General features: G+C 55.2%; 101 protein-coding genes (2 of these 101 running past the window's edge). 56 read left to right on the top strand and 45 right to left on the bottom strand.

Features of this window, described 5'->3' with window-relative positions; translation table 11 throughout:
* The 6 genes from CHB83_RS05405 to CHB83_RS05380 form a co-directional block, all read right to left on the bottom strand.
* On the bottom strand, nucleotides 1-826 hold the beginning of the coding sequence (locus tag CHB83_RS05405) for a LysM peptidoglycan-binding domain-containing protein (protein WP_089331940.1). The gene continues 1,325 nt to the left of window position 1, outside the view; the window shows 826 of its 2,151 coding nt (coding positions 1-826); its start codon is at nucleotides 824-826; its stop codon lies off the left edge, out of view.
* 327 nt (nucleotides 827-1,153) lie between these two features.
* Nucleotides 1,154-4,114, bottom strand: a complete 2,961-nt coding sequence (locus CHB83_RS05400) for an outer membrane beta-barrel protein (RefSeq protein ID WP_089331939.1) — start codon at nucleotides 4,112-4,114, stop codon at nucleotides 1,154-1,156.
* A 126-nt stretch (nucleotides 4,115-4,240) separates the two neighbouring features.
* The gene (locus tag CHB83_RS05395) at nucleotides 4,241-4,885 is read right to left on the bottom strand and encodes an O-methyltransferase (protein WP_089331938.1); all 645 of its coding nucleotides are present in this window, start codon (nucleotides 4,883-4,885) and stop codon (nucleotides 4,241-4,243) included.
* 90 nt (nucleotides 4,886-4,975) lie between these two features.
* Nucleotides 4,976-5,413: a YDG/SRA domain-containing protein gene (locus CHB83_RS05390; RefSeq protein WP_089331937.1), complete on the bottom strand. Its 438-nt coding sequence runs from the start codon at nucleotides 5,411-5,413 to the stop codon at nucleotides 4,976-4,978.
* Between the two features lie 125 nt (nucleotides 5,414-5,538).
* Nucleotides 5,539-6,771, bottom strand: a complete 1,233-nt coding sequence (locus CHB83_RS05385) for a M16 family metallopeptidase (RefSeq protein ID WP_045687594.1) — start codon at nucleotides 6,769-6,771, stop codon at nucleotides 5,539-5,541.
* Nucleotides 6,772-6,956: 185 nt separating this feature from the next.
* Nucleotides 6,957-7,991, bottom strand: coding sequence for a glycosyltransferase family 9 protein (locus CHB83_RS05380; RefSeq protein ID WP_089331936.1), 1,035 nt, complete (start codon nucleotides 7,989-7,991; stop codon nucleotides 6,957-6,959).
* A 274-nt stretch (nucleotides 7,992-8,265) separates the two neighbouring features.
* On the opposite strand from CHB83_RS05380, the gene CHB83_RS05375 reads away from it, so the two are divergent.
* Nucleotides 8,266-9,561: an aminopeptidase P N-terminal domain-containing protein gene (locus CHB83_RS05375; RefSeq protein WP_045687592.1), complete on the top strand. Its 1,296-nt coding sequence runs from the start codon at nucleotides 8,266-8,268 to the stop codon at nucleotides 9,559-9,561.
* A 331-nt stretch (nucleotides 9,562-9,892) separates the two neighbouring features.
* Entirely contained in the window at nucleotides 9,893-11,359 is a 1,467-nt protein-coding gene (locus tag CHB83_RS24285) for an OmpA family protein (protein WP_089331935.1), read from the top strand.
* A 435-nt stretch (nucleotides 11,360-11,794) separates the two neighbouring features.
* On the opposite strand, the gene CHB83_RS05365 is transcribed toward CHB83_RS24285, so the two are convergent.
* The 4 genes from CHB83_RS05365 to CHB83_RS05350 form a co-directional block, all read right to left on the bottom strand.
* On the bottom strand, nucleotides 11,795-12,355 hold the full coding sequence (locus CHB83_RS05365) for a DUF4252 domain-containing protein (protein ID WP_045687590.1): 561 nt from the start codon (nucleotides 12,353-12,355) through the stop codon (nucleotides 11,795-11,797).
* A gap of 66 nt (nucleotides 12,356-12,421) precedes the next feature.
* The gene (locus CHB83_RS05360; protein ID WP_089331934.1) at nucleotides 12,422-13,981 is read right to left on the bottom strand and encodes a hypothetical protein; all 1,560 of its coding nucleotides are present in this window, start codon (nucleotides 13,979-13,981) and stop codon (nucleotides 12,422-12,424) included.
* A gap of 175 nt (nucleotides 13,982-14,156) precedes the next feature.
* Nucleotides 14,157-14,564, bottom strand: a complete 408-nt coding sequence (locus CHB83_RS05355) for an EVE domain-containing protein (protein WP_089331933.1) — start codon at nucleotides 14,562-14,564, stop codon at nucleotides 14,157-14,159.
* Between the two features lie 68 nt (nucleotides 14,565-14,632).
* Nucleotides 14,633-15,028 (bottom strand): hypothetical protein, encoded by a 396-nt coding sequence (locus CHB83_RS05350; protein ID WP_045687588.1) that lies wholly within the window; start codon nucleotides 15,026-15,028, stop codon nucleotides 14,633-14,635.
* Nucleotides 15,029-15,241: 213 nt separating this feature from the next.
* Between CHB83_RS05350 and CHB83_RS05345 the strand changes: the two genes are divergently transcribed.
* The 4 genes from CHB83_RS05345 (at nucleotide 15,242) to CHB83_RS05330 (ending at nucleotide 19,671) form a co-directional block, all read left to right on the top strand.
* A complete protein-coding gene (locus CHB83_RS05345) occupies nucleotides 15,242-16,993 on the top strand; it encodes a helix-hairpin-helix domain-containing protein (protein WP_089331932.1) in 1,752 nt (583 codons plus the stop codon).
* A gap of 187 nt (nucleotides 16,994-17,180) precedes the next feature.
* Entirely contained in the window at nucleotides 17,181-18,239 is a 1,059-nt protein-coding gene (locus tag CHB83_RS05340; RefSeq protein WP_089331931.1) for a glycosyltransferase family 9 protein, read from the top strand.
* 246 nt (nucleotides 18,240-18,485) lie between these two features.
* On the top strand, nucleotides 18,486-19,139 hold the full coding sequence (locus tag CHB83_RS05335) for a hypothetical protein (protein WP_089331930.1): 654 nt from the start codon (nucleotides 18,486-18,488) through the stop codon (nucleotides 19,137-19,139).
* A 265-nt stretch (nucleotides 19,140-19,404) separates the two neighbouring features.
* Complete coding sequence (locus CHB83_RS05330; RefSeq protein ID WP_072144789.1) at nucleotides 19,405-19,671, top strand: UBP-type zinc finger domain-containing protein; 267 nt, start codon at nucleotides 19,405-19,407, stop codon at nucleotides 19,669-19,671.
* Nucleotides 19,672-19,750: 79 nt separating this feature from the next.
* Here the strand turns inward: CHB83_RS05330 and serS are convergent, their stop codons facing one another.
* The gene (gene serS / locus CHB83_RS05325; protein WP_055562463.1) at nucleotides 19,751-21,025 is read right to left on the bottom strand and encodes a serine--tRNA ligase; all 1,275 of its coding nucleotides are present in this window, start codon (nucleotides 21,023-21,025) and stop codon (nucleotides 19,751-19,753) included.
* A gap of 483 nt (nucleotides 21,026-21,508) precedes the next feature.
* On the opposite strand from serS, the gene rho reads away from it, so the two are divergent.
* Nucleotides 21,509-23,773 (top strand): transcription termination factor Rho, encoded by a 2,265-nt coding sequence (gene rho / locus CHB83_RS05320; RefSeq protein WP_089331929.1) that lies wholly within the window; start codon nucleotides 21,509-21,511, stop codon nucleotides 23,771-23,773.
* 73 nt (nucleotides 23,774-23,846) lie between these two features.
* Here rho and CHB83_RS23755 read toward each other — a convergent pair whose 3' ends face one another.
* On the bottom strand, nucleotides 23,847-24,545 hold the full coding sequence (locus CHB83_RS23755; RefSeq protein WP_179225460.1) for a T9SS type A sorting domain-containing protein: 699 nt from the start codon (nucleotides 24,543-24,545) through the stop codon (nucleotides 23,847-23,849).
* Nucleotides 24,546-25,492: 947 nt separating this feature from the next.
* Here CHB83_RS23755 and CHB83_RS05310 point away from each other — a divergent pair.
* Entirely contained in the window at nucleotides 25,493-26,155 is a 663-nt protein-coding gene (locus tag CHB83_RS05310; protein WP_089331927.1) for a DsbA family protein, read from the top strand.
* Nucleotides 26,156-26,257: 102 nt separating this feature from the next.
* Here the strand turns inward: CHB83_RS05310 and CHB83_RS05305 are convergent, their stop codons facing one another.
* From CHB83_RS05305 to CHB83_RS05290, 4 genes are all read right to left on the bottom strand, one after another.
* Nucleotides 26,258-26,875, bottom strand: coding sequence for a hypothetical protein (locus CHB83_RS05305; protein ID WP_089331926.1), 618 nt, complete (start codon nucleotides 26,873-26,875; stop codon nucleotides 26,258-26,260).
* Between the two features lie 161 nt (nucleotides 26,876-27,036).
* Nucleotides 27,037-27,918 (bottom strand): UbiA family prenyltransferase, encoded by an 882-nt coding sequence (locus CHB83_RS05300; protein WP_089331925.1) that lies wholly within the window; start codon nucleotides 27,916-27,918, stop codon nucleotides 27,037-27,039.
* A gap of 171 nt (nucleotides 27,919-28,089) precedes the next feature.
* Nucleotides 28,090-28,884, bottom strand: coding sequence for a hypothetical protein (locus CHB83_RS05295; protein ID WP_089331924.1), 795 nt, complete (start codon nucleotides 28,882-28,884; stop codon nucleotides 28,090-28,092).
* A 41-nt stretch (nucleotides 28,885-28,925) separates the two neighbouring features.
* Nucleotides 28,926-29,348, bottom strand: a complete 423-nt coding sequence (locus CHB83_RS05290) for a hypothetical protein (protein WP_045690026.1) — start codon at nucleotides 29,346-29,348, stop codon at nucleotides 28,926-28,928.
* A 364-nt stretch (nucleotides 29,349-29,712) separates the two neighbouring features.
* Between CHB83_RS05290 and CHB83_RS05285 the strand changes: the two genes are divergently transcribed.
* The 6 genes from CHB83_RS05285 (at nucleotide 29,713) to CHB83_RS05260 (ending at nucleotide 36,113) form a co-directional block, all read left to right on the top strand.
* Nucleotides 29,713-30,357 carry a hypothetical protein gene (locus CHB83_RS05285; RefSeq protein ID WP_089331923.1) on the top strand — a complete coding sequence of 215 codons (645 nt, stop codon included), beginning with the start codon at nucleotides 29,713-29,715 and terminating at the stop codon, nucleotides 30,355-30,357.
* Nucleotides 30,358-30,423: 66 nt separating this feature from the next.
* The gene (locus CHB83_RS05280; RefSeq protein WP_045687218.1) at nucleotides 30,424-30,723 is read left to right on the top strand and encodes a winged helix-turn-helix domain-containing protein; all 300 of its coding nucleotides are present in this window, start codon (nucleotides 30,424-30,426) and stop codon (nucleotides 30,721-30,723) included.
* 57 nt (nucleotides 30,724-30,780) lie between these two features.
* Nucleotides 30,781-32,469 (top strand): DUF4153 domain-containing protein, encoded by a 1,689-nt coding sequence (locus CHB83_RS05275; protein WP_089331922.1) that lies wholly within the window; start codon nucleotides 30,781-30,783, stop codon nucleotides 32,467-32,469.
* 110 nt (nucleotides 32,470-32,579) lie between these two features.
* Entirely contained in the window at nucleotides 32,580-32,831 is a 252-nt protein-coding gene (locus CHB83_RS05270) for a hypothetical protein (RefSeq protein ID WP_089331921.1), read from the top strand.
* The gene (locus CHB83_RS05265; RefSeq protein ID WP_143437008.1) at nucleotides 32,831-33,238 is read left to right on the top strand and encodes a hypothetical protein; all 408 of its coding nucleotides are present in this window, start codon (nucleotides 32,831-32,833) and stop codon (nucleotides 33,236-33,238) included. Before CHB83_RS05270 ends, CHB83_RS05265 begins: the two co-directional genes overlap by 1 nt.
* Nucleotides 33,239-33,728: 490 nt before the next feature.
* Complete coding sequence (locus tag CHB83_RS05260; protein WP_245855287.1) at nucleotides 33,729-36,113, top strand: transglycosylase domain-containing protein; 2,385 nt, start codon at nucleotides 33,729-33,731, stop codon at nucleotides 36,111-36,113.
* A gap of 136 nt (nucleotides 36,114-36,249) precedes the next feature.
* On the opposite strand, the gene CHB83_RS05255 is transcribed toward CHB83_RS05260, so the two are convergent.
* The 3 genes from CHB83_RS05255 to CHB83_RS05245 all read right to left on the bottom strand — a co-directional run bounded on the left by CHB83_RS05255 (nucleotide 36,250) and on the right by CHB83_RS05245 (nucleotide 38,347).
* Complete coding sequence (locus CHB83_RS05255; protein ID WP_089331918.1) at nucleotides 36,250-37,164, bottom strand: TIGR01777 family oxidoreductase; 915 nt, start codon at nucleotides 37,162-37,164, stop codon at nucleotides 36,250-36,252.
* A gap of 102 nt (nucleotides 37,165-37,266) precedes the next feature.
* Nucleotides 37,267-37,947, bottom strand: coding sequence for a GTP cyclohydrolase I FolE (gene folE, locus CHB83_RS05250; protein ID WP_089331917.1), 681 nt, complete (start codon nucleotides 37,945-37,947; stop codon nucleotides 37,267-37,269).
* A complete protein-coding gene (locus CHB83_RS05245; protein ID WP_089331916.1) occupies nucleotides 37,940-38,347 on the bottom strand; it encodes a 6-pyruvoyl trahydropterin synthase family protein in 408 nt (135 codons plus the stop codon). Before CHB83_RS05245 ends, folE begins: the two co-directional genes overlap by 8 nt.
* A 285-nt stretch (nucleotides 38,348-38,632) precedes the next feature.
* Here CHB83_RS05245 and CHB83_RS05240 point away from each other — a divergent pair, with 285 nt between their 5' ends.
* Entirely contained in the window at nucleotides 38,633-39,343 is a 711-nt protein-coding gene (locus tag CHB83_RS05240) for a hypothetical protein (RefSeq protein WP_045687226.1), read from the top strand.
* 214 nt (nucleotides 39,344-39,557) lie between these two features.
* Here the strand turns inward: CHB83_RS05240 and CHB83_RS05235 are convergent, their stop codons facing one another.
* The gene (locus CHB83_RS05235; protein ID WP_089331915.1) at nucleotides 39,558-40,163 is read right to left on the bottom strand and encodes an inorganic diphosphatase; all 606 of its coding nucleotides are present in this window, start codon (nucleotides 40,161-40,163) and stop codon (nucleotides 39,558-39,560) included.
* A 6-nt stretch (nucleotides 40,164-40,169) separates the two neighbouring features.
* Nucleotides 40,170-43,142 (bottom strand): M1 family metallopeptidase, encoded by a 2,973-nt coding sequence (locus CHB83_RS05230; RefSeq protein ID WP_143437006.1) that lies wholly within the window; start codon nucleotides 43,140-43,142, stop codon nucleotides 40,170-40,172.
* Between the two features lie 131 nt (nucleotides 43,143-43,273).
* Between CHB83_RS05230 and CHB83_RS05225 the strand changes: the two genes are divergently transcribed.
* Nucleotides 43,274-43,699 (top strand): hypothetical protein, encoded by a 426-nt coding sequence (locus tag CHB83_RS05225; protein WP_045687230.1) that lies wholly within the window; start codon nucleotides 43,274-43,276, stop codon nucleotides 43,697-43,699.
* 134 nt (nucleotides 43,700-43,833) lie between these two features.
* On the opposite strand, the gene rplS is transcribed toward CHB83_RS05225, so the two are convergent.
* The 8 genes from rplS to CHB83_RS05185 form a co-directional block, all read right to left on the bottom strand.
* Nucleotides 43,834-44,214 carry a 50S ribosomal protein L19 gene (rplS, locus tag CHB83_RS05220; protein ID WP_045687231.1) on the bottom strand — a complete coding sequence of 127 codons (381 nt, stop codon included), beginning with the start codon at nucleotides 44,212-44,214 and terminating at the stop codon, nucleotides 43,834-43,836.
* Nucleotides 44,215-44,404: 190 nt separating this feature from the next.
* Nucleotides 44,405-45,082 carry a tRNA (guanosine(37)-N1)-methyltransferase TrmD gene (gene trmD / locus CHB83_RS05215; RefSeq protein WP_089331913.1) on the bottom strand — a complete coding sequence of 226 codons (678 nt, stop codon included), beginning with the start codon at nucleotides 45,080-45,082 and terminating at the stop codon, nucleotides 44,405-44,407.
* Nucleotides 45,083-45,102: 20 nt separating this feature from the next.
* Nucleotides 45,103-45,687: a ribosome maturation factor RimM gene (rimM, locus tag CHB83_RS05210; RefSeq protein ID WP_089331912.1), complete on the bottom strand. Its 585-nt coding sequence runs from the start codon at nucleotides 45,685-45,687 to the stop codon at nucleotides 45,103-45,105.
* 114 nt (nucleotides 45,688-45,801) lie between these two features.
* Nucleotides 45,802-46,344 (bottom strand): 30S ribosomal protein S16, encoded by a 543-nt coding sequence (locus CHB83_RS05205; protein WP_089331911.1) that lies wholly within the window; start codon nucleotides 46,342-46,344, stop codon nucleotides 45,802-45,804.
* A gap of 325 nt (nucleotides 46,345-46,669) precedes the next feature.
* Nucleotides 46,670-47,425, bottom strand: coding sequence for an acyl-CoA desaturase (locus CHB83_RS05200; protein WP_045687235.1), 756 nt, complete (start codon nucleotides 47,423-47,425; stop codon nucleotides 46,670-46,672).
* A 228-nt stretch (nucleotides 47,426-47,653) separates the two neighbouring features.
* On the bottom strand, nucleotides 47,654-48,367 hold the full coding sequence (locus CHB83_RS05195) for an RluA family pseudouridine synthase (RefSeq protein ID WP_089331910.1): 714 nt from the start codon (nucleotides 48,365-48,367) through the stop codon (nucleotides 47,654-47,656).
* A gap of 102 nt (nucleotides 48,368-48,469) precedes the next feature.
* A complete protein-coding gene (panB, locus tag CHB83_RS05190) occupies nucleotides 48,470-49,285 on the bottom strand; it encodes a 3-methyl-2-oxobutanoate hydroxymethyltransferase (protein WP_089331909.1) in 816 nt (271 codons plus the stop codon).
* Between the two features lie 148 nt (nucleotides 49,286-49,433).
* Nucleotides 49,434-52,286 carry a putative LPS assembly protein LptD gene (locus tag CHB83_RS05185; RefSeq protein WP_143437004.1) on the bottom strand — a complete coding sequence of 951 codons (2,853 nt, stop codon included), beginning with the start codon at nucleotides 52,284-52,286 and terminating at the stop codon, nucleotides 49,434-49,436.
* 140 nt (nucleotides 52,287-52,426) lie between these two features.
* Here CHB83_RS05185 and CHB83_RS05180 point away from each other — a divergent pair, with 140 nt between their 5' ends.
* The 6 genes from CHB83_RS05180 to CHB83_RS05155 all read left to right on the top strand — a co-directional run bounded on the left by CHB83_RS05180 (nucleotide 52,427) and on the right by CHB83_RS05155 (nucleotide 60,214).
* Nucleotides 52,427-53,179, top strand: a complete 753-nt coding sequence (locus tag CHB83_RS05180) for an N-acetylmuramoyl-L-alanine amidase family protein (RefSeq protein ID WP_245855299.1) — start codon at nucleotides 52,427-52,429, stop codon at nucleotides 53,177-53,179.
* A 63-nt stretch (nucleotides 53,180-53,242) separates the two neighbouring features.
* Complete coding sequence (locus CHB83_RS05175; RefSeq protein WP_089331907.1) at nucleotides 53,243-54,265, top strand: MlaD family protein; 1,023 nt, start codon at nucleotides 53,243-53,245, stop codon at nucleotides 54,263-54,265.
* A 195-nt stretch (nucleotides 54,266-54,460) separates the two neighbouring features.
* Nucleotides 54,461-56,089 (top strand): acyl-CoA carboxylase subunit beta, encoded by a 1,629-nt coding sequence (locus CHB83_RS05170; protein ID WP_089331906.1) that lies wholly within the window; start codon nucleotides 54,461-54,463, stop codon nucleotides 56,087-56,089.
* A gap of 672 nt (nucleotides 56,090-56,761) precedes the next feature.
* Nucleotides 56,762-57,229, top strand: coding sequence for a hypothetical protein (locus tag CHB83_RS05165; protein WP_045687242.1), 468 nt, complete (start codon nucleotides 56,762-56,764; stop codon nucleotides 57,227-57,229).
* Between the two features lie 178 nt (nucleotides 57,230-57,407).
* Entirely contained in the window at nucleotides 57,408-59,135 is a 1,728-nt protein-coding gene (poxB, locus tag CHB83_RS05160) for a ubiquinone-dependent pyruvate dehydrogenase (RefSeq protein ID WP_089331905.1), read from the top strand.
* Nucleotides 59,136-59,338: 203 nt separating this feature from the next.
* Nucleotides 59,339-60,214 carry a transglutaminase-like domain-containing protein gene (locus CHB83_RS05155; protein WP_045687255.1) on the top strand — a complete coding sequence of 292 codons (876 nt, stop codon included), beginning with the start codon at nucleotides 59,339-59,341 and terminating at the stop codon, nucleotides 60,212-60,214.
* A 121-nt stretch (nucleotides 60,215-60,335) separates the two neighbouring features.
* Here CHB83_RS05155 and CHB83_RS05150 read toward each other — a convergent pair whose 3' ends face one another.
* Together CHB83_RS05150 and CHB83_RS05145 are read right to left on the bottom strand one after the other, a co-directional pair.
* Nucleotides 60,336-60,947: a redoxin family protein gene (locus CHB83_RS05150; RefSeq protein ID WP_089331904.1), complete on the bottom strand. Its 612-nt coding sequence runs from the start codon at nucleotides 60,945-60,947 to the stop codon at nucleotides 60,336-60,338.
* Between the two features lie 84 nt (nucleotides 60,948-61,031).
* Nucleotides 61,032-61,688: a 4'-phosphopantetheinyl transferase superfamily protein gene (locus CHB83_RS05145; RefSeq protein WP_089331903.1), complete on the bottom strand. Its 657-nt coding sequence runs from the start codon at nucleotides 61,686-61,688 to the stop codon at nucleotides 61,032-61,034.
* 245 nt (nucleotides 61,689-61,933) lie between these two features.
* Between CHB83_RS05145 and CHB83_RS05140 the strand changes: the two genes are divergently transcribed.
* The 10 genes from CHB83_RS05140 to CHB83_RS05095 all read left to right on the top strand — a co-directional run bounded on the left by CHB83_RS05140 (nucleotide 61,934) and on the right by CHB83_RS05095 (nucleotide 73,856).
* A complete protein-coding gene (locus CHB83_RS05140; RefSeq protein ID WP_245855286.1) occupies nucleotides 61,934-62,863 on the top strand; it encodes a WD40 repeat domain-containing protein in 930 nt (309 codons plus the stop codon).
* Nucleotides 62,864-63,000: 137 nt separating this feature from the next.
* Nucleotides 63,001-64,047: a DivIVA domain-containing protein gene (locus tag CHB83_RS05135; RefSeq protein ID WP_045687245.1), complete on the top strand. Its 1,047-nt coding sequence runs from the start codon at nucleotides 63,001-63,003 to the stop codon at nucleotides 64,045-64,047.
* Between the two features lie 108 nt (nucleotides 64,048-64,155).
* Entirely contained in the window at nucleotides 64,156-64,512 is a 357-nt protein-coding gene (gene folB, locus CHB83_RS05130) for a dihydroneopterin aldolase (RefSeq protein ID WP_045687246.1), read from the top strand.
* 297 nt (nucleotides 64,513-64,809) lie between these two features.
* Entirely contained in the window at nucleotides 64,810-65,229 is a 420-nt protein-coding gene (locus CHB83_RS05125; RefSeq protein WP_089331901.1) for a BlaI/MecI/CopY family transcriptional regulator, read from the top strand.
* The gene (locus tag CHB83_RS05120; RefSeq protein ID WP_089331900.1) at nucleotides 65,226-67,931 is read left to right on the top strand and encodes a M56 family metallopeptidase; all 2,706 of its coding nucleotides are present in this window, start codon (nucleotides 65,226-65,228) and stop codon (nucleotides 67,929-67,931) included. The genes CHB83_RS05125 and CHB83_RS05120 overlap by 4 nt, the downstream gene beginning before the upstream one ends.
* 81 nt (nucleotides 67,932-68,012) lie before the next feature.
* A complete protein-coding gene (locus tag CHB83_RS05115) occupies nucleotides 68,013-68,747 on the top strand; it encodes a TlpA family protein disulfide reductase (RefSeq protein WP_089331899.1) in 735 nt (244 codons plus the stop codon).
* Nucleotides 68,748-68,865: 118 nt separating this feature from the next.
* A complete protein-coding gene (locus tag CHB83_RS05110) occupies nucleotides 68,866-71,607 on the top strand; it encodes a DUF5916 domain-containing protein (protein WP_089331898.1) in 2,742 nt (913 codons plus the stop codon).
* Nucleotides 71,608-71,832: 225 nt separating this feature from the next.
* Nucleotides 71,833-72,564: a dioxygenase family protein gene (locus CHB83_RS05105; protein WP_089331897.1), complete on the top strand. Its 732-nt coding sequence runs from the start codon at nucleotides 71,833-71,835 to the stop codon at nucleotides 72,562-72,564.
* Nucleotides 72,565-72,640: 76 nt separating this feature from the next.
* On the top strand, nucleotides 72,641-73,144 hold the full coding sequence (locus CHB83_RS05100; protein WP_089331896.1) for a hypothetical protein: 504 nt from the start codon (nucleotides 72,641-72,643) through the stop codon (nucleotides 73,142-73,144).
* Between the two features lies 1 nt (nucleotide 73,145).
* On the top strand, nucleotides 73,146-73,856 hold the full coding sequence (locus CHB83_RS05095; RefSeq protein ID WP_089331895.1) for a pirin family protein: 711 nt from the start codon (nucleotides 73,146-73,148) through the stop codon (nucleotides 73,854-73,856).
* Nucleotides 73,857-73,923: 67 nt separating this feature from the next.
* Here CHB83_RS05095 and meaB read toward each other — a convergent pair whose 3' ends face one another.
* Nucleotides 73,924-74,901: a methylmalonyl Co-A mutase-associated GTPase MeaB gene (meaB, locus tag CHB83_RS05090; protein WP_089331894.1), complete on the bottom strand. Its 978-nt coding sequence runs from the start codon at nucleotides 74,899-74,901 to the stop codon at nucleotides 73,924-73,926.
* Nucleotides 74,902-75,040: 139 nt separating this feature from the next.
* Between meaB and CHB83_RS05085 the strand changes: the two genes are divergently transcribed.
* Entirely contained in the window at nucleotides 75,041-76,435 is a 1,395-nt protein-coding gene (locus CHB83_RS05085) for a DUF5723 family protein (protein WP_045687251.1), read from the top strand.
* Between the two features lie 95 nt (nucleotides 76,436-76,530).
* Here CHB83_RS05085 and CHB83_RS05080 read toward each other — a convergent pair whose 3' ends face one another.
* The 3 genes from CHB83_RS05080 to CHB83_RS05070 form a co-directional block, all read right to left on the bottom strand.
* Complete coding sequence (locus CHB83_RS05080) at nucleotides 76,531-77,628, bottom strand: SMP-30/gluconolactonase/LRE family protein (RefSeq protein ID WP_089331893.1); 1,098 nt, start codon at nucleotides 77,626-77,628, stop codon at nucleotides 76,531-76,533.
* A gap of 176 nt (nucleotides 77,629-77,804) precedes the next feature.
* The gene (locus CHB83_RS05075; RefSeq protein WP_143437002.1) at nucleotides 77,805-78,362 is read right to left on the bottom strand and encodes an NUDIX hydrolase; all 558 of its coding nucleotides are present in this window, start codon (nucleotides 78,360-78,362) and stop codon (nucleotides 77,805-77,807) included.
* A gap of 97 nt (nucleotides 78,363-78,459) precedes the next feature.
* The gene (locus CHB83_RS05070) at nucleotides 78,460-79,212 is read right to left on the bottom strand and encodes a L,D-transpeptidase family protein (protein ID WP_089331891.1); all 753 of its coding nucleotides are present in this window, start codon (nucleotides 79,210-79,212) and stop codon (nucleotides 78,460-78,462) included.
* 263 nt (nucleotides 79,213-79,475) lie between these two features.
* Between CHB83_RS05070 and CHB83_RS05065 the strand changes: the two genes are divergently transcribed.
* From CHB83_RS05065 to CHB83_RS05050, 4 genes are all read left to right on the top strand, one after another.
* Nucleotides 79,476-80,432, top strand: coding sequence for an alpha/beta hydrolase (locus CHB83_RS05065; protein ID WP_179225458.1), 957 nt, complete (start codon nucleotides 79,476-79,478; stop codon nucleotides 80,430-80,432).
* Nucleotides 80,433-80,494: 62 nt separating this feature from the next.
* A complete protein-coding gene (locus CHB83_RS05060) occupies nucleotides 80,495-80,953 on the top strand; it encodes a DUF4174 domain-containing protein (protein ID WP_089331889.1) in 459 nt (152 codons plus the stop codon).
* 42 nt (nucleotides 80,954-80,995) lie between these two features.
* A complete protein-coding gene (locus tag CHB83_RS05055) occupies nucleotides 80,996-82,159 on the top strand; it encodes a geranylgeranyl reductase family protein (protein ID WP_089331888.1) in 1,164 nt (387 codons plus the stop codon).
* 114 nt (nucleotides 82,160-82,273) lie between these two features.
* The gene (locus CHB83_RS05050) at nucleotides 82,274-82,756 is read left to right on the top strand and encodes an ankyrin repeat domain-containing protein (RefSeq protein WP_089331887.1); all 483 of its coding nucleotides are present in this window, start codon (nucleotides 82,274-82,276) and stop codon (nucleotides 82,754-82,756) included.
* A gap of 93 nt (nucleotides 82,757-82,849) precedes the next feature.
* On the opposite strand, the gene CHB83_RS05045 is transcribed toward CHB83_RS05050, so the two are convergent.
* Complete coding sequence (locus CHB83_RS05045) at nucleotides 82,850-83,641, bottom strand: SDR family NAD(P)-dependent oxidoreductase (RefSeq protein WP_089331886.1); 792 nt, start codon at nucleotides 83,639-83,641, stop codon at nucleotides 82,850-82,852.
* A 163-nt stretch (nucleotides 83,642-83,804) separates the two neighbouring features.
* On the opposite strand from CHB83_RS05045, the gene CHB83_RS05040 reads away from it, so the two are divergent.
* Nucleotides 83,805-84,806 (top strand): SDR family oxidoreductase, encoded by a 1,002-nt coding sequence (locus tag CHB83_RS05040; protein ID WP_089331885.1) that lies wholly within the window; start codon nucleotides 83,805-83,807, stop codon nucleotides 84,804-84,806.
* 161 nt (nucleotides 84,807-84,967) lie between these two features.
* Here the strand turns inward: CHB83_RS05040 and CHB83_RS05035 are convergent, their stop codons facing one another.
* Nucleotides 84,968-85,261 carry a hypothetical protein gene (locus tag CHB83_RS05035; RefSeq protein WP_089331884.1) on the bottom strand — a complete coding sequence of 98 codons (294 nt, stop codon included), beginning with the start codon at nucleotides 85,259-85,261 and terminating at the stop codon, nucleotides 84,968-84,970.
* A 370-nt stretch (nucleotides 85,262-85,631) separates the two neighbouring features.
* Between CHB83_RS05035 and CHB83_RS05030 the strand changes: the two genes are divergently transcribed.
* From CHB83_RS05030 to CHB83_RS24195, 3 genes are all read left to right on the top strand, one after another.
* Nucleotides 85,632-86,105, top strand: coding sequence for a hypothetical protein (locus CHB83_RS05030; protein ID WP_089331883.1), 474 nt, complete (start codon nucleotides 85,632-85,634; stop codon nucleotides 86,103-86,105).
* Nucleotides 86,106-86,339: 234 nt separating this feature from the next.
* Nucleotides 86,340-87,467, top strand: coding sequence for an MBL fold metallo-hydrolase (locus CHB83_RS05025; RefSeq protein ID WP_089331882.1), 1,128 nt, complete (start codon nucleotides 86,340-86,342; stop codon nucleotides 87,465-87,467).
* A gap of 67 nt (nucleotides 87,468-87,534) precedes the next feature.
* Nucleotides 87,535-87,663: a hypothetical protein gene (locus CHB83_RS24195; RefSeq protein ID WP_262490726.1), complete on the top strand. Its 129-nt coding sequence runs from the start codon at nucleotides 87,535-87,537 to the stop codon at nucleotides 87,661-87,663.
* Here CHB83_RS24195 and CHB83_RS05020 read toward each other — a convergent pair.
* The 4 genes from CHB83_RS05020 to CHB83_RS05010 all read right to left on the bottom strand — a co-directional run bounded on the left by CHB83_RS05020 (nucleotide 87,640) and on the right by CHB83_RS05010 (nucleotide 92,240).
* Nucleotides 87,640-88,083: a hypothetical protein gene (locus CHB83_RS05020; RefSeq protein WP_045687868.1), complete on the bottom strand. Its 444-nt coding sequence runs from the start codon at nucleotides 88,081-88,083 to the stop codon at nucleotides 87,640-87,642. The two genes, CHB83_RS24195 and CHB83_RS05020, sit on opposite strands and share 24 nt — an antisense overlap.
* A gap of 30 nt (nucleotides 88,084-88,113) precedes the next feature.
* Complete coding sequence (gene scpA, locus CHB83_RS05015; RefSeq protein ID WP_089331881.1) at nucleotides 88,114-90,249, bottom strand: methylmalonyl-CoA mutase; 2,136 nt, start codon at nucleotides 90,247-90,249, stop codon at nucleotides 88,114-88,116.
* Between the two features lie 72 nt (nucleotides 90,250-90,321).
* A complete protein-coding gene (locus tag CHB83_RS24190; protein WP_262490725.1) occupies nucleotides 90,322-90,456 on the bottom strand; it encodes a hypothetical protein in 135 nt (44 codons plus the stop codon).
* A 5-nt stretch (nucleotides 90,457-90,461) separates the two neighbouring features.
* Nucleotides 90,462-92,240 (bottom strand): methylmalonyl-CoA mutase family protein, encoded by a 1,779-nt coding sequence (locus CHB83_RS05010; protein WP_089331880.1) that lies wholly within the window; start codon nucleotides 92,238-92,240, stop codon nucleotides 90,462-90,464.
* A gap of 125 nt (nucleotides 92,241-92,365) precedes the next feature.
* On the opposite strand from CHB83_RS05010, the gene CHB83_RS05005 reads away from it, so the two are divergent.
* The 4 genes from CHB83_RS05005 to dnaA all read left to right on the top strand — a co-directional run bounded on the left by CHB83_RS05005 (nucleotide 92,366) and on the right by dnaA (nucleotide 97,211).
* The gene (locus CHB83_RS05005) at nucleotides 92,366-93,625 is read left to right on the top strand and encodes a porin family protein (protein ID WP_089331879.1); all 1,260 of its coding nucleotides are present in this window, start codon (nucleotides 92,366-92,368) and stop codon (nucleotides 93,623-93,625) included.
* Between the two features lie 161 nt (nucleotides 93,626-93,786).
* Nucleotides 93,787-94,542, top strand: coding sequence for a 5'-nucleotidase C-terminal domain-containing protein (locus CHB83_RS05000; RefSeq protein WP_045687865.1), 756 nt, complete (start codon nucleotides 93,787-93,789; stop codon nucleotides 94,540-94,542).
* 106 nt (nucleotides 94,543-94,648) lie between these two features.
* The gene (locus tag CHB83_RS04995; protein ID WP_089331878.1) at nucleotides 94,649-95,575 is read left to right on the top strand and encodes a bifunctional metallophosphatase/5'-nucleotidase; all 927 of its coding nucleotides are present in this window, start codon (nucleotides 94,649-94,651) and stop codon (nucleotides 95,573-95,575) included.
* Between the two features lie 142 nt (nucleotides 95,576-95,717).
* On the top strand, nucleotides 95,718-97,211 hold the full coding sequence (dnaA, locus tag CHB83_RS04990) for a chromosomal replication initiator protein DnaA (RefSeq protein WP_045687863.1): 1,494 nt from the start codon (nucleotides 95,718-95,720) through the stop codon (nucleotides 97,209-97,211).
* A gap of 76 nt (nucleotides 97,212-97,287) precedes the next feature.
* Here dnaA and CHB83_RS04985 read toward each other — a convergent pair whose 3' ends face one another.
* Both CHB83_RS04985 and CHB83_RS04980 read right to left on the bottom strand, forming a co-directional pair.
* Nucleotides 97,288-97,776, bottom strand: a complete 489-nt coding sequence (locus tag CHB83_RS04985; protein ID WP_143437001.1) for a hypothetical protein — start codon at nucleotides 97,774-97,776, stop codon at nucleotides 97,288-97,290.
* A 227-nt stretch (nucleotides 97,777-98,003) separates the two neighbouring features.
* The gene (locus CHB83_RS04980) at nucleotides 98,004-98,432 is read right to left on the bottom strand and encodes an OsmC family peroxiredoxin (RefSeq protein ID WP_045687861.1); all 429 of its coding nucleotides are present in this window, start codon (nucleotides 98,430-98,432) and stop codon (nucleotides 98,004-98,006) included.
* Between the two features lie 177 nt (nucleotides 98,433-98,609).
* Between CHB83_RS04980 and CHB83_RS04975 the strand changes: the two genes are divergently transcribed.
* The 7 genes from CHB83_RS04975 to CHB83_RS04945 all read left to right on the top strand — a co-directional run bounded on the left by CHB83_RS04975 (nucleotide 98,610) and on the right by CHB83_RS04945 (nucleotide 105,904).
* On the top strand, nucleotides 98,610-100,103 hold the full coding sequence (locus CHB83_RS04975) for a GH3 auxin-responsive promoter family protein (protein WP_089331877.1): 1,494 nt from the start codon (nucleotides 98,610-98,612) through the stop codon (nucleotides 100,101-100,103).
* Nucleotides 100,104-100,328: 225 nt separating this feature from the next.
* Nucleotides 100,329-100,796 carry a hypothetical protein gene (locus CHB83_RS04970; RefSeq protein WP_089331876.1) on the top strand — a complete coding sequence of 156 codons (468 nt, stop codon included), beginning with the start codon at nucleotides 100,329-100,331 and terminating at the stop codon, nucleotides 100,794-100,796.
* A 42-nt stretch (nucleotides 100,797-100,838) separates the two neighbouring features.
* Nucleotides 100,839-101,684: an endonuclease/exonuclease/phosphatase family protein gene (locus tag CHB83_RS04965; RefSeq protein WP_089331875.1), complete on the top strand. Its 846-nt coding sequence runs from the start codon at nucleotides 100,839-100,841 to the stop codon at nucleotides 101,682-101,684.
* Between the two features lie 21 nt (nucleotides 101,685-101,705).
* Nucleotides 101,706-102,170 (top strand): 3-oxoacyl-ACP synthase, encoded by a 465-nt coding sequence (locus CHB83_RS04960; protein WP_089331874.1) that lies wholly within the window; start codon nucleotides 101,706-101,708, stop codon nucleotides 102,168-102,170.
* A 470-nt stretch (nucleotides 102,171-102,640) separates the two neighbouring features.
* The gene (locus CHB83_RS04955) at nucleotides 102,641-103,813 is read left to right on the top strand and encodes a 1-deoxy-D-xylulose-5-phosphate reductoisomerase (RefSeq protein ID WP_045687857.1); all 1,173 of its coding nucleotides are present in this window, start codon (nucleotides 102,641-102,643) and stop codon (nucleotides 103,811-103,813) included.
* Between the two features lie 132 nt (nucleotides 103,814-103,945).
* Nucleotides 103,946-105,289 carry an RIP metalloprotease RseP gene (rseP, locus tag CHB83_RS04950; protein ID WP_045687856.1) on the top strand — a complete coding sequence of 448 codons (1,344 nt, stop codon included), beginning with the start codon at nucleotides 103,946-103,948 and terminating at the stop codon, nucleotides 105,287-105,289.
* A gap of 96 nt (nucleotides 105,290-105,385) precedes the next feature.
* Nucleotides 105,386-105,904: a DUF6702 family protein gene (locus CHB83_RS04945; RefSeq protein WP_045687855.1), complete on the top strand. Its 519-nt coding sequence runs from the start codon at nucleotides 105,386-105,388 to the stop codon at nucleotides 105,902-105,904.
* A 242-nt stretch (nucleotides 105,905-106,146) separates the two neighbouring features.
* Here CHB83_RS04945 and CHB83_RS04940 read toward each other — a convergent pair whose 3' ends face one another.
* A complete protein-coding gene (locus CHB83_RS04940; RefSeq protein ID WP_245855285.1) occupies nucleotides 106,147-108,162 on the bottom strand; it encodes an OmpA family protein in 2,016 nt (671 codons plus the stop codon).
* 285 nt (nucleotides 108,163-108,447) lie between these two features.
* Here CHB83_RS04940 and lon point away from each other — a divergent pair, with 285 nt between their 5' ends.
* The 4 genes from lon to CHB83_RS04920 all read left to right on the top strand — a co-directional run bounded on the left by lon (nucleotide 108,448) and on the right by CHB83_RS04920 (nucleotide 114,509).
* On the top strand, nucleotides 108,448-110,952 hold the full coding sequence (lon, locus tag CHB83_RS04935) for an endopeptidase La (protein WP_245855284.1): 2,505 nt from the start codon (nucleotides 108,448-108,450) through the stop codon (nucleotides 110,950-110,952).
* Nucleotides 110,953-111,100: 148 nt separating this feature from the next.
* The gene (gene porQ / locus CHB83_RS04930; protein WP_143436999.1) at nucleotides 111,101-112,162 is read left to right on the top strand and encodes a type IX secretion system protein PorQ; all 1,062 of its coding nucleotides are present in this window, start codon (nucleotides 111,101-111,103) and stop codon (nucleotides 112,160-112,162) included.
* Between the two features lie 112 nt (nucleotides 112,163-112,274).
* Nucleotides 112,275-113,687, top strand: a complete 1,413-nt coding sequence (gene hslU, locus CHB83_RS04925; protein WP_089331873.1) for an ATP-dependent protease ATPase subunit HslU — start codon at nucleotides 112,275-112,277, stop codon at nucleotides 113,685-113,687.
* 96 nt (nucleotides 113,688-113,783) lie between these two features.
* The gene (locus CHB83_RS04920) at nucleotides 113,784-114,509 is read left to right on the top strand and encodes an SDR family NAD(P)-dependent oxidoreductase (protein WP_089331872.1); all 726 of its coding nucleotides are present in this window, start codon (nucleotides 113,784-113,786) and stop codon (nucleotides 114,507-114,509) included.
* Nucleotides 114,510-114,563: 54 nt separating this feature from the next.
* Here the strand turns inward: CHB83_RS04920 and CHB83_RS04915 are convergent, their stop codons facing one another.
* On the bottom strand, nucleotides 114,564-115,343 hold the 3' portion of the coding sequence (locus CHB83_RS04915) for a RagB/SusD family nutrient uptake outer membrane protein (RefSeq protein WP_089331871.1). It continues 573 nt past the right edge of the window; 780 of the gene's 1,353 nt are visible here — the last part of the coding sequence; its start codon lies beyond the right edge, outside the window; the stop codon is at nucleotides 114,564-114,566.

The raw sequence follows: 115,343 nt of genomic DNA, 5'->3' as shown, positions 1-115,343 counted from the left end.
CCGCTAGCGCCGTCATCTGCATGGGGTCGGTGATGGGGACCACCATGGTGTATACCCGGTCGGTGGGTACGGTGGGTGCCAGCAGCCATCGGTTGTACTTCGCTAGCTCGGCTGGCTCTTGCTGCAAGCCTTCTGCCATGATGGACAAGGGTTGCCCGGCGGGGGCCGGAAACTCCTGCAGCAGCAGAGGGGGTTTGGTGTTGAGGCCCACGGCCGACTCGAAGGCCAGCTTGTGAGCTACGAACGTGAGAATGTAGGGGTGGGTCTGCTCCGTTAGCTCGACATCCGTGGCGTCGTAGTCGGTGGGCAGGGTGTAGGGCTTGGTACCCGTAAGCCCCAGGTTGTAGCTCAGCAGAGAGTTGACCCAGTTATGAAAGGTTTTGTTATTGCGCAACAGGTACTGGGCAGCGGCCTTAGAAGAGGCCGTAATGTGCTTGCGCTCATCAACAGCGTCGTTCATCAGCAACCCAAAGTCGGCCGCCGATTCGCGCTTAAACTGCCAGTACCCCACCGCATCATGAATGCTCTGGGCATCACCCTGCAGGCCGCTTTCTTGGAGGGCCAAGAAGTGAAAATCCAGGGGAAGGCCTTCTTGCTGAAATACCCGGTCGATGAGGGGAAAATAGGCATCGGCCAGAATTACGCGGGCCTGGAATGAAGCGGGGTGGCGCCGCAACGCGTCTACCTTTTGCTGCACGGCTTGGCGGCCGCCATCGGTGAGGCGCAGGTGCAAGCCGGCCACGTCCACGGTGCGCGGTACTGGCACCGACTGAGCGGCGGCGAGCAGAGGCAGCAGGCCGCACAGGAAGAATACAAGTCGTTTCATTGAAAAACAGGCAACACGCGGGCCCTGCACATGCACGTAGCCGGCTTTGTGCCTACAAAGTAGAAGAAAAATCAGGGGAGTTGGCCATGTCCTGCGCCAAGTACAACAGAATGGTAGAATACTACTTGGCGCCGTACTGATTCTATCCCGACGGCCCTACTGCCTCGGCAGTACCTTGCTCAGCAAGCCAGAAAGTAAATTTCTAAGCTGTAGCCGGCGCCAAAAGTAGCGAATGAGGTGCGCGTGCAAACCCTTCGTACAAGCAGCAACGCCGCCGCGGTGAGGCGACGGCGTTGCTATAGTGTTTAGAACAAAGGAGAGTGAAGGCTACATGCCGCCCCCCGCAGGCGGGCCATAGCCGCCCGGACGTCCCCCACCAGCGGGTGGGCCGAAGCCGCCTGGGCGCTGCCCCTGCGGGCGGCGCTCTTCACCAGGCGCTGTGTCGTCGCGGCTGGCACCGTTGAAGGAACGAATGTTGTACGTGAACATCACCATGAAATAACGCTGCAGGATGTTGGTCTGCGTCGTTTCAAAGTAGGCCGCCGTGTTGTTGACCTGAATGTTGTTGTTCTGCTTTAGCAGGTCGAAGGCGTAGAGTTTAATTTCGCCTTGCTGCTTTGCAAATATCTTTTTGCCCAGGGACGCATTCCAGAGCACAAAGTTTTGGTTGTAGCCCGCCGTCAGACCCGTGTACAGCTGATGGCGAATGTCGGACTGTAGCGTGATGCCTTTGGCCAGAATCCAGCTGAGGCGCAGGGAAGTATTCTGCCGGAAGTACTGGCGGTTTACCTGGCTGGCCAGGGTATTGCTTACGTAACTCTGGCTGGAATTAGAGGAAATCGTAAAGTCTAGCTCGGGGCTCACGTTGCTGCTCAGTACTACCCCCAGGCCCACAGAAGGCGTGCGGCTATAGTTCAACTCGCCAAACACCAAGCCCGGCGACTGGGAGTAGGTAGCATTGGCATTCACGTTGAGGTTAGACTTGATGAAGCTCAGCGGCAAGCTGTAGTTGATGAAGGACCGTAGGCTGTATTGCTTATCCAGGTTGACGGGGCGCGTGAGCTGACCACCGGCCGGAATTACAATGCCTTCAAACGTAACGGGCCCACTGGCGGCGTACACGGTGCTATTGGTGATGTAGTTATTCGTGTAGGAGCCGCTCAGCAAGGCGAAAAAGGAGGTTGACTTCTCTGGAACGGCCGAAGAGTAGCGCAGAAACAGATTGTGCTGGTTTTCTTGGCGCAGGTTGGGGTTGCCCGTTGTGAGCTGCAGCGGGTTTGCATTGTTGACTACTTCTTGCAGTTGGCTGATGTTAGGCGAGTTGGTGCGCATCTGGTAGTTCAAACGCAGGTTTTGCTGGCGCGAGAAGTTGTAGCGTACCATAGCGTTAGGCAGCACGTTCAGGAAGGTGCGCTCTGTAAGGGCCGGCCGCGGGTAAGTTTGGTCGCTACGGAGTTGGGCGTGCTGCACTGTGGCGCCGGCCATCCACTGAAACTCTTTGTTTTGAAACCGGTACGTTAGGCCCCCAGAGTTGGTGAGGTAGCGGCTTTCGAATACACTGCTGAGCGTATCGTTGAGAAGGGAATATTCTTGCTCGCCGGGCGAAAAGTTGTAGGTCTTCTTATCAGAATCGTTGGGAGTATAGGATACCCGGTACTCGGCCTGCAACTGGCTGTACTGGCCCAGCGGCTCCGTGTAGTTGATGTTGCCATTCCACGCCCAACCCGTTTGGGTCAGTTCGGAGAACTGATTGAGCAGGGCCGTTTGGGTAGCGCCCGTCGTATCAACCGAGGAAGTATTGGAAAGCAGCGTGTTGTCGCCGTTTTTGTCGTTGTAGGTGGTGTTCAACCCCACGGATACCGTTCGGCCCTTCTTCACGAAGCGGTGGCGGTACAGGAGCTGGTTGCCTGCTGTAATGCCCGTGAGGGCCGAGCGGTAGGAGCTGTTGTTGCCCCCTTGGCTTTGCTCTGCTTCACTGGCCGCTACCTCAAACGTGCGGCCGTCGAGCAGGCTGTTGCCGGTGTTGCGCTGCACCGAGAGGCTGGGCCGCCACAAAAGCGAGTTCAGCGAGTCGAACTTGTGGTCGAGGCGCATATTGAACCGGTTGTTGATATTGCGGCTAGTGCTCAGTGAGTTCTCGCTGTAGCGCAAGTCCTGGCTGAGGCCGCCTGGAGCCACGTAGCGGCGTAGCAAGTTGCTGCTAGCGGTATTGTCGCTCAGGTTGAAGAAGTAGCTGCCTTGCACATCCGTCTTGGTGCCCCACATGTTGGAGTAGTTGAGGCCGATAGCGTGCGTTTTTGAAATGCCGCCCTGCTGGCCCACTTGGAAGTCACTGGCGTTGCCGCCACCACCGCCCCCGCCGGCCCGGCCGCCGCCTTGGCCCTGGCCGCCCCCACCGCTCTGGCGCGAGTTGCCTACTACCCCCAGCAAGTCCTCGGTGCCAAAGTTTTGCTGATTGATATTGTTGCTCTGGGCCACCACGGAAAGGCGCTGCTTGCCCTTAAACTGGTTGATGTTGCCACTGACTTGGTACCGGTCGTCCTGAGGGCCATACCCGGCCTGCACCCGCCCAAACTGACCATTGCGGAACTGGGGCTTAGTGACAATATTGATGGTTTTCTGCTGGTTGCCATCGTCGAAACCCGTGAACTGGGCTTGGTCGGAGGCGCGGTCATACACCTGAATCTTGTCGATAACTTCGGCCGGGATGTTCTTGAGCACGGCGTCGGGGTCGTTGCCGAAAAACTCTTTGCCATCTACCAGAATGCGCTGTACCTGCTCGCCCTGGGCCTGCACCTTGCCGGAAGCGGGGTCAACCGTGACGCCCGGCATTTTGGTGATGAGGTCCTGCGCATTTGCGTCGGGGTTGGTTTTGTAAGAGCCAGCGTTGAACTGCGACGTATCGCCCTTTTGCACGGCGGCGGCAGCTTTGCCTACCACTTCCACTCCCTTAAGGGCTACTCCGCCCGACGACATACTGAGCGTGCCGAGCGCTACTGGCTGGCCCGCCAGCGAGAATTGGCGCTGTAAAGTTTGGTACCCCAGGAAAGAAACCGAAAGCTCGTAACGTCCAGCGGGCAGACCTGCTACCGTGAAGTTGCCATCAGAATCGGCGGCGGCCCCGCTTTTTACGGAGTCGGCGGAGAGGCTGCGCACCAGTACGTTGGCCCCAATCAAAGGCGACTGATCCTTACCGTCCAGAATGCGCCCGCTCACGGAGGACTGAGCCTGCGCGGCCCCAACGCTGGCCCACAGCAGCAGTAAAATAAGTAGAAGATGTTTTGGCATAAACGAGGGGAGGATGAACCACTAGCCGCAATAGACGCAAAAGACCACGCCGCGTTTAATGCGCGCGGCGCTTTAAATCCATAAAAAGCAAAGAAAGTCCAGTGCTACCCCCTAAGCAGCGTATTTCTATTTTTTACGCACTAGCAATAATCCATCACGCAGGGGAAGAAACACGTTCTCCACCCGTTCGTCGGCCTGCACCTTGTCGTTGAAGGCGCGGACTGCGTGCGTGTCTTTATCGGAGGGCTTGACGGGGTAGGAGTCTACCACTTTGCCGCCCCAAAGTACATTGTCGATCAGCACGAACCCTCCTGGCCTCACCTGGGGTAAGACCAATTCGTAGTAGGTGTCATTGTTGATCTTGTCGGCGTCAATAAACACCAAATCCCAGGGTTCGTGCAGCGTAGGCAAAATAGTGCGCGCGTCGCCAATGTGCAGTTGAATCTGGGTTTCCCGGCTGGCTTCGCGCAGGTAGCGCCGGATGCGGCTTTCGAGTTCTGGATTTTGCTCCACGGTGTGGAGTACGCCCTCGGCGGCCAGCCCCTCCGCCAAACACAGCGCCGAATAGCCCGTGAAGGTGCCCAACTCCAGTACCCGATGCGGGCGCACCATATGGCTCACCATGCTCAGCAAGCGGCCCTGGGCGTGCCCCGACAGCATGCGGGCGTGCAGCAGCTGCACGTGAGTTTCGCGGTTGAGGCGGGCGAGGAGGGGGCTTTCGGCGGTAGTATGCTGGTCGGCGTAGAGTTGAGCTTCGTCGGGGGAGTACATGCGTGGGAAAATAAGGTGTTATGCTACCACAAAAGGCCCACCTGAAGCTGTCTTCTACAAGACAGCTTCAGGTGGGCCCAGTAGATAAGGTTAGGAAATGGGGAGCAGGCGAAATTTCCAAACCAGAAAACCCGCCTTACCTGCTTCATAAACAGCGCCTACTACGCGGTAGAGGCCTTCGTAGCGGTAGCTCGTACTGGCTTCGGTAGGCACCTTGCGAAAAACCCGCACGGGCCGCCCGGTTTCTAAGCTGTAGCGCAGCAGTAGGTTGCGGCCCGTCATTTCCTGGTTGGTTACCTGCTTGCCCGTACGTGGGTCGCGGCCACCACTGCCGGAGTAGATAATTTCCTCCTCGCGAAAATCGTCATCTTCATACTGGTCGGCCAGGATAATGGAGTCGGCGCCTTCGGCTTCACTGCCGCTTACACCCGCCCGGGTAGGTCGGTGCAGCCCGGCCCGGCTCAACTCCAGCCGATTGGCAAACAAGTCACCGGGCCGGTAGTAGCTAATATGACCGAAGATGGGCATGGCGGATAGGTAGGAGGAAAGAGCCGGAGCAGGAAGGTAGAGCTAGCCAGGACACGCCGGTAGCAATACGCTACGCTGGGCCGTGGCTTAGCCCCACTACCTCCCCCCTAAGCTAGCGGTTGAGGTTACTCGGGCACGTATTGCAGTACGCTCAGGTTGTCCTCGTGCAGAATATCGTTGGCTAGCCCTAGTAGTTCCGGGGCTGTAATCCGGCGCACCCGCTCGAAAATTTCATTGAGCGACTCTACCCGCCCAATATCGAGGGTGCTCTTAGCAAGGAGCTGCATAAGCCCCCCGTTGCTTTCCTCCGCCATTGCCAACTGACCCATGAGCTGCTCCTTCACGTTGTGCAACTGAGTAGTTGTCAGGGCTTGTTCGCGCAGGCGCTTTAGCTCCTTCTGCACCAGCGAAATGGTGCGGTTCACTTGCTTTTTCTCGGTGCCGAAGTAAATGCCGAACAGGCCTGTATCAGTATAAGGCGAGTAGGTAGCATCAATGGTATACACCAGGCCATACTTTTCGCGCACGGCTAAGTTGAGGCGGGAGTTCATGCCGGGCCCACCTAGTAGGTTACTCAGCAGGAAAAACGGAATGCGTCGCTCGTCCTCAATGGCGTAGGCTGGGCCCCCAATTAGGCAATGAGCCTGCGTAATAGGCTTGCGCTCGATACGCTCCAGCCGCTGGTAACTGGTAAACGGTCGGCGGGGACGCTCGCCCAGCTGGGCCGGAATGGGTGCCAGGTACTTGTCGGCCATACGCTTCACATCCTTGAAGGGCAGGTTGCTCACGGAGCTGAACACCAACCGGTCGGTGCGCACGTTTTCGGCCAGAAACTGCCGAAAGTCGGCCTGTTGGAAGCCACTCACACTTTCCCGGGTCCCCAGAATATTATGCCCCAAGGAATGGTGGGCAAATACCACGTCGTCGAAGTCGTCGATGATGGCGTCTTCGGGAGCATCGTGGTACATAGACATTTCCTCCAGAATCACCCCGCGCTCCTTCTCAATCTCTTTCTCGGGAAATACCGAGTGAAAAGTAAGATCGGTCAGCAGTTCAAAAGCCCGCTCGAAGTGGGTGCTTAGCAGAGAAGCATAGAAGCAGATTTTCTCCTTGGTGGTATAGGCGTTCAGCTCCCCGCCCACCGTCTCTAGGCGGTTGAGGATGTGGAAGCTTTTGCGTTTCTCGGTACCCTTGAAGGCCATATGCTCCCAGAAATGCGCCAAGCCTTGCTGACTTGGCTTTTCGTCGCGGGAGCCAATGTCGAGCAGGAAGCCGCAATGCGCAATTTTGGTGTGCGGAACAGTTTTATGTAAAACCCGGATGCCATTAGGCAACTCGTACAGGTCGTAGTCAGGCATTGTGTGAGGTCTAAAAGACGATAAGCCGAAGCGTATACTACTGCTCCGGCCTTGTATAACCATCCAGCCCGGCCGGTAGGTTTCAGGAAGTTGCAAAGGTACGCAGCCGCACTCCCTACTCAAGCCCTAGCGGCATGCTGGTACAGCAAGGGCGCACTACCCATTTGCCAGCAACTAAGCGCACCTTACGCCAGTTCCTGCTCCCGCTCGGCCAGTACGGCCAGGAGTTGGCTGGTCTGAATATCATGGGCGCAGCGGAAATGGCCCAGGGGGCAGGCTTTGTAGCCATGCAGCCCACAGGGCCGGCACTCCAGGGGGTAGGGAATTTCTACTACCCTAGAAAATGGGCTGAGGGGCCCAAACCCAAAGGCGGGCACCGTGGAGCAATACACCGCGCAAACCGGAGCGCCTACTGCCGAGCACAGATGCATAGGGGCCGAGTCGTTGACGTAGTTGAGCACGGCCCCTCGCATAAGCGCCGCCGAAGCCAGCAGGGACATGCTGCCCGCCAGATTAAACACGTTGGCTCGGGTAGTGCGCGCCAGGAGCTGCTCGCAAGCCTCTACATCGGGAGGGCCACCTAGCAGAAATACAGTGTAGCGAGGCGGTAGTGCCGCTAGCAGCTTCAGCCACTGCTCTTCCGGAAACTGCTTGGTAAACCACACCGAGGTAGGCGCAATGCAGATGTAGGGCCCACCCGCCGCCAAGCGTGCCAGCTCGCTAGCGGATGCTTCGTCGGGAGGGGTAGGGTAGAGGTGGGGCGGAATGGTGGGGCCGTTATAGGCTAGGTCGAGCAGGTGCAGGTTGCGCATTACTTCGTGCACACCGTCGCCGAGCACGTGCGGTACGGCTCGCGTGAAGCGGAACGCGAATGGGTTTTTGTCGAAGCCCACGCGTTCCGCAGCATTTGAGAAAGCCGTGAGAAAGCCCGTGGATGCAAACCGCTGGAGCGTAACCACGCGTCCATAAGGTGTTTTTCTGATTTGCTGGAGCAGGTGCCACAAGCCCCGGTACTTTTCTTTCTTCTTATCCCAAATGAGCACGTGCCGCACGTGCGGGTGCCCCTTCAGCAGGCCCTCGTTGCCTTTGCGCACCAAAAAGTCTACCGGCGTGTCGGGCTCGGTGCGGTGCAGGTAGTCCAGCAGCGCCGTGGCTAAAATCACGTCGCCGATGAAGGCAGTTTGAATAAGGAGAACGGCAGGGCGGGACGAAGCAGGCATGGCAACGGAAAAGCAAAGGGCAAAGATACCGCACGGGTGAGCGGTTCGCTACATGCACCAGGGCAGCGTAGCCTGCTAGCTCTAGTTGGCTAGCCCCGGAAAGCGGCGGCTTGGGTAGCCACAACTATTTCCCTCCCTTCGGAGCCAAACCCAGCCGAACGCTAGAAAGATACGCTACGGAGCCATTCATAAGCCAAACCCGCTGGGAACTGCCTAACTTGCCCCGGCCGCTTCGGCGGCTTCCGTTTGTGCCACTTTACTTTGCTTTGTGCCCATGCGCTACGGCTCAATTTCGCCCGACCTGTTTATTCAGAACCGCCGCCGCTTTACCCAGCAGCTGCCCCCGGCCTCCCTGGCCATCTTCCAATCCAATGACATCATGCCGACCAATGCCGACGGTACGATGGCATTCCGCCAGAACAGCGACCTGTTTTATCTCTCGGGCGTAGATCAGGAAGAAAGCATCCTGGTAATCTTCCCAGATGCCGCCCTGCCCCAGTACCGGGAAATTCTGTTTCTAAAAGAAACCAGCGAGCATATTTTGGTGTGGGAAGGCTATAAGCTGACCAAAGAGCAAGCCCGCGAGCAAACCGGCGTGCGCACCATTATGTGGCTTGAGTCCTTCAAAACGGTGCTGCCGGCTCTTATGAACGAGGCCGAAAACGTGTACCTGAATTCTAACGAGCACATTCGGGCCGTGGTGGAGGTAGAAACCCGCGACGCCCGCTTCGGCAAGTGGCTGCGTGAGGCCTACCCGCTGCACCAGTACCGCCGGGCCGCGCCCATCCTGCACCACCTGCGGGCCATCAAGAGCGACGAGGAAATTCGTCTGATGCGCCGCGCCTGCGACATTACCGATAAGGCCTTCCGCCGCCTGCTGGGCTTTGTGAAACCCGGCGTGATGGAGTATGAAATTGAGGCCGAAATCTCCCACGAGTTTCTGCGCAATGCTTCCCGCGGCCCCGCTTACGGTAGCATCATTGCCTCGGGTGCCAACGCCTGCATCTTGCACTATGTGAGCAACGACCGAGAATGCAAGGATGGCGACGTGCTGCTCATGGACTTTGGCGCGGAGTACGCCAACTATGCCGCCGACCTTTCACGCTCCATCCCGGTGAATGGGAAGTTCACGAAGCGCCAGCGCGACGTATACGAAGCGGTATTGCGCGTAATGAAGTTTGCCACCGGCAAGCTCATAGCCGGCAATCAGATTGAGGAGTACCACGCTGCCGTAGGGAGCTTCATGGAGCAAGAGCTTATCAAGCTAGACCTACTGAATGAGTCTGATGTGCGCAACCAAGATCCGGCCGCGCCTTTATATAAGAAGTACTTCATGCACGGCACTTCGCACTACCTTGGCCTTGATGTGCACGACGTGGGCGCCAAGTATCGCGTGTTCGAGCCAGGCATGGTGTATACCTGCGAGCCGGGTATTTATATCCGCGAAGAAGGATTGGGTGTTCGTCTCGAAAATGACATTCTCATTACCAATTCGGGAAACGAGGACCTCATGAAAAATATCCCTCTTGAAGTAGACGATATTGAGCGATTGATGCAAGCCAACCGGTAGCAGCGAAACCCCAAACAGAGGATTGAAGCAGTAAAAAATAGGATGACCGGATGGTTGTCCTATTTTTTTTGCGTAACCGATAAAATCCCTGTTTCTAGGAATAGTTTTATTGGTAAATACTTTGAAGCAGGATTTCGAATACAACTGTGGAACTATATAAATACTTGTAGTCCTATTCATTACCACTCGGTTTGTGGGCTGGAAGGGGTTTTTTCCGACAATTCAACAACTTTATTTTCGAAGGCGGGGTATAGGCTGCTTAGCTGGGATATGGCTGTTCCTGTGCAGCCCATCTTAAGCGGTGATATTTCTTCCACCTAACTTCGCTCCTATGAGACACCTTTTAGCAACTTCAACGGCCTTGGGTCTGACGCTACTGGCGGCGGCCCCGCGGGCCCAAGCCCAGACCGCCGACCGCAAGACGGCCATTAGCCTAACCGGTAATGCCTTTCAGTACAAAGGCAACTTCGGTTCCGATTATTGGAAGTGGAGCGAGAACAAATACGGTCCTGGTATTTCCATCAACCGTTACCTCACCTCGGGCCTCGACCTGATGCTGAGTGGCAACTACGTAGAGTTTAAGAAAAACGCTCCCGTAGGCGCTCCTTACTATGGTAGCAACTTCGCTACCAACGTAGTAAACGTGAACTTGGGCTTGAAATTCAAGCTGCTGAAAGAAGAGTCTTTCATTCGCCCTTACCTGCTGGCCGCTCCCGGCTGGACGTACACGAGCCGCGAAGGAAACATTGTTCGTAACAACCGCACTGAGAACACCGACCAGGACAAGAGCTACTTCGACCTGTTTGGGGCCGCTGGTATCAACTTCCGCCTCTCCGATGCAGTAGGCCTGTTTGTACAAACCGGTCAGCACATTCCGCTGAATGCTAACATCGACGGCGACCCCGCCCGCGACGACAACAAGTGGGACGACAAGTTCCTACAGCACACGGTAGGCTTAACCGTTGCCTTTGGTAAAGCCAAGGACGCCGACCAGGACGGTGTTCCAGACCGCAAAGACAAGTGCCCCGATACACCCACGGGCGTACAAGTAGACGAGAACGGCTGCCCGCTTGACGGCGATAAGGACGGCGTTCCAGATTACCAAGATCAGTGCCCCACCGAAGCTGGTACCGTGGCTCTGCAAGGCTGCCCTGACCGTGACAACGACGGTGTAGCTGACAAAGACGACGAATGCCCTGACCAGGCTGGCCTACCTGCCCTGCGCGGCTGCCCAGATGCTGACGGTGACGGCGTAGCAGATAAGAACGATAAGTGCCCCGACACTCCTGCCGGTACGCAAGTAGACGCCAACGGCTGCCCGCTGGTAGTTGATGCCGACGGTGATGGTGTTCCAGATGCTGCTGATAAGTGCCCCGATACGCCTCGTGGTGCCCGCGTAGATAGCACGGGTTGCCCGCTGCAAATTGATCCGGCCATCCGGAAACTCGAGCAGCCTATCCGCTTCGAGACCAACAGCACGGTAATTAAGCGTACTTCGTACCCTGCCCTGAACAAAATGGTACAGGCGCTGAAAGATCACCCCGAGTATAGCATCCGGGTAATCGGCCACGCTGACTCACGCGGTACCGACGAGTACAACCAAGGCCTGTCGGAGCGTCGTGCTAGCTCGGTGAAGCGCTATTTCACTGGCAAGCAAGTTGACCCCACCCGTGTAACTACGGAAGGTCGTGGCGAATCTGAGCCAGCTGCTCCGAACACTTCGTCAAACAACATGTCAAAGAACCGTCGCGTAGAGTTCCGCTTCGAGTTCTACATCCCGAACGCGCCTCAGCCCTAACCGGCCCTGCGCATAGCTAAAAAGCGGCGTACCGAAAGGTGCGCCGCTTTTTTTGTGCCTGTAGGTTTACTAAGACAAACTAAGCGGCCTTAGTCCGTTGGCCGTGTACCCCTGTTAGCTTCTGATTCTTCTCTGCTGTCACTGTGCTGATGTAGTAAGTATACCAGTATAAGTGTGGGCTCAACTGTGCCTGACGGCAAGGCTTAGTACGAGTCAGCCACTAGCTGTAGTGGACTGGTAGCAGAAGTAGGCTGGCAAACGGTACGTGGCAATGCCGCTAGAACAAGCAGGAAACAATGAATGTGCAACGTATACCCTCACGGGGTTAATAAGCCCTAAGGCTTTTAGGCTAGCTTCCATTGCTGGATACGGAACACAAAAAAGGCCACCCCAGGAGTGGAGTGGCCAAGTAAGTAGAAGAAAAAACTAGAACCGTTATCGGGCAAGCTCGCCGGCTACGCTAGGCAAAAACTTGGTAAGCTGATTGACTTGCTCCCGGGTGAAGTTGCCAGCCACCGAAATCAGCATAAAGGAATCAGGGGCGCCTTGCACATTGCCGGTAGCTACAAACTCCGTTACTCGGTCGCCCTGCTGGCGGGCTGAGTAGCGAAGCACGGCGGTCTGGTCGGTAGCAGAGGTAGTTAGGGGCGTATACCGTTCGTTGGCCAGCAAGCCATCCACTTCCTTGGTGAGGCCTTCTGCTACCAGCTCGCGGGCACTAGAAGTAGTAGGGGCGAAAGTGAGGACTTTCACGCTCCGCACGGCCGATAGGGCCTGGCTGATGTCGTTTTCGCCACCAAGCTTGCCAATACGGCCGAGTAGCAAACGCGTCGTAAGCCCCGCCGACCAGTCGGTAGCTTTAAAACCGGGGCGGTTTTCATACTTGCTGAAAAATTCAGCAACGGTGCGGGCGGGGTTGCCAGGGCCACCAGCGCGGCAGCCGGCCAGGAGTAACAGGGCGAGGGCCGTGAGGAAGGAGAGGGTACGGAGTTTCATAGTAGCAAATGAACAGAATGTGCATCTGACATACGCAGCTGGCCCGCGCCTGTTTTCCAGGAACGACTATTGAAAATTGATGGCGTTCAGGAAGAATACGTTACGATGTTCTCCATGCTCGGGCCGTACATCCTGGTAGCCATATGCTACAAAACGGCTGCCGTACCACGCTTGCAGTCCCGTTTGCTGCACGTTCACTGATTTTTCCTTGAGGCCAGATGTGTTGGTGGCTAATAGCACATACTGGTCATTGGGTGAAGGTAGGGCGCGGTCGATGATCTTATAGCGTAGTTTTTCCTCGTCGAGGTAGCACAGGGCCACCCGGCCTTGAGGTAAGGGCTGCATCCGTACTACCTCTTGCAGGGTCGTGGTTTCCACGTCCTCCATTAGGAAAGAGTTGTCCCATAGTAAATTGCCGTGTCGGTCGAAGCTGCATACCAGCGCTTGGGTAGTGCGGTAGGTTTCATTGCCGCGGGCTGAGTACGAGTTATAGCGCGGATTATAGCCGGGGTAGTAGCCAGGCATGTAGGCAAAGGGGCTGTAGGTATTGCCGTACAGGTAGCGGGGGAAATACATTTCTGCTACCAGCACATACCCACCCTCGAACGGCCGCATATCGTGCATGAGCACGCGGTAGTGGAGGCGTTTCTGGCGCGACTCGGCTTTGAGACGGGCATTACGCTCCCGCATGCGCGCTACCTTCGACGGCTTCATAAAGTCGAAAAAGTGCTTCAGATTGAGGAAATCGTAGAAGCGCAGGGAGCGGCGTTGCCCGGTAGCAGTGGTGCCCGCGGTTAGGTCGGCCGCAAACAAGCCCTGGGAGTAACGGGCGTCGCGAAGGGTATAGGTGCCGGCCAGGAGGCGAGCGGCACTGTCGCCAGGACTAAGCTGGGCCGCAATAAGACCCCGCTCGCTTTCCGCCTGCACAAACTCAGAGCGGAGTAGCTGGCCTTGGTCAGAAAGCTGCTTTACCTGCAACCGCGACTTAAAGCCGTTTGACTCGCTAAGCACGAACTCAGCCCGCTTGGTCACGGAGTCAGCCAGGAAAGACAAGGTGGCCGGCATGGGCTCATACACGGAGGGAAGAAAGCGGAACTGTGCAGTATGCAAATCCAGCAGCAAAATGGTTAGGTGCCGATCTAAAGACACTGTCACGAAGAGATTGCCGCCCAATGCTTTCAGGTCGTGCACGGAGCGAACCAGCTTGGTATCAAATTCGCCCGTACCTAGCTCGCCCGTGCGGGTGTCAAACGCAGCTATCCACAGCTTGCCAGGGGTACTTTGGGAGCGAAACAACGTGTATACATCGGTGCCTTCGGCGCAAATCTGGCTGAATTCGTACTCCCGGGGCACTTCCAGCACTTGATGGCGGCTTGCGTGCAAGCGGTAATCGTACTTCTGGAAGCTAAACTCGGAGCGCGAGGATGTACGCTGCTCCTTTTCTACCAGCAACACCACGCTGCTGTCTTCGGGCATGGGTACTACGTGCACATCGCTCTCGTACGCATCTAAGTCAAGCTCTAAGCGGGCGGGTTGGGTAGGCGCCGGGTCTGGGGTTTGAGCTGCCACGGTAGTGGCCAGCCCGCCCAGCCAGCAGAGTAGCAGAAGAACGTAGGAGTGTTTCATAGCGCAGGTGCAAGACCCTAGGAATACCTAAGTAAGATACGACGAAGCCCAGGCAATACCAGTTCCCGCCGCGGATAGTTGATGCCGGTTTCGATAGATTTCCATACGTGCTAGCAAATAAAAACGGCTGCCCAAATTGGGCAGCCGCGGGGTAGTACAAGTAGCCGATGACGAGTTAGCTTCCCAACTCAAGAATGGCATCAAACTCTTCTGGCCGCAATGGCATTACCGACAAGCGCGACTGGCGGAGCAACCCTATTTGTCCTAGGCGAGCATCTTGTTTGATGTGGGCCAACGACACGGCACGCGCCAAGGGCTGAAAGGGCTTCAGGCGCACGGCCACCCAAGGGCTGCCAGCTTCCGCCGTTACATCGGGTGCGGCAGGCGCTACTACTTGGGCCACGCCCACCACTTCCTTGTCGCTCACGCTGTGGTAGTAGAGGACTAAGTCCTCGGGCTGCATTTGCTGCAGAAAGTTGCGTGCCTGATAGTTGCGCACACCCGTCCAGTCGGTGCTGCCGTCACGGGTGAAATCGGCCCAGGAGTAGGCCGCCGGTTCAGATTTTACAAGCCAATAGTTCATGGCCTGCAAGCTACGAAAGAAGCTTCTGGTGCTGCCACCTTCGGAACCCGCTAGTGCTCAGCGTTAACCTACAGCTCCACCCGCCGCACTTTCAGCACGTCTTTCTCCAAGGATACTATTTCTAGCGTATAGTCGGGGTCCTTCTTGTCTTCGAGGGTAATGCGGAGGGTATGGTCGTTTTCCGCCGTCCAACGGCCCCTGCGGCCCTCTATGCCATCGGTGGGGGCAATATCGTACTGCGTAAACAAGCCATTGTGGTCGAAGGCAAAGCCCGTGCGGCCCCGGGAAGGGGGGAAGTCATAAGTATTGGGGCGGTATACGAGCACATCGGCCTGGTCTTCCTCGTGGGCGTGCAACCAAGTGCGCTCCAGCTGCTTGAGTTGGGCGGCAGATTCGGCGCCAGACTGGCAGGTAGCGGCCAGGAGCAGCACGCTCAGGCAGGCAAGGAGAGTGAACAGGCGCATACAGAATAAGCAAAAAGGTGGCCGGCCGAAGCCCTAGGGCCGTATGGAAACAAACGCAACGCAAGTTGGCGGCCGCGGCACTTCCAGCGTAGCTGTTGCGACCCAACTGCCGAAAGTAAACAAATTGACCGCGTCCTGCCCAAGATGGGTAGCCAACATACGTATACGCCCCAGCCTAGGCTACATTCATCCCACCCGCTACCTTTGCCAGCTATGGACAACCGTGCCCTCATCCGTGCCTTCCGTCTTGCGGCCCAGCTACTGGAGCTGCACGAAGAAAACCCCTTTAAAATTCGAGCCTACGAAGGCACCGCCAGTGCCCTGGAGCAGCTAAGCGTACCCGTGGCTACACTAGAGCGGCACGGCCTGCCCGACCGCACGGGCCTAAGCAAAACAGCCGCCGCCAAAGTAGCCGAAATGCTCGATACGGGTACGTTTGAGGAACTTACGCGCCTCCTTAATAGCACGCCGCCCGGTGTAGTAGAGCTCTTAGGCATCAAGGGCATTGGCCCCAAAAAAATCCGGAGCCTGTGGAAGGAACTAGGCATTGAGAGCCCCGAGCAGCTGCGCGAAGCAGCCGAGGCCGACCAAGTAAGTAAGTTGAAAGGCTTTGGCAAGAAAACGCAGGATGCTATTCTAGCGGCCCTGGAATTCACGAGTCAGAGCCAGGGCAAAGTGCTCTATCCCCAAGCCGAGGAACTAGCCACTAGCTTGGTGGAACACGTAAAGGGCGCGGCTGGCGTATCGCAAACCGCCGTGACGGGTGAAGTGCGCCGCCGCTTGGAAATAGTTGAAACGGTGAGCGTGGTAGCAGCCACTACCGACCCCGCAGCCGCGCATGCAGTGCTCAACCAGTTAGAAGGTATCACCGCCGATCCGTTGCTGAGCGGCCCATTCGCATGGCGCGGCACGGCCACGGCATCCGGCATCAAAGTGGAAGTGTTGTTTGTAGCACCAGCTGATTTTACTAACCAAGTATTCTTGCAGTCAGCAGCAGAGGCCCACCTGACCGAGCCATTGGGTGAGGCAAGGGCTGGGCAACCGGCTACCCTGCGCCAGTGGGCAAAGCGGGAGCGTTTTGCCTCGGAGGCCGACATCTACCAGAAAGCAGGCGTGCAGTACGTGGAGCCTGAATTGCGCGAAGGGCTGGGGGAGCTAGCCCTGGCCCGGGAAAACAAGCTACCCCGCTTGCTGGAAGACCAGGATTTGCGCGGCTCCCTGCACAACCATAGTACCTACTCCGATGGCAGCCACAGCCTACGCGAAATGGCCACTTTCCTGCGCGACCAGGGGTACGAGTACCTGGGTATTTGTGACCACTCGCAAGCTGCTCACTATGCTAATGGCTTGCAGCCTGAGCGCGTGCGCCAGCAGCAGCGCGAAATAGATGAACTAAACCAAGAATTGGGTCCTTTTCGCATTTTCAAGGGCATCGAGTCAGATATTCTCTCCGATGGCTCCCTGGACTACCCACCGGCTATCCTCGAAACGTTCGACTTTATTGTCGCATCGGTGCACAGCAACTTGAAAATGGATGAGCGTAAAGCCACCACCCGGGTGCTGCGGGCCATCGAGAATCCGTACACTACCATGCTAGGCCACCCTACCGGCCGCCTGCTGCTACGCCGTGAGGGCTACCCTCTCGACCACAAAGCCATTATTGATGCGTGCGCGCAACACCAGGTTATCATCGAAATAAATGCCAACCCCTGGCGTCTTGACCTAGACTGGCGGTGGGTGCATTACGCACTGGAGCAAGGCGTGCAACTCAGCATCAACCCGGATGCCCACCACACTAATGGCTACGCCGATATGCGGTACGGAGTGTTTATGGGCCGAAAAGGCGGGCTAACCCGAGAAATGACCTTCAACGCCAAGTCGGCGGCGGAGGTAGCCGAGTATTTTGCCCAACGTAAGGCCGCCATCAAGCCACCTCTGGAGTTTAAGGATTCCTTGTTTGGATAGTAACCCCGGCTAGCGCTGGCGGGCGCTGCACACTGCCTTCTGTAGGCAATTGCGGACGCGTAAACTAACGCTTTGCCTACGGAAGCTAGTGCCGCCACGTAAGTGCTTCTACCTATTTCACTTCTAGGAAGGTGGAACTCATTGCCGATTTCAGCCTTTAGGCCACCAGAGGCCGAACCCTTGCTGCATGAAAATCCTTGTTCTGCGCTTTTCTTCCATTGGCGACATTGTGCTCACAACTCCCGTACTGCGCGGCCTGAAATTACAGGTGCCAGGTGCGGTAGTACACGTGGCTACCAAGCCAGCGTTTCGGGGCCTTATTGAGCCGAATCCGTACGTTGACAAAGGTCATTACCTAACCGGGAGCCTCAAGGAACTGGTAGCGGAATTGAAGGCCGAGCAGTTTGACTTTGTGGTGGACTTACACCATAATCTGCGCACTAGCCTAATTAAGCTGCAATTAGGCGTGAAGTCTTCCAGCTTCAATAAGCTAAACTGGCGTAAGTGGCTGCTGGTAAACCTGAAGGTAAACACCATGCCGCGCGTCCATATCGTGGATCGGTACTTGGCAGCGGCGGCACCTTTGGGAGTGCAAAACGATGGGCGCGGGCTAGATTATTTCATTCCTGCCAAGGATGAGGTAGATGTTCATACGGACCTGCCGGCGGGCTTCCAGCGAGGATATATTGCATTTGCCATTGGTGCCCAGCATGCTACCAAGCGTCTGCCCGTAGAGCGCATTATTGAATTGTGCGGGCAGTTGCGCCAGCCCATTGTCCTACTCGGTGGCCCCGGTGATGAAAGCACTGGGCACGTGGTAGAACTAGCTTTCGAAAAAGAGGCCGCCGCAATTTCACCTGCTCCCGGCCGCATCCCCGACAGCCCGGCGTATTTCCCGGCGCCTCCCGTCACCAAGGCTCCTCTGATTTACAACGCCTGTGGTAAGTTCTCACTCAACCAATCGGCCTCATTAGTTCGTCAGGCGCAGCTAGTAGTAAGCCACGACACGGGCCTGATGCACATAGCTGCTGCGTTTCGTAAGGAGATTGTAAGTGTGTGGGGAAACACCGTGCCGGAGTTTGGCATGTATCCTTACCACACAGAGTTTCGCATTCTGGAAGTAAACGGGCTGCCCTGCCGACCCTGCTCCAAGATTGGCTATGAAAAGTGCCCTCAAGGGCATTTTAAGTGCATGCGCGACATCCGCTTCGACTTGGACTTTCCAGCTTCACCAGTTGGTCGCTAGCCTAAGTAGTCTAGTTGTATTTCCGCCAACTGTACCGGCTAGTCCATATCCTAGGCTGAGCTTCACTGTCCTTTACCAGCCACGGATAACGCGGATATTTCGGCGCAACGTGTTTGCTTGAATTTTGTTTCGCTTTATGTGTTAAATATAATTAACGGCGTTTCTATATGTTGCGGAATGTTGTATAATTGCAAGCGTTTTAAGCAGGCATAATCCTATTTCATACATTCACTCTTACAGCTCTCTATGCGAGTTTTTACTTTTCGAGTGCTAGCTGTTTTGCTAGTATCAGTACTCTTTACCGCCTGCGGCCCCAGCATTTATATGGCTCAGGATTTCCGTTCGTATGCTCCCAAGCATAAAACGGTAGCTATTTTGCCTGCTGCAGTTACCATGCAGCTCCGTCCTAACCAGGCTCGTCGGATGTCAACGGAGCAACTGCGTGCTACTGAGCAGCAGAGTGGGATAGACTTCCAGGAGAAAATTTACGCATGGTTGCTTCGTCGGAGCCAGCAACGTGGGTATACCGTACAATTTCAGGATATAATGCAAACCAATACGCGTTTGCGCGAAAGCAATATCCCCTATACTGAATTGCGTAGCCACTCGCCGCAGGAGCTAGCCAAAATCCTTGGAGTAGATGCCGTGCTTACTACGAGCGTACGTACGTCTAAGCCCATGAGCGACGGCGCTGCCGTAGCAGTAGGCCTGCTGGTAGGTGCCTGGGGTGCCACCAACCAAGCCAACATCACCGTTAACATCCACGAGTCGGATGCTGGTAAGCTTTTGTGGAAATACGACTACATAGCTTCTGGCTCAGTAGGCAGCTCCACGGAAGGCATGGTAAATGTGCTGATGCGCAACGCATCCAAGAAATTTCCTTACACTCCCAAATCATAAGGATGCCCTGATTTCAGGAGGCTTACTCTAAGCCGCTTCTACCTGCTTTGGTAGAAGCGGCTTTTTGTTAGAAAGGGGCAGGGGAAATATTGAGGTAGAACTAGAGCATCAGCCTTGAGCAGCAGCAACGCCTGCGGATTATATCGGGGAGGTGGCCCGTGTAAAAAAACCTTAACAAGCGGTGCACTGCGGTTGACAATCAACTTAATAGGAGCAGAATAAAGATAGTTAGCTATACTCGCCCACACTTTATGCCTTGCTACCCATGGCCCTCTGCAACCACCTTCACTCCTTACACACCTTATTGCCGGCCCCAAGTGAGCACGTCTGCCCAGAATGCATAGCCATGGGCGACACGTGGGTGCACTTGCGTGTATGTCAGACCTGCGGGCATGTTGGCTGCTGCGACTCCTCTAAGAACAAGCATGCCACGCGTCATTTTCGTGCTACCGAGCACCCCGTTGTCACCTCCGCCGAACCTGGCGAGCAATGGGCATGGTGCTACGTAGACAGCCAACTGGCCGAGTTTTAGATACCGTTGCTACAGTTACCCCAAACTAAAGAGGCCCGCTACGGCGGGCCTCTTTAGTTATACACTGTTGTACTACTGCTTACTTGATGGTATCAAAACCACAGTAGCTATGTAGTACGGCGGGCAAGCGAATACCCTCTGGGGTTTGGTTGTTCTCCAACAGTGCTGCAACAATGCGGGGAAGGGCCAAGGCCGAGCCATTGAGCGTGTGAAGTAGCTGCGTTTTACCATTTTCACCACGGTAGCGCAGCTTAAGACGGTTAGCTTGGTAGGTTTCAAAGTTAGAGGCCGAACTTACTTCCAACCAGCGCTGCTGGGCGGCGCTCCATACTTCCAAGTCAAAGGTGAGGGCCGAAGTGAAACCCATGTCGCCGCCGCACAGACGCAGAATTCGGTAGGGTAGCTCCAACTGCTGTAATAGCCCTTCAATATGCGCTACCATACCGTCGAGGGCCTCGTAGCTTTTCTCGGGATAGGTAATATGCACGATTTCCACCTTGTCGAACTGGTGCAGGCGGTTGAGGCCGCGCACATCGGCACCCCAGCTACCTGCCTCCCGCCGGAAGCAGGGAGTATAGCCCGTATTACGAATCGGCAGTTGATCGGCGGCAATAATCTCGTCGCGGTATAGGTTGGTGATGGGTACTTCGGAGGTCGGAATCAGGAAGAGGTTGTCCTGCGCATCGTGGTACATCTGGCCCTCCTTATCGGGTAGCTGCCCGGTGCCGTAGCCGCTGGCCTCATTCACCAAAATCGGAGGCTGCACTTCGTCATAGCCCGCATCGCGGGCCTGGTCCAAGAAGAAGTTGATCAAAGCCCGCTGAAGACGAGCGCCTTGCTTCTTATACACGGGAAAGCCGGCGCCCGTGATTTTGTTGCCTAGCTCGAAGTCAATGATGTCGTACTTCTTGATTAGCTCCCAGTGGGGGAGGGCATCGGCTGGCAGCTCGGGCTTCTGGCCCCCTTCGCGTACTACCTCATTGTCTTGGGCGGTGCGGCCTTCGGGTACGCTGCTATGGGGTAGGTTGGGAAGCTTGTAGAGCGTTTGCTGCAAGGCAAACTCCACCTGCGTAAGCTCTTCGGCGTGTGATTTGGTTTGCTGCTTCAGGTCGGCAGTGCGAGCTTTTAATACCTCAGCACCGGCTTTGTCGCCAGACTTCATCAAGCCGCCAATTTGGCGGGCTAGCTCATTGGCTTCCGCCTGGCTGGCATCGTGAGCCGTTTGCAGGTCTTTGCGGCGCTGGTCGAGCGTCAGTACGGCCTGCACATCGGCCTCCGCAGTTTTATAATGCTTTTTGGCCAGGGCGGCCAGCACCGCATCGGTGTGCTCTTTCAGTACAGAAACTTGCAGCATAACGGCAGAAAACGCGAATTGGAATACAACAAAAGTATAGTTCTTATTTGGCAGATGCAGCAAACGCCACCGATTTGCTTATGATAGGCAGCGGCCGTTTGGCACTAATACACAGGTACTATCTCGGCTACGCAGCTACAGGCTGCAAAATTTCTTTGGGTAAGAAGCTGTTTACGTGAATCCTTATGACCAAAAACCGCGTTATGAACACAGACTGTAAAATCTGGAATATGATTTGGCAGTTCCCGTGTATTACCTTAACATTGCGCTAGCAAGCCGGCGGCTGATGCCGGGCCCGCAGTCTACAATTGTACATGCGTGCGGCCCGCAATTTTTCCAGCGCCTTCCGCTACCACCCTCCTTTTTGCTTCCGCTTTCTGTTGATTGCGCACTGCTGTGGCCGTGCCTTTTGTGCCCAGAATGGCCTGTGCTGCCTGTTGTTCGGCTTAGTACCCCCGCCTGATTTTTGCCCCGCATCTTATTATGTACACTATTGAAGAGTTGAAGGACCGCCTGTTGTCCGATTTGAAGGAAATTGCTGAAGAATTGAACGTTGGTAACTTCAAAAAACTCAGTAAGCAAGATCTCATCTATAAGATCCTTGATCAGCAGGCTATTACGCCCGCCGATAAGCTTCCTAAGAAAACAAAGCCCGCTACGGGCAAGGCTGCTAGTGCGGCCCCAGTAGTGGAGGAGGTAGCCACGGCTGAAGTAACCCCCGAGCCTGCCGCAACTCCCGCCCCTCGTCCGGCCCGCAGTGCCCGCCCCGCCCGTGCTCCGAAAGCTGCTCCTGCCGCCGCCGCCGTACCTGACGAGGCAGCCCCGGTAGCTGAAACCCCGGTGGTAGAAGCCCCTGCCGCCCCCGTTGCAGAAGTAGCACCACAGGCACCAGTAGCCGAAGCACCCGCTCCTGCTCCCGTAGAAGTGCCTTCCACGGAGGTGCCTAGTGCTGCACCAGAGGTTAGCCCTGCGCCAGTAGAAGCACTACCCGCTCCCGCGGCTGCCGATGGCCCCGACCGCCCTGTGAAATTATACCAGCGCCCAGAGCGTCGCCAGCGCACCGACCGTGCCGGCCGCCCCACTAACGGCGCTGTTGCTACCGCTTCTGAAGTGGCGGTGTTAGAAGCCCCCGCCGAAGACTCAGCTCCCGTGGCAGAGACTCCGGTTGCGGAAGTAGAAGCCTCAGTAGCTCCAGCGCCCGCCTTGGCTCCCCAAAGCCTACCCCGCGAGCTGCGCCCAATTGACCCCACGGCACCTGCGCCCTTGCGCGATGGTCGCGACCAACGTTTTCAACGAGATGGCCGCGATGGTCGCTCGGAGCTTGGGCAGAATGGCCGGGAGCCTCGCCCCGCCAATGACCAGCCCCGCAGCGACTTCCGCAACGATGCGCCTCGCGAGCCCCGCGATGTAGTGCAGCGTCCCCTGCGCGACGGCGTCCGCCCCGATGGGCGTGAAGGACGGGAGCAACGCCGGGAGGAGCGCTACGCAGCACGTGAACTGCAACGCCAGCAGCGCCAGGCCGAGCGCCTAGAGCAGCGCCAGGGTCAGCACGGAGAAGCCCGCCTGAATGGTACGGAGCCCCGCCCCGTTGTTGATCAGCAGCAGCCCCGCCCCGCTTCACGGCCGGAGTTCGACATTGTCATTCCCGGCGACGGCACCTTGGAAATGATGCCCGATGGGGGCTATGGTTTCCTCCGCAGTCCGTTCTATAACTACCTCGCCTCTCCCGACGACATTTACGTGTCGCCGCAACAAGTGAAGCAGTTTGCCCTGAAAGCCGGCGATACGGTGAAATGCACTATCCGTCCGCCTCGCGAAGGTGAAAAGTATTTCGCGCTGGTGGGGGTGGAAAGCATCAACGGACGTTCGGTAGAAGAAGCTCGCGACCGTATTCCGTTCAACAACCTGACTCCACTCTTTGCGGAGGAGCGTCTTAAGCTCACTACCAAATCGGGGCAGTATAGCACGCGCATTCTGGACTTGTTCTCGCCAATTGGTAAAGGGCAACGGGGGCTAATTGTGGCTCAGCCGAAAACCGGTAAGACGGTGCTGCTCCAGGAAATTGCCAACTCCATCAGTGAAAACCACCCCGAGGTGTACCTGATGATCTTGCTCATCGACGAACGCCCGGAAGAAGTAACGGACATGGCGCGCTCGGTGAAAGCTGAGGTACTCAGCTCTACCTTCGATGAAACGGCCGACCGCCACGTGAAAATTGCCACTATCGCCATGGAGAAAGCCAAGCGCCTAGTGGAATGCGGCCACGATGTGGTAATCCTGCTTGACTCTATTACCCGTTTGGCGCGTGCTTACAATACGGTACAGCCTGCATCGGGTAAGATCTTGTCGGGTGGTGTAGATGCCAACGCTTTGCACAAGCCCAAGCGCTTCTTTGGCGCGGCGCGCAACGTGGAAGATGGTGGTTCGCTCACCATCATTGCTACGGCCCTCATTGAAACTGGCTCCAAAATGGACGAGGTTATCTTCGAGGAATTCAAAGGCACCGGCAACATGGAATTGCAGTTGGACCGCAAGCTGGCTAACAAGCGCATCTTCCCCGCCATTGACGTACCTGCTTCCGGTACCCGCCGCGAAGACCTGCTCATGAGCAAGGATGAACTGAACCGAATTTGGGTTCTGCGGAAGTTCATGTCGGACATGACTGCCTCCGAAGCTATGGAGTTCTTGAAAGACCGCATGAAAGGCACCAAGGACAACGAGGAGTTCCTGATGGCTATGAATGGCTAGGGCCCTAGTTTAACTCAACAAAAAGCCCCGCTCACTTCTCGTGAGCGGGGCTTTTTGTTGGCAGCTTGGGTTACTACTGACGCACGAAGCGCTGGGTAGAATGTTTGCCACCCGTAGTCAATTCCAGGAAATACATGCCAGGGGGTACATTCTGGATGTTTACCGTTGCACCACCAGCAGCAGTGCCTGCTGCTACTGTTTGGCCCGTAGCGGAATAGATGCGATACTGCACCGTTTCGTCGGTGGCCGGTAGGGTAATGGTGCCGGCGCTTGGGTTGGGGTACACGGCAGTTTCTAGTTGGTTGAGTCCCGCAACTGCGGCCACAGCGGAGTACGTGTCTTTGCCATCGGTATCTACCTGGTGCAAGCGGTAGTAAGCCGTACTATTCAGTGGGTTATTGTCCGTAAACGTGTAGGTAGCTGCCGTGTTGGTAGTGCCTTTCCCATCAACTCGGCCAATAGTCTTGAAGACTTTGCTATTGCTGCTACGCTGTATCTCAAAGTACGCGTTGTTTAGCTCAGTAGCAGTAGCCCAGTTTACTGATACGTTGTTGCCCTGACGAGCCGCTGCAAACTTGGTTAAGCTAACAGGAAGCGGACTAGCACTAGTGATAATTACATCGTCTATAACTAAAGCAGACTTAGCATTTGCCTCTAGTGTAATTCGAAGAGTGGCTGTAGTTATGCCAGTAGGTAAGGTTAGTCTAACAGTGCTAGCGCCAGTTCCATTCCCACCATAAGCACTGCTTCCAAGGTTACCTGATGGAGTCACTGCATTGTTTACTGCTGGATAATTGGACGATACTACACCATTAGCTCCAAAATCCCAGTAAGAGCCACGTGAAGAAGTGCCTTGTACTGTAATGTAATCAGTGAAATTACTATTAATATTAGTTGCTAAGCTCAATATAACTCTTCCGGTGGCATCAAGACCACTGCTGGCACCATCTGAATAAGCTGCTAAACGAAAGCTAATTGTGCTGCCCTCCGATCTAGAAAAGGATACAGGAGAGAAAGTCAACTGAGAAATAGGCCTTGCAATACCAGTACCATTAGGATTATATACTACAAATCCACTTGAACTGCTTGTATAATTATTGGGGTAATTAGCTCCTTGATTAGGAAGCGCATTGCTACCACTGATACTTGATGCATTACCTGATCTTATAGTTCCAGGATACCCTGTATTACCTATAGTGCTGTTTGTGTACGATAAATTACCTGTGCCATCGAAATTTTGGATACTCGTAAACTGAGCCATTCCAGGAAGAGCAGTTCCTAGGAACAATAAAGCACCTGCTGATAAAATTTTAGCTGCGATTCTGTGGTGTGTGGGAGAGAGTAGGACTACTTTCATGAAAATGGTGAGTGTGCCCGGCAGGGTGTAATGACCGGAAGCTTGTGAACTAGATTGGAGCTAGAATATGTGGTGCGCGGCTAGTCGAGAGCTTGCAATGGCATAACCAAAGTGTTTTTGTATAGCAAGCAGTCAACTAGATAATAGATGAAGCTAAAGGAATGTATTAGAGCTAATTCCCAAAATAGGATCATCGATTCTCAAGTTAGGTATTAAAATGCTCATATGAAAAATATGATGTCGGGCTGTACTTCTCGTTGAACGCGCCAATTATGTTGCTGAGTGAAGCTGAGCAGTAGCTAAATGGTAATAAAAGGCGGTTTGGCTTGCAGAAAGGGGAAACTGTTGGTTCTTTGCGGACTATGCAGCACCAGCCCGACCTCCCCGAAATTCTTTACATTTCTGATCCTCTGTGTGGCTGGTGCTACAGTATGAGCCCCACTATCCAGCGAATACAGCAGGAGTGGGCCGGTCGAATTGAGGTTTCGGTACTATGTGGCGGTATGGTTACCGGCAATCAGGTAGGGCCTATTGGTGAAGACTGGCCCGATCTGGAAGCTGGCTTGCAGCAGGTAGAGACCGTAACGGGAGTGCCATTTGGCGCGGGTTTTCGGGCGCTGGGAGCTGCCGGTACCTACGTGCAAAACTCAGAGCCGCCATGCCGGGCCATTCACGCTTTCCGACAACTCCGGCAGGAGCACACTGCCCGTTTTGCCCATGACGTGCAGCGCGCCTACTTCCACGATGGCGCCGACCTGAATGATATGGGTACCTACGAGCCCTTAGCCGCTGCTTACGGAGTAGATATGGTTAATTTTCGCCGCCAGCTGGCTCTACCCGAAACTGCCCGCGGTACTCAGCTGGAATTTGCGGCCGTGGCTAAAATCGGCGTCCAGGGATTCCCAACCTGCATCTTACGCGTTGGTCAGCAAGGCTATGTTCTGGCACGTGGGTATCAGCCGTACGAGGTGTTTGCGGCAGGGCTAGAGCAGGCACTAATGCAGGCCGAAGAAGAATCGCGTTAGGTCCTGTATCAGGCCTGGTGCCAAACAGAGGCAGTTACTACGCATAGAAAAGCCCTGCTGACTATACGCCGGCAGGGCTTTTCTATAGAAATTACGAATGCATTACTGCACTCGTACCACTTGTTTGCTGGGCACTGACCACGCAATGACCCGGCGGTCTTCTTTACCTACCAGGTAATGGAAGCCGGTAGCATCGGGACGGCGGCGCAGATCATCCCAGGCGGCCCGGTCGGCCAAGCCCGGCTGGTAGGTAGCGGAAGCCGGTACGGCGGGACGTTGAAAATTCTTGTCGGCGAAAAATTCGTCCATGCGGCGGCGTACGTAGGCTTCCCGCTCGGCCTGGGTGGCAGTTGGGCCTTTCATCTCATACACCAGTGCTGCCTCCAAGTCAGAGGCGCTCAGCATTTCCCGAAAAATCACTTGACCACTAGCGGTTGTAATGGTGAAGGCCGCTTCTGCGCTCAGCAAGTTGGGGCCCCGTAGCACTAGCGTAAAGACGTCGGGTACGGAGGGGGAAGAGAATACGTGGCGTTTCCGAACCACCTTCAACGTGTCCGATTGCGCGTCCACGGCCGCGGCCCGGGTAGTATCCAGTGGCTCGGCAGGTATTTGGGAGGTGTCGGCGGTAGGGTTGGTAGTTTCCGAGTTGGTTTGCTCGTTGGCGGGGGACGAGCAAGCAGCAGCTAGCGGCAGGAGCCACAAAAGGGAACGACGCATCATACATCCCGGATTAAGTGAGAAGCTACTGTGTACGCGCAGGTGGCCCCCAATGGTTTAGCTTCAGCTACCTACCCTACTATGACAGGTTGGGCTGCTGGTACAGGGTAGGGGCGCGTTCCTGTTTCAGCAGATGCGTGGTTCTACCGTATGCTTACTAGGGGTTAAAGCAGATGGCGCAGTAGCATAAGAACAAATGCCACGCTGAGGCAAAGCGAGGATACCTGATTCATGCGCATGGTGTGGTCGAAATCGGCGGCTCGGGCATCGTGCCACACCGCCCGAGCCCACCGCAGGAACAGAAACGTAACGGGCCCAGTAGCCAGCAGGAACAACAGTAAATTGGGGAGCTCCCGTCGCCAGAAGTACGCGGCAGCTAAGGTAGTGGCTCCGAGCAGTAGGCCCAGCCCCGCAAATACAAACGTACCCCGAATACCCAGGCGGAGGCTCAAGGTCTGGTCGCCGCGACGGGAATCTTCCTGATGCTGATACACTTGTGTGAGAGGGTAGGAGCCGCACAGAAAGAGGGTGCTGACCAGCGCCAACAGTAGGTTTTGGGGGTGATATATCTCGGCGGGGGAAGCTCCTACGCCTATCTGCGTCATCAAAAACGTGTATAAGCCCTGAAACACTACCACAACTACCGTGCTGGCCAAGGGGTACTTCTTGAGTCGGATGCCCTCGTAGCTGTAGGCTTTCGACACAAGTAGATAAATGGCTACCAGGAGTGCAAACCACCAGTTGAGTAGTAGGGCGCCACCCACCGCCAAGGCGTCGAATAACCATACCAGATGTAGCAGCTCCGCCGAGACTTTAGGCGGGCTCTTAAGGCCCCCAATGCTGCCCTCATCCCGGTCGTAGTAGCTGTTGTACCCATTGGAAGCAGGGTAGGCTAATAGGTGCAGCACGATAAATACGCCCGCGGCTCGTGCTGGGCTGAAGGGCTGGCGCAGGGCGCTCAGGCCGAACCAGAAAATCGGCATTAAGTACACCGAAAAAGGAATGCGCAATAGGGGCAGGGCCCGGCGGTAAGCAGCAAAAGGCATGAGGGACGGGGCGTAAGCTTCGGCGTGCGCCGCGGGGCTTGCTCAGCAGAACAAGTCGGCTCCACGGCATTAGCTGCAAGCTAAAACTAAAATACGGCCCGCGTGGTGGCTCAGCGCTGCAAGGCCAGATGTTAGGAAGTAGGTTACAGCAGGCAGTGAGCCTAGCCAGGCTTACGCGCCTAGGTTGCGAGGAAGGCCAATCAGGTACGTCACCTCAGGGCCCCACCAATGCCGCACCTTGCCTGCTTGCCAAATAAATGTGTCCTGTGGGTCGGCGCGGTGAGCTAAGGCTAGCAGTTGCTCGGGCGCATACATGCGCAGAATGGAGACGCACCCATCCCAGATGGTAAACAGTGGAATAAGCGGTACCACGTACGTAAACACCAGCCGGCTAAGGCGAAAAGGCCGAATAAATGGCGTAATAAGCAGTTGTGCCACGGGCAGCACCGTCAGGGCCAACAGAATTTCCGCCCAGTGCTTGCCCGCGCCCTCAAATACCCCAATACCGGCCCGCTGCCGCACGGCATCGGTGAGCAAAGCTGTGGCCGTAGGCGGTGCGAAATGGTGGAATGCGGAGAATACCGTCCGGAAACCGCCCAAATGGGCTGGTACCGCCGTGGCATCTACGGACATTGCCGCGAAATACAGGCCTGGAGTGCGGGAAGCCAAGAGCTGCCACGCTGCGGGCTGGGGGTATAAATCAGTAAGGGTTACTTGGGCTGCGGGCAAGCCAGTAGTTTGGAGGGTGCGCACAACCCCCTCGGTTCCTCCGCCCGCGCCGGCGCAGAGCTCAAGCATGGAAGCTTGGCTGGTTTGCTCAAGGGCGTTGCGTAGCAAGGGCACAATAGGCTGGTAAATGCCCAAGCTTGAAATCATGAAGCGCAAATAATCCATCATGCCTGCCCGGATAACACGCGGAAACCAGGGCAGGTCTTCAAACTCGAATAGGTGGAGGCGGAGTTTCACACCTCGCCATACGCGGAAATGGTGGCTAAGGCTGCCACAGGTTAGCTAACCGCGGGCACATTGCGCTGAGCGGGACCATACAACCATAGCACTGCGAGCAGCGCGGCACCTAGGTACGGCAACGACATTTCGAGCAAGCTTGTCAAGGAATCAATGGGAAGCAACAGTAGCAATAGGTAGTTCGCCACCAAGAAAAACAAAACCACGCCTAGCAGAGCCAGGGTCCGGCGGGGCCAGTCGGAGCAGCAGCGGCTCATAATGGTAAAGAACGGCACTACCAGTGGAATGATAGCCAACGATGCCATGGCCCCTACCAGGCCCGCTAGTAAAGCAATGGGGTAGTCGTTGAGGCGGTCGAGCGAGAAATCAACGAGCAGCCATAGAGTGCCGCCTACATTGCTAAAGGCCCATAGAAGGATAGTGCGAATTAAAGTAGAAGGAATTGAGGAGTAAGATTGTAACATGGAGTAGTACTGATTGGTGGAAAGTAGAGTTGGAAGTATGGACCCATATACGGGGGGTAAAAACCCGTTGGATTAGCTAGAAACGGTGCTTTTATGGGAATTGGCGAGCTATTTTGAACCAACATTTTCCCGAACTGAGAAAGGGGGCCAGTTCTGGCTCAGTTACAGCCATCTACTTGCTTTTAGTAGGCTGACGCCAGTAGCCCACGGGCTGGAAATAACGAGAGGCACCCTGGGCAACGCCACAAGTAAAATCCTTTGGCTAGTGAGGTAAATGAGGGCGACTCATTAAAAAATTAGCGTCCAAGGCTTGGAAAAAAACTTTAAATCACTGTGCTTTGCAATACAAAGTGCTTTTAATGTTATGAAGCCCGCTACCGATCCACTCGCTCAACTCACCGAGATTCGCGCCATCATGGAGCGGTCTTCCCGCTTTATTTCTCTGAGTGGCCTTTCCGGGGTGGGGGCCGGGGTAGTCGCCTTGGCGGGGGCCGGGGCCGGGCATTGGTTTCTGCGTCGGGAGTATGGTAGCGCCGGCTTCTTACGTCTGTTGCAAAGCACGGAGGAGGAGCGCTGGTTAGTGCTCCCCTACCTGCTACTGCTGGCCGCCCTCATGATTGGAGCAGCACTGGCCGTGGCTACTTTCTTTACCGTGCGCCGGGCTCGGCGGGCTGGTCTGCCCGTATGGAGTGCCTTAGGTCGGCGGCTTGCCATCAGCATGGCCATTCCGTTGATAACGGGAGGGTTGTTCTGCCTCGCCTTGTTCACGCGGGGAGCAGTGAGTTTGGTAGTACCAGGCCTGCTGGTGTTCTACGGTCTCGCTCTACTCAATGCCAGCAAATACACCCTCGATGAAATTCGGTGGCTGGGACTCACGCAGATAGGACTAGGATTAGCAGCAGTGTTGCTGCCTGGCTTTGGGTTGGCGTTCTTTGCACTTGGGTTTGGTCTGGGGCACATTCTCTACGGCCTGCTGATGTACAACCGCTACGAGCGGCAGGAGGGGTAGCCCTTGCGTTCCTCTCTACGTAGCACTGTTCAATAATTCGCTGGTGTACTGCTGGCGCTACTACTTGTGAAACACAACATCCACACGCTAAACAAAGCTTTCGACAATCGGGTACGGTTGGGCGTGATGGCTGTGCTCATGGCAAACGAGTCGGTAAGCTTCAACGAGCTGAAAGAAGCACTTGACCTAACCGATGGCAACTTAGCCAGCCACGTGTCGGCCCTGGAAAAGGCTGGCTATGTGCAAGTCAGTAAGCAGTTTGTGGGGAAAAAGCCCAATACAACCTACGCCGCCTCTACCGACGGAAAAAAGGCGTTTCAGGAGCACCTAACGGCCCTGGAAAAATTGCTGCGCGGCGCCGTGTAATTTTTTTTGTCCTTAAACTTTGAAATACAAAGTTCTTTTCAAAAAATAAGTAACGATATGTCTACGCTTGCTACCCCAGTTTTGCCCGGCGCTTCCTCGGCGCGGGTTATACCCCTGCGGCTACCTCTCACGGCGCTACAAAAGTTGCTGCTGTCGTTGGGCGCTATCGGTTTCGATGTTCTATTCTGGAATCAGAATGTAGGGCTGAACGTAGCGCTTTACACGCTATTCGTGGTCGTTGGCACGCTGGTGGGGCTGCCTGCGCACGCTCCGCAGTGGCGCTCCACTACCTTCCGGGCTACCTTGTTGGGTACTCTGCTAAGTGCTGGCTTGGTGGTGTGGTACGCGTCTGGAGCGGCCAAACTGGCCTGCGTGGCGTCGCTTACTATCTGGCTGGGCTACCGCAACCAACCTCACCTGAAACTGGTGGCCTACGCCCTGCTTACGGCGCTGGGAAATCTGCTGCGCGTTGTCCCCGCGGTACTATCAGGGCTATTGCACATCCTTCACATATCGCGCACGAGTAGCAGCCCTTGGGGTGGGCGCGTTCGGTTTTATGCCCGCCTGCTGGTACTGCCGCTAGTGGTTTTGTTTGTATTCCATATATTGTTCAGCATGGCTAACCCAGTGTACAGCCAACTCAGTAGCAAGGTGCTAGCTCAGTTGGGCGACTGGCTGACGTGGTTGCTATCTGGTATTTCGGTGCCTCACCTGCTGTTTTTCCTGGTAGGGCTGTCCGTTACTATTGGGGCGTTGGTAGTAGTGCCCTTCCACTTCTTTGCGGATAGTGAATCGCGGTTCGGGGAATTTGTACGGCGGCAGCGCAATCGGGTAGCTTCGTTTGGTGTACGCCAGCCCGATTTCAGTCGGCGCACCTTCCGCACACTGGATTTGCGTAAGGAGTACCTGGCTGCACTGGCTGTGTTTGGGCTAGTGAACCTACTGCTGCTGGCCGTAAACGCCATTGATATTAGCTGGATCTGGTTTGGATTTACCCCCGGCCCTAGCTTAGACCTAACTCAATTTGTGCATGAGGGTACCTACGTGCTCATTTTGAGCATTCTGGTAGCCATGGGCATCATGCTATGGTTTTTCCGCCGTAACCTCAATTTCTACGGTCGTGGTTTGTCCGCCCTGCGCTGGGGCGCTACCGTGTGGGTAGTGCAGAATGCGGTGCTGGTGATATCGGTAGGGCTACGTAACTACTACTACATTCTCTATTCCGGGCTGGCCTACAAGCGTATTGGGGTGTATGGCTTCCTGCTCCTAACGCTGTTTGGGCTGGGCACTATACTTCTGAAGGTCTGGCAGCGTCGCTCGGCTTACTCCCTAGTGCGCCTCAATGGCTGGGCCTCCTACGTCGTGCTGCTTCTGCTGGCCGCCGGCAACTGGGAAGTATGGATGGTGCGGTACAACCTGCAGCCCCGCTTCCGCCAAGTAGACCTCGACTTTCTGTTGACCATGCCGCCGCGCGTTTTGCCGGAGCTGGCCGCACGCCAAGCCATTCTGGATGGCATGAACAGCATTGCCGTGACTAGCCCCGATGGCTACCACGAAAACCACGTGCAGCCCGCCGAAGCCCGCCGCCTGGTGCAGGAGCGAGTAGCTCAGTGGTTGGTAGAATATGGCCCTACTCATCGGCAGTGGCAAAGCTGGAACTGGGCCGAGGCCTCTGCCTATACTCAACTAACTGGCCAACCAACTGCGGCTCACTCCCCGCGGCTTAGCCCCCGGGTACGTTTCTAGCAAGGGCGAGCAACAGTATGCTTCTCCCATTTGCGTGGCTTAGCGCGCTACTTCCAGTAGCCGAGGTAGCGAGTTGGTGATATTCTTTTCACTTCCTAAGTTTTAAAGTCATGACTTTCCTTCCCTTACTGCTGACGGTAGCAGGTGGTTTGTTCTGCGTGGGTTGCGTAGCGAGCCTTGCGTTTCTGCTTACCTGGCGCGACTTCGCCGCTACGCCTCCCGAGCGTACCCGCCGCCATTGGTGGGCCGTGCTACCAGGCACTGCCTTACTACTTGGCTTATTGCTTTGGACGCTCCTGCACGTGATGCTGCTCTGGACGCCTAATGCTGCCCCCGTTGCCTTCGCTACTCCCGCCCCCTAATGCAATCTTCTTCTTCCAGCCATCTTCCCTCTGTTGGACGCAGCTTGGGAATACTTATTGGTGCCTTGGCGCTACTCTGGACGTGGCAGCAGTTTCCGAGCTGGTACGCCCTAGGCCACGACGACGCCACCGCAGTGCAGCGCCTACAGAGCTATTGGTTTCAGCCCTTACTACTAGGTGTTGTGCTGGCACTTGCCAATTTGGGCGTACTGCGCTGGAGCACGTTGCCGCTGGCTCTGCCTAGCTCTCCGGGCTCCTTGCTCGATCCGCCTCGCTGGCAGCAAAATTTAGTGTTCTGGGCTTGCGTAGCGTTCCATGTGGCCAGCCTGCTGGGCCTACTGCTGTTAGGTAGCGGCTGGGTGAATGCAGAGCAGTTATGGGCCACTACCAGGCCAACGCTATCCTGACAACTGCGTGGCGAATTGTGGCCATACTACCACCGCGGTTTGGTAGATGCTGACACTAGCAGCAAGCAGGTTGAGCGTGTTCAGTCACTAGGAGCTATGGCCGCACACGTCCCAAGCCATCAGGACTTTTAGGCTGGTGGCTGGCATGATCTTACATTATCGGTAATACTTACCCGCCCAATGGGCAATGCCGCGAGTCAAACATACAGCCTACTCCCGGCAACGATAATCTCTTGGGCTAGTCTAAGCTACATTTCGGCCTGGGCTCCGTGGCGAGGAAACCTGCTCTGCTAGTACCTGTACACTTCATTCGTAGCCAAACTGCAAGACTATGGGCCTATAGCGTAGCTATCATTACCCAGGGGGCTGCCTCAGTTTGGGCCTTAACTGGCTAAAACGCGGGACTTTTCATCTGCCGCCCGCGCCGAACTGGTATATTTGCGCCTCAGTTGCTGGGCCGGTGGGCCCTGTTTGCCTCAACGCGCCCTGAATGTCCGCTCCCGACTCTCCAAAGACCGACCTTTCCACCCGCCCCGCACGGAATTGGCCCAACATCCTCTCGCGAACATTCTGGGGAATGTTCGTCGTAGGCGTTGGTGTATTCCTGCTCTACCCCATTCTGGTAAGTATGAACTTCCTGTTCCTGTTTGGCAAGTCGCCGAGCTTGGAGGAACTGGAAAATCCGAAAGTAGAGCAGCCCTCGGAGGTGTATACGGCCGATGGAATCCTGATTGGGCGCTACTTCCGCGAAAACCGCTCGCCGGTGCCGCTCAATAAGATGTCGCCCTGGCTGATTAAAGCACTTATTTCCACGGAAGATGTGCGCTATCAGGACCATTCTGGCATTGATCCTAAGGCCATTGCCCGCGCTGTGGCTGGTGCTGCTACCGGAGGTAGTGGGGGGGGAGGTTCTACCATCACCCAGCAGCTAGCCAAGAACCTCTACAAAACGCGCCGCAAGGAAAACATTGGCCTGCTGGGCCATCTGCCCCTGGTAGGCACCATTATCAGCAAGACCAAGGAGTGGCTGACGGCCGTAGAGCTAGAGCGCCGCTACACCAAGGACGAAATCCTGCGTCTGTACTTCAACACGGTAGAATATGGCTCCCAGGCCTATGGCATTAAAGTAGCTGCCAAAACCTTCTATAGCACCTCGCCCGATAGCCTGACTATTGAGCAAGCGGCCACCTTGGTGGGGATGCTAAATAACCCTACCGCCTACAACCCGAAGTTTCACCCACTAGCGGCCCGCAAGCGTCGTGACTTGGTTATTACGCGCATGGCGCAAGCCGGCGTCCTCACGGCCGCCCAGGCCGCCGCAGAGCAAGCCAAGCCCATTGTGCTGCAATACCAGGTAGAAAAGCACGTCGATGGCCCAGAGAACTACTTCCGTGGGGCCGTGAGCCAGCGGGTGAATGAGTGGTGCCGGCAAAATGGCTACGACATGTACCGCGACGGCCTTCGCATTTACACGACTATCGATTCGCGCATGCAGCAGTACGCCGAGGAGGCAGTGCAGAAGAAAATGAAAACCCTGCAGCGTTCCTTTGACAACTTCTGGCGCAACCGGGACCAAAATCCGTGGGTTGATGAAAAGGGCAATGAAATTCCTGATTTCATTGAAACGCAAATGAAGCGCACCGAACAGTATAAGGCGCTAGCCGCGCAGTACGAGGGGCGCCCCGACTTGCTGGAAGAGGCTTTGAATCGGAAACAGCCTGTAAAGGTGTTCACTTGGAAAGGCGACGGCGACACTACACTGCTTATGTCACCGCTCGATTCGCTGGCGTACTACAAGCACTTTCTGCACGCCGGTATGATGACAATGGATCCTTTCACTGGCCAAATCAAGGCCTGGGTAGGTGGCCTCAACTACCGCTTCTTCCAGTACGACCACGTGAAGCAAGGCAAGCGCCAAGCGGGCTCCACCTTCAAACCCTTCGTGTACCTTACGGCCCTCGACAATGGCTACTCTCCCTGCGACCGGATTCGGGATGAGCGCGTAACCATCAACTACGTTGAGAACGGGCAGCCGATGGAGTGGAAGCCCGATAACGTAACGCGGGAGTACACGGGCACCAACATGACGTTGCGCCATGCCATGGCCCGTTCCGTTAACTCTGTCACGGCCCAGCTCACCGAGAAGGTAGGGTGGGACAATGTAGCTAAGTATGCCAATAAGGTGGGCATTCGGAGCAAACTGCTGGCAGTACCCAGTATCGGTTTGGGCTCGGGGGGCGATGTAAGTGTGTACGAGATGGTGAATGCATACAGCACCTTCGTCAATCAAGGCTTCCGGCCCGAACCGATGCTGATTACTCGTATTGAGGACCGCAACGGCAACGTCATCAAGCAGTTTGATCCGCAGCAGAAGCGCGTGATTTCGGCCGAAACGGCCTGGCTGATGCTCTACATGCTACGCGGTGGTATGGAGGAGCCCGGTGGCACGTCCCAGGCACTATGGGACTACGAACTATGGAAGAAAAACAACCAGATAGGCGGTAAGACGGGCACCACCAGCAACTACTCCGATGGCTGGTACATGGGGGTTTCCAAGGACTTCGTGACTGGGGTGTGGGTAGGCGGCGAGGACCGCAGCATTCACTTTCTTAACTCCCAGCAAGGGGAGGGCGGCCGCACAGCGCTACCTATCTATGGTACGTATATGGAGAAGCTGTATCAAGACCCGGATTTGGATATTACCATGGGGCCATTTCCGCAGCCTACCGTTAAAATCACGAAGAAGTACAACTGCATTTCACCGTCTGAACCCCGCCGCCGACGCGTGGAAGCCGTGGATACGATTGTAGTTGATAATCTGTTGGAGAACCTAAATAACGGCACCGTGCCTATTCCTGATAGTTTAGGCGGGTAAGCACCATATCCCTATCTGAACAGCAAAGGCCGCCCCCTAAATTGGTTAGGAAGGCGGCCTTTCTAGTACAGCATTTTATCTTACAGTGAGGTATCCAAGGGCGGGTTAGCAACAGGGGAAACCTAGCCGATAGTGGTTATTCCTCGCTACTATAAAAAGACTCTAACGCAGGCTTTAGGTGCGGAAACTCAAAAACAAAGCCGTGTTTCAGGATCTTCTCGGCACTGACGCGCTGGCTAGCTAGTACAAGCTCGCTCATTTCGCCCATCACCAGCTTCAAACCAAATTCAGGCACCTTGGGAAGCACCAGTGGACGGTGCAGCACGCTGGCCAGCGTTTCGGTAAAGTCCTTGTTCGTAACGGGGTTGGGTGCTACGGCATTGAATACTCCCTGCCATTGGGGCTCTTCTAGGGCCTCAATAAGCAGGCGGCATAGATCGTCGAGATGAATCCAGGACATGTACTGGCGGCCGGAGCCCAGCGGAGCACCGGCCATCATCTTTACCGTACGAGCCAGCGGTACCAGCGCTCCGCCATCGGGACTCAAGACCAAGCCAATCCGAAAAATGGCCGTGCGAATGCCCTCCTGCTCCACGCTGAGTGCCGCTTCTTCCCACTGTTGGCACACTTGGGCCAGAAAATCGTTGGCGGCCGGTGGCGTTTCCTCGTTTACAATTCGGTCGTCCTGGTCGCCATAGATGCCAATGGCTGAGGCAGAAATAAACGCCTCTACGTGGTGTCCGCCCTTCGCCAGCTCCCGGGCAACTAGTTTGGTACCCGCCAACCGGCTTGAGAGAATCTCCCGTTTCTTATCCTGAGTCCACTTTCCATCCGATACGCTGCTACCCGCCAGATTGATGATGTAATCGGCGTAGCGAACCGCCGCCTCGTCGATAGTACCCGCCAGTGGGTCCCAGCGGAAGCCACGGTATCGTGAGTTGCCGGGTTGGCGGCTTAGCAAGGCTACTTCATAGCCGCCGTCAATAAGCATCTCCGCTAAGCGGGTACCAATCATGCCGGTACCACCAGTAATAAGGACTTTGCGCGACATTCGATAGTAATGAATTTCCAGGTGCCGATGTTAGGGTGTCAGTATAGGCTTGCAAGCTACTAGGGAACGTGAAACCTGCAACTGAAATCCTATATAAACTAGTTATTTTCCAATCAGGCGCAGGAATTCCCGGCGCAATGCTTCGTCTCGGCCGAAAGCACCGCCGTATTCAGCCGTGAGCGTGCCACTGCTGGTGTCATTCACACCGCGGCTCATAACGCACAGATGGTCGGCCTCAATAAGCACAGCAACATCCTCCGTGTGCAGAGCTAGCTTAAGCTCCTCGGCAATTTGGCGCGTCAGGCGCTCTTGTACCTGGGGCCGCCGAGCGTAGTACTGTACCACACGGTTAAGTTTGCTGAGGCCCACCACATGCTCCCCTGGCAAATAAGCCACGTGAGCTTTGCCAATGATAGGCACAAAGTGATGCTCACAACACGAAAACAGGGTGATGTCCCGCTCTACTAGTATGTTGTTATACTGGTAACGGTTGTCGAATAGCTTCACATCGGGGCGGTGTGCGGGGTCTAGGCCCCGAAACCATTCCTGCACATACATCTTAGCTACGCGTCGGGGTGTTCCACTCAAACTGTCGTCCGTGAGGTCCAGCCCCAGGATCTGCATGATTTCTCGGAAGTGTTCGGCAATAGCGGTAATCTTCTCATCGTCGCTCTGCGCAAAAGCATCAGGGCGAAGAGGTGTGCGCAAGGCACTGTCCAGATGGGCGTCGGCAGCGGGAGTAGTACTGTCCGCAGCTGAAGCAGCGGGCTCGGAGTTAGCCATGGTATTCTACAAAATTGCGTTCGGTCTCATACAACGTGACCGACAATGTTAGGTGCTCCTCTAAATGGGGACGCAAGCGGTTCCAAATCACAACAGCAATGTTTTCAGCCGTTGGATTGAGGTTCCGGAATTCCTCTGTATCCAAGTTCAGATTCCTATGGTCAAAGGTATCCAGAATCTCGCGCTTCATGAGGTCACTTAAAATCTTCATGTCATACACGTAGCCAGTACGGGGGTCTATCTCACCCGTTAATCGTACGATGAGCTCGTAGTTATGTCCGTGATAGTGAGGGTTATTGCATTTGCCAAACACCCGCTGGTTCTGTTCATCGCTCCACTCAGGGTTGTGGAGGCGATGCGCGGCGTTGAAGTGCTCTTTGCGACAGACGGTGACTTGCATAGGCGGAGACAACTTGGTTGAAGGTGCTTTTGTTCAACCTTATACAGGAAAACTAGGCAAAAGGCTCTTGTATTATAACAATAATATATATGCATTGAATAGATGTTTTTGGCAGTTAAATAATATGGTATATGAATTATCAAACAAAAGTAGCGATTCTTCAAAAAAAACAATCTGGGGTACGCCAAGATCCTTGGAGTATATTTAAATTTGATGAGTCGGATCCTACTGGTTGGACCCTTATAACATCCTGCAATTCATTTCTTTTCAACTCAATCCATACCTATGAAACGAGGCGTACTCCTCTCTCTGCTGCTGGTATTTGTACTGTCGGTGACTAGCTACGCGCAGAAGTCGCCCGTAGACGAAACGGAAATGGCCGTGAAGGGCATTCCACGTAAAGGACAGCGGGTTTCCGTGCAGCTAGATAGCAAGCGGGTAGAAGATTCCTGGAAAAAGCAACTTGATTCCCAATTCGGCAACAAGGTGAAAGTTGACAAGGGCGTATACCAGATGGATGGTGTCGTTATCGAGTCAATTGCCAAAACCCCTGTACGTGTTATCAGCAAGGTAGATGCCGTACCAACGGGTACTACTGTATGGTGGTCGATTGACTTGGGCAATGCTTACTTGGGTAAGGAAGCTACTCCCGTGCAGTGGAAAGCGGCTGAGGCTTACTTAAAAGACTTTGCTCGGACTCTCTACCGCGAAGACTTGGCTATCCAGGTTGCTGAAGCTGAAAAAGCACTGGTGTCGTCGCAGAACAACCACATGGCAGTTATTCAAAAGGCTGACATGATTAAGAAGGACATCGAGAAGAACAAGACGCGTAAGGCTGAAATTCAGCAAGAACTGGCCAAAAACGCCGCTGAATTGCTGCAGTACAACAACATGGTTGATATGAACCTGAAAGAGCAGGAAGCTGCCCGCGCCGACATTGTAAACATGCGCGTAGCTCTCGAAGCTGTGAAGGAGCGGATGAACAAAATCGAATAGTACTTATCTATATCTATTATAATCTATACAGTAAACAAAGAGCCCTGCCGGTATTATCGGTAGGGCTCTTTGTTTGCGCACTACTTGCGAAGTGTAAGGTTACGTACTGAAGTTGGCGTGAGCATAAAGCAAAGTGCATGAGATAAGCGAATGTTCCGTAACTGTATAACATCACCTCAAGGCCATACCACAGTTAGTTAACCGCCAACTCTGCCTAATCCATTAAGTTCTTGATTTGTTGCGCGGCGGCTTGCTCATCCTTCCACCCCACTATGCGGGTGCTGCCCGGTCGGCTCCGGTTCTGAAACCATAAGTTTAGGGACTGGCGCACGGCGGGGTAGCGACGCCGAAGGGAAGACCAGTCGGTTGCGTGGGGTAAAATTTGCTGGGCCGGACGAGCCGGCACTGACACGACTACCTGCTCTAATTCGCCGTTGACATCTAACAGGAGTAAGGCAACTGGTAATACTTCCATGACAGTGCCCGCGGGCTCGCTTTCCGCCAGCACTAGTGCGGCTAGCGGCGGGTTACCGGGACGCGTGGTAGAGGTGGGTAGTCGCGTACTAGGAATGAACCCATAGTTGCCCGGGAACGGGAGAAACTCCAACAAGTGATCAGCACCAGCAAGCTGCATAGGTACAAATTCCTTCTTATCGGCGTCGTAGCGCTGCTCGTGGTTGGTGCCAGCGGGGGCCACCACTACTACCTGCAGGAGCTTACGATCAGTAGAAAATGTAGGTAGGTGTGCGTAGTCGGTGCGGCAGGCAGAAAGACTGCTTAATATAGCCGCACCACACGTAAGCAATGCTGGAACGCGCATAGGAAACTACTGAGCTAGCTGGTCGTCAAGAAGCTTAAAAGGGTTGAGTTGGTCTAGATTCAGCACGAAACGAATCCGGTCGGTGAAATCTTTGCGACTGGTCGGTAAGCCGTCCTGGTACTGAGAACCAACCACGGGGAGGTAAAAGCGCAGAAATTTACCGGCCACCGGTACAACTAAGCCCGCATCGTAATACAGCCGTTGGGTGCCCCGGTTGGCGTACAGCGTTGTAAATTCCTTCGTTGCGCCCAGGTCCGCAAAAATGGCGAGTCGGGTTACCGGTAAGTCAGCCTCCAAATTTAGAGTGCTCAGCCACCGCTGACTACGCGCGGGCACGAAGCCCTTAAAAGCACCGTCTCGGTCGTCTGTTTGGTGCGTTTGAGCCGTGAAAGCATCCGAAATTTGCTGGCGGTCAAGGAAGGCAGTCTGACGGCGGTAGTCGGGGCTGCCGCTTAGTCCTAAGAAAAACTCCGAATACCCCGATTGCAAAAATCGCCCACCAAACAACCGCACGCGTACTTGCTTCTTGGGTGAGTAATACCGCGCGTAGGTGGCCGTAGCACGCAGCAGAGTCGCCTCGCTGGATGGGTTGTCGTCGGAGGAATTTGGCGTGAGGCGATTGAGTTCTACGTGAGCTGCCCAACGCTGCATGGCATTACCATGTTGCACTTGGTATTCCAGCGTTTGAATGTTGCTGGTGCGGTCCTGGTCCTGGTCGCGCACATCGGTAGTTGCAAGTCGGATAAGGTGCTGTGGACCTGTGAAGGCAGCGTGGGGCAACAGCAGAGTTATGCTCGGTTCAATCTTACGATACCGCTCAAAATGCTGAACAAGCACACTAGTTGTCAGTTGGCGGCCTAAGGCGCCGGGTAGTACGTTTAAACTCAGTTTGCCAATGCCGTTCACCTCTTTTTGGTTGAAGCTATACATGGGCATGGCCAAGAAGTTGAGGCGCTTGGGCGCTAGGGCATTGTTATAAAAAGCAGCACCCAGCATAAACTTGTCGGAGGTGTTGGCACCCATTACGGGCAGCCAGCTAATCGTATTCCGGTCCCAGCGCTCCACGCTCCCTAGTGGGCGCAGCCGCAAGGGTTCCCAGGTACGGAAAGCACCTTCAATGCTCATGCGGTCATCGCGGCGGTTGAGCTGGGGCGTCAGGTAGGCTGGGTCGATAACGACACTAGCAACACCTTCACGACGAAAGTTTAGTTGCACCTCATCGGTTTCGTCGTCCTCGCTCGCCCCAAACACCGGAGTCCATTGAGTTTCAAGGACCTTGCCTTGCGCATCAAGCGTAGCAACGGGTACGGCAAAGGGAGCCTGCGAGTCATTGCGAATCAGCACCTTCACCAGTTGCCCCTCCACCAGCAGATCCGACACGGCTGCGGCGTAGCGAGTTTGGGCGGTGAGCATTTGCTTAAAAAACCACCCCAGGGGTTGGCCCGTTACTTCCTCAAACACTGCCTGCATGTCGGCAGGGTAAGGGTGCCGAAACTGCCAGCGCTGGTAATAGGCGTGCATGGCCTCATCAAACTTCTCCTGCTCCACATAAGCTGCCAGATACCGTAGCAATGAAGCAGTTTTGCTATACACAACAAAGTTATAGTTGAGGCTGCTGTATTCCGCGGAGGTAGGGCCACTCACTGGCTGATCAAGCCCACGGCTAGCCAGGGCCTGATATGGAATTTGCTCTAGTGCGGCAGGCGGCAAGCCATCTATACCGAGGAGGCTCGCCAGCTGTGGTGATTTGGTGAGTCCCTCAAACTGGCCCGCATTCGGATTGTCGCGCTTCTCTATCCGGTTCTCTATGTAAGAGTTGACTCCCTCGTCCATCCAGGGGTAGTCACGCTCATTAGAGGCTAGAATGCCATAAAACCAGTTGTGGCCTACTTCGTGCACAATTGCGGAGGGCATAGTCACGGTAACCATGGGGTATTCCATGCCGCTACCAGCACTCAATGCCCCATCTACCGCAGTAGCAGAAGCATAAGGGTATTCGCCTACCCACTGAGAATAGTATGTCAACGCGTCATTGACGTCTTGCAAGCCTTTAATCCACTTCTCAGCCTCTTTGTTCGTGAACATGACCCAGGAGGTCACTTGCCGGCCCGAGGGTAGCGTCATGCCACTCTTAAGCACGTTAAAACGCTTGTCGGCAAACCAGGCGAAGTCATGCACTCGGTCTTGCACGTAGCGCAGGGTTTTGCTTTCTGCCACCGAAGCAGGAAAGGATAGGTCCTCCCCAAAATCTTTGTCGGTTTTCTTCAGGGCAGTGGCGGCTGCTAATTGGTCGAGGCGCTGCTGTTCATCTGGGTTTTGCAGTACGCCCGTAGCCCCGACTGTATAGTTAGCAGGTAAGGTGATACGGACGTCGAAGGAGCCAAACTCAGAATAAAATTCCCCCTGGTCTAAGTAGGGCATCTGGTGCCAGCCCTTCTGATCGAACACGGCGGGCTTGGGGTACCACTGCGTAATCTGGTAGCTCTGGTCTACGTGGCCAAACCGAGAAAAGGAATCAGGAATCTTTACTCGGAAAGGAGTTGTGATGGTGATACTGGTACCTGGTGTCAGAGGCTGGGGGAGCACCAGCTTAGCCATGTCAGGGCTTGTGGCATCGTATTCAAGGTAGGCTGGTTGGCCATTCACCTTGAAATCGAGATTGTCGATAAACCCGCGTTGTTCTGCCGTGGCAAAGTGAAACTCTCGGCTTCCATTCCGCAATTGCTGGCGCGCAAAGGCCGTGCTATTGTCGCGGTAAGCATTAGGCCAGAGATGAAACCACAAATAGGGGAGGGTTTCGGGAGAGCGGTTTGTGTACGTAAGCTCCTCCTGCCCCGTTAGGGTATGCTGCTGGTCGTTAAGGGTTACGTCAATAGAGTAGTTCACCTCTTGCTGCCACCTGCCAGCGGGTAGCCCTGCTTGAGCCATAGCCGAGATAGACATAAGCGCAAGCCATGCGGTAAGAATAGCTGTTTTCATAGAAAGTAAGTAGAGGTGGGCGAATAGGCAACGAAAGTAAGATGTTGGCAGCGGATACTTGTTGGATAACCTTTGCGGACACCCGCCCGTTTGCACAACCACAGTTTCTCACCTCAACACTTGACTTTCCTATGTCTTTCCACAAACAGCCTAAAGACGATACTCAGCACCAGAACCACCTCGATGGTGCCGTGAAAATCCTGACTAGCGACCTGCTAGAAGAATCTACCCGCTCTGGCCTCGACAACCACCTACAGCGCTGGATTGAGGACGTAAAGGATGCTAGCAACCCCGAGCTGCACCAGATTGTAACGGACCTGCAAGCTCTGAAAGCGCACTTCAATGGTGGTTCTATTGACAACGAACTCGTTGGACAGCTACTAGGTCGCTTGGGCACCAATACGTCCAAAGCAGCGGTATTTGCCGAAAACCCTAACACGGCTGAGCGGGTAACCAAGTTGGGCGAAGCTCTAAGCGCTGCTGCTAAGCAAGTGCGCCATCCGCAAGCTGAGAATACTCCTGAGCAAGATTTGGGACAAAGCTCCGCGAGCAAATAATTATGCAAGCAAACAGGCCCTAGCAGTTTTTTGCTAGGGCCTGCTTAGGAGGGTATTACTCAGCATATCACAGAAAACACAAGACCCGGCTTCTTCTGAAAGCCGGGTCTTGTTGTATGCATAAGCAGCTATGCTTATGCAGTAACTTTCTCAACTACGTTTAAGCGACGCTCCTTAATACGAGCAGCTTTGCCCGACAGACCGCGCAGGTAGAACAGACGAGCACGACGTACTTTACCACGACGGATTACTTCAATCTTGTCGATGTTAGGCGACAGGAGAGGGAAGATACGCTCGGTACCGATCTGGTTAGAAATCTTACGTACGGTGAACGTCTCGCCGTTCGAGTTAGTGTTCTTGCGCTGAATTACTACGCCTTGGAACTGCTGGATACGCTCCTTATTGCCCTCGCGGATTTTCACGTGGACGTTGATGGTATCACCGGCGGCGAATTTTGGGAAGCTGGCGCGGCGCTCCTGGGATTCCTGCTGAATAAAATCGAGTAGTACGCTCATGGCTGGAAAAAACTGTAAGGGACGGCCGCGCCGCCCGAAGGGTTTCTGGTAAAGAGGCGCAAATATAGCGCTCTGATTTGAAGATTACAAGTAGCTAAGTGACATAGTGTATGTAGCTGTGAAACAAGCGTATTGTTTGGGTAGCACAACAGCTATCCTGCAAAATAAACTAGCTCCAGAAGCTACACATTTAATCACCTAACAGGTCCGGACGCCGTTGCCGGGTCCGTTCTACCGCCTGGTCGTGACGCCAGACGTCAATTTTGGGCGTGTTGCCCGAAAGCAAAATTTCCGGTACTTCCAGACCCCGCCACTCGGCTGGGCGAGTATACACGGGTGGGGCCAGAAGGTTGTCCTGAAAGGAGTCGCTCAAGGCTGATTCCTCGTTTCCTAATACGCCGGGTAGCAAACGCACTACGGCGTCCACCAAAATGGCCGCCCCTAGTTCACCGCCACTCAATACATAGTCGCCAACGCTGATTTCGTGCGTGATGTACGCCGTGCGAATTCGTTCATCGACACCTTTGTAGTGCCCACATAGAATAAGCAGGTTGCCTACCAACGACAGCCGGTTCACAAGTGGTTGCCGGAGCGTCTCACCATCGGGAGTCATGTAAATAACCGCCTCATATGTTCGCTCAGCTAGTAGCTCATCAAAACAAGCTGCTATAGGCTCTACTCGCAATACCATTCCCGCGCCACCACCAAAGACATAGTCATCAATCTGGCCGTGCTTGTTGATGGCGTAACGGCGCAGATCGTGCAAGTGAATCTCAGCTAGTCCCTTGTCTTGCGCACGCTTTACAATGGAGTGGGCAAAAGGACTACCTAGCAAATCAGGCTGGCACGTGACAATGTCGATACGCATGACGGCAGGATGACTTATAACTAAGACGGCTCGTCGAACTCGTCAGGTTCATCCCGGTCTCGTGAAGCAGGCGTCAGGTACACGTCCAGCAATCCTTCGGGCAAGCGTACGTGCAACTGCCGCTGGGCATCATCCGCATGTAAGATGAGCTCATCAACTACCGGAATCAAGACTTCCTGGCCCTTGTAGCTCATGGCTAACACATCCTGCTGGGGAAGCTCGTAGAACGTTTCTACGGTACCCAACTGTCCTAGCTGCTCATCAATTACGGTGTACCCAATTACATCATGGAAGTAGAACTGGTCTTCTTCCAGCGTAGGTAGGTCCGCCAAAGCACGCCATAACTTTGCGTTGCGCAAAGGCTCGGCATCTTCTACGCGGTCTATTCCCTTTAGCTTTAGAAGTACCCGGTTATCGGTTTGGGGCTGTAGCTTTTCTACCCCGTAAGGTACTAGCTTGCCAGGAGCCGAGGGCATTTCCAATAGAACCGAAGGGAGCTTGCGATAGTCGTCGAGGTTGTCTACATCGAAGAAGGCCACCACGAAGCCTTTGAGGCCGTGGGGCTTCCCGAGGGAGCCCATTTGGTAGCAATCGTCGAGCGTCATAGGAAAAAGGAGAGGAAGGAACGTGCGAAGGTGATGAGGTGGAACAGGGAAACCAGCAAGTTGCGCCAGCGGGCTCCTTCGTTACCTCATCACCTTCTGCCGTATTACCTAAAATTAAGCGCCGGCTTCTTCCGTGGTTTCAGCCGTAGCTTCGGTTGCTTCGCCTTCAGCAGCGGCGGGAGCAGCAGCAGCCAACGCTGCAGCTTGCTTCTGACGCAGTGCTTCAGCACGAGCCTCTTTTACTTTCGTTTCAGCAGCTAGCTGCGACTTACGAGCCTCGTCTTTGGCGGTGCCAATGTTTGCGCGCTTGCCCTCAATCTTCGCATCTTTCTGCTCTTTCCAAGCGGTGAAGCGCTCGTCAGCAACGTCCTGCGAAATAGCGCCTTTGATCACGCCAAGTTGCAGGTGCTTGCGGTACAGCACACCACGGTAGGAAAGCATAGCGCGCACCGTATCGGTGGGCTGGGCACCTTTCATGATCCACTCAAATGCCTTGTCGCCATCAAAGTTGATGGTAGCAGGGTTGGTTTGAGGATTGTAGGTACCGATTTTCTCGATGAAGCGGCCGTCGCGGGGTGAGCGGGAGTCAGCAACAACGATGTCGAACTGAGCGGCCTTTTTGCGGCCGCGACGGGCGAGGCGGATTTTAACTGCCATAAACCGGTTTGGTTAAGCGACGCATCTCGTGCGTCTGGTTGAAAATGAGGTGCAAAGGTAAGGAAAAATACTTGTCATTGTGTATATCACCACAAGGCCATTACAAAATGCGTAAGCTCTGTTTCATGACCATCGACGCTGGCCTTCAATCCTCAGAATACCCTAGTAGCTTCTAGCTAAGAAGAAGTAGAAGCTACTAGGGTATTCTATAGTAATAGCAGTGCATGTCAGCTAATACAGGTAAGCTTCTGGGCCAACTGGATGTAACAAGAAAAGGCTGCCCCATGCCTGGAGCAGCCTTTCTCGTGGTATTGCCGCAGCTAAGCTATGCCGCCATCTGGGCTGGCACGGGCACTTTACGCTTGATTTTGATAATCCGAGCTTTATCAAGACCCCAGATAAACATATAAGTAGGGTCAAACTCCCACCACTTCACACCAAAGTTAACGCGCATAGGTAGCTTGTGGTGGTTGTTCTGGAACAATTCGCCAAAGGCCAGAAAATCCAAGGCCAGCGTATTCTTGGACTTGTCGTGATTGTCAAAGTTCTGATAGCCGTATTTGTGGCCGCTCCAGTTCACAATAGCGCCATGAATAGGGCCCATCAGGAAGTGAATGGGCAGCAATAGAAACTGCCACCAAGCCGTAGCAAACTCCACATAGAACAGAACATAGAGTGCACCCCAACCAATGCGTGAGTACCACTTATCGCCAAAGTTTTCAATTGCGTTCCACTCGGGGTAATCGCCTTCAAAACGCTCTGCCGCGGCGTAGTTACGGTTCAGTACATCGTTATAGATGTTCTTCGTTTTCCACATCATCGAAAAGGCATTCGAAGAGAAGTGGGGTGAGTGGGGGTCCATCTCCGTATCGGAGTAGGCGTGGTGCATACGGTGGAGCAATGCGTAAGCCCGTGGCGAAAGGAACGACGAGCCCTGGCAGATGTAGGTGAACAGGAAGAAGAACTTCTCCCAGAATTTGTTCATCGTGAACATCTTGTGAGCTGCGTACCGGTGCAGATAGAACGTCTGCGTGAAGAGCGACAGGTAGTAGTGCGCTACGAAGAAAAAGAGTATCGCCATGGGCCAAAAAGGTTAAACCAGAGTCAGAAACGGCTCAGGTCTTCTCGCGCTAAAGCACGAAAGAGCTGCATAAGTTCAGTTGCCGTTTTACAAAATTACAGCCACTCCCATACGGAGTGCAATTTACCTGATTAAAAGGCCAAAATGTTGTTAGCCTAATCAGGATATAGTAGCTGTTCCGGCATCAAGACAAGCTCACTAAGATGAAAGCGGCTTGTGCTATAGACCCTACTTAGAATAGTAGGCTTGCGCAGCCTCCCAGTGCGCGATATCAGGCACTGGAGCTATAAACACCATCTCCTCCTTCGTAACGGGGTGCTGCAATTCTAACTGACGAGCATGCAGTGCAATGCTTACATCTGGTAGCGGAGCCAAGAATCCATACTTCACATCGCCCACTATAGGAGTTCCAAGACCGGTACTCAACTGCACTCTAATTTGGTGGGGGCGGCCCGTGATAGGATTTACTTGTAGCAGCCATCGATTGCCGGCTTGCCCCAACACTGTATAGTCCAAGTCGGACTTCAGGCCTTGGCCGTGGCGCTCGGTATACGCCTTAGTGGTATTCCGGATGGGGTCTTTTACCAGCCAGTGGGTAAGGTGGCCGCTGGTAGGCTCAGGACACTTCCCGGTGAGGGCCCAATAGGTTTTGTGAATCTTGTTGTCGCGAAACATTTCATTCAGCCTGCTCAGAGCTTTGCTGGTTTTCGCCAGGATCACAATACCACTCACGGGCCGGTCAATGCGATGTGCAACACCTACGAAGGCTGCACCGGGCTTTTTGTACTTGAAGCGTAGATACTCTTCTGCCTTGGCCGATAGGGGCTCATCACCCGTAGCATCGCCCTGCACGAGTAAGCCAGCGGGTTTGTTAATAACGAGCAGGTGATTGTCTTCGAACAGGATTTCTTTCCGTTCCGACCACAGATTGGGACGATTCACTGATGACTACTTAAGAGGCAAAAGGCAAGAACTACGAATTGGCCAGGGACAACGGGCTAAACCATCCGGCGCAATCAAATAACTATCGGTATTCCAGCTGTACTAATACGCTTCATCATTGGAAGGAAAGTCGCGAGACTTCACATCCTGGATATAACGCTGCACGGCGTCGTGCATCACGTTTCCTAGGTCCGCGTAGCGGCGTAAGAAACGAGGCTTGAATTCCTTCGTGATACCGAGCATATCGTGCACCACGAGCACCTGTCCATCTACCTCCGGGCCTGCTCCGATGCCAATAACGGGAATGGTGAGTTTCTCAGCTACTTGTTTGGCTAGGCTAGAAGGAATTTTTTCCAGCACTACGGCAAAGCACCCGATTTCTTCTAGAAGAAGAGCATCTTCAATCAGCTTCTGCGCTTCCGCTTCCTCCTTGGCACGTACGGAATAGGTACCGAACTTGTAAATGCTTTGGGGGGTGAGGCCCAAATGGCCCATCACGGGAATCCCAGCTGTCAGGATACGGGTGATGCTGTCCTTAATCTCAGCTCCACCTTCCAGCTTGATGCCATGTCCGCCCGACTCCTTCATAATGCGAATAGCTGAGCGTAGGGCCTCGGAAGAGTTGCCCTGGTAAGAACCAAAGGGCAGATCAACTACCACAAACGCACGCTTTACGGCGCGTACCACACTCTGAGCGTGGTAGATCATTTGGTCGAGCGTGATAGGAAGGGTAGTTTCATGGCCGGCCATGACGTTGGATGCCGAATCACCAACCAAGAGTACATCAATGCCGGCGCCATCTAAAATCTGGGCCATGGAGAAGTCGTAGGCGGTAAGCATGGATATTTTCTCGCCGCGTTGTTTCATAGCCAGCAATTGGTGCGTGGTTACGAGTTTGACTTCTTTGTGCTGAGACATGGGCAGAATACGTAGGATCAGAGGAAAAGGGAAGCAGCTAGCTACCCATATGGGGGCAATGCTGGGCCAAAGCTGCGGAATTTTCAGGAAAAAGCGGTGCCGCTTTCTTTCGCAGACTAGTTTCCTAAGGTGTATACTACCAGAGTAACTAGTTGTTGAGGAAAGTTTTGTTGCGGCTCAGCTTCAAGCTCTGCAGGAGCGTTGATTTAGCGGCAATGGTAACAAAGTAGCCTCGGTAATTGCCAAATGGCCGCCAGTTGCCGTTAATCTGCCAGCAGTGCAGGTCTTTGAAAACGTCCAGGGATGTAAAGGCTGGATTTCGGTTGATAAAATCGTAGTTGGTACTAAAGCCAAACCGCAGCGTTTCAGTGAGCTTTACCGATCCATTGAGGTTTAAGCTCGCTGAAGTGTAGGGCGAGGAACGCGGCCGACCTGCCCGCGCAATAAGAGGCCCCTGGTTGGCGTAGGTAGCAGTGAAGTTTGTACTTAGTTCCCACGGAATTTCAAAGTTCACATAATCCTCGTAGGGGTCGATGCGGTTTGGGGAACCCAATGTTGGATCATTGACCGGAGCTACATCACGCGGAATAGCTGATTTCTTATTGCCGCTGGCCGGGTTGAACTGGTAGCTAGTTGTGAAGCTAGCCGAAGCCAGGCGGGCAATACGCCACTTCTCCTGCTGCCACAAGAACTTGTTAATAGGTCTGCGGCTAGAATCCTGCTGGTAGAAGTCAAAGGTGCTGGTAATGGTAATATTGAGCTTCTTTGCTACCTGCGTGCGGAAGCTCAATACCATATCAGAAAGGTTAAACGAATCGGCTAGGATGTTATAGCTAGTATTTAGCTCTAACCCATCAATCAAACTTACTTTGCGGAAGGGAGTAATGCCTGTAGTATCCTCTGAATTGCGCACCTTCATTTCCACTGAGTTCTGTAGTGAAAAGCCGATCAGGGCAGCCTGTGTAGAAGTAGGTACTCCATAAAGAAAGCCGTTATAGCGAGGCAAAAGTGGATCGGTGGCGTAAGTGCGGCCGGTAAGAGGATCAACTAAGCTAGTGCCTCCTGTCAGGTTTATAGTTTGAAAGGCTCGGTTGGTATTGGTTAGGTCAGGAGTGTACTGTAGGCTAATGTTAGGGGTCACTTTATGCCGTAGCGCCTGAATCTTATGCGTGCCCGAACGTACCACCGTACCATAGAAGGTAGTACCGAGGTTTAAGTTGGTTGACAGTGTTTGTAGTACTCGCAACCCGGTGGTGGTGTCTGCTCGCACGGCCTGGGCCGTAGGCACGTACTCATACTCCAGGCTTTTGAAGTACCACGTCTGGCCATAGTTTACACCAGGAGTGATGTTGATGTGCTTGAATAACGTGTAGCTACCCAGAGAAATGCCGAACCGGTGCTGCATGCCAGTCTGGGAGTTGCGCAATAGCTTGCTGATATTGGAAAAACCAATCGGCATGATTGACGCTTCAGAGGAGCCGCCAATAAGAGGAATGGCCCCACCATTAATAGCACTAGCAGGAATATTATTTGATAGTCGGTTTTGAAAGGTAAGATCGTATGAAACTGCTAGTTGCTCATAAAAACGGCCGCGTGCTTCCAAGCCTGCCAACTCATATAAATATTGCCGCGCTACCCCAAGCGTTAGGTCAGGCAAGGTAAAGTCCATAGTACCCGTCTGGGTGTTCTGTGTTTGAGCCAACTGCACCGCATAGTTAATGGGGGCATTGCGCAGTTGCTTAGAATAGCTGATAGTAGAGGAAAATGCCGGCGTCAGTGCCCTACTAGCGTTGTAGGTGTTTTGGCGGTAGTAGTTGTTGCTGCTAATGTTTACGTTGGCCGAAAAACGACCTCCACCTGGCCGGGCTACCGGGGTGTGCGACCAAGCAACGGCAAAGTTGCGCGCCGAGCGTGGCTGCGCGTAGCCATTGCTAGCTTCCACAGCAGTGCTAGATAATAGCTGGGCAGTGGGCTGAGAACTGTAGTTGAACGAGAACAGGCCACTATAGCGGTAGCGGGTGATGTACTGCACCTCGGCCGTACCACGCCAGCCCCCAAACCGCTCCGCGTTGCCCGAGTAAAGGTCGCCGGTAAGGCGCACCCCAATGTGCTCATTGGCGGCCCAGTAGTAGCCCATGTTGCGCAGGAAGAAGCCACGGTCTGCGGACTGACCGAAGGTGGGCATAATCAATCCCGACGCCCGCTTGGTGCTTTTGGGCGTGGGGAAATACCCAAATAAGAAGCCCAACGGAGTGGGGATGTCTCCAATGACAAGGTTGAAAGGGCCAGTTATGACTTTCTGACCCGGAATAACCTTCATCCTCGACGCATTGATATAGAAGTGCGGGTTTTCGAGGTTACACGTGGTATAGCGTCCGCGTACACCGAACAACTCATTCAGGTCGTTCTTCTTAATAGTTTCGGCGTGAATGTACCCTTCCCCTTGCTGCGTAACTACATCTGTAATGCGGCCACGCTTGGTTTCAATGTTGTAGTCGATGCGGCCAGCCTGGTAGGTTTCGGCGCCTTGCTTGAACAAAGGCCGATCTTGGGCGCGGCCCGTGGAGTCCTTCTTCCCCTCGGCCGTAACTAAGTTACGGCTGTAGTCTACCGTAATCAGCGCCGCTTTAATGTTCATCTCACCGTAGTTCACATCGGCTTTATCGTACAGGATAGCCTTCTTATTCTGCACTTCAAATCGAATGGAGTCCTGCGCCTTATACTTCACAGTAGTTGCTACCGCTCCTTTGCCGGTGGCCGCTGCTACCCGCAACGAATCACCCGCTCCTGTCACTAAGCCAACGGAATCGGAACGCACGGGTGCAGTCGGCTGCGGGGCATTGATAATCGGAGGTGCCGGCCGCACATCCGGCGATACGGTAGTGCCAGGGCGGCGCTGAGCAAAGCCAGGTTGAACGGCTACCAAGCTCAACAGCACCGGCGCTAAGAAGAAAAGGAGTCGGAACCACCGCGGCGGCAGTACGAAAATAGCGGGAAACACAGGGGCGGGTAGGGCCACGTGGTTTTTATCGTTTATTTTGTGGCATTTGCAAAGGTAGCGGGTCGCTGCCCCAACTAACGAACTCCGTGCGGAATATTGTCATCCTCTGCGTAGCGAGCCTGTTGTTTTTTGCCGGCCCCTTGCGGGCCCTGGCACCCGGTGCTCGTGTGCCAGCTACTGCGGTGTATAAGCTCCGCACAGTGGTGCTAGATGCAGGTCACGGTGGCAAGGACCGGGGCTGTGCGGGCGTGAAAGCACGGGAGGCTGATGTAGCCTTGAAAATTATTTTAGCCTTAGGCCATCATATCGAGGAAACCATGCCCGATGTGAAGGTGGTGTACACCCGCAAAACAGATGTGTTTGTGGAACTGGCCGACCGAGCAGGTATTGCCAATAAGAACAATGCCGACCTGTTCATCTCGGTGCATTGTAATGCAAGTAGCCCCGCCGCCAATGGCACTGAGGTATGGACTATGGGGCCCCACAAAACCGACGCAAACCTGGGGGTAGCCAAGCGCGAAAACGCCGTTATTCTGCAAGAGGACAATTACAAGGAACGCTACAATGGATTTGATCCTATCTCGCCCCAAAGCCATATTCTATTTTCTCTCTATCAGAGCGCACACATCGTCAATAGCATTCGGTTTGCCCAGAAAGTAGATCACCAGTTTCGTACTACTGTGGGTCGCCCTTCCCGCGGTGTAAAGCAAGCGGGTTTTCTGGTCCTCTGGAAATCTACTATGCCTTCGGTTCTGATTGAGTCAGGCTTTCTGACGAATCGAGGTGAAGAACAGTATCTCAACGATAAAGCCGGACAAACGTATATAGCAGCGGGTATCTACCGGGCATTTCGCGACTACAAAAATGAGTTGGAAGCTATGAATGGTGAATAACCACCCGGCGGGCCCAGCAGGCCAGCTTCCAAATCCTATTTTTCTCATCCAACTCCTGACCCCGTGTCGAAAGAAATAAAAGTAGCCCTATTGGGCATCGTCGCTATTGCCTTGCTTGTGGTTGGGTTTAACTTTCTGAAGGGGAGTAACTTGCTTTCTTCTGATCGTACATACACTGCCAAGTATGACAACGTAGATGGTCTTGCTGTTGGCAACCCGGTTATTCTGAATGGTATTAAGGTAGGCCAGGTAAAGGAAATGGTTCTGCTACCGGAGGAAGCCAATCGGGTGCGCGTGTCGCTCGAACTGCAAAAGGGCGTAACTGTGGGCGACTCTACTGTGGCTAGCCTTAGTGGGTCGCTGCTAGGCTCTAAAACCATTACGCTCTTTTTGGGCAAGAACACCAAGGTGTTCGATGGCGGGGAAGAACTGCGTTCCTATACGGTAGCCAGCATCACGGATGCTTTCCAGGCTAAGGCCTTGCCCGTACTAGGTACCGTCGACTCGACCTTGATTAAGGTAAACGGGTTTCTCAACAAAGATGCTCGGGTGAGCCTGCAAGCTACTCTGCTCAACGCTCAGGGTAGCACTGAGGCCTTGAAAAACCTGCTGCTGATGAACCAGCGCAACATCAACCAGATCACGACCAACATGGCGCGCCTGACGGCGGATTTGAACAAGACCAGCGCCAAATTTGACCGCATTGCTGCCAACTTCTCGGTGCTTAGCGACTCGTTGAAGGGTGCTCCGGTAGGACCAGCTATGCGCAAGCTTAACGCCACCATGACGGAAGCGCAGAGCACGATGACAACGCTCAACCGCTCCTTGACTGATCAGAAAGGCTCGCTAGGTAAGCTTATCAATGATACGCTGCTGTACAATAACCTCAACGCTACGGCTGCCAGCACCAACTCCTTGCTAACCGACTTCCAATCGAACCCCAAACGCTATGTACACTTCTCCGTGTTTGGCGGAGGTGGCAAAGAGAAGAAGAAAACCGAAACGACTACCAAGCCTAACGGCGAAGTAGAAAAAGAAACCAAAACGGTAACTACTCCTGCTACCAGCGCGGTGGTTACTCCCTGAGTGCTGCGCAAGCTTCTCAATACATCCTGTACCTTTGAAATCCGCTCCTTTGGGGCGGATTTTTTGCTTTCCCACCCACCCGTGGTGTAGCTCTAAGCTCAGTGAACAAGGTAGGACCAGCCCAGTAGTAGCGTGTGGTGGCCTCTTGTTGTTTGCTAGCTTGAGATTTCACCTCTTCCCATCCCACCCATCCGCATGGACCTCGAGTTCAACAAAAACGAAGATCAACTCAAGCAGCTCAATTTTCAGCTTCAACAGCGCCTCAAAAAAGTTGCCCTTGGGGGCGGGGAGAAGCGGATTGCAGCACACAAAGCCAAAGGCAAGCTCACGGCCCGGGAGCGAATAGCCTACCTCCTCGATCAGGATTCGGAGACGATTGAAATAGGAGCCTTTGCGGGCGAAGGAATGTACGAGACGGAAGGCGGCTGCCCCTCCGGCGGGGTGGTAGTAGTCATTGGCTACGTGCAGGAACGCCAGTGCGTGATAGTTGCTAACGACGCCACTGTGAAGGCCGGGGCTTGGTTTCCGATTACGGCCAAGAAAAACCTGCGGGCCCAGGAAATCAGCATTGAGAATAAACTGCCTATTATTTACCTCGTGGATTCGGCGGGCGTGTACCTGCCAATGCAGGATGAAATCTTCCCGGACAAGGAGCACTTCGGCCGCATCTTCCGCAACAACGCTGTAATGAGCAGCTTGGGCATTGTGCAGCTAGCCGCCATTATGGGGCCTTGCGTGGCTGGTGGCGCCTACCTACCCATTATGAGCGACGAGGCTATGATTGTGGATGGCACCGGCTCCGTGTTTCTGGCTGGCTCCTACCTGGTAAAGTCTGCCATTGGTGAGAGTATCGACAACGAAACCCTGGGTGGGGCCACTACCCACTCCGAGATTTCAGGCGTGACAGACTACAAGTTCCAGTCCGATGAGGAGTGCCTCGACCACATTCGTAACATATTCGATAAGCTAGGGGGGCAGGCTACGGCCGGTTTCTCGCGCAAGGCAGCCGCGCCACCCAAACAAAACCCCCAAGAAATCTATGGCTTGCTGCCCTCCGACCGGGTGAAGCCCTACGATATGATGGACATCATCAACCGCTTGGTTGATAACTCCGAGTTCGAGCCTTACAAAGACCTCTACGGCCAAACGCTCATTTGCGGCCTGGCGCGCATTGATGGCTGGGCCGTGGGCATTGTGGCCAACCAGCGCAAAATTGTGAAGACCAAGAAAGGCGCCATGCAGATGGGCGGCGTTATCTACTCTGACTCGGCCGACAAAGCCGCACGCTTCATCATGAACTGCAACCAGAAGCGCATTCCGCTGATGTTCCTGCACGATGTGTCGGGCTTTATGGTAGGCTCGCAGAGTGAGCACGGCGGCATCATTAAAGACGGCGCCAAGATGGTGAATGCCATGAGCAACTCCGTGGTACCTAAGTTTTCGGTGATTATCGGCAACAGCTATGGAGCCGGCAACTATGCCATGTGTGGCAAGGCCTATGACCCGCGCCTGATTGTGGCCTGGCCTACCGCTCAACTGGCCGTAATGAGCGGCGCCGCCGCCGCCAATACGCTCTTGCAAATTCAAGTAGCCGCCGCCGAGGCCAAAGGTGAGAAGCTAACCGAGGAAGCCAAGAAGGAGATGTTCGATAAGATCAAAGCCCGTTACGACGAGCAACTCTCGCCCTACTACGCCGCCGCCCGCCTCTGGGTAGATGCCATCATCGACCCAATCGAAACCCGCAAAGTGATTTCACAGGGTATTTCCATGGCCAACCACACACCGATTGAAAAGGCGTACAACGTGGGTGTAATTCAGGTGTGATGAATCTAAATAGCCTGGCTATGTATAGAAACCTTAATGAGCGGCAGAAAGCGCTACACGATTTTATGAGTAACGTTTCAGAGGAAACATGGTGTGCAAGCTGGATAAATGGTCTTGAGTATGCTTTGTGGCATATTATGCTTCGCGGTCCAGCAAAATATGGTCAAGGACATATTAATGAACATACTATTGAGAAGTTACAAAGCCTATCAGAACAAGCAAATTGTTGGATAGTGTACGACAGTGTAACTGAGGAGACGCCTGTACCAATATCTGAGTGGTTGACTATGTTCCAGTTTGCTAACCCTAACGAATACTTATACACAAGGAGATAATTCTTCTACCCCCTAATGAGATACGATAGCGCGAATAACATGATGCCCTATCGTGCACTTAGCGCTGGTGCCAGCCTAGAACCAAGCGCACAGTGGGGTAGTAGACAATCACGGACGTAGGGAGAACAGCTTATAATGTAAGCGTTGTTTAAGTATAGGAACGGATATCAGTAAGCTTCAGAAAAGGAAAAACGTATACTAGGTTATCTCCGGCTGGTTAGGCACTAATTAGCTGCGTTTGAGAAGCTGAAAAGAGCCACAATACTAGCAACGAGAAGGTTTTAGCCGCTACCCCTGGGCCTTGTACCTTTGTCGTCCACCTCAATACTGCTTCATCGTGACCGACCAGAATACCGCCGCTTTTGAAAAAGCCCGCACTGGCCTCTGGACTAGCCTGCAAAAGCATCTAACTGCTGTTTACGGCGCTGAAAAGACCTTTCTGAAGGCTACTGCCTTTGCGGAGACGTTTCCGTTTGCCCTACACTCAGCCAGTGAAGAAGAGCAGGCAGAGTACGCAAGCGCCCGTAGCACTCTCCGCGACTTATATACCGACGAAACAACCCAGCTCGATACGCTGGTAAAGGCAATTCGCACCAAGGGCTACTCCGAGGATCAGAAGAAGCAACTTTACCTCCTGATTTTGGGGTACATGGACATTGCCGCTTCGGTGTTTGCATTGCTGATTACCCATGTGCCCACTAAAATGCCGGAAGACGAAGAGCTGACCGCAACCCAAGACAAGTTCGAGCGTGTGCTGAAATTTGCTCGATTGAATGTGAAGGGTATATCGGGATTGCTCGGCTAGGGCAAGGTTGAGGTTGTGCTGGTAGCAACGGCTGAGGTGTACTTTCGAAGTACCTGGACTATCTCGTAACGGACAACCCTTTGGCTTGGATAGGGGATGTAGAGGGCTTCAGACGGGAAGATTAATAGCCCGCACGTTTTGTTCTGCCGTATAGCCTAGAGACTAACCTCTGAAGATTATGGCGAAGAAGACTGTCTCTGAAATACTAGTTGATACCATCATGGCGGCCGGCGTTACGCGGGTGTATGGAGTAGTGGGCGACTCACTGAACGGTATTACCGAAGAAATCCGGAAGCGAGAGGGAATAGAGTGGGTGCATGTGCGCAACGAAGAAGCTGGCGCTTTTGCCGCCGGCGCCGAGGCTCACGTAACGGGCACGCTGGCCGTGTGTGCCGGATCTTGCGGGCCCGGCAACACCCACTTGCTCAATGGCCTATATGATTGCCACCGTAGTCGGGTGCCTGTACTGGCTATTGCCGCCCAAATTCCCAGTATTGAGATAGGAACTCAATATTTTCAGGAAACTCACCCGGAGCTGACTTTCAAAGAATGCAGTGCCTACTGTGAGCTGATTGGCATTCCTGATCAAGCCGTGCGCACCACTGAAATTGCCATCCAAACGGCCATCACTCAGCGTGGAGTAGCCGTGCTGGTAATTCCCGGCGACATCAGCCACGAGAAGGTGGAAGCCCCTGAGCCCCGCTTGCCCGTGCTGCGCAGTAAAGCTACCCTCGTACCCAGTATTGAGGATCTGCGCGCCGCCGCCGACTTGCTAAATACCTCCGATAAAGTAACCATTATGGCAGGGGCTGGCTGCGCCACTGCCCATGCCGAACTATTGCAAGTAGCCGAAATGCTGGGCGCGCCCGTGGTGCACGCCTTGCGTGGCAAAGAGTATGTAGAAGCCAATAACCCCTACGATGTAGGCCTAAGCGGCTTGCTCGGCTTTACTTCGGGCTATGATGCGCTAATGGATGCCGACGCCATGCTCATGCTGGGTACCGATTTTCCCTACTCGCAATTCCTGCCCCAGGACATCCGAACGGTACAGGTTGACCTCCGGGGTGAGCACATAGGTCGCCGAACTAGGGTAGAGGTAGGCCTGGTTGGTGACGTAGCCGCTACTATTCAGGCTTTGCTGCCACTGCTGAATCACAAATCAGACCGCCGGCACCTGGAAAAAGCCCTCGATAACTACCGCGACGCCCGCCAAGACCTGAATGAGCTAGCCACTGGTGAGCCCGGCGACACTAGCATGCACCCCCAGTACGTGACCAGGCTACTCAACGAGCAAGCGGCCGACGACGCCATCTTCACGTGTGATGTGGGTACGCCTACCGTGTGGGCTGCGCGCTACCTGCGCTTCAATGGCAAACGTCGGTTGGTTGGCTCCTTTAACCATGGTAGCATGGCGAATGCCATGCCGCAGGCTCTTGGCGCTCAGCTTGCTTTTCCCAGCCGCCAAGTGATAGCCATGGCGGGTGATGGGGGATTTGCCATGCTCATGGGCGAGCTGCTGACGCTAAAACAATTGAAGGCGCCCGTGAAAGTGGTCATCTTCAACAACAATAGCCTAGGCTTTGTAGAATTAGAAATGCGCGCGGCTGGTATTTTAGAGTACGGCACCGAATTGGAAAACCCCAACTTTGCGGCGCTGGCCGAAGCGGCGGGCGTGCGGGGCATCCGTGTGCAAGACCCCGCCGACTTGCCCGCCGCCATTGCTCAAATGTTGGCGCATCCAGGGCCTGTTATTCTCGATGCTGTTGTGAAGCGCGCCGAGCTATCCATGCCGCCTACTATTGAAGCCAGCCAGGTGAAAGGCTTTAGCCTCTATACCCTGAAAGCAATTATGAGCGGCCGGGGCGACGAAATACTAGAGTTGGCAAAAACTAACTTGTTGCGCTAGTGCCTCTGTATCGTTGCTGGCTAGACAGGCGACGGTATATATGATAGTACACTGTCATATCATTGACTTACCCAGGTGCAGTATTGTAGATTGAACGTTCTACCATATTTAGCCTGTTAATGCAAGGCAACAGGCGAGGGCAAACCACGCCGGTTACCTTTAAATTTGCCGAATCTGACCCACCTACGAAGCGTTCTGTTCCCTTGACTAACAAAGAAATCAAAGCCCTCATCTCCCTGCTCGACGACCCTGAAGTTGCCCCGCAGATTCAGGAGAAAATTCAGACTCTGGGCGAAACTATCATTCCGTTCCTGGAAGAGTCGTGGGAGGAAAGTCTTGATCCTCAGCAGCAACAGCGCCTGGAGGATTTGATTCACCATTTGCAGTTCGAAGGGTTGCAGCAGCGCCTGCGGGTATGGCGCGATTCTGGCGGCGAAAACCTGTTGGAAGGAATGTGGCTGATGAACTCGTATCAGTATCCGGATGCCGACTTCCAGGTGCTGAACCGGGCTATTGAGCAGTTGCGCTTTGAGGCTTGGACCCTGCTTCAGCCTGAAATGCACCCCGCCGACCAGGTGCAGACGCTAAACCATGTGCTTTTCCGGACACACAAGTTTGCCGCTAATACCCAGAATTTTCACTCCCCAGCCAACTCCATGTTGCACCGGGTGTTGGAAACGCGGCGGGGCAATCCGCTTACCCTCTGCGTGATTTACTTGTTGGTAGCCCAACGGCTGAAAATGCCAGTGTACGGCGTAAACCTGCCCAACTTGTTTGTACTGACGTATCGGCCCGAGGGCCCGCTAGAGCCGTTTTACATCAACTGCTACAACCGAGGGCTTGTGCTCTCCCGCACCGATATTGAGCACTATATTGGGCAACTCAACCTCACGCCCAACGAGATATTTTTTGAGCCCTGCACCCACATTGATATTGTGCGACGAGCATTGCGCAACCTGCAGCTGAGCTTTGAAAAGCTGCAAGAACCAGCCAAAGCTGCCGAGGTAGGTACTCTCTTAGCCATTCTAATGAATGAGGAGGGCGGTGCTAACGAATCTTCTGAACCGAACGAAGAGTAAGCTTCGCTATTCTTTCTGGAAGCACACTTCTAGACAATACGTACTGCAGCGTGTATTTCATAACAAGAAGGCCCCTGGACACAAACGTCCAGGGGCCTTCTTGTTATCAGAAGAGGGGATATTAGAACTTTTTGATCAGGCAGCCCGCCGCGCGTTTATCGGCTACACCGGCTGGGCGGCCAGCCAGTATATTATCCAGAGCTTGTGCGAGGTAGCGCTCCTTTACATAACTTTCTACCTGCGGATTATCGTCAATAGCCCCTTTATAGCGAACCGCAAACCCATCACCGGTGGGCTGGAGTAGCACTACTTCGGGAGTTTTAGTGGCTCCAAGCATAGCGCTAACTTTCTGTCCATCGTCGGTAAAGAGGGGGGTATCGGCCCCGCCCGTAGCTTTAATTTTCAGTTTCTCCGCATCGCCCATGTCAGTGCTGGCTTCCAGGTTGATGGGGGCGTTGACGAATAGAAACTCTACTCCTTTGGCAGTGTACTCATTATTGAGGGCACCCAAACGGCTCTGATATAGCTTGGAGAAAGCACACGTTGGGTTCACAAACACCACCACCACGGCTTTGCGTCCGCTGAAGCTTTTCAGTGCTACTTCAGTGTTAGCGCTATTTTTCAAGCTGAAATCAGATACCGATCGGGCACCCTGCGCGCGGGCAACACCTACGGCCACGGTGCAGAAAAGCAGGGTAGCAGCGGCAATGATGGAAATACGGCGAAGGGACATGTAGGAAGGGTGAAGTGAGAAAGGGAGCTAGTGCGGCTATTCCTAAAGCTAACGTTGCAGCGCTTCAGGCGCAGTACCGGAGCACTAGGGCACTAGTTCGCTAGTGGCGTAAGTTAGAACGTAGTCGGGACTTGGGCGCAGGTAATGGATGTGGTGTTGGCTGCGGAAGTTTTCGAACAGCAGGTGCCCCGTCAAAACACCTGCCTCCCGCAGCTCAAACGGGTTGAGCAATAGTTGCTCCCTAAACACCAAGCCCCGGCGACTGTGCAGCTTGTAGAGCGTCTCCTTGGCACTCCAATAGAGACTACATTTTGCAGCATCGTCGCCAGCGTCGGCCCGTTCGGTCTCCGATAGAAACCGCGGTGCCAACCGTTGCGCTTTGGGTCGTATCATTTCAATATCTATGCCAACTGCCGCTTGGGACGAAAGTAAAACGGCGACCCAGCTGCCGGAGTGCGAGAGAGATACTCCGTAGTGGGGAAGTTCTTGGAAGTACGGCCGGCCGTTTGCATCATTGGCGAGGGTAGCCGGTGCGTCACTCAGTTCACGCAGCGCTTGATGGGCAAGCACCCGGCCAGCCAGCCATTGCTGGGTGCGGGCCTCGTCGCGGCCATCGGGGAAACGGGCCAGGTAGTGGGCATGGGCCGGCAACGCACTCCATAACTGCTCGGCAGACTCAGTAAGCTGCCAGAGACCTAGCAGACTGGTTTGTGAAATAGGGGAGAGGGAATGCAGCGGCAAGGCAAGGAGAGGGTAGGTAAAGCGTAATAAAGATAGCGCTTACCATCTATGACTCCGCGTGCGGGGATGTTTGCCTTATCCTACCCGGAATAGTTATCGGGTTGTATCTAGCAGCCTTACGTTTCACTGCTCCAGATAGTGCCTTATCAAGCATGCCAGAGGTAGAGCAGGAGTACTTGGCCAACAATGGCGCGTACCTTTGCGGCGCAGTCAGTGCGTATCATTTGCTGTCTGATCCTACCGCTTTGTCTTCCCTACCTCGCCCTCAAGTTCATAAGCTTGCTACCCTTACTGGTCACCGCGACTGTGTGTACGCCGTGGCGGGTACAATCGGTCAGGACGTATTCTACTCGGCCGGGGCCGATGGTATGGTGGCTGCTTGGAGCGTTGAGAAGCCGGAACACGACGGGGAACTAGTAGCAAAGGTGGACAACTCGGTGTATGCCTTGCTGCACTTACCGGAGCGCAACCTGCTAGTTTTAGGTCACAATTTCCAGGGAATCCAGGTGATTGATTTGGTGGAGAAAAAGCTGGCCTACGCTACAGCTCTGCCGTCGGCACCCGTTTTCGATTTAGTACATGCTCCGGCTCAACAACGGCTATACGTTGCGCTGGGCGATGGTACGCTGGCCGTGTTACGCACCTCCGATTTTAAGGTAGAAACCCTGGTGCGTCTTTCCGACAAAAGCCTACGCTGCCTGACCTTACACGAAGAGCGCGGCGAACTGGCTGTGGGCGGTTCCGACTGGCAAGTGCGTGTTTTGGATACGCATTCGTTGGAAGTGAAATACGTCATCAAAGGAGCTACTAACTCCGTATTTACGGCCGCATATTCTCCCGATGGCCGCTACCTGCTTACGGCGGGCCGGGATGCCCACCTGCGCATCTGGGACGTAGCAGCGGGCTACCAGGAGCACCGCAGCATAATTGCTCACATGTTTACCATCAACCACCTCGCCTTTTCGCCCGACGGAAAGCTCTTCGCCACGTGTAGCATGGATAAGAGCATTAAGCTTTGGGATGCAGCTTCCGGAGACTTGCTGCGGGTAGTAGACCGGGCCCGCCACGCGGGCCACGGCACCTCCGTAAACAAGTTATTTTGGCCGGGAAGGCAGAATCGGCTAGTTTCGTGTAGCGACGACCGCAGCCTCGCGGTATGGGAAATTTATAGCTAACCGCTAGGAGCCGTTAACGGTTAGCCAGGCGTTGCGACCCCGTGAGGCGCCCCTGCCCCGTACGGGTGCCGCGCTTCACCGCACATTCATTCATCCAAAAACTGTGGGCTACTAGCTAGCAGTTACGAACAGCGCATATGAAAATTACCGCCCTCGATATTCGGCAGAAAACCTTCGAAAAAGCCTTTCGGGGATTAGATAAGGACGAAGTACAAGCGTTTTTGCTGACGCTTTCTCAGCAATGGGAGCGAATGGGCGACGAAAACCGAGAGCTACGCCTCAAGCTCGACCACGCAACCCAGGAGGTGCAGAAAATGCGCGAGGTAGAAACCAGCCTCTACCGCACGCTCAAAACTGCCGAGGATACGGGCAATAGCATTACGGAGCAAGCCCAGCGCGATGCCCAGTTGCGTATTCGGGAAGCCCAGCTTCAGGCCGAACAGCTTCTGGCTGATGCTCGGCAGAAGTCGCGCACGGTGGTAGAGGACGCTTATCAGCAAGCTGAGCGCACCGTGGCCGATATGCAGAAGGAGGTGAATGGCTTGGGCCAGGAGTGCCAGCGCTTAGAAAGCCTACTCGATGGCCTCACGCGCGACCTGCACACCTTGGCTTCCGATGCCCTCGATAAAGTCGAAAAAGCCCGCAATCGGCCGAAAGCTAGTACGGCCGCCATCCTTTCGCGGGCGGCAAGCGTAAAAGTGAACCGTACTCATCCCACCGACGATTCACCCAAAAACGACGCTTCCATGTACGTAAATACTTCTGCTACCTCTTCTGCCGCCGCTGTTGCTGGTGGCGCCGCAGTTTCTTTTGGCGGCTCAGGTGCTAGCACTCCTGAACTAGCACCCCAAGCGCAGCCTACCGAAACCAAGGGCTACAACCCCAAGCCTGGACAGCAGCCCGACCCAGGAGCCCCGGCCCAGCAACCCGGCCCCGAAATTGAGCGCCCTGGCGGACCAGCTGAAAACCCCGGCATCTCGCCCGCGCCGCACATCGACCCACCCGCACCTTCGCAAGTGCCCGACCCGCACTCGCCACGCGTGGAGCCCACGGCCCCTGATATTATCCCCGTTGGTCCTAGCCACCCAGAAATTGCCCAGCCTGCGCCTGCTACCCACCCCGGGCAGCCGGGCTTTGCCACGGCAGCTTCCTTGGGGGAGAAATCCTTTTTTGATGAGCTGTAAGCCCACGCAAGATTTACTTAAGACAAAGCCTGCCTGTTGGGGTGGGCTTTGTTGTTTTGTGCGGGCAACAAGCCCGCTGCATACGTTTACTACCTATAGTTTCACCATATGGGCCAGATTGCACTGGAAGGAATGGAGTTTTTTGCCTTTCACGGCTACTACGATGAGGAGCAGAAGATCGGCAACAAATACGGCGTCGACCTCTACATTGACACAGATTTGCACGCGGCAGGTGCCACGGACCAACTGCGAGAGACAGTAAATTATGAAGTGCTTTACCGGGTGGTGGCCGAAGAGATGCTGGCACCGGCCCGGCTATTGGAGCACCTAGGCCACCGCGTACTAGACCGGGTGTTGGAAGAGTTTCCCTACATTGAAGGAGTACGAGTGAGCGTGTCTAAGTTTAACCCGCCGCTGGGAGGCATTTGCCATCGAGCCCGCATTACCCTGGAGCGCCGCCGGTAGGCCTTTGCTAGGTGGTCTGAAGGTAGAGGCGCCAGGGCGCGCTGCTTATCAGTAATACCGTTTTTGGGAGTAAGCCCACGAAAATCAGCTGTAAGAGGCTGATTTTCTTTTTGATGAAATATTATACGAAAAAAATCGTAGATTAAGCTTGCTTCTACGATAGGCTTCGTATATGTTTGATGTACGAACTGATTCGTAGTAACCGGTAGCCTGTTTTCCTGCGCGTAGGAAAATGCCTTGGGGCAACGGCCACGGTCAGTTTAGACGTCTTCTTAGTACTGTATTACCCTTAGTGCAATGAGTAAATCCTTCCTGCCCAAACCTACTGAATCGGAATTGGAAATCCTGCAAGTGCTCTGGCAGCACGGACCCAGCACCGTCCGGTTCGTGAATGATGAGCTGAGCCGCAAACGTGACGTGGGCTACACCACCACCCTAAAGCTGCTCCAGCTGATGCTCGATAAGAACTTGGTGCTGCGCGACGATGACAGTAAGACCCACGTGTACCGGGCCGCTGTACGCGAGGAGGAAACCCAAGGCCTTCTGCTCGACAAGTTCGTGGAATCAGCCTTTGGGGGCTCGGCCATGAAACTGGTAATGCAGGCCCTCGGCAACCGCCGCACTTCGCGCGAGGAGCTAGCCCAGATCCGGCGCCTTCTCAATGACATCGAGATTCAGAATGACACTACCCCACCTTCAACTGATGACGCTCAATGAACTGGCTTGAACAACTCTTGCCGCCCGCGCTGGTACGCGCCCTGGGCTGGACCTTAGTGCATTCCTTGTGGCAAGGCGCCGTAGTTGCGGTGGCGGTAGCCGGCTTGCTATTGCTGCTACGGCAGCATAGTGCCGAAGTGCGCTACCGAACTACTGCCCTGGGCCTAGTGGTATTACTGCTGCTAACAGGCGTGACGTTTGGGCGCTACTATATGGCTGCTCCTACGGTAGGCGCAGCAGTTGCCCATCATCGGCCCAGCAACGAAGCCGCCTGGCAAGCCAGCAGCTCAGCAACCGCGGCGGATGTGCCTGTAGTGCTGGAAACGCCCGCTCTGGCCGTGCTTACACCAGCCGCTACTCCCACTGGCTTGCAAGCCTGGTTGGCCTACTTCGACCACAACTTGCCCGTGCTAGTGACGGCTTGGTTACTGGGGTTGCTAGCAATGACGCTACGCCTGCTGGGTGGGCTAGCCTACGTGCAGCGCCTGCGTCGCTACCGGGTGCAGCCCCTGAGTGCCGAGTGGCAGGAGCGTCTAGCCGCCCTAGCAACCAAAGCCGGCCTCCGGCAGCCCATTGAACTACTGGAGTCGGCGCTGGTGCGCGCCCCGGTGGTAGTAGGGCACTTGCGGCCCGTGGTGCTGCTCCCATTAGGTACGGTTACTGGCTTGAGCACGATTTATCTGGAAGCCATCTTGGCCCATGAACTAGCTCACGTGCAGCGCCGCGACTACCTCATGAACCTGCTGCAATCAGTAGCTGAAACCCTGTTCTTCTATCATCCGGCCGTGTGGTTTATTACGGCCTGCCTGCGCACCGAGCGCGAAAACTGCTGCGATGATGTGGCAACGGCCCTCGTTGGGGGCAATCCGCTCACGGTAGCTCGTGCCCTGGCGGCTTTGGCCGAGTTGAGCGCGGTGCCCGAGCCAGTCAACCAGTTTGCTATGTCGGCCCTGGGGCCCGATGGTTCGGTGCTGGGGCGCATTAAGCGGCTAGTGCAGGGGCGCAAAGCACCTACCTTCTCCGAAGGCTTCATGGCTGCGTGCGTCGTGCTGGGCGGGTTGGTATTGCTGACATCGGCCGTAGCTATGGCCGACCCCAGCCCAGCCACCGACAAGAAAGCTGACAATGACGCACTCGACCAAGTGCATTTTCAAGGATCGAACCTGGCTGATACCACCCGTAAAAAAACGGCCGCTACCACCGACTTGCTGCTTCCCGATGCCGATCTGCTAGCTCCCCTGGCCGCGGCGCCTGCCCCCGCTAGTGCGGAGCCCGTGCTACAGGAAGAAGAGCCTGCCCTGGTTATAGACGACAACCAGGAAATCGCCTCTGAGGTGTCAATCGATGATGACGACGATAAGGATAAAAAGCGCCGTAAGCGGGCTCAGCAGAAGGTAGTGGTAGTGCAAAGCGCCGGTCGTAGGGGAGGTCCCGGTACGGTAGTGATTGAAAAGGATAAGAAGGGCCGCGTAACAAACCTGACTGTTGACGGGCAGCAGGTTGATACCGGTACTACTAGCAAGAAGAAAGGGAAGAAGGCGAATCAGGAAGTAGAAGTACTTCGGCTGGCTGGACCCAACCGTACAACTTGGCCCAACCCATCCAGTTTCAATTTCCGCCTCGACGATAACGCGCTGCGCAATTTTACCCTGCGCGGCTCAGCGCTGAGCACTGCTGAAGTGGCTCGCATCCGGCAGCAGGCCCACCAAGCAGCTGCTTTGGCCCGCGTTGCGCCTCAACTGCGCGGAAGCGTGAACCGCAGCTTCGATGGCTGGAACGATACCAACCAGAGAGTACAAATACAGGCCTTACGGGGAGCAGAACTGTCCTTGCGGGGCACGTTGATGAATGAAGAACTGGATGAAGACGAGCGTAAAGAAATCCGCCAAGAACTAGTCCGTGTTCGTGAGCAATTAGAAAACGCCCGTCAAGGTCAGTCGCAGGCGGGTGGCAATGAGCAAGAATTTGAGGCTGCCCACCGGAAGCTAGAAGCCGAGATGCGTCGTCATGAGGCTGAAATGCGGCGGTTGGAAGCCGAAATGCGGGCCCACGAAGGCGAGATGCGTCGCCACGAAGGAGAAATGCGCCGTTCGGAGGCAGAACTAGGGCGGCGCCCAACTACTGTAACAGGAAGCGCACTTCGGGGTGGTATCACCAGCATGGAAGAAACTTTGCGCCGGGAACTGCGCAAGGATGGCATTCTCAAAGACGACAACAATTTTCAGTTTAGCCTGAGCGGTACTGCACTGACCGTAAACGGTAAAAAGCAGTCGGCAGCCCTGCGCGACAAGTACCTGAAGCTGGTAGAAAAGCAGACCGGCCGTAAGCTAGGCCCCAAAAACTCCTACGTAATTAACCGCCAGACTTCGAGCCGCACTACCAGCCGCACGATGCCAGCTCCTCCCGCACCGCCGGCCCCACCTGCTCCGTCGGCCCCAGGCGTGCCCGATGTGCCGCTGCCGCCCCGGGCCCCTAGCGCGCCCAAGCTCGACTCCGACCAGATTCGTGCTGAGTTGCGCAAAGATGGCTTGCTCAGCACCGATGAAAAAGGCTTCCAATTTCAACTCAACGACTCGGGCCTGACCGTGAACGGCAAGAAGCAGCCCCAAGCTGTAGCCGATAAATACCGTAAGCTGCTGGATATTCCCGAGGGCACAGGTGGCAACACTACCCGCAACATCCAGATTTCAGTAAGTGAATGATGAATAGGGAGCAGGCTGCTACCTGCTAGTATTGGGGGTAGCCTGCTCCCTGCTGTAGTATTTTACATATCCTTTACCGTCATGATTCAGCAGTATGCTTTTGGGGTATTATTCTTGGGAGTATCTGTGGCGGCTCATGCGCAGCAGGTAGTGCGGTACCGCAGCACCAATAACAAGCTATACACCGAGGCCCAAGTAGATTCTATGGTAGCTGCGCGCAACCAGAAAATGGAAGCTCAGGGCCTAGATATGCGCTTTGCTAAAAAGGTGACGGCCACCCAAACGCAGGGCGACACAACCGTTCATACGTTCGGCCTGACGGGGGCCAGCAAAGCTGTGTTAGAGAGCCAAGCCCGCTATGCTTCCTTCATTGGCAAGCCGCTGCCACCTTTTTCTCTTCCAGACGTGCAGGGGAAGATGGTGCACTCAGACCAGCTACGGGGGCAACCAGTAGTTATCAACATGTGGTTCACTACTTGTGCGCCTTGCATTGCCGAGATACCGGCCCTAAACCAGTTTAAAGCCGGGCATCCTAGTGTGGTCTTCCTGGCAATGACTTACGAAGGCAAAGACAAGGTTTTGCCATTTCTACAGAAACGCCGCTTTGCCTTTCGGCAGGTGGCCGATGCTAAAGCGTACTGCGCTCTATTTACTCAGCAGTATCCCATTTCCATTTTCGTAGATAGGCAGGGGCTTGTGCGCCAGATTCTGCAGGCACTACCAATGCGCTATGACGTAGCCACTAAGCAGCTAACAGAAGATGTCAACCCTGCGGAGTTTCAGGCATCCCTACAAATAATTGAGTTAAATAAATGACAGTAAGTGGATTATAAAAATTAACTGATGGTACAAACGGCCGCTGCAACGGCCGTTTGTTTTTATATTGTTACGTGTGCAGGTAAGTAGGCAACGGTTAGCCCCCTAGTTGCATCTATTGCTGCATTCCGCCACCTCCCGTCCTAAATACGGCCCGCCTGTAGCGGCCGACTTAGGTGAATTTGCCACCCAATTACTCTTGCTTCTGCACCACGTTTACTCCCGCCATATTGTCGTGAACCGCCTCCGTGTGTTCCTACTACTCTGCACAATGCTCTTTAGTGGCGTAGTGCAGGCCCAAACCGCTCCAAGCACGAGTGCCACCGCTGCCGTGCCAGCTCCTAAGCGCCAACTGCAAGCCCTGCGCATCACGGAGCTAGTAAAGCTTGACGGCCAACTAGACGAAGCGGTGTGGCAACAGGCTCCTATTGCTACCGACTTCATTCAAAACCGCCCCAACCCCGGCATTCCCGAAAAGCAGAAAACGGAAGTGCGTGTGCTCTACGACGACGCCAACATATACATTGGGGCCGTACTGCACGATGTGTCGCCGGACTCCATTATGCGGGAGTTGTCGCCGCGGGATGATGCGGGCAATACCGACTTCTTCGGGGTGTTTTTCGATACCTACCACGACAAAATCAACGGCTACAGCTTTATTGTAACGACGGGTGGGGTGCAGATGGACGCCCGCTACTCCCCGGCCGGGGGCGAGGACTTTAACTGGAATGCCGTGTGGGATTCCCGTACCAGCCTGCGCGGAACCGACTGGGTAGCGGAAATGCGAATACCCTATTCGGCCATTCGTTTCAGTAAGTCGCCGGAGCAGCTGTGGGGGCTCAACTTCATGCGCCGCCGCAAGCGCGACAATCAGGACTTCTTCTGGAATGAGGTGAAGCCTGCCGTTGATGGCTTCGTGAACCAGTGGGGCGAGCTGCAAGGCCTCCGGGATATTCAGCCGCCGTTACGCCTTTCCCTTACGCCCTACATCTCGGGCTACGTGAACCACTACCCCTATAATGAGCAGGGCACCCGCAATTCCAACACCAGCTTCAACGGGGGCGCCGACGTGAAGTGGGGTATCAACGAGAGCTTTACGTTAGATGCTACCCTAGTACCCGACTTTGGACAGGTGCAGAGTGACAACCAAGTGCTCAACCTGTCGCCTTTCGAGGTGCAATACAACGAAAACCGGCAGTTTTTCACCGAAGGCACCGAGCTGTTTAACAAAGGCAACTTGTTTTACTCCCGCCGGGTAGGCGCTACCCCCATCGGCTTTGGCAGCGTGGACAACCAATTGCGCAAGGGAGAAATGGACCAGGATGGCAAGCGCCGGCCCGGCGAGGCTGTGGTGAGTAACCCAGGCGTAACCCGCCTGCTCAATGCCACGAAGGTATCGGGCCGGACGAAGCAGGGGCTAGGGGTGGGGGTATTCAACGCCCTCAGCAATGATGTGTACGCAACCCTGCGTGACTCCGTAGACGGGCGCCAGCGCGAGGTATTAACCCAGCCATTTAGCAACTACAACATTGTAGTGCTAGACCAAAGCCTAAAAAATAACTCCTACGTCTCCCTCATCAACACCAATGTAACGCGGGCCGGCACCACCTACGACGCCAACGTAACCGGCGGGCTGTTTCGCTTCGCCAATAAAAAGAACTCCTACGCCCTAGATGGTCGCTTGGTGTACTCGCGTCGGCGAGGCCAGCAATTTGGCTCTAAGGAGCAGATAGACGATCAGAACGGCTACAAGTACCAAGTGGGCCTCAGCAAAATCAGCGGCAACTTCACGTGGCAGCTGGGGCAGGGCATCGAGTCAGACACGTACAACCCCAACGACCTGGGTATTCTGTTCGGTAACAACAACATCAGCCAGTACCTCAACGTCAGCTACAACAAGTACAAGCCTTTCTGGAAGGTGAACAACCTTTATACGTGGGGTAGCCTCAACCACTCGTTGCTGTACAAGCCCACCCGCTACCAGAGCGCCAATGTAGCCGCGGGCTTCAACACCACCTTCACTAAAAACTTCCTGACCGTAGGTGCCAACGTAGATGCCAACCCCGTAACCAACGACTATTACGAGCCCCGCCAGTATCCGCTGGGCGACTACTACGTGCGGGTGCCAGCCAATGCCAACGTAGACGGCTTTGCTTCTTCCGACTACCGCAAGAAGCTGGCGTGGGATGTAGGTGCCGGAGTGCGCTGGTACGCCGAGGACGACCGACTAGCACGCCCACGCCGCATGGGCTACGGCTGGAGTGTGTCGCCGCGCTACCGCGTAAACAATCAACTGAACTTCCGCTACGCCCTCGACTGGAACTTGCGCCAGAACCAGATCGGCTACGTAAACGGCGACCTGAGCTTTAGTCAGCCGCTGGATACCGCCATCATTCGGCAGTTCGGCGGGAATGTGCTATTGAGGAAAGCCCCGGTGGATGTGTTACTGGGTCGCCGTCGCGTGCTCACCGTCACAAACACGCTATCGGGAGCCTACACCTTTAACAATCGGATGTCGCTCACTATCCGCATGCGGCACTACACCAGCACCGTGAGCTATGCTGATTTCGTCCGCCTAGGTAAAGATGGCCGGGAAACGCTGGTAGACTACCGCCGCAACCGCGACAATACCTTCAATGCCTTCAACGTGGACGCGGTATATGCGTGGTGGTTTGCGCCCGGGTCACAGGTAAGCATTGTGTGGAAGAATGCTAGTTCCTCTTTCCTAGAGGCCAACGAAGCTACTCCACTCTACTTCAGTAACCTGAACAATACCATGAATACCCCCCACAACAATAACCTATCCATCAAAATCCTCTACTACCTAGACTATCTGATGGTGAAGCGCCGGCTGACATAACCCAACAACACTACAGAATAAAAGGCCTTGAACATCTTGTTCAAGGCCTTTTTAGTTGATTCAGAACGAAGTAGCCGTTCAAGACGGTCAGGCAAAGAATATAGATGAAGGAAAGTAGGGATTCGTCGGTGCAGATGTGCCAATGGTCGATTACGGTTGAGAATAGGGGCGGAATAGAGAAAATTTGAATCAGATACTTCAACGCCCCTAATTGAAAACGGCCCCATGGAAAGGAAGAATTTTCTGAAGAGTTTGTTTGTGGGAGCTATTTCGGCTCCCGCTGTTTTGGCCGCTTGTAGCGAGGACGAAGCGGCTGCCGTAACTCCTTCTACGGGCACTTCCACCGGCACCGGCGGCACCGGCACTTCCGGCTCCTGCACAGTAGCACCCACCGAAACGATAGGGCCGTTCCCCACGAAAGTGCCCGCCTCCTACGTCCGTTCCGACATTACCGATGGGCGCACGGGCTACAAGATGACCGCTAAAATCACCATCACGAACACCAGCAACAGCTGCGCGGCTTTGGCCGGGGTTCTGGTTGACATTTGGCACTGCGACGCCGAAGGCAACTACTCGGAGTACGGCGGCACAGGCATGCAAAGCACCAATTATACCAACGTGCACTTCCTGCGCGGCCGCCAAACTACCGATGCCAATGGCTTGGTGACCTTCACCAGCATCTTCCCCGGCTGGTATTCGGGCCGCGCTACCCACATTCATGTGCACATATACGCCGCCAACGGTACCTCCTTGAAAGTAACCCAAATTGCCTTTCCCGAGGGTACGGGCACGGCCGTAGCCGCCGTAAACGGGTACTCCAAGGGCCTGAGTGGCTACACCTACAACAAGAGCGACAACGTGTTTAGCGACGATACCGCCGGGGCCGAAATAGCTACCGTTACGGGGAGCACCACGGCTGGCTTCGAGTTGGTAATGAACATTGGGGTAGCAGCGTAAGGCTTTCCTGCCACAGCCATCTTTTACACGGGAAGCTGCTGCCTGCGACATGTAACGGCTTCTTGTTTATTCTGCCATGCCCGACCGTATCATCACGCTGTGCTACCGCAAAATAATTGATATCTCGGCCACCCGCCCCTGGGAGAAGCTGGTATTCGACGATACGTACCAGGAGTTCTGGATGCAGGCCCAGCTGTACAACCAGGAGCGACGCTTTCGCTCCTTCGGGGAGTTGCTGCAACATGCACCCGGCGCCGAGCAACTGCATTTTTTGGTGAGCGCGGCGGCCCGGGGCTACCTTCAGCAGCTCAACGGGGTAGTGCCCGATATTGTCAACAACCTAGGTAAGCACTTTCTCACATTCAGTAAGTTTCAGTTCGAAATAATCAACTCCGACCTGCTCGATAAGTCCCGCCACCAGGTAGCCATCAACTTCTACGCCGACCCGCTGGTGTGGCACGAAACCATCGATAATTTCTTGCTCGTGTCGGCTAAGACAGAAGCAGTAGGGGAAGTTCTGACTCACCTTATGCAGTTGCAGCCCTACCTCAGCATTTATTCACTGCAAACGCCTGAGTAAGATGATTAAGCAAACGCCCGGAAGAATCTACTTGGCCGACCAGCACGGCTTCATTACTACTCCTCAGTACAGCCGGTGCAGCGTGTTTTCCTTTGCCGATTACGCCGACGAGCAGCGCCCCGCTACGGGCCGCTTGCTGGCCTTCAACGAGGAAACCCTAGCCGGAGGGCAGCGCAGTAGCCTGCCGGTATGGGAGGACGCCTACGTTGTGCTACTGCCCCTAACCGGTGAAATAAAGTACACCTCCTCGGGGGGGCAGGCCGCCGTGGTGCAAGTAGAAGAAGTGGAGGTACGAGCCCTGCCCGCCGGTGCCACCCTCGAGCTGGCCAACCTGTTTGAAGAAGAACCAGTCAGCTTCTTACACATCTGGCTCCGGGCCGGCTCCTTAGCCAAAGCATCATCAGCAGTATTCAGCTATGGTTTTGAGCAGTTGGAGAATACGCTGGCGGAGGTAGTGCCTGCTGGGACTGGTACTCCCGTGGCACTGCCGTTTTCCCTGAGCCTGGGGCGCTTTGCAGGTCGGCACGAAGCCACGTACCGTCCTGCTTACCCAGATTCTTTATTCTTCTGCTACGTGCTGGCGGGGGCGTTTGAGGTTGAAGGCCGCCTACTGCACGCTAAAGATGGGCTAGCCGTATGGGAAACCGAGGAAGCCGAATTAGAAGCACTCAGCAACAACGCCTTGGTAGTAACCCTAGAAGTGCAGGCTTAAGCAGAACGGGTGAGGAAGGTTGGAGCCTATAGCTGCGGTAGGGGGAAAGTGGCTGCTTAACGTACACTCACAGGTTCAGTAGTTCCGCCGCCGCCCCAAAGGCCGATTTACGCCCTTCCTGTACTTGTTGCTCAATAGTCGCTAAGTGGGCTTGCACGGCCGCGCGAGCATAAAAGCGCGTCTCCAGCGCCTCCCGAATCGTTTCGTGCAGCCAGTGGAGGTTCTGCTCTTGGCGGCGGCGCTGAAAATAGCCACTGCCCTGGGTTTGCTGCACGTATTGGTCTATTACACCCCACACCAGCGGAATGCCAGCCCCCGTGAGGGCCGAGGAGGTAGTGACCACGGGACTCCACTGGCTGGCGGCCAGCGGAAATAGGTGGAGGGCATTTTGGTATTCTACCCGAGCCCGGCGGGCGGCCGTTTCGTTGCCGCCGTCGGCTTTGGTGATGGTCACAGCGTCGGCCATTTCCATAATGCCTTTCTTAATGCCCTGTAGCTCGTCGCCCGCGCCGGCCAGCATTAGCAGCAGAAAAAAGTCGACCATGCCATGCACGGCGGTTTCACTCTGGCCCACGCCCACAGTCTCCACAAAGATGATGTCGTGCCCCGCCGCTTCGCACAATACCAGGGCTTCGCGGGTGCTCCGCGTAACGCCACCCAGGCTGCGGCCTGCCGGTGAAGGCCGAATATAGGCCTGCGGGTGAGCCGCCAGTTGGTTCATGCGGGTTTTGTCGCCGAGGATGCTGCCGCCGCTACGTTGCGAAGTAGGGTCTACGGCCAGCACGGCCAGGCGCTTGCCCTGTTGCTGCACCAGGTGTAAGCCCAGGGCTTCAATAAAGGTGCTTTTGCCCACGCCCGGTACCCCTGTAATGCCTATCCGCACGGAGCGGCCCGCGTAGGGCAGCACGGCGTCTAGCATGCGCTGGGCCAGCTCTTGGTCGGTAGGAAGGGTGCTTTCCACTAGGGTAATGGCCCGGCTTAACAGCACGCGGTTGCCACTGAGAATGCCGTCGGTGTATTCAGAAACGGAAAATCGTTTGGCCATTGGAGGAGCAGGAACGAAGACTGGTGGCCGAAAAATAGCCAACCAGCACGAGGTTGAAGCCGCAAACTACCCCATATCGTACATTTGAAGAAATGGCCGGTTCCGTTCGGCTTCCTTTCTCACCATACCGCTGGGCATCTTGGCAACACGTTTCTACTCCCTGCTGGCCGCGCTAACGCTCGGCGCTACCTTGCCGCTGTATGCGCAGAACGAGCTGAGCAACTTCACTGCTACCGGCCGCGGTGGGGTGGCTACTACGTTTGCTACCGACTACCAAGCCATTGGTATCAACCCGGCCAACCTTGGGCGGGTAGGTGGAGCCAAGGTAGCATTTACCATTGGCGAGGTGGGGGCGGGCCTCGGCTCTCAGTCGCTCACCCGCCAGCAGCTACGGAAGTTTGTATACAACACCGGCGACCAGCTTTCGGCGGCAGATAAGCAGGAACTGGCCCGCGCTTTCACCTCCGATAATGCCCTAAACTTCAACGCAGACGCTACCTCCTTCGGGCTGGCCGTGCAGCTGCCCATTGTTGGGGGCATTGCTATCAGTAACCATGTGCGCACTGCTGGCCACGTGGGGCTCAATAAAGATGGGGCCGAAATTGTGTTTCTGGGGCAGGATGCGCCCATTTATGCCTCAGCGGCGGCTGGCAATGTGCCGCTGGTAACGGAAGCGCTGGCGGGTACGGAAATACAGTTTTCGCTGCTCAACGAGTTCAATGTGGCCTGGGGCACCCGCCTGATTAATCTGCCGTTGTTTCAGCTGTCGGGTGGGGTAGGCTACCGCTATATTCAGGGCATTGGCATTATTGATGTGCGCGTGCAGCCCGGCAACCTGCAAGCCTTTAGCTCCATGTCGCCCCTATTCAATATTAACTATGGCGACCTGACCACCAACCCCAACTTCAATCTGCGCACGGGTGGCGGCCTCAACCCGGTGGGAGAAGGCCACGGCGTTGACTTGGGGCTAGCGGCAGAAGCGGGCAAAGCGCTCCGCTTGGGGGTTGCCATTACCGATATCGGCCACATGACCTGGGAAGGCAACTTGCTCACGGCCAACGATCAGAAGCTTAAGCGCCTGAAATCAAACGGTGTGGAAAGTTATAACTTCATCAAGGAAGCAGCGGAAATCTTCGCCTCGGGCACCGATAGCCTGTTTCAGTACCAAACCGGCCAGAACCGGCGCGCCGACCTGCCTACTAAGCTGCGCGCCGGCGCAGGACTGCGCATCAGTGAGTATTTTGAAACGGGCCTGGACGTTACGCTCCCCCTCAACAAGGTGGCCGGCAACCTCACCAGCCCCTTCGTGGGTGTCGGCATTGACTACAAACCCGTGCATTGGCTGCGCCTGAGCAGCGGCCTGTCGGGCGGGGCAGGGTATGGGGTGAGCTTGCCGCTGGGTTTCACCATTGCCACTAGCATCTACGAAGCCGGCATCAGCACCCGCGACGTGGTTGGGCTGGTGGCTTCCGAAAACCCCTACCTGTCCACGGCGTTCGGGTTCCTGCGCTTCAAGATTGGTAAAGTGCAGTAGCCCCGCCTAGATAGTAGCGATACTGCAAGCAAAAAAGCCGCTCATGCTACGCATTATGTAGCATGAGCGGCTTTTTCCGTGTAACGGCTCGTGGTTTACTTCGGCTCGGTGATGAAGTTGGGTAGGCCCAGCTTGCTACGGCGGCCTCCAAGCTTGATGCCATTGTCGATGTATTTGGCCGCCTCGGAGTTCGGGTTCTGGATAAGGCCCAGGTAGGCATTGTCTTCACGAGCCACGTAGATGTTGCCGTCGGGAGCGCGCTGCAAGGAGCCTACTTTGCGGTTGGCCGATTTGCCCACCACTATGGCTTTCCCCGTCTTTAGGTCGAACTGGAAGATTTGGGCTTCCCCGCCACCTTCGCCATTGCTAGAGCCGTACAGTTTGGACCCATCGGGCGAAAACTCTACGCCGTAGGCTTCGGGGTAGGGAGCAAATACTTTCGGATTGCGCACCTGCCCAGTTGTACGGTCGAAGTCAAATATCTCGTACTTGTTGGCTTCCCGCCACAAGGCCACGGCTAGTTTCCGGCCGTCGGGCGAGAACTTCATGGCGCCGATGGCATTGCGGCCGGGGCCCGCGTGCATGGAGCCCACGTTGCTCATCACCGGCTTGCTTTGCACGCCATCAGCCGTCACCAGAAAGCTTACAAAGGCGTTGGAATTCCAGCGGTGCGCCACCACCCACACGTCGCGGCCGTTTTGGTGCCGCACGGCCGTTAGCTTTTCCGCTACCGGCGACACGAGCAAAGCATTGGTGCGGGGTACGTCGCCAAGGCCGTTTTCGCGGGTCATGTCTACCACGGAATAGCGCAGGCCGTTGGGGCCGCCTTGGGCACCTACCGTAAATACGTAGAACACGTTGCCGCTACCCGGGTCGGGCACGATGAGGGCGCTCTGCGTGCTGGAATTGGAACCCATGAGCTTCTTGCCATTGGGCATCACTTGGTGCTGGCGGTTGAACACAAACTCTCCGTTCGTGTAAAACAGGAGCTGGCCTTGCTGGTTGGTAGCTACCGCTGAGCCCTCATACGTGGTCATTTTGTTAGTAAGCAGGGGCGTGGGGGCACCGCCGCTAGCCGGGAATGTTAGGCCCGCCTGCTGGCCAAACATCCAGATAGATTGTTCACGCTGCGCAAACGAAACGGCCGGCAGCAACAGAAGCAGTAGCGGCAACAGAATCGGAAGTCGTTTCATAGTAAGGGTTGAGTAGCTCTCCTGAGCTGTTACTACAAATAGCTAATGCAATTTCGTGCCAGATATGAAGGGCCAAGCGCACCGAAACAGCAACATGCCCGCGTAGTACTGCTCTCTTGCCAAGCGCGGCTGCTACCTAGTTTCTGATTAGTGCATCAACGGGCCGCCGCCCAGCTTCATACGTTCCACTCGCCGGTCAGCAGGCGCGGAAGCAAGGGCGTGATGATGCGGTAGCTTGCCCCCCAGAGCTTGTAGCCACCTGCAATGCGGTAGTAGGGCACGCGGCGGGGGCCGGGCCAACCGGGTAAGTGCCAGTCTTCCTCCGTATGGCTGGCAGCATCCAGCAGGTGACGTAGCGGAATTTCCAGCACCTCGTCTATTTCCTCGGCTTGCCACTGCCACACCTCCGGCCGCCGAATGCGGCCGAGAAAAGGCGCAATGCGGAAGCCCGTGGGCACGGCCACAGTGGGCAGAGAAGTTAAAATTTCGACGTTGGCGGGCGGCAGGTATACTTCTTCGTGGGCTTCGCGCAGCGCTGTTGCCTGCAAAGATGCATCGGTAGGCTCATGCTTACCACCAGGGAAAGCCAACTGCCCGCCATGCACGCCAAAGTTGCCGCGGCGCACCATTACAATTTGCACCTCACCGGCCGCGTCGCGAAACACGGGAACGAGGACGGCGGAGTCGCGGAGGTTTTTAGGAATTGGAAAATCGTCGAGGGAAGCTGCGGCCATGCTCAAAGGTACGATGCCAACAAGGGTATAGGTAGCCGCGTAGGGCAGAGGTTTCCTAAACGTAGGCAAGTAAGCTGCTACTCCAAAAGCAGCAGTGTTACTCTACGGCGTAGGCCCCATCGGTATCTACCTGCACTTGCGGGAGGGTGTGGTTATCCTCGAAATACTGGTAGCCGGGAGCCAGTTCCTGCCAGAAAGCAGTATGCGGGCTAGCCTGCCGGGTTGCTAGGTTGTCAGCCGTTAGCTCGAAAGGGAAAATGTGCACGGGAATTCCCTGCTGCCCGGCTGCTCGTGCTTCCACGGCCAGTACGTACAGCTCCCGGATACCCGCGTCGGTGATGGGCAAGCAGCCCACCGTAGCGTCGGAACCGTGAATAAAGATATCACCGCCGGGGTCGGGGGCAGCGTGGCGCAAGTCGGCGGCGTTGGGATAGTCCAGGCCCAGGGAAAGGTGGTAGGTGCTGGCCGGGTTGAAGCGGTTGATGGTGTAAAAACCTTCCGGAACCTGCCGGTCGCCAGACTGGCGCTTGGGCCCCAGCTCGCCGGAAGTGCCGGCCAGGCGAAAGGTGCGGAGCAAGACAAATTCGCCTTCGCCCTGGTTGCGCCCCCAAGCTTCTACCCGCCGCCCTACCTTGAACGCCCGGATAAATAGTTCGAGCCGTTGCGGCTCAATGCCGTGGCGCTGCAACAAGGTATGTAAGGCTAACTCATAGGTAGCATAGGCACCCCGTACCCGCGGGAAGCGCTGCTGCTCCGCCCGAAATGTAGGATCGGGAGTAAGCAGGGGAGAAGAGGAATGAGCACAAAACGTGAGTAGCACAGCTGTAGCCAGCAGAGCGAAAAGACGCATATCGAAGGAAAGAAAAGCTAGCCCTATAGAGTGCACCGCCCTAGGCCGGTAGTACCTGAACGGTAGGAGAGGGATACTTAGTATTAAATAAAATGAATAGTATAAGCGGGATGCTTGGCGCTGCCAAGATAGCCTTGCGAGTAAGTGCAGCTGCTGAAAAGCACCGCTACAGTACGAGGCTGCACAGGTAGTTGGATTTTGTGAAGCACCTGTTTACCCGAGCTGCCGGACCACACGCCGCCGCTTTTTTGCGTATGGCCGCTATGCCTTCCTCTGCCGCCTACCTCCCCGACCCGCTGGGCCCCGACTTTGAGCAGCTCTACCTCCCGCAGCCCGATGACTACGAGGGCGCCGTGCGCGCTACGCTAGTGCGGCACCGCCAGCACCCAGCTACTACCCGGGCGGTGCTGCACGTGCACGGCTTCAATGATTATTTCTTCCAACACGAACTAGCCGCCGAATATGCGGCTCACGGCCTGCGTTTCTACGCCCTCGATTTGCGCAAGTACGGCCGCTCCCTATTGCCTCATCAGCGGCCCAACAACGTGCGCCAGTTGTCGGAATACTTCTCAGACCTAGAGGCGGCCCTGGCGCAGCTAAGGGCAGAAGGTAGCTCAGAAGTGGTGCTGAGTGGCCACTCTACGGGCGGCCTGATTGTCTCCATCTATGCTGCCCAGTTCCAGCCAGCGGCCGTAGTAGCCTTGGTACTGAACAGCCCGTTTTTGGAACTGCATCAGTCGTGGGCAATGCGCCACTTGGCGGTGCCCGTGGTGACGCGCCTGGGGGCCCGTTGGCCAAACCTACCCCTGCCCGGAACCCTACCCGACGTGTATGGCCAAACCTTGCACCAGTCCTTCCGAGGCGAGTGGAATTACAACTTAGCCTGGAAGCCCAATCAGGTTTTTTCGCTGAATGCGGGCTGGCTGCGGGCCATTCGCCACGGCCATGCGCAAGTACGGCGCGGGCTTGGAATTCGGCAACCGGTGTTGGTGCTACACTCGGCACGCACGGCCGGGGGCGGGCCGTGGCGAGAAGAGTTTCAGGAGGCCGACATCGTGCTAAACGTAGCTCACATTCGTGCGTTGGCGCCCCAGTTAGGTACGCGCGTGACCACCACCGCCCTCCCCGGCGCCTTGCACGATGTGTTTTTGTCGCGCCCAACGGTTCGGGTGGAGGCCTACCGCGTGCTGTTTGCGTGGCTTGCGGAGGTGCTGACGTAGAACAGGACCGGGACTCAGTCGTATGAAGACTACCCCCTTTCTTTTCTGACGCTGAGCTTGCTATGTCTACATCCTTATTATGCCGGCTATTTTTGCCAAGCCTAATCGGCCTGAGCACACTAGCTCTATCATCTGCTACCCCACGCAAACCCACGCCCGCCGAACCTCTGGCGACTCTCCTGAAAGAAAGTAAGTGGCAGAAGCGGGTGCTGCTGCTCTGTGCTCCCACGGCTACCGACGAGAAGCTAACCCGCCAGAAACAGCTCCTGGAATTAGTACGCCCTGCCCTTGCAGCCCGCGACCTAGTAGTGCGCGACGTGATAGTTCGTGAGCTTTCGGCCGCCGACGAGCAGTATGTGCGGCAGAAGCTTGCTGGGGCTGGCACCTCGTTTACCCTGTTACTGATTGGTAAGGATGGGGGCGTGAAGCGCCGTGAAACCGAGCCCATTACACCCAAGTCGCTCTTTGCTACCATCGACGTGATGCCCATGCGCCAGCAGGAAATGCGTGGGCAGCGCTAACCCAGTCCGTTCTGTTTACGGTAGTTCGAGTACTTTCGGGGTGTGGTTTCCCTTCCCGAGTATGATGTGCTAATTGTGGGTGCTGGCCCCGCGGGCACGGCCTGTGCGCTGGCTTTAGCGGGCAGCGGCTTGCGCGTTGCTCTAGTGGATCAGGCCCAATTTCCGCGCGACAAAGTGTGCGGCGACGCCATTCCGGGTCCTACTCTAAAGGCGTTAGCTCGTCTCAATCCGGCCTTTGCCACCGAACTGCGCGCCCTCACGCAAGAGCACCGCACCGACGTGCGCCAGAGCCGCATTGTAACCTCTCGGGGCACCAAGCTTAGCATTGCGTGGCAGGCCCCGGCCTTCAACAGCCCCCGCCTCCACTTTGATGCTGCCCTGCTCACGCTCGTACGGCAGCACACTCCGACGGTGGTGCTGGAAGGCAGCCCCGTCAAAACCGTGCACGCCGACGAACACGGAGTTAGCGTGCGGTTAGCAGGAAATGCCCACCCGCCCCTAACGGCCCATTTAGTAGTGGGCTGCGACGGGGCCAACTCGGTTGTAGCGCGGTGCCTAGCACCCTGGCCTCTGAACCGTGCCCAGCACTGCGCCGCGGTACGGGCCTACTATACCGGTATTACAGAGGCTCCCGCCACTACCTCCGATTTTCTGTTTTTGCGCCGTTACCGGGCCGGCTACTGCTGGGTATTTCCGGTGGGTGATGGTACCTACAATGTAGGGTTTGGGATGCTGTCGGCGGAAATTTCGCAGCAGCACGTTAACCTCAGGGAGGTGCTCGACGAGCTGCTGCGTACCCACCCCGACCTAGCACCCCGCTTCCGGGAGGCGCGGCGCTTGGGGCCGGTGCAAGGCTTTGGCTTGCCCTTGGGCGGTTCGGCCCGGCCCGTGGTGGGGCCCCGGGCCCTGCTTTGTGGCGATGCGGCGGCTCTCATTGACCCCTTACAAGGCCACGGCATCGACAAGGCCGTTATGAGTGGTGTGCTGGCGGCGGAGCACGTACGGCGCTGTTGTCAAAGCCAGCAGTTCGGTGCGGCGGCGTTGGAGCCGTACGCCCAGGCCCTGCACCGCCGCCTCGGCCGCGACCTGGCCCGCCGCTACCAGCTCATGCGCTGGCTGGCCCGGGCCCCGTGGCTAGTGGAAGTGGCCTGCTGGGTTGCTCGAGTAAGGAAAGTACGCCAGTGGCTGGTGCGGGCGGTGGGGTAGCTTCGACGGGGCGCTAGAAACCGAACGGGCCAGTAGCGGTTGTTGAGGCTGGCTGGTTTTGCTTTTTTGCCGTACTGTTGCCAACGTTTCCCTTACTACACCTCCCGTTCGCTTATGTCGTTTACCTCTGACCGGCCCGAAGACCTACTATTTGACGCTGCCCGCAAGGGTGATGTGGCCTACCTCCAGCACCTGCTCGCCAACAACATCGACGTCAATACCCAGGATGCGAAAGGCTTTACGCCCCTGATCATAGCCGCCTACGATGGTCATCTGGAAGCTACCCAACTCCTGCTCGATGCTGGCGCCAACCCCAACGTGCAAGATGTGGCCGGCAACTCGGCGCTGATGGGCGTGAGCTTCAAAGGCTACCCCGAAATTGCGCGCCTACTCATTGCCAACGGCGCCGACCTGAACCTGCAAAATGGTAATGGGGGCACTGCGCTCATGTTCGCTACGCTGTTCGGTCGCCACGCTATCCTGCCCATTCTGATAGAAGGCGGGGCTGATACTACCGTCCGCGACGTGCGCGGCCTCACGGCCCGCGACCTAGCCATTCAGCAGGGCAACGACGTGGCGCTAGAGTTGCTGCCCTAACGCCCCCTTCCTCACTAGCGCGGCCCCGGCTACGGCTACAACGTGTAGCCGTAGCCGGGGCCGCGCTAGTGAGGAAGGGGGAGCTTTTCAGGACTAGCCAATGCTGCGGATGACGCCCCCATCTACGCGCACGGAAGCGCCATTGGTAGCGGCGGCCAGTGGGCTGCACAGGTAGGCCACCATGGAGGCTACTTCGTCGGTGGTGATGAAGCGCTTGAGCAGGGATGAGGGACGGGCGTCGCGGAAGAATTCGTGCTCGGCATCTTCCCGGGTTTTGCCCTCGCCGGCTAGTTGGCGCAAAAATTCTTCTACCCCCTCAGAAGCAGTAGGGCCGGGCAGCACGGAGTTTACGGTGACGCCCGTACCCGCCGTAAGTTCGGCTAGGCCCCGCGCTACGCCTAGCTGGGCGGTTTTAGTAGTGCCGTAGTGTACCATCTCCGCCGGAATCTGCAAGCCCGATTCGCTACTGATAAACAGAATGCGGCCCCAATTTTTGCTCAGCATCTGGGGGAAATATTGGCGGGATAGTCGCACCCCACTCAGCACGTTCACCTCGAAGAAGCGCAGCCAGTCTTCGTCCGAAATTTCGGCAAACGGTTTAGGCTCAAAAATGCCCACGTTGTTTACCAGGATATCGACCGTGGGCACTTCCATGAGCAGGTAGTTCACCTGCTCGGCTTTGCTGAAGTCGACGGGCACGCCCCGCACAAGGGCAGTGGGCGTTTCGGCCAAGATGACGGCGCGTGCTTCTTCTAGGCGCGCTTCGGTGCGGCCCGTAAGAATGACCTCGGCGCCCTCGGCAGCTAGGCGGCGCGCAATAGCCAGGCCAATGCCGGCGGTAGACCCCGTAACCAGGGCTACTTTACTGGTGAGTTGTAAATCCATACGGAAGAGATGGTGGAAGGAAACTTCTGCCTTAAACCACCAAGAGCCCAATTTGTCTGCGCTGGGTGGTATTGCACAATTATGGCCTGGGCTGGCCGCCAGGGGTATAAAGCCGTATGAGAAAGTCAATTGCACTGCCTTCTACTATTACTCCTCCCTTCCTATGAAACTCAAACCACTGAAGAAACAAACTCTTGTCATTACGGGTGCTACTAGCGGCATTGGCCTAGCCACTGCCCGCATGGCGGCCGAGGCCGGCGCAAAGCTGGTACTGGCTGCCCGCAGCGAAGAAGACCTGCAAAAAGTAGCCGCCGACTTAACTCGTCGCGGCGGCCAGGTAGCTACCGTGGTGGCCGACGTAGCCCGTATTCCCGATATTCAGCGCGTTGCCGCTACTGCCAAAGAAAAATTCGGGGGCTTTGATACCTGGATTAATAATGCAGCTGCTTCCATTTGGGGGCGCCTGGAAGAAGTAAGCGACGAGGACAGCCGCCGTATGTTTGATACCAACTACTGGGGCGTGGTAAACGGCTCTTTAGAGGCTATTAAATACCTCAAACAGCACGGCGGCGCTCTTATAAACCTGGGCAGCGTGGCCTCCGACATTGCTTTTCCTCTGCAAGGCATGTATTCGGCCAGCAAACACGCAATTAAGGGCTTCACAGATGCCTTGCGCATAGAACTGGAAGAAGAAGGGGCCCCGGTTTCCGTGACCCTCATTAAGCCTGCGGCCATTAATACGCCCTTCCCGCAGCACGCCAAAAACTACATGGACCGGGAGCCTCAGCTGCCACCACCCGTGTACGAGCCCGAGGAAGTAGCCAACGCCATCATTCACGCGGCCCAGCACCCCGAGCGAGATGTATATATTGGGGGAGGTGGCAAGATGTTCAGCTCTCTGAATAAGCACATTCCGCGGGCTATGGACTTCATGAATGAGAAGATAAACATGAAGCTGCAAACCCGCGACGAGCCCCCACGCCACCCCGCTGGCTCCTTACACCGCCCCGAGGTGCGCGACGGAAAAGTGCACGGCGACCACCCTGGCTATGTTATGAAGAAAAGCCTGTACACCCGCGCTAGCCTGCACCCTGTCCTGACGGGGGCCTTTGCTGCGCTGGCCGGTGGAGTGCTGGTAGCCCTGCTTTCTGGCCGAGACGAATAAGCCTGAACGCTACCGGCATCCTACGACAAGAGCCTCCGCTGCACTAGGTAGCGGAGGCTCTTGTCGTAGGATGCCGGGGGTGCGTTGGTTTGCGGCTCACCGGAAGCGCACTTGAGGCGGTAAGGTATTGCTTTGGTGGCTTTAGGTAGGGCTTCTGGCAATTAGCCCAAGGGCTGCCAGGTTTGTTCTACTACTGCGGCCGTATTTGTGGAGAGGTAGTCGTTGTAGAGTTGCTCGGCTGGCCCTTGGCCCAGCACCGGTCCGCCTTCCGTGGGTAGTACTAGGAGCAGGGCATTAGGGGCTAGGCCCAGGGCAGTGGTGAGGTGCTGTTCTAGCGCACTGGTATTGAGTGGCCCTTCGGTTTGCTGGAGCTTCACCACGGTAAGGTGCTGGCCGTTGTGTTCGATGCGGGCAAAGACAGCGGCGGGCCCGGTTGAGAAAGTGTCGGTGCTCATAAGGTGGGGTTGCGGTTTGGTATGCTATACGCAAGGGCCTGTGCAATGGGCTAGCGAAGACCGCCCGTACCTAGCGTTTCACTGGGCCATAGCGCATACACCCTCATTTCGGCGAGCGGTAAGGCTGAAAAACCGCTGCTAGCCGCGCGAATGGCTAGGCAAGGCAGCAATAACCGCTACAGGCCGTGCAACGGTACTGTGTTGTCAAAGTATGGGGCGAAGAAACGGGCATATTGGTCGGTTTTTTCGGGGTACTGATAGAGACTTGCCCTAGTTGGCCGCAAAGGGGGCACTTGGTTTGAACAAGGACAGACAGAACGCAGCGTCCTGAACCTCAAACTTCATCATTTCCTCCATCCTCCTTTCAACCATGAAAAAGCAACTTTTCAGCCTCGCCATCCTCCTCGGTCTTGCTACCTCATTCGCCGAAACCACCGTTGCCGCCCAGGCTCCCGTATCTGGCCGTGAGCAGCGCCAGGACGGCCGTGGTAAAGACCATAAGCAAGGCAAGCATGGCACCCAGGACCAGCAGCGCCGCACCGACCAGATGGCCAAAGAGCTTGATCTCAGTAGCAAGCAGAAGTCGAAGGTCGAGAAGATATTCCAGGAGCAGCAGCAGCAAATGCAGGCCCTACGCAGCCGCTCCGGCCAAGACCGTAGCCAGCACATGGCCGAAGCCAAGCGCATCCACGAAGCCGCCGACAAAAAGCTGAAAGATGTGCTTTCGAAAAAGCAGTACGCCCAGCTAGCGGCTAAGCGTCAGGAGCGTCAGCGCCAGATGGGCAGCCGCCAGGGCGACCGGCGCGGCGGCTTTGAGCGCCGCGAGGCCGGTGGCCGCAGCTAGTGCAGCGGTAAACCGTAGATTTCGTCCCGCCGGTAGCCCGCCGTGGCTTCCTTACGCCAAGAATCAGACGTAGCCTACGTAAGCTGTAGCAGTTCTAGCGCCTCTAAAACGGCCTCGTTCGATGATTCGGATGAGGCCGTTTTGGGTATGTGGCCGACGAGGTACAATATTTTGCGTACTAGTTCGACTACAACGCTAGCGGTGCTCCTGCCGCGCTGTTATTACCCGTTTACTATGCGTCAACCTTGGAAAGTACTTGGCCGCCTGGCCGCGAGTGTGCTAGTGCTCTTGCTGGTGGCGGGTGTGGCGTTTGCCCAGCTAAGCCCGGAGTTAGGTGGCAAACCAACCGACCAAGAAAAAGCGGCCTACGCGCAATCAGGACATTACCGGGACGGTGAGTTTCAAAACCTGGTGCCTACTACTCTGATGACTGGGGATGGTAGCATGTTTGGTTCGTTGTGGCGCTTTGTGTTTGGCAAAACGCCCCACGCAGCCCCCGATGGACCCCTGCCTACTCAGCAGCTAGATTCGCTGAGTATCACCCGCAAAACGCCCGAAACGGTCCGCGTAACGTGGTTTGGGCACTCGGCTAGCCTAGTAGAAATTGCGGGTAAGAACATTTTGCTTGACCCCATGCTTAGCGTGAAAATGGGGCCGCTATCCTTGGTGACGCCCAAGCGTTACAATTCCAGCCTGGCCATTACCGCAGAGCAGCTTCCTCCCATTGACGCCGTGCTGATTTCCCATGACCACTATGACCACCTCGACTACAAAACCATTGTGAAGCTGCGCACGAAGGTGGCGCACTTCTATGTGCCCCTAGGGGTAGGGGCCCACTTGCGCCGCTGGGGCGTAGAGGCAGCGCGCATTCAGGAGCTAGACTGGAACGACTCGGTGCAGCTGCCTGGCCTCACCATCATCAGCACCCCAGCCCGCCACTTTTCCGGCCGAGGCCTCACCAATCGTAACTCTACCTCCTGGAGCTCCTGGGTGCTCAAAACGCCTACCAAGCGTGTGTTCTACAGTGGTGACGGAGGCTACGGCCCGCACTTTCAGCAAATCGGCCAGCAATACGGCCCATTCAATCTGGCCCTGATGGAGTGCGGCCAGTACGACAAGCAGTGGGCGCAAATCCATATGCTACCCGAGCAAACCGTGCAAGCCGCCCTCGATGTGCAGGCACGTGTGCTGCTGCCGGTTCACTGGGGTGCATTCACGGAGGCCCACCACGCCTGGAACGAGTCAGTAACGCGCGCCACTGCCGAGGCCACGCGCCTGCACCTGCCCATCACTACCCCTCAGCTCGGGCAGCCCATAACCCTCGATGCTGGTCCGCTGCCCCAAGTGAGGTGGTGGGAGTAGTAGTGCTAGGGGAAAGTCTTTACGCGCATTATACCCATCGATATAGTAGGCTACCACTACATAGACTGTGGAGCATTTTGAATCGTTGAATCAGGAATCGTCATTTACCAAAACTGCCCGCTGGAGCCGGGCGTCCGGCCCCAGCGGGCAGCAAATCATTGGGGGCACGTTCCTAGCTGATGCGGGCACTATCTAGCTGCGTGGCTGCCACTACTGAATCGGGTAGCTGCGTGTGGCGCAGTAGCTTGGCCAGGGGCTCGGGTAGGTCACGCAGCAGTAGCGGCCGAAGCGGCCGGGCTACTAAGTGGTAACGTGTATCGGCGCGCTCGTGGAGGCGGGTTTTCTCGAAGGAAAACAACCCACGCCGTGCGTAGCGAGCAAAGCTCTGGTAGCTGCTGGCTTCCTCGGCGCCATCGGCTACTTCGGCCGCCACCGCCGAGTCGGTTTCCGGCAGCGTCAGAAAATACAGGTGCAACTCTAGCAGCGCCTCCTGGGAAGCTGCCACCGACTCTGGCAGTATCCCGCCGCCGGACGCTACATGCAGGATATGCCCGTTGCTGTCCGTGGCAAACCAATCAATATCTGCGTCCTCCTGGTCTATTTCGTCAATGCGCATCTTGTTTGAGCACCTAGTGCTTTTTTCTGTCTACTCTCCCAATTTCCCCAATATCTCCTGAGCGGCCACGGCAATTACCGTTCCTGGTCCGTACACGCCGGCTACGCCGGCATCGTAGAGAAATTGATAGTCTTGAGCGGGGATAACGCCACCGGCAATGACGAGGATGTCTTCGCGGCCGAGCTGCCGTAGCTCCTCAATGAGCTGCGGAATCAGGGTTTTGTGACCAGCGGCAAGGCTGCTCACGCCTACTACGTGCACGTCGTTTTCGGCCGCTTGGCGGGCTACCTCGTCGGGGGTTTGGAAGAGGGGGGCAATGTCCACGTCGAAGCCTACGTCGGCGAAGGAGGTAGCAATAATCTTGGAGCCCCGGTCGTGGCCGTCCTGGCCCATTTTGGCCACCATCATGCGGGGGCGGCGGCCTTCTTTGGCGGCAAAGTCGTCGGCCGCTTGGCGGGCCTTGGCAAATTCCTGGTCGTAGTCCATTTCCTGGGAGTACACGCCCGACACGGTACGGATAGTGGCTTGGTGGCGGCCATATACGGCTTCCAGCGCATCGGAAATTTCGCCGAGAGTAGCGCGCAGGCGGGCGGCATCTACCGCCAAAGTCAGCAGGTTATTGGTGCCGGAGCGGGCAGCTTCCGTGAGGGCGGCTAGGGCCTGCTGCACGGCTTCAGTGTCGCGCTCGGCTTTGATTTGGTTGAGGCGCGCAATCTGGGACTCTCGTACGGCGGCATTGTCGATGTCGAGGATTTCTATTTGCGCCTCCTGGGCCTGCTGCTCCTCAGTCAGGCGGAAGCGGTTTACGCCCACAATCACCTCCTTGCCCGCATCAATGCGGGCCTGCTTGCGGGCCGCAGCTTCCTCAATGCGCAGCTTGGGTAGGCCAGTTTCAATAGCCTTGGCCATGCCGCCTAGTTCTTCTACTTCCTGAATCAGGGCCCAGGCCTTATTGGCTAGCTCGTGGGTGAGGGTTTCCACGTAGTAGGAGCCGCCCCAGGGGTCCACCACGCGGGTAATATCGGTTTCGTGCTGGAGGTAGAGCTGGGTGTTGCGGGCAATGCGGGCCGAGAAGTCGGTTGGCAGCGCAATGGCCTCGTCGAGGGCGTTGGTGTGCAAGCTTTGGGTGCCACCCAGGGCCGCGGCCAGCGCCTCAATGGTGGTGCGGGCTACGTTATTGAAGGGGTCCTGCTCGGTGAGGGAGTAGCCCGAAGTTTGGCAGTGCGTGCGCAACGCCAACGACTTCGGGTTTTCAGCCCCAAACTGCTTGATGAGCTTGGCCCACAGCAGGCGGCCAGCTCGTAGCTTGGCAATTTCCATGAAGTGGTTCATGCCAATGGCCCAGAAAAACGATAGGCGCGGCGCAAACTGGTCGATGGTCATACCGGCCTTTAGGCCAGCGCGCACGTACTCCACCCCGTCGGCCAGGGTGTACGCCAGCTCCAAGTCGGCGGTGGCTCCGGCTTCCTGCATGTGGTAGCCCGAGATGCTGATGGAGTTGAAGCGCGGCATGTGCTTGGCCGTGTAGCTGAAGATGTCGGCAATGATGCGCATGCTCGGCTCAGGCGGGTAGATGTAGGTGTTGCGCACCATGAACTCCTTCAGAATATCGTTCTGAATGGTGCCCGATAGCTTCTCTGGGCTTACACCTTGTTCTTCCGCCGCCACAATGTAAAAGGCCATTACCGGTAGCACTGCCCCGTTCATGGTCATGCTCACCGACATCTGATCCAAGGGAATCTGGTCGAAAAGCACCTTCATATCTTCTACCGAGTCGATGGCCACGCCGGCCTTGCCCACGTCGCCGACCACGCGCGGATGGTCGGAATCGTAGCCCCGGTGGGTTGCCAGGTCAAACGCTACCGACAGACCCTTTTGCCCGCCCGCCAGGTTGCGCCGATAAAAAGCATTGGACTCTTCCGCCGTTGAGAAGCCCGCGTACTGCCGAATGGTCCACGGGTTTTGCACGTACATAGTGCTGTAGGGGCCACGCAGGTAGGGGGCCTGCCCCGCGCCAAAGCCCAGGTGGTCGAGGTACTGCACATCCTGCGGCGTGTAGAACTCTCTTAGCTCAATGCCTTCGGGCGTGTTGGTTGTAGGTGCATCAACGGGCGGAGCCGGCAGCTGCGCGGCATCGTAGGCTATCTGAGAAAAGTCGGGCTTCATCGGAATTGGTGGGTGGTAGCGGGTACTGGGAAGCAGTGGAAGGGTAGGGGCTGCTTGGAAAAGTAGTGGAGCCTAGTGCTGGAAGTAATACGCAAACTCCCCTATACTCTTACCAAATTGAAAAATGAAGTAAGCTGACAGTGCAACTAGCGCGGCCTTGCCAAGCTGGCTATTTAGCACGTGCAGCAGGTGAGTAGAAGTACGCATGAGACTTACTTTTTTCCTTGCAAACGCGCCAGCACGTCCTCCGTACTGTACCCCTGAACGGTAAACTCTCGGAAGCCGAAAATGCGGATGGCCTCCTGCATAGTAGGCAGATCGGAAGTGAGTAACACGGGTGGCACAAATTCTGGCTCATCAATGGGCACATGGCTAACAGCCCGCGACAAGCGTCCGAATTGCTCGGGGGTAGCGTACATTAGCGTAGCCTCCTCCGCGGAGGAAAACAGTACCGACAGCGTACCATCGGGGTGGGCCTCGCGCAACTCTGGGCGTTCCTGGTCCGGCAGGGTCCGCAGAAACGACTCTAGAATATGCTGATTGGTATGCGCGCCCAGCAATACCATAGCAGCCCGTTTCCGTTGCTTCTCGCGGCGGTCGAAGTGCATGGCCGTAGCGAGGCGCAGTACTTCGGTAGGGTAGGTGGCGCGGGTGCTGTCAAACTCACGGCTGCGCAGCAGGCGCTTGGGATTATAGTCGAACTGCTCGTTAGGGTTTTGGAAGCGGTTGGTGCCTACCACCACATGCTCGCCGGTAGCAATGCGCCGGAACTGTGCCTGAGCAGCAGCGTGCAGTTCCTGTAGCACTAGGCCCGTAGCTTGGGGCAAACCACCCGCTGCTTGCACCTTCTGAAACAAGGCCCACCCTTCACGCGCCAGTTGGTCGGTGAGGGTTTCGAGGTAGTAGGAGCCCGCGGCCGGGTCCTGCACCCGGTCGAGATATGCTTCCTCGCGCAGGAGCACCGGCAGGTTCCGAGCCAGACGCTCAGCTAGCTCGTTGGGGGCGTGAATCAGGCTGTCGAAGGTGCCTACGCTGATGGTATTGGCCCCGCCCAGCACGGCGCTCATGGCCTCGGTAGTCACCCGCAGCAGGTTGGTATGCGGATCAAGGGTAGTCTGACTCCAGGAGGATGTACTAGCAAAGATGGGTATTTCCAGCGCTACTTCTGTAGGTACTCCGTAGGCTTGCACCAAGGTGGCAAACAGCCGCCGTAGCGCACGCAGCTTGGCTATTTCAAAAAAGTAGTTGGGGTTGATGCTTATGTGCACCTGCAAGGCCCGCGCTACCATCTCTACCGGCAACTCGTGGATCGGCAACTCACTTAGTAGGGCCGCTGCGGTGGATAAGGCAAAGGCAAGCTGCTGAGTAGCCGTAGCACCCCGGTTGGCGTAGTAAGCAGCATCTATTCCCAAGGTCTGGAACTCTGGCCACGCTTGGCTGAGCGCTACGGCCGTTCGTAAATCCTGAAACTGTGCTGGTAAATCGGGCACGCGGCACGTAACGGGGTCAAACTGCAGAAAGCCGCGCGGCGTAGCCTCCGTAGCTTGCAGGCGCCGCAAGAATTCCGCCGCCCCCCGTCGAACAGTGTAGCCTACGTAGGTGAGCTGCAGCGGAAGGTGCAGATGCAGGTAGTCCACGTCGAAATCGGCCGCCGAAGTCAGCACGAAATGGGCACCATCGGCCCCGCGTTCTAAAGCCGCCGCGGCCCGGTCGATGGCGGCGTGGCCCCGATCGTCGGCGGACACGCTGTAAGTAGGCACATTGCGCCAATGCCCCTGGGCCCGCACTTGTGGAACGGGTGCGCCACCCAAAGCATCCAGCGCCTCGCGGTGGTAGAAAGGCGCAAGGGTAAAGCCCTCGGGCGTATGCCACGCGAGGGCACTTGGGTCCTGCCCTTTCAGGTCGCGTTGGATGCGCTCCTGCCACTGGGTAGTGGTAAGAGGCGTAAATTCAGGAAAAGAAACAGACGCGGAAAGCGGCGTATCGGCCATACTACGGCGGGGTGGGGGTGGAAAACAAGCGGTAGAAACCGCCCTAAAGATACCGTTTCGGGGCTACAAAGCTGCCTCGTATTTGGAGGGTGGTACTTTCCTCAGATACCTTTTGCCCATCTCGGATGCCTGTTATCCACCTTCACTTATCAGTTAGCCTGTACGTGTTACGTAATACCCTTATTGGAGCCTTGCTGCTCATGTCCGTCCCAGCCCTGCCTCAAACTAATTTCAAACCCGGTTATGTGCTCCCGCTCTCTGGTGATACGCTGCGGGGCCAAGTAGACTCCCGCGGCGAACGGCGCAACGCCACAGTATGCCGCTTTCGGCCTTCTTCCGACGCTGCCGTCACAGAATATACGCCAGCGCAGCTGCGTGGCTACGGCTTTACTAGTGGCCGCGAGTATCAAAGCCAAACGTTACCAACTGCCGGCAAAACCCAAGTGTTTGTGCAGGCTCTAGTGGTCGGAAAGACATCTCTGTACCGCTACGCCGACCAGGATGATACGGAGTTTTACTACGCCCAGGCGGCGCCCGGAACTGCCTTACTACCCTTGGTTCAGAGCGATACTACTGTTGTGGAGTATAATCAACAGACACACGCCGAGACAAAGACCCGTACCAGAGTATATCCATTCCGTAACGTGCTCTGGACCATAATGGCAGATTGCCCAGCGGTGCAGACTACCCTCACGCGGACGGAATTGGCCGAATCACAATTGGTAAAAGTTTTCTCCGCATACAACGTTTGCAAGGGAGGAGAACAACGTGTAACTCAACGTCCGAAAACTCGCTTACGGTTTGCAGTATTAGGCGGCGGTTATCAGGCAGATGTAGACTTCAACGGTAACATAGAAAAGGAGCTACATTCCTCCATGCGCCCCTCCTACGGGATAGGTATTCAACTTCATCCGGGCAGCTTCAACCAGCATCTTTCTATTGTAGCACAGGCAATTTATGTAGAACAAGAGTATAGTGCTGCCTATACCGGAACGGGTAGCTTAGGGAGTGGGTATGAGCGAACTTTGCAAGTAAACTTGTCTTCCGTGAGGGTGCCCTTGCTTTTGCGTTATAGCCTAACAAGGGGGCCAGTTCGCCCCTACATTCAAGGTGGAGGAGTGTTTGCAGTGCATACCAAGCATGAGGGCCAAGAAACAGATTATTACCCCCGCTTCTCTAGTCAAGTAACTACTACCCCCCTTGACTTGCGCGCGTACGGCACCGGACTTACAGTAGGCTTAGGCGTGCTGATTTCTACGGGGCAAGCTGGTGACATCAACCTCGAAGCCCGCCTGGATAGTTTTGATAGCACTTCTCAATCGTCTGGTCTGCTCTCGGGTGCCCGGGGCCTATCACTACTGGCGGGCTACACCTTCGGAAAATAGCCTGCTCCGCATCTTTTTCACAGGACAAGGCCGGGCATTTTTATGCTCGGCCTTGCTGTTTGTGCACGCCTCAGCACCAAGTTGCGGCCATAACCCCGCTGCAACTCCGGCCACGCTAGTGTACCTTTGTGGTCTGCCCTCACTCGATTGGTCCTGATCTGATGCACTTCCTTCGTTCTCGCGTAGCGGCTTTCAGCCTGCTTACAGCCATAGCGCTGGCCCCGGCCTGTCAGCGTGGTACCTATTACCAGCCTACGGCCCAGTTGGCCCCGGTTACGGCCCAGCCCGTTGGCAAATCTATTCCCGAAGACCCCACGGCTGCGGCTACCATTGCTCCCTACCGTCAGCGCGTAACGGAGCAGATGACGGCCGTACTGGGAACGGCTCCGGTAGCAATTGTGAAAAGCAATGGGGAGTCGCCCCTGAGTAATTTCGTGGCCGATATCCAACGGGTACGCGCCAGCAAAGAACTTGGTAAACCCATAGACCTAGGAGTAATGACTAATGGGGGCCTGCGCGCCCCCATTCCTGCGGGTCAAGTAACGCTAGGGTCCATCTTCGAGTTAATGCCCTTTGAGAATGAGCTAGTTGTGCTTGATGCCCCCGGCGTGGTAGTGCAGCAATTGTTCGACTTTGCGGCCCGCGTAAAAATGCCCATCTCTGGGGCAGTGTATACGGCAGCCGATGGTAAGCCCCAGGATGTTCGCATCAACGGCCAGCCTTTTGATATTACGCGCACATACACCGTGGCCATTTCCGACTACCTAGCGGGTGGCGGCGACAATATGACGTTCCTGAAAGTTATCAGACCCCGTGGTACGGGCGTGCTGCTGCGCAACGCTATTGCCGAGTACATTCGGGAGCAAACTGCCCAGGGCAAACCTATTCAAGCCAGCGTCGAAGGACGGGTAAAATAAGGCGTTGCATCGTTGGCGTAGAGTGTAACCGGGAGCCTGCCATCGGTTCGCCAGTTTCCAACCCAACAAACAGCGCAGCATATCAACTCCTCAAGAAATCAACACCGTGGACCGTCGCGAATTTCTGAAACATACAGGTTTAGGCGCCGCCGGCATTGCCCTACTAGGTACTAGCCTGCCCGCTGTGGCCGCCGATGCCAAAGCTACCCGCCTCACTATTCTGCATACCAACGACATGCACTCCCGCATTGAGCCCTTCCCCGACAATGCGGCGCAGTGGGCTGGTATGGGGGGGATGGCACGGCGAGCTTCCCTTATTGAGCAGATCCGAAAGGAAGAGCTAAACGTGCTACTGCTAGATTCTGGCGACATCTGGCAGGGCACGCCCTACTTCAACTTCTTCATGGGGGAGCTTGAGTACAAGCTGATGAGCCAGATGAAGTACGACGCCAGCACCCTTGGTAACCACGACTTCGACAATGGCTTGGAAGGGTTGCAGAAGCAACTGCCCAATGCATCGTTTCCGTTTCTGATTGCCAACTACGACTTCTCAGATACTAATATGGCGGGCAAGTTTCAGCCCTATAAAGTGTTTGATAAGCAAGGGATTCGGGTTGGGGTATTTGGGTTGGGCATTGAACTAGCAGGGTTGGTAGCCGACAAAAACTTTGGCGCCACGAAGTATCTGGATCCTATTGCTACGGCCAATGCTATGGTAGCCAAGCTGCGCGGCCCCGAGAAGTGCGATTTGGTTATTTGCCTTTCCCACCTGGGCTACAAATACCAGGGGCCGAAGGTCGATGACTTCAAGCTGGCGGCGGGTGCTCCCGGCATTGATCTGATACTAGGCGGCCACACCCACACGTTCTTGGAAAAGCCCGATGCCGTAGACGGTCCTAACGGGCATCGTACCCTGATCAACCAAGTAGGTTGGTCGGGTATTAATCTCGGCCGTCTCGACTACTCGTTTGCGCGGGGTAGCCGCCGTCCAGCGGTGGCTATGACTTCGGTTGTTCCTGTGCGCGAAGCGTAAAAAGCAAGAGGATGGGGCGTTTTTTTGTCTCCTGACTTTTCCACATTTTTGTCTCCCCCTAAAAAAAACGGCCCTCTCCTGGACCGTGGCCGGCCTTCTTTTCTCCTCACCCTGCACCTGTTGCTGTTGCCCTAATTGATTGATGCTGAAGGATTGCCGAACCGTATGGGCCAACTGTCTTCGCGTCATCAAGGCAAACATTGGTGAGCAGAGCTTCAAGACGTGGTTTCAGCCCATCGTCCCGGTTCAGCTCCACAATAACGTCTTGATTATTCAGGTACCCAGCCAATTTTTCTATGAATGGCTGGAGGAGCATTATGTCAATGAGCTAAAGAAGGCCATCTACCAGGAGCTAGGGCCGGATGGGCGGCTGGAGTACAGCATCGTGGTCGATCAGGGCAATGCTCAAACGAAGCCGCGTACCCTTAACCTTCCTACTTCGCGCAAGGCTACCGGCCCGGCCCCAGTGGCCACACCCGCCGCGGCGCTGGCTGATGGGCCCATGTCGTCCTCGGCGCGCAACGTGGCCGCCGCTGCCGCGGCACCTGCCCCCCAGGCTACTCTGCGCAACCCATTTGAGGCTAGTAAGGGAATCGACCGGAACTACTTACACTCCCAGCTCAACCACAGTTATACCTTCGAAAACTACATTGAAGGGGACTGTAACCGTCTTTCGCGGTCGGCAGGCTTGGCTGTGGCCAACAAGCCGGGCACTACCTCCTTTAACCCGCTGATGATTTACGGAGGGGTAGGCTTGGGTAAGACCCACTTGGTGCAAGCCATCGGCAACCACATCAAGGCCACCAACGCCGATAAGTTTGTGCTCTACGTTTCGGCGGAGAAGTTTACCAACCAGTTTATCGAGAGCTTGCGCTCCAATGCGGTGCAGGACTTCGCCAACTTTTACTTGCTGGTTGATATTCTCATTCTGGACGACGTGCAGTTCCTATCGGGTAAGGATAAGACGCAGGAGATGTTCTTTCACATCTTCAACCACCTGCACCAAGCGGGCAAGCAGATTGTCATGACCTCGGACCGGCCTCCGCGCGATTTGATTGGGCTGGAGGACCGCTTGTTGTCGCGCTTTAAGTGGGGCCTGACGGCCGACTTGCAAAGTCCCGACTTCGAGACGCGCATGGCTATTATCCAGAATAAAATGCAGCAGGATGGCATTGACATCCCGCCGCAGGTAGTGGAGTATCTGGCCCATTCCGTAAACACCAACGTGCGTGAGCTGGAAGGGGTACTTATTTCGCTAGTGGCCCAAAGTAGCCTCAACCGGCGCGAGATTGACTTGGAAATGGCCAAGCAGGCTCTACGTCACATTATTGAGGAGGTAGAAGCCGAAGTAAATATTGACTACATCCAGAAAACCTGCGCCGAATACTTCGGTGTGCCACTGGATTTACTCAAGGCCAAAACCCGCAAGAAAGAAGTGGTGACGGCCCGGCAGGTAGCCATGTACTTCGTGAAGGAGCACACCACGCACTCCCTAAAAAGCATTGGGCACCACTTCGGCGGCCGCGACCATACTACGGTAATCCATTCCGTACAAACGGTTTCTGACCTTATTGACTCCGATAAAAGCTTCCGGTCCACTATTCAGGAGCTGCGCAAGAAGTTTGCGGGTAAGTAAGCTAGTAGCAACACTAAGGCTCACAAAAAAGCCCTCACTTACGCAAGTGAGGGCTTTTTTGTGAGCTCAAGAACGCTTAGCTGGTAGCTTGCGTGTCGCGCAGGGGAATGTTGTGCTTGGCCGCAAAGGTGCGCACCTGTTCGCGCAAGGCGCGCTTACGCTTAAGACCTTTTACCTGGCGCAAACTCAGGGCATAAGTACCGCCTTCTGCAAGTTGCACCCGCAGCTGCTGAGGTACCAGTTCCAGAGAGGAAATGTTTTCGGCTGGGAAGGCTTGCTTAGGACGGAACAGGCCGTCTTTGTGCACAATGTAGGCGGGGGTAAACTCAAGGTAGCTCTGGGTGCCAAACACGGGCGCGTTGTGCACCAGCACGTAGCCTACATACACTAGGCTAAACACCAGGAACACATAGTGCAGAAAATGCATGTCGCTGGCTCCTTCGCCCGTTGCGATGAGGGCAATAGTATAGCCAATCCAGAGCAACCCCAGGAATAACTGGCCCAGAAAGGGGATGCGCTGCGTGTTGGCGGGTTGGAGACGAATGCGAGTAGAAGCTGGAGGCATACGGGTGTAGTGGCGGTAAGTCAGGTTCAAAGATAGAACTTCGGACGCTACTCAAAGACACATGAGTGCTAGGGAATGCACGGGAGGGCAGCCACCGAGGGCATGCTAGTCCCTTTTATGCCATACGCACCTACTTAAGCAGCAGCTATACACTAATCAGAAAAAGCCCGCATTACTGGCTGCTAGCTAGTAGATGCGGGCTTAGTAGGCAGCAACAGCTACCGGTTTTACTTGAGGGTAACGGAGGCCAACTCCATTTCTGGTACAGCTTTTAGCAGAACCGAGATGGGACAGTTGTCTTTGGCTTTCTCCGCGTACTGCTGGAACTCTTCGGCCGAGATGCCTTCTACTTCACCCTCTGTAGTAAGAGCAATTTTTACCACCTTGGGCACCTCACCCGAGGTATCCAGCGTCACCTTCGACTCGGTGCGGATTTGCTTGACTTGCTTGCCATCCTTGGTTAGGATGCTGGTCAGGAACATGGTGTAGCAGCCGGCGTGGGCCGCGCCAATAAGCTCCTCAGGGTTGGTGCCTTTCTGGCCCTCGAAGCGTGCACCTACTGAATACGGGGCTTTTACGGTGCCGCTCTGGGTAGAAATTTCGCCGCTGCCTTTGATGTCGCCGTTCCAAACGGCATTGCCACGTTGGTTAATCATGAGTAAAAAATATGGAGTGTAAGAGATGACGTGTGACCTAGTACGGCCGAGGTTGGGGAATGGATGAACTCTTGGTGGCTATGCCCCTAATTTTGCTAGAAGCGTACCTTTGGTTTACCTGCTTGGTTCGAGGTAGGCCATGAAGTTCTCATTATCCTTACTGCGCTGTCTGATCATATGGGTCTGAAATCCTCTCTCAGTAGGCCGCTGGCCGCCTACGTTGCGCACCGCTACCGCCAGTGGCAGCAAGACCCCATTGGTACCCAGCAGCGAGTAGTGCGCGAGCTACTAACCCAAGGCGCCCGCACGGCCTTCGGGCGCGACCATGACCTAGGCAGCGCCCGCACGGCACAGGACCTAGCTGCTCGCGTTCCTGTCCGCGACTACGAGGCCCTGAGTCCGTATTTCGACCGCGTGAAAGCGGGGGAGCCTGATGTGCTGTGGCCCGGTAAACCCCTGTACCTCGCCAAAACCAGCGGTACCACCAGCGGCGCCAAGTATATTCCCATCACCAAGGAGAGCATCGCTAACCACATTGACGGAGCCCGAGACGCACTTCTGCACTACGTGCACCGCACCGGTAAAAGCCAGTTTCTGGATGGGAAGCTCATTTTCCTATCGGGCAGTCCGGAGCTGGAAACCGTGGGCGGTATTCACACGGGGCGCCTGTCGGGTATTGCCAATCATCACGTGCCGGCCTATCTGCGCCGCAACCAGATGCCCAGCTACCAGACCAATATCATTGAGGATTGGGAGACGAAGCTGGACCGCATTGTGGAAGAAACGCTACCCCAGCCCATGACCCTGATTTCGGGGATTCCGCCTTGGGTGCAAATGTACTTCGACCGCCTAGTGGCCCGCACCGGCCGGCCCGTGGGGGAAGTATTCCCGCAGTTCGACTTGTTTGTATACGGGGGCGTCAACTTCGAGCCCTACCGCAAGAAGCTCTTCGATACCATTGGTCGCCCAGTGGACAGCATTGAGTTGTTTCCTGCTTCCGAAGGTTTCCTAGCTTTCCAGGACGAGCCCGGCAACCCGGGCATGCTGCTGCTGCTTGATGCGGGTATCTTCTTTGAATTTATTCCGGCTGAGCGGTTCTTCGAGCCCAACCCACCTCGCCTGACGCTGGCCGACGTGGAGCTGGACCAGCAGTACGCTCTCGTGCTGAACTCCAATGCCGGCCTTTGGGGCTACAGCATCGGCGACACGGTGCGGTTCACTCAAAAATACCCTTTCCGGGTGGTTGTGTCGGGGCGTATCAAGCACTTTCTCTCTGCCTTCGGAGAGCACGTAATTGGCGAGGAAGTAGAGCAAGCGCTGCGCGAGGCCATGCAGCAACACCCCGAGGTAGAGGTAGTAGAATTCACCGTTGCGCCGCGCGTCAGCGACGACCCGGCCGTGCCGTCCCGCCACGAGTGGCTCATTGAGTTTGCCCAGCCTCCTCACGACGCTGCCGCTTTTGCCGCCGCCCTGGATACGGGCCTGCGCCGCCGCAACGTTTACTACGATGATTTGCTTAGCGGCAATATCTTGGCTCCGCTGCAGCTTACGGCGTTGTCGGCCGGAGCCTTCCAGCGCTACATGAAAAGCTTGGGCAAGCTAGGAGGCCAAAACAAAGTACCCCGCCTCAGCAACGATAGGGGAGTCGCAGACGGCTTACATAATAGCTAACTATGCGTGAAGAAAAGCTTTCTGTATCAGCCGGGGTAGTAGCTTTGACTGCCCTACTAGCCGCCGTCTTCTTCCAGGCGCACTCAAGAATAGCATGCTCAATTGCTGCAAGAAGAGTGGTAGCCTACCTTTTGGGAGCGTTGGCCTGGCTTCAGTGTGGTGGATCTGCTAATAGCCCGTCTGTAGTGGGGCTTTTCTAGGTGCGGCTTTTTCTGCTGGTAGTGTATGCGCCTTGCCTTCGACCTCGATAACACCCTAGTCCGCAATAACCATAATTTTCCACTCGAACAGCCGCGCTGGCCGCTACTGTCGCGCTTGCTCGGTGAGGAAGGTCTACGCCAAGGAATGGCGCGAGCCGCTGGTCTATGTCGGGCTCATGGATTAGAAATATGGGTGTATACAACTTCTTACCGCAGCGTGTGGCATATTCGGCGGCTATTCTGGCTACATGGTATCTGCCTAGATGGCGTCGTCAACCAGCAGCGTCACAACCGTGAGGTGCGAGTACGATGCACCAAGTACCCACCTACGTTCGGGATTACTCTGCTTGTAGATGATTCAGAAGGAGTGCGACTGGAAGGGGAGCCTTACGGGTTTCGGGTGGTAGTAGTGCAGCCCGAGGACTTGAACTGGGTAAACACTGTGCAAGCTGCCGTGCAACGCCTCGCAAAGGAAAACACGGCAGAAAGTTAGATAAGCGTAATTTGACCCCGCTTTCATCTTCCAAACCTACCTATGCGTCTGCTTTTCCTTATCCTGCTAAGTGCTCTGCTTGTGAGCCAGCAAACCGTTGCTCAAAAAGCCGAGCTGCCCCTGCGTGTTGCTACCTACAACCTGCGCCTGAACGTGGCCAGCGACGGAGTAAATGCTTGGCCTAACCGCAAGGACATGGTTAAAAACTTGGTGCGCTACCACAACTTTGATGTGTTTGGTACCCAGGAGGGGTTTCGTGGCCAACTCAACGACGTAGCCGAGCTATCGGAATACGCCTTTGTAGGGAGTGGACGCGACGACGGTAAGGAAGCCGGTGAGCACTCGGCTATTTTCTACCGTAAGAGCCGCTTAAAAATGCTGCAAACCGGTGACTTTTGGCTTAGCCAAACGCCCAATCAGCCGTCCAAGGGCTGGGACGCCACGTGCTGTAACCGCATTTGTACGTGGGCCAAGTTTCAGGATTTGAAAACCAAGCAAGAGTTCTTTTTCTTCAGCGTGCACTTCGACCACGAAGGCATAGAGGCCCGGCGCCAATCGGGCAAGCTAATGGTGCAGAAGATCAAAGAAATTGCGAAGAACGCTCCCGTTATCTGCACCGGCGACTTCAACTCTACCCCTGACACGGAGCAGATCCAAACTATGCAGACGCTATTGACCGACACGTACCGAAGCACCAAGCGGCCCGCGTACGGCCCGGTAGGCACCTTCACTGGCTTCAAGCTGGATGCGCCCCTAACTGACCGCATCGACTACATTTTTGTCAGCAAAGAGTACGCGGTGCTCACCTACGGCGTCCTAACTGATTCTCTGCGCGGCCTCTACCCCTCCGACCACTTTCCGGTGGTGGCTGACGTAGTACTACGCTAACCCGCTTTTCTCTTTCTTGCTATGGCCGGCCCAGACCAGCTACTCAAATCCCGCCTCCATGCTGCTTGCCTAGCCTACGTGCAGGAACGCATAGAAGCATGCCAGGCAGCCATCAACGCCGCCCAAGAATCGGCCAACTCTGAAACCAAGAGCAGCGCCGGCGACAAATATGAAACCGGCCGCGCTATGGCGCAGAACGAGCGGGACCGGAACAAAGTACAGCTTCACCAGGCCCAGCAGCTACAAGGCGAGTTGCAGCGCATCCTGCCCGAACTGCCCTGCGACACGGTGCGGCCCGGCGCCTTGGTACACACCAGTATGGGCCAGTTCTACATCAGCATCAGTGCTGGCAAACTGATAGTAGAGGGGCGAGACTATTTCGCCGTATCGGCTGCCGCACCGGTAGCCGCGGCCCTGGCTGGCAAACGGGCTGGGGAGCAAGCCATGTTTAATGGGAAGTCAGTGCAGGTTCTGTCAGTTCAATAAAGTAGGGTATGCAAAGACAGGCTTGCGCTTAGTACTCATGTGCTTTGCTTCTATTGCTGGGGCTCAAACTCAACATTAGCTGAATGCAAAGCATGCAAAACCTATCAGGCTTCCGATTAGCGACTCAATCCTCTTTACAACGCGTGCTAAAGTTGTACGCTACAGATACCAATTTTCTGAAGCCCTTCAGAGCATCGCAAATAGCGTGGTTACAATATAGGGATGCGTAAGAAGAAGCACTGTTCCTAGCTTAGCCTGACCAAACCAAGGGCTTCACCTGTGGCTCCATCTGCCCAACGGATAGCTGCCAGGTGCTAGTCAAGCTAACAGCAGTTCGTAATGAGGGGCTTCGTGGTTGGGTAAAGGGAATGGAAGAAGCAGATGTATGTAACGGCTCGGTCAGGAATAAGAAGTAAGGCAACTGATGAGGCTTCGTGTAACTTTGTCCTAGTCCCGCCTCTTCCTATTCTATGCCCGATTTCATTCCTAAGCGTCTTACCCTACTTGGTTCTACCGGTTCCATCGGTACTCAAGCTCTGGACGTAGTGCGTGCCCAACCCGGCAAGTTTACCATTACGGCCCTCTCGGCCCAGTCGAACGCCGACTTACTAATACAGCAGGCCCGCGAGTTTCGGCCCGCCGCCGTGGTTATTGGCGACGAAGCCAAGTATGCCGTTGTGAAAGCAGCTCTAGCCAGCCAGCCCGACACGGAAGTTCTAACTGGTGCCGCTGCCCTTGCCGACGTTGCGGGCCGCGACGATGTGGACGTGGTGCTGACGGCTATGGTAGGATACGCGGGTTTGCTGCCTACGGTGCGCGCCATTCGGGCCGGCAAAACCATTGCCCTCGCCAATAAGGAAACCCTAGTCGTGGCCGGTCAGCTCATCACAGAACTAGTGAAGGAGCACGGAGTAGGCCTATACCCCGTTGATTCCGAGCACTCGGCTATTTTTCAGTGCTTAGTAGGGGAGGAACAAAACCCTATTGAAAAGATCATTCTGACGGCATCTGGTGGGCCTTTCCGCGGGCGTACGGCGGCTCAGCTAGCCCAAGTAACCAAGGCCCAGGCTCTCAAACATCCTAACTGGGACATGGGCGCCAAAATCACCATCGACTCGGCATCTCTCATGAACAAAGGCCTGGAGGTGATTGAGGCTAAGTGGCTGTTTGGGTTGCGCGATGACCAAATTGATGTAGTGGTGCATCCACAAAGCATCATTCACTCCTTAGTGCAGTTCGAAGACGGGTCCTTGAAAGCCCAACTTGGTCTGCCCGATATGAAGCTGCCCATTCAGTACGCCCTCGGTTACCCACAACGGCTGCCGTCGAGCTTCCCGCGCTTTTCCTTTCTCGACTACCCCCAGCTTACCTTCGAGCAGCCCGACACCTCCGCTTTCCGCAATCTAGCCTTGGCTTTTGGGGCCATGCGGCAGGCTGGCAACGCGCCCTGCGTGTTAAATGCAGCCAACGAAGTAGCCGTGGCTGCTTTTCTACGCGATGAAATTGGCTTCCTCGAAATGTCGGATGTAGTAGAAACCAGCCTCGCGCGGGTTTCGTACCTTGCCTCCCCAACCCTCGACGACTACGTGCAAACCGACTACGAAACCCGACGGGTGGCGCAGGAGCTGGTAGGCCGTGGCTGACACAGTGGCCGAAATGCCGCTGGCCGGGGCACTGTCGTTCCGTTCGGTGCGTTGTTTGTAGCGCTGGTAGTTGGGCATTGCGCTGTCTATCACCTGCTCCCCCTTACTTAATCACCTCATTACCCTATTTCGTTGGAAGGACTAAACATGGCCGGGCAGATGCTGCTGGGTCTTTCTCTTCTGGTGGGCCTGCACGAGTTCGGACACTTTGCAACTGCCAAATACTTTAAAATTCGGGTCGATAAGTTCTATATCTTCTTCGACTTCCTATTTCCATTGCCTGGGGTGATGAACTTCGCCCTATTCAAGAAAAAAATCGGTGAGACGGAGTATGGTCTGGGCTGGTTCCCGCTGGGTGGCTACGTAGCCATCCACGGCATGATCGACGAAACGCAGGATGCCGAAAGCCTAGCTGCTGAGCCTCAGCCAAACGAGTTTCGGGCAAAGCCAGCCTGGCAGCGCCTGATTGTGATGCTGGGCGGTATTATCATGAACGTCATCACGGGCATCGTCATCTTCACCTTCCTCACGTACACCCAAGGCGAAAGCTACCTGCCCGCGTCGGAAGTGCGCTACGGTATAGCTCCCAACAAGCTGGGTAAAGAGATTGGCTTCCAGCCCGGCGACAGAATCGTAAAAATCAACGGCCGTCCGTTTGAGGAGTTCAACGATGTGTATAGCCCCGATGTAATTCTGGGGAACAATGCCTACTACACCGTGGACCGCAATGGGCAACTCGTGGATGTACCCGTGCCTAACAACTTCATGGACCGCCTTACCGACCAAGGTGAGGAAGCGTTTGTGCTGGCTCGGTCGCCCTTCGTGGTCGAGTCGGTAGAAGCAGGCACTCCGGCTTCCAAAGGCGGCCTAAAAGCAGAAGATAAGATTCTCCAGGTTGGCTCGCAGAAAGTTGGGTTCTTCCATGAATTGCAACAGACGCTTCGCACCTACGCTGGTAAGAAAACCACGGTGCTAGTAGAGCGAGCGGGCCAGACAGTTCCCCTGCCTATGACGGTAACGCCGGAAGGCACGCTTGGCTTCCACCCACGTTTGCTGTTGCACGAATCGGTGCGGCACTATTCGTTGGCTAGCTCGGTGCCAGTAGGGGCCAAGAATGCTTTTGCCGTTATTACCGGTCAAATCAAAGGATTTGCTAAGATTTTCCGCGGAGAGGCTTCCTTCAGCAAGTCAGTAGGTGGCCCAGTTGAAATTGCAAAGCAGTACGGAGGTAAGTGGAACTGGATTCGGTTCTGGACGCTGACGGGTATGCTTTCCATGGTGCTGGCCTTCATGAATCTGCTGCCGATTCCTGCCCTTGATGGGGGCCACGTGTTGTTCCTACTCTACGAAATGGTAGCAGGCCGCAAGCCCTCAGATAGATTTTTGGAAAATGCGCAAAAGGTAGGCATGTTCCTGATTCTAAGTCTGATGGCCTACGTGTTAATTATTAAGCAAATCATCAACTTCTTCCAGTAGTTACTAATAGGTGCCTGGAACTGTTCTTGTGTAAAGCCGTGTCCCTGCAAAGTGGCACGGCTTTTCTACTACCCTAGCCCACCCGTACGAACCCCGATGAACCGACTACCGAATTTTTCCGGCCGCTGGCTTCTGCTGGCGGGGCTATTGTTGCTGTTGCGCCTTCCGGCAGTAGCGCATCCTTACCACGCCAGCATTATGGAGCTGCGGTACAATGCACAAAAGCTTCAACTTGAAATAGCCCTGAAGGTGTTTTCTGATGATTTCGAACAGGCTTTGTCCAAAGGCCAGCCTACCATCATCAGTTTCGATAAAACGCCCAAGGCACAACTACATGCGCTGGTTACACAGGTGCTGCGTCGCTCGGTGCAGTTCGGCACCAAGCCAGGGGAGGCGTTGCCTTTGACCTTGCTTGGCATTCAGCACGAAAATGATGCTCAGTGGCTGTACTTCAGCGTGAAGCTGCCAAAGCCTACGCAACGTCTTACCCTACGTCATTCCCTCTTGCTTGACACTTTCCCCGACCAGATGAACGTCGTCAACCTCGAGGCCGGTAAGAAGAAAGAAACCACCTTGTTCCGGGAAGGTGAAGAGGTGCGAGAGTTAGCATGGTAGTCACTACTACGCGTTGCGTAGATAGACGTGGGTAGCGAGGAACAGCAGCCAGGGCAGAAACAGCTCTGGACTAGCGGCAAATTTTGTCCAGAGCAGTTTCCTTCAGAAAAAAGAACTGGGTTACTACAATTGTTGACGGGGTAGGGTGAAAACAACGAAGCAACTGGAACGGTGCTTCTCGCAAGGTATAAAAGCTCCACCACTAGCAGCCTCCAGAACAGACGTTCCTTCTTGGGCGCTCATTACCAATTGCCACTGCCGTTTTCCTTCTGCTCGCCGCCTTCCGGTTTGATTAAGCGAAACTCTACGCGGCGGTTGGTACGGGCATCTTCAGTGGTTACCTCCTCCTTGAGTGGCTGGGTACTGCCGTAGCCCATACTCTCGATGCGGTTGGGTTTAAGCTTTCCCTTCTGCTCAATGTAGCGGCGGATAGCCTCCGCACGGTCCTGCGAAAGGGTCATGTTAAAGTCTGGGTCGCCCTTGGAGTCAGTGTGGCCCGAAATGTTCAGGCGAAAGGTGGGGTGGTCAACTAGGAACACGGCAATGCGGTCCAGGATAGGTTGCATGGCCGGGCGGATGTTGGCCTTATCTTGGTCGAACTCGATGTTCTGAAAAATGAGCGGCAGTTTGTAGTCAATCGAGTTGGTCATCAGCTTCATCACGGTGTCGCCCTGCAACGCAAACTTTTTCTCTACGCTGAAAAAGTCCGGGCTTTGAATCAGCATGACGTAGTGCGAGCCTTCAATCAGATCGAAATCAAAGGAGCCGTCGGGCCGCAGGTATTTGCTGGCAACCTCAATTCCATTGTCGGTGTCGATGATGCTGACCATGCCGTTGAGGGGCTTTTGGCTTACAGAATCTACTAGCAGCCCCTCTACGTGGGTGGTAGCTAGTGGCTGAGCTTCCATTGGCAACGGGAAAGAATAGAGGTCGAGGTTTTTCATCTCCTTCTCTTCTGAGCGGGCATAGTATAAGCTCTTGGAGTCGGCGTCAATGGTGAAGTAGTATTCCGATCCTTTCCCGTTTACCAGCGGCCCAATATTGATGGGTTCCTGCCAGCGCCCACGCACCCGGTACGTTTTATAGATGTCGAAGTCGCCGAAGTTGAGCAGCTGCCCCCGCGACGAGAAGTAGAGTACGTGGTAGAGTGGATGATAGAACGGGCTTACTTCACTTTCCCGCGTATTCACCGTTGGGCCCAGGTTTTGGGCGCGGCTCCACTGTCCATTCTTCTGCCGTACTGTAAACCAGATATCCGATAAGCCAAATCCCCCCAATCGGTCTGAGGCGAAGTACAGCGTATCCTCACCGGGCGATAATGTGGGTTGGGAGTCCCAGGCAACAGAATTAACGTTGGCGCCCAAGCTCTTGGGCGTGGTCCACTGCCCATCTTTAAATGTGGTAGTATACAGGTCGCAGTTGCCATGGCAGGTAGGACATTCACACCGGGCGAAGAAGAGGGTTTTGCCGTCCTTGCTCACGCATGCCGAGCCTTCATTGTAGGTAGAGTTAATGGGTTTAGGTAGCGGTTCTGCTTCCGTCCACACGTCATTTTCCCGCCGGGCCATGTACAAATCCTCATCTACCACGGCATGAATGCCGCGCATTTTGCGCTTCGAGGTAAAGATGAGCTGGTCGGCATCTGAACTCAAAGTGGGACCATAGTCTTCCACTTTTGAGTTGATAGCGTCACCCATGGTTGTGTAAACTCCTTTGGGCGGCTTAAACGACGCAATATTTTTGCGATATTCTACCACGTCATAGTATACCTTCAGCGGAACGTACAGTTCCGCTTGTTTCTGCTCCAGCGAATCGTAGTACAACTGTACCTTTTTCAGATCTTGGCGCCGGTGCTTAAGGGCCAGCCGGTAGTAGGCCTTGGCGCGGTCCTCATTGCCCGTCTTCTCCCAGAGCTGCCCTAAGCGCCAAAGCAGGTTAGTGTCTTTGTAAAAGTTCTCAATACCGAATTGGCTCACGTACGCTTCTAGCAGGTTGCGGGCAGCCGGATAATTTCTGCGCTTTTCAGCCTTGGTAATGGCTTTTAAGGCCTTTTTATCGTGGAAGTAGGCTATACGGTTGATGTTGGCAAACATAGGAGTGGCATCCACCCGAAAGCGAGCTTGCCGCACTACCTTGGCCGTAAGCTTGCGCTGAGCTGTGGGCATTCCACTTTTTTGCTGCGCTACTATAGTAGGTGAAAATGCCAGCGCTAGTAGGAACACTAGGCCGGAAATAAGCAAACGAGTAAAGCGAAGCATAACGAAATAAGGCACGGATGCGGTGGGGAGTACCGGCGCGTCGAGCATCAAAAATAGGAATTTTTTGATGCTATTACATGTCTGATTGTTACTGTCAGTCTCACTAGCTTTGGGCCTGCACGTGCCGCGTTGGCCGACTCGCTCGCGCAAATTACCAGCGTCCTTTAGTGGCACGGCACTTGCCCAATCCGTATCTTCGGAAGCCCTATCTCTATCAGAGGTCCTCGCTGGGGTTTTTGCCTGTCAATCTGGCACTCCGGTTTTTCTGCTTCCGCCCCTCTGCCCATGAGCCAATCCGATTCGCCTACCATTCCTTTCTCTCAAGTTCTGTTGATGTCCGAAGACCCCGCCGAAATGGTGTCCATTGTGGCTGCCGACCCCGACCAGCCACTCAGTCCTGAAGATGCACCTACGCAGCTGCCCCTGCTGCCCGTACGCAATACTGTGCTTTTTCCGGGGGTAGTATTGCCCGTTACCGTAACGCGCAAGAAGAGCATCCGGCTAGTACGAAAGGCGTACCGCGGCAATAAGATTGTGGGAGTAGTAGCGCAGAAAAACGGCCAGAGCGACGACCCTACTTTACAGGACTTGTACCAGGTAGGCACTATGGCCAAGATCCTGAAGCTGCTAGTACTGCCCGATGGCAACACGACCATTATTATCCAAGGGCAGTCACGCTTCACGATTGAGGAGGAAACCCAGCATACACCCTACCTCACGGCTCGCGTGCGGTACACTCCCGAAATTTTCCCCAACAAGAAATCCAAGGAAGTGAAGGCCTTGGTGTCGTCGCTGAAGGAAGCTGCGGCCAAGATGCTCAAGCTGAACCCGGAAATTCCGCAGGAGGCGCAAATGGCCCTCGATAATATTGAGTCGCCCTCGTTTCTGACCCACTTTTTGTCTTCCAACATCAATGTGGAAGTAAGCATCAAGCAGGGCCTGCTGGAAACCAACGATGGGATGGAGCGCGGAACGCAGTTGCTGGAGCTGATGATGAAGGAGATTCAGCTGCTGGAAATCAAACGCGAAATTCAGACCAAAGTCCACACAGATATTGATCAGCAGCAGCGCGACTATTTCCTGCGTCAGCAGATCAAGGTGCTCCAAGACGAGCTCGGCTTTGACGGACCCGACCAGGAAGTAGAAAAGCTGCGCCAGCGCGCTAAAAGCAAGAAGTGGCCCGAAACCGTAGCCAAGCACTTCGAGAAAGAGGTAGACAAACTCACCCGCATTAATCCCCAGGCGGCCGAATATCCAGTAAGCGTGAACTACGTGGAATTTCTGCTGGATTTACCCTGGGGTGAGTATACCAAGGACAACTTCAACCTGAAGCGTACCAAGAAAATCCTCGACGATGACCACTACGGCATGGAGAAGGTAAAGGAGCGCATCATTGAGTACTTGGCTGTGCTTAAGCTAAAGCAGGACATGAAGGCGCCTATTTTGTGCCTCTATGGCCCTCCTGGCGTGGGCAAGACTTCTCTTGGACGCTCCATTTCTAAAGCGCTGGGGCGCAAATACGTGCGTATGAGCCTAGGAGGCGTGCGCGACGAGGCCGAAATCCGGGGACACCGCAAAACGTACGTCGGGGCTATGCCGGGGCGTATTGTGTCTCAGATTAAGAAAGCAGGTGTTTCCAATCCCGTAATAGTCCTCGATGAAATAGACAAAATTGCCACGGACTTCCGCGGCGACCCTTCTTCCGCTTTACTTGAGGTACTGGACCCGGAGCAAAATTCCACCTTTACCGATAACTACCTAGAGGTAGAGTACGACCTCTCGAAAGTGCTGTTTATAGCTACTGCCAATTCACTGGAGACAATTCAGCCGGCACTGCGCGACCGAATGGAAATCATTGACTTGACGGGCTACACGCTGGAGGAGAAAACCCAGATTGCCAAGAAGCACCTGTGGCCCAAGCTTCTGCACGAGCATGGCCTCGGCCCTAAAGACTCAGGTATTACCAGCGGGGCCTTGCAGCGTGTTATTGATGACTACACACGTGAATCGGGCGTGCGGAGCTTAGAGCGCAAGCTGGGAGCCGTGGTGCGCAATGTGGCGAAGAGCAAAGCCATGAAGGAGCCCTTTCCTGCTACCCTAGAACCAAAAGATGTAACGCGTATTCTAGGTGCGGCCATCTTCGACCGCGACCAGTACCAGGATAACGAAACAGCGGGCGTCGTAACTGGCTTGGCCTGGACCTCCGTTGGGGGCGACATTCTATTTATTGAAAGTCTACTCAGTCGGGGCCGAGGTAAGCTCACGCTGTCGGGGCAGTTGGGCGACGTAATGAAGGAATCAGCTATTACGGCCTTGAGCTATCTGCGCAGCCGAGCCGAAGAGTTGGGTATCGACTACCGCCTCTTTGATCAGTACGACTTGCATATTCACTTCCCCGAGGGTGCGGTGCCCAAAGACGGCCCTAGTGCCGGTATTGCCATTTTTACCAGCATTGCCTCTGTCTTCACGCAACGCAAGATTCGTAGCCACTTGGCTATGACAGGCGAGATTACTCTACGGGGCAAGGTATTGCCAGTGGGAGGTATTAAGGAAAAAATACTGGCTGCTAAGCGGGCCGGAGTAAAGCATATCATTCTGTGCCAAAAGAACCGGAAGGACATCGACGAAATATCGGCCGACTACCTTAAGGACCTCACTATTCACTACGCCGACCGCGTTGATGATGTGCTAGAAGTAGCACTACTTAACGAAAAAGTAGCCCATCCCATCAAGCTGATTGTGCGCGATGAGGTGCCGCCTCTACCAGTTGCCAGCGTGGAAGTGCAGTAAACAGCTCAGCTTCTGGCTTCAGCCCCCAAAAGGACCGTCATGCTTCAATACTAGGTAGCAGGGCGGTCTTTTTTTGCGCTCGGTACTATATAATAAAACCCAAACTGCTGACGTCCTATGCCCGCTGGTTTCACCTTATCTTAGACCGATGATTAGACTGTTACGCCCTCAAGTTGCTGTTCTTATACTGGGTAGTATCGTTGGGGCGGGTGCAGTACCCGCAGTAGCCCAAATTGGGGGGCAGCAAGCCTTTTCCTATCTAAATCTGCCCGTAAGCGCCAAGTTAGCCGGTTTGGGAGGGGTCAATGTGTCTTCCCGCGACGCCGATGGGACCATGATGTATGGTAACCCAGCCCTGCTTAACGCCGACATGGATGGCAGGCTGGCTCTGGGCTATGTGGACTACTTAGCCGATATCAAGCAAAGCACTGCCGCGTACGTGTTCAATACAGAACGCTACGGGCGTTTTGGGGTGGGCCTAACGTATTTGAATTACGGTAAGTTTGAGCAGGTAGATATTGCTGGCAATAGCCTCAGCGAATTCTCCGTGAACGAATATGCCCTGAGCGTCTCAGACTCGTATACTAGCGGAAGTTTCACCATCGGCGGTGCGCTCAAGATTGGCGTGTCAGGCATTAGTGGCAACCACTCAATTGCTACGTTGGCCGATGTTGGAGGCCTCTTCAAGCATCCAGAGAAAGACTTTACGGTAGGGTTGGTAGTACGTAATGCGGGCTACCAACTCAAGCCCTATGATGGAGCCGGACGGGAACCAATGCCATTGGACGTGCAAATTGGCACCTCATTCAAGCCCGAACATTTGCCCTTGCGATTTTCGTTTTCAGCCCATCATCTGCAACAACTTGATATTGTTTACCTCGACCCAAACCAGCGGGGGCAACTAGATGAGTTCGGGAATGAAGTGAAATCTAAGAAAACCTTGGGCGATAAAATTGCCCGGCACTTCGTGGTAGGAGGGGAGTTTTTGTTGAGCAAAAATCTCCATGTACGGATGGGCTACAATCATTTGCAGCGGCGTGAGTTACGCTTAGACAACACGGCTGGGGGTGCGGGTTTCTCCTTTGGTGTTATGCTGCGGATCAGCCAGTTCCAGCTGGATTACACCCACGCCGGGTATCACGCTTCAGGTTCGGCCAACTATTTTACCGTGGCCCGAAACCTACAGTCGCTATTCAAGAAAGACAAGTAGAGCTAGTATTGGACTAGCGTGATATTCCTATTTTCGCGCAAGTAGCGCAAACTTTTATTCTCTGGTTCAGATATACCGTATTATCTGTTTCCCTCTTTCCTATTGCTCCCCTATGCTAGATTCCGCTGAGTTTCTGACTCCGGCCCAAATTGTGGCCGAACTTGATAAGTACATTATTGGCCAGCACGAAGCCAAGCGCCATGTTGCCATTGCGTTACGTAACCGCTGGCGTCGGTTGCACGCCCCCATTGAGATGCAGCGGGAAATTGTTCCCAACAATATTCTCATGATTGGCTCCACGGGCGTGGGCAAAACTGAAATTGCTCGTCGGCTGGCTAGTATTTCCGGTGCTCCTTTCACTAAGGTAGAAGCCTCCAAATTTACGGAAGTCGGGTACGTAGGTCGCGATGTAGAAAGTATGGTGCGCGACCTAGTCGAGCAATCAGTGAATATGGTCCGCCAGCGCCGAAAAGAAGAAGTGAAAGCCCAGGCCGCCCAGGCTGTTGAGGATGTAATTCTGGATGCTCTTATTCCTCCCGTAACGGGTGGGGTAGGGGCCGTCAAACCAAATGTAGGGTTTGGCGCGGGTGACAGTAACTACCTGCCTGACGCCGACCATGAGCTAAACGAACGGACCCGGGAGCGTTTTCGGGAGAAAATCCGCAATGGCGAGATGGATGAGCGTAAAATCGACATCCGAGTACAGCAAAATAATTCTCCCGGTATCGGGGTCATTGGTGGCCCAGCTGGCATCGACGAAGCTTCAATGGCAGGCTTGCAGGACATGCTCGGGTCTATGATACCGAAGAAGACTCGCAAACGTAGGGTAACAATTGCCGAAGCCCGTAAGATTCTGCTGGACGAGGAAGCGGCTAAGCTCATCGACATGGATGAGGTAAAGGACGAAGCCATTCGTCATGCTGAAAACGCCGGCATCATCTTCATTGATGAGATTGACAAGGTTGCTAGCCGTAGCGGAAAAGGCGGTGGTGGACCCGATGTGAGCCGGGAAGGTGTGCAGCGCGATCTGCTTCCTGTGGTAGAAGGTTCAGCGGTGAGTACTAAGTATGGCATCATCCACACCGACCACATCCTGTTTATTGCTGCTGGCGCTTTCCATGTAGCCAAGCCCTCGGATCTAATCCCGGAATTACAAGGACGGTTCCCCATCCGCGTAGAGCTACAAAGCCTCACCAAAGACGATTTCTATCGGATTCTTAAGGACCCAAAAAATGCGCTGACTAAGCAATATGAGGCCTTGCTGCAAGCGGAAAGCGTGTCGTTGAGCTTTGATGACTCGGCTCTGGAGCGTATAGCGGAAATAGCCTTCGAGGTAAACTCCGAAGTAGAAAACATCGGGGCCCGTCGGCTGCATACGGTAATGAGTCGGCTTCTAAACGAGATTTTATTCGATGTCCCCGATCAGATCGGACCCAATGCGCAAGTGCTGATAACCCGCGAATTGGTAGAAGAGCGCCTGCGCGACATGGTCCGTAATCGAGACTTGAGTCAATATATCCTGTGATGCGAGCTTACGCGTCATAAAATAAAAACGGGCAGCCTAGGCTGCCCGTTTTTATTTTATGACGTATTGGATATCACCTCACCCCATCATTAATACATGCACTACTACATCATCACGGGCGCTAGCCGAGGGCTAGGGAAAGCACTAGCAGAAAACGTACTTCAGCAAGAAAACACAGCCGTACTTGGGGTATCACGTCATGCTACTATTGAGCATCCACGTTATACGCACCAGCCCCTAGACCTATCCGATATGCTGGCCGTGCAGAACAACCTGCACAAAGTATTCCCTAAATGGCCAGATGCAGAAAGTATAACCCTGATTAATAACGCAGGTGTGCTTGGTGATATAGCCTACTTAGGAGAACACCAAAATGAGCACTTCGAATTTGTGTTTGACGTAAACGTAGTGGCTCCTGCCATGCTTATGAATACCTTCTTGAGTGCTTACTCGGGAGGAAGTAGCACCCGTACTATTCTTAACATAAGTAGTGGCGCAGCTCAACGTGCTGTTGATGGTTGGGGGGCTTACTGTGCTTCCAAAGCAGCTTTGGATATGCTTAGTCAAGTAGCTCAAAAAGAACAGGACCTGCGTGCCAACGGTATCCGTATTCGCAGCTTAGCTCCGGGAGTAATTGATACAGTAATGCAGGAACATATCCGCGGGGCAGACAAACAAAGTTTTAGTGAGGCTGAAAGATTCTCTGGGCTTCATTCTAATGGTCAACTAGTAGAACCTGAAGTAGTAGCCGATACTATTATAAAGTGGCTACAAAGCCCTAACCTAGGAGAAGGGGTAGTGTTAAGGATAACAGATATATAAAAAGGCCCCCAATCGGAAGATTGGGGGCCTTTTTATATATCTGTTACATACGTGTTAATAGCTCGGATTCTGTGTTAGGACACCGTTTGCAAGCTGTATCTCTCGGTTGGGAAGTGGGAAGAGGTTCCGGAAAGTCTGATTGTAAGTAGGCAATGCGGTTTGAACCATGTTGGTACGACGTAGATCAAACCAGTAGTTCCCCTCGTATGCTAATTCCAGACGGCGCTGAAGCAGAATATCCCTTACAAGTGCATCAGCGGTAGTGGCAGTAGTAGGCGCTAGACCAGCACGTGAACGAATAATATTCAATTGTGCGGCTGCATTAACTAAGTTGCCAGTTTGGGCTGATGCTTCAGCAATAGTTAGCACTACTTCCGCGTAACGGATAACATTGAAAGGATCATCACGCGTAGTAGTGCGTGTATATTTCTGGGTTAGACCACCGGTGACTACGTTAACAGCAAGTCGTTTGTCACCGGCCGGATGAGCGGCAGCAATATTAACTCCGGGATTCAGTTCATTTCTACCACCAGTAGTGTACCACCAAAAGGCGTACAAGTTTGTGTCAGTAGCAGAATACGTTAATTGCCAGATTGCGTCAGGTGTAGTAGTAGCAGTTAAGGCTGCAGTGGCAAAACCGGCTGAAGCTGGCACTTGACTAGCAAACTTTAACGCATCTGCATAGTTGCGCATGCGCAATTCAAAGCGTGCGCGCAGGGCGAGAGCAGCATTCTTTGTAACTCTGTTACCTACACCGGTTGCTAGGTTTTCAATTGCAAAATCCAGATCTGCTCGAATTGCAGCAGCAACTTCTGCTTCGGATGCACGGGCAAT

The organism is Hymenobacter mucosus (assembly GCF_900188255.1).
In the GTDB taxonomy this organism is placed as follows: Bacteria; Bacteroidota; Bacteroidia; order Cytophagales; family Hymenobacteraceae; genus Hymenobacter; species Hymenobacter mucosus.
This window is presented reverse-complemented; position numbering and strand designations above follow the sequence as displayed.

Coding starts and splice junctions, on each gene's coding strand:
- CHB83_RS05010 (WP_089331880.1), bottom strand. CDS start 92,240: ATGGCCGATACGCCGCTTTCCGCGTCTGTTTCTTTTCCTGAATTTACG.
- CHB83_RS04955 (WP_045687857.1), top strand. CDS start 102,641: ATGCCCGATTTCATTCCTAAGCGTCTTACCCTACTTGGTTCTACCGGT.
- CHB83_RS05150 (WP_089331904.1), bottom strand. CDS start 60,947: ATGTCCCTTCGCCGTATTTCCATCATTGCCGCTGCTACCCTGCTTTTC.
- CHB83_RS05070 (WP_089331891.1), bottom strand. CDS start 79,212: ATGCGTCTTTTCGCTCTGCTGGCTACAGCTGTGCTACTCACGTTTTGT.
- CHB83_RS05390 (WP_089331937.1), bottom strand. CDS start 5,413: ATGCCCATCTTCGGTCATATTAGCTACTACCGGCCCGGTGACTTGTTT.
- CHB83_RS05225 (WP_045687230.1), top strand. CDS start 43,274: ATGTCTTTCCACAAACAGCCTAAAGACGATACTCAGCACCAGAACCAC.
- CHB83_RS05115 (WP_089331899.1), top strand. CDS start 68,013: ATGATTCAGCAGTATGCTTTTGGGGTATTATTCTTGGGAGTATCTGTG.
- CHB83_RS05275 (WP_089331922.1), top strand. CDS start 30,781: ATGTCTACGCTTGCTACCCCAGTTTTGCCCGGCGCTTCCTCGGCGCGG.
- CHB83_RS05125 (WP_089331901.1), top strand. CDS start 64,810: ATGAGTAAATCCTTCCTGCCCAAACCTACTGAATCGGAATTGGAAATC.
- CHB83_RS05330 (WP_072144789.1), top strand. CDS start 19,405: ATGGCCCTCTGCAACCACCTTCACTCCTTACACACCTTATTGCCGGCC.
- CHB83_RS05265 (WP_143437008.1), top strand. CDS start 32,831: ATGCAATCTTCTTCTTCCAGCCATCTTCCCTCTGTTGGACGCAGCTTG.
- CHB83_RS05105 (WP_089331897.1), top strand. CDS start 71,833: ATGGAAAGGAAGAATTTTCTGAAGAGTTTGTTTGTGGGAGCTATTTCG.
- CHB83_RS05000 (WP_045687865.1), top strand. CDS start 93,787: ATGCACTTCCTTCGTTCTCGCGTAGCGGCTTTCAGCCTGCTTACAGCC.
- meaB (WP_089331894.1), bottom strand. CDS start 74,901: ATGGCCAAACGATTTTCCGTTTCTGAATACACCGACGGCATTCTCAGT.
- CHB83_RS05005 (WP_089331879.1), top strand. CDS start 92,366: ATGCCTGTTATCCACCTTCACTTATCAGTTAGCCTGTACGTGTTACGT.
- CHB83_RS04970 (WP_089331876.1), top strand. CDS start 100,329: ATGCGCCTTGCCTTCGACCTCGATAACACCCTAGTCCGCAATAACCAT.
- CHB83_RS04945 (WP_045687855.1), top strand. CDS start 105,386: ATGAACCGACTACCGAATTTTTCCGGCCGCTGGCTTCTGCTGGCGGGG.
- CHB83_RS05395 (WP_089331938.1), bottom strand. CDS start 4,885: ATGTACTCCCCCGACGAAGCTCAACTCTACGCCGACCAGCATACTACC.
- CHB83_RS05290 (WP_045690026.1), bottom strand. CDS start 29,348: ATGTTACAATCTTACTCCTCAATTCCTTCTACTTTAATTCGCACTATC.
- folE (WP_089331917.1), bottom strand. CDS start 37,947: ATGGCTAACTCCGAGCCCGCTGCTTCAGCTGCGGACAGTACTACTCCC.
- CHB83_RS05350 (WP_045687588.1), bottom strand. CDS start 15,028: ATGCGCCTGTTCACTCTCCTTGCCTGCCTGAGCGTGCTGCTCCTGGCC.
- CHB83_RS04920 (WP_089331872.1), top strand. CDS start 113,784: ATGCACTACTACATCATCACGGGCGCTAGCCGAGGGCTAGGGAAAGCA.
- CHB83_RS05385 (WP_045687594.1), bottom strand. CDS start 6,771: ATGCCTGACTACGACCTGTACGAGTTGCCTAATGGCATCCGGGTTTTA.
- CHB83_RS05270 (WP_089331921.1), top strand. CDS start 32,580: ATGACTTTCCTTCCCTTACTGCTGACGGTAGCAGGTGGTTTGTTCTGC.
- porQ (WP_143436999.1), top strand. CDS start 111,101: ATGATTAGACTGTTACGCCCTCAAGTTGCTGTTCTTATACTGGGTAGT.
- CHB83_RS24285 (WP_089331935.1), top strand. CDS start 9,893: ATGAGACACCTTTTAGCAACTTCAACGGCCTTGGGTCTGACGCTACTG.
- CHB83_RS05065 (WP_179225458.1), top strand. CDS start 79,476: ATGCCTTCCTCTGCCGCCTACCTCCCCGACCCGCTGGGCCCCGACTTT.
- rho (WP_089331929.1), top strand. CDS start 21,509: ATGTACACTATTGAAGAGTTGAAGGACCGCCTGTTGTCCGATTTGAAG.
- CHB83_RS05095 (WP_089331895.1), top strand. CDS start 73,146: ATGATTAAGCAAACGCCCGGAAGAATCTACTTGGCCGACCAGCACGGC.
- CHB83_RS05200 (WP_045687235.1), bottom strand. CDS start 47,425: ATGGCGATACTCTTTTTCTTCGTAGCGCACTACTACCTGTCGCTCTTC.
- CHB83_RS05230 (WP_143437006.1), bottom strand. CDS start 43,142: ATGAAAACAGCTATTCTTACCGCATGGCTTGCGCTTATGTCTATCTCG.
- CHB83_RS04960 (WP_089331874.1), top strand. CDS start 101,706: ATGGCCGGCCCAGACCAGCTACTCAAATCCCGCCTCCATGCTGCTTGC.
- CHB83_RS05020 (WP_045687868.1), bottom strand. CDS start 88,083: ATGCGCATTGACGAAATAGACCAGGAGGACGCAGATATTGATTGGTTT.
- CHB83_RS05170 (WP_089331906.1), top strand. CDS start 54,461: ATGGACCTCGAGTTCAACAAAAACGAAGATCAACTCAAGCAGCTCAAT.
- CHB83_RS05025 (WP_089331882.1), top strand. CDS start 86,340: ATGCGTCAACCTTGGAAAGTACTTGGCCGCCTGGCCGCGAGTGTGCTA.
- CHB83_RS05260 (WP_245855287.1), top strand. CDS start 33,729: ATGTCCGCTCCCGACTCTCCAAAGACCGACCTTTCCACCCGCCCCGCA.
- CHB83_RS04985 (WP_143437001.1), bottom strand. CDS start 97,776: ATGCCTCCAGCTTCTACTCGCATTCGTCTCCAACCCGCCAACACGCAG.
- CHB83_RS05340 (WP_089331931.1), top strand. CDS start 17,181: ATGAAAATCCTTGTTCTGCGCTTTTCTTCCATTGGCGACATTGTGCTC.
- CHB83_RS05375 (WP_045687592.1), top strand. CDS start 8,266: ATGCGCTACGGCTCAATTTCGCCCGACCTGTTTATTCAGAACCGCCGC.
- folB (WP_045687246.1), top strand. CDS start 64,156: ATGGGCCAGATTGCACTGGAAGGAATGGAGTTTTTTGCCTTTCACGGC.
- CHB83_RS05235 (WP_089331915.1), bottom strand. CDS start 40,163: ATGCGCGTTCCAGCATTGCTTACGTGTGGTGCGGCTATATTAAGCAGT.
- CHB83_RS05360 (WP_089331934.1), bottom strand. CDS start 13,981: ATGAAACACTCCTACGTTCTTCTGCTACTCTGCTGGCTGGGCGGGCTG.
- CHB83_RS05035 (WP_089331884.1), bottom strand. CDS start 85,261: ATGAGCACCGACACTTTCTCAACCGGGCCCGCCGCTGTCTTTGCCCGC.
- serS (WP_055562463.1), bottom strand. CDS start 21,025: ATGCTGCAAGTTTCTGTACTGAAAGAGCACACCGATGCGGTGCTGGCC.
- CHB83_RS05075 (WP_143437002.1), bottom strand. CDS start 78,362: ATGGCCGCAGCTTCCCTCGACGATTTTCCAATTCCTAAAAACCTCCGC.
- CHB83_RS05380 (WP_089331936.1), bottom strand. CDS start 7,991: ATGCCTGCTTCGTCCCGCCCTGCCGTTCTCCTTATTCAAACTGCCTTC.
- hslU (WP_089331873.1), top strand. CDS start 112,275: ATGCTAGATTCCGCTGAGTTTCTGACTCCGGCCCAAATTGTGGCCGAA.
- CHB83_RS24190 (WP_262490725.1), bottom strand. CDS start 90,456: ATGCGTACTTCTACTCACCTGCTGCACGTGCTAAATAGCCAGCTTGGC.
- CHB83_RS05205 (WP_089331911.1), bottom strand. CDS start 46,344: ATGGCAGTTAAAATCCGCCTCGCCCGTCGCGGCCGCAAAAAGGCCGCT.
- CHB83_RS05310 (WP_089331927.1), top strand. CDS start 25,493: ATGCAGCACCAGCCCGACCTCCCCGAAATTCTTTACATTTCTGATCCT.
- CHB83_RS05050 (WP_089331887.1), top strand. CDS start 82,274: ATGTCGTTTACCTCTGACCGGCCCGAAGACCTACTATTTGACGCTGCC.
- trmD (WP_089331913.1), bottom strand. CDS start 45,082: ATGCGTATCGACATTGTCACGTGCCAGCCTGATTTGCTAGGTAGTCCT.
- CHB83_RS05245 (WP_089331916.1), bottom strand. CDS start 38,347: ATGCAAGTCACCGTCTGTCGCAAAGAGCACTTCAACGCCGCGCATCGC.
- CHB83_RS04965 (WP_089331875.1), top strand. CDS start 100,839: ATGCGTCTGCTTTTCCTTATCCTGCTAAGTGCTCTGCTTGTGAGCCAG.
- CHB83_RS05040 (WP_089331885.1), top strand. CDS start 83,805: ATGAAACTCAAACCACTGAAGAAACAAACTCTTGTCATTACGGGTGCT.
- CHB83_RS05335 (WP_089331930.1), top strand. CDS start 18,486: ATGCGAGTTTTTACTTTTCGAGTGCTAGCTGTTTTGCTAGTATCAGTA.
- CHB83_RS05305 (WP_089331926.1), bottom strand. CDS start 26,875: ATGATGCGTCGTTCCCTTTTGTGGCTCCTGCCGCTAGCTGCTGCTTGC.
- CHB83_RS05345 (WP_089331932.1), top strand. CDS start 15,242: ATGGACAACCGTGCCCTCATCCGTGCCTTCCGTCTTGCGGCCCAGCTA.
- CHB83_RS05400 (WP_089331939.1), bottom strand. CDS start 4,114: ATGCCAAAACATCTTCTACTTATTTTACTGCTGCTGTGGGCCAGCGTT.
- CHB83_RS05120 (WP_089331900.1), top strand. CDS start 65,226: ATGAACTGGCTTGAACAACTCTTGCCGCCCGCGCTGGTACGCGCCCTG.
- CHB83_RS05045 (WP_089331886.1), bottom strand. CDS start 83,641: ATGGATTTACAACTCACCAGTAAAGTAGCCCTGGTTACGGGGTCTACC.
- CHB83_RS05365 (WP_045687590.1), bottom strand. CDS start 12,355: ATGAAACTCCGTACCCTCTCCTTCCTCACGGCCCTCGCCCTGTTACTC.
- CHB83_RS05060 (WP_089331889.1), top strand. CDS start 80,495: ATGTCTACATCCTTATTATGCCGGCTATTTTTGCCAAGCCTAATCGGC.
- CHB83_RS04980 (WP_045687861.1), bottom strand. CDS start 98,432: ATGATTAACCAACGTGGCAATGCCGTTTGGAACGGCGACATCAAAGGC.
- CHB83_RS05135 (WP_045687245.1), top strand. CDS start 63,001: ATGAAAATTACCGCCCTCGATATTCGGCAGAAAACCTTCGAAAAAGCC.
- CHB83_RS05240 (WP_045687226.1), top strand. CDS start 38,633: ATGAAACGAGGCGTACTCCTCTCTCTGCTGCTGGTATTTGTACTGTCG.
- CHB83_RS05355 (WP_089331933.1), bottom strand. CDS start 14,564: ATGAACTATTGGCTTGTAAAATCTGAACCGGCGGCCTACTCCTGGGCC.
- CHB83_RS04975 (WP_089331877.1), top strand. CDS start 98,610: ATGGGTCTGAAATCCTCTCTCAGTAGGCCGCTGGCCGCCTACGTTGCG.
- panB (WP_089331909.1), bottom strand. CDS start 49,285: ATGTCTCAGCACAAAGAAGTCAAACTCGTAACCACGCACCAATTGCTG.
- scpA (WP_089331881.1), bottom strand. CDS start 90,249: ATGAAGCCCGACTTTTCTCAGATAGCCTACGATGCCGCGCAGCTGCCG.
- CHB83_RS05100 (WP_089331896.1), top strand. CDS start 72,641: ATGCCCGACCGTATCATCACGCTGTGCTACCGCAAAATAATTGATATC.
- poxB (WP_089331905.1), top strand. CDS start 57,408: ATGGCGAAGAAGACTGTCTCTGAAATACTAGTTGATACCATCATGGCG.
- CHB83_RS05285 (WP_089331923.1), top strand. CDS start 29,713: ATGAAGCCCGCTACCGATCCACTCGCTCAACTCACCGAGATTCGCGCC.
- CHB83_RS05080 (WP_089331893.1), bottom strand. CDS start 77,628: ATGAAACGACTTCCGATTCTGTTGCCGCTACTGCTTCTGTTGCTGCCG.
- rplS (WP_045687231.1), bottom strand. CDS start 44,214: ATGAGCGTACTACTCGATTTTATTCAGCAGGAATCCCAGGAGCGCCGC.
- CHB83_RS05300 (WP_089331925.1), bottom strand. CDS start 27,918: ATGCCTTTTGCTGCTTACCGCCGGGCCCTGCCCCTATTGCGCATTCCT.
- CHB83_RS05030 (WP_089331883.1), top strand. CDS start 85,632: ATGAAAAAGCAACTTTTCAGCCTCGCCATCCTCCTCGGTCTTGCTACC.
- dnaA (WP_045687863.1), top strand. CDS start 95,718: ATGCTGAAGGATTGCCGAACCGTATGGGCCAACTGTCTTCGCGTCATC.
- CHB83_RS05255 (WP_089331918.1), bottom strand. CDS start 37,164: ATGTCGCGCAAAGTCCTTATTACTGGTGGTACCGGCATGATTGGTACC.
- CHB83_RS04940 (WP_245855285.1), bottom strand. CDS start 108,162: ATGCTTCGCTTTACTCGTTTGCTTATTTCCGGCCTAGTGTTCCTACTA.
- rimM (WP_089331912.1), bottom strand. CDS start 45,687: ATGACGCTCGACGATTGCTACCAAATGGGCTCCCTCGGGAAGCCCCAC.
- lon (WP_245855284.1), top strand. CDS start 108,448: ATGAGCCAATCCGATTCGCCTACCATTCCTTTCTCTCAAGTTCTGTTG.